The following is a 114110-nucleotide window of genomic DNA, read 5'->3' as shown; positions in this document are numbered from 1 at the left end:
GTCGCCGACGTACGTCAGCGACGTCGGCACGATCGCCCCGAAGAAGGCCCCGGCGACGACGCGCATCACGACCAGGGTGATCAGGTCGGGTGCCAGTGCTGATCCCAGTCCAGCGATCCCTGCCCCGACGAGCGCACCCCGCATCAGACGGACTCTGCCGAATCGGTCCGAGAGTGCTCCCCACAACGGCTGACAGAGGCCGTACGCCAGGTAGTAGCCGCTCGCGATCGCCACCGCCTGTCCCACCGAGACCCCGAACGTCGTTGCGACCAGGACCAGGATCGGGCTCACCACGAATCTGTCGAAGCTGCTCACGAACGAGGCGATGGAGATCCAGACCGGTGGGCGGGTCGGGTCTGGGGGAGAAGGCACATCCTTCAGGTTAGTAAAGAACCGTTGCTTCGGGGCTGGTGTGGGCCGCCTACGTGGTTTCGAGGGTCTTCTCGGTCTGGTCCGGGGTTCCGGTGGTCGAGCTTGTCGAGACCATGCTCCGGTGGTCGAGCTTGTCGAGACCTCGTGTTGCGCCGGTGGTCGAGCTTGTCGAGACCCATGTGTTGCGGACCAGCGATGCGCCGGTGGTCGAGCTTGTCGAGACCCACGTGTTGCGGACCAGCGATGCGCCGGTGGTCGAGCTTGTCGAGACCCACGCGTTGCGGACCAGCGATGCCCCGGTGGTCGAGCTTGTCGAGACCACGCTGTGCGTAACCGTTCTTCGTGGCGGGTCTGGGCCGCCGACCCTTTCCTGAGGGTGTTCTCGATCTGCTCCGGCGTCAAGGACGGGCCTTCGGCCCGCCGGCTTCGCCGGCCGCTTCGCGGTCCTGGACTCCGGACCAGATCGAGAAAGATTTGGCTGGCTATCGGGGCGGCGGCCCGGGTGTGGCGCAGCGAGATTCTTACCTGTTTGGGTCGATGTTGAGGGGTGGAAGGGTGGCCCTTCGGGCCACTTATCATCCACATGGACGATGCCGTTCGCTGACCGCGAAATAGCCTTTGACCTGGGAAAATAGCTGGATCGATCGGCCCGGAGGAGGTAGAATGAGCCCTATCACAGCACACCTCTGAGGGAGGGGAGCGATGAGTCTCGGCCGCGAGCTCGACCACTGGGGAACCAACCCCGGCGATGCGGTCGACGCTGCTCTGAGCGCTATCGAATCCGCCCTCCACGACCTCCTTGCAACCGACCCGGTCTATTGGCGGACCGATCAGAAGAAGGACCTGCTCGAACGACTCGAGAAATTCCAGGCCCAACAGGCCGCGTTGAAGCTGCGGGTCCTCGCGGCTGCTGGTGACATCGCTGAGGAGACTGGGGCCAAGGATGCCTCGGGGTGGATGCGGACCGAGTTGCTGGTCGACAAAGCCGTCGCCCGGTCCCAGATCAAGCTCGCGACCAGCATCGCCAAGTACGAGCGCGTCGCCGCCGGGCTCGCTGAGGGTGTGGTGTCCCCGGACAAGGCTCGGGTGATCACGACGGCGCTGGACAAGATCGACGCGGATCCGGTCGCCAGTGCTGAGGATCTGATCCTGGCAGAGAAGCTCCTGGTCGACTACGCCACTAGGTTGACCGCCAACGAACTCCGCATCGTCGGCAAACGCATCCTGCGCGAGATCGACCCCGCCCGGTTCGAGGACGCCGAAGCCAAAGCACTGTTGGCCGAGGAAGAACGCGCCCAGCAGAAGACCGCGCTGCGGGTGTGGGACAACCACGACGGCACCATCGGATTCGACGGAGTCATCCCGACCTCGGTCGGGATGCGGTTCAAGCGGCTCGTCGAGGCCTACGCCCAGCCCCGCAAACAGTTGCTCCTCGACAAAGGTGCCCCGCTGCCGCCATGGGAACGACTCATGGGACAAGGGTTCGCCCGGCTCCTGGAGACCATCGACCCGGCCGCCGTGCCGCGTCACGGTGGCGATGCGACCACCATCAACGTGGTGATCAGCCTCGAGGAGCTCCGCAAAGACCTCGGGATCGCGACCCTGGGCTACGACGAGACCAACGGAACCACCATCTCGGCTGCCGAGGCACGCAAGTTGGCGTGCAACGCCACCATCATCCCCTGGGTGCTGGGCGGCGACGGTGAGGTTCTCGACGCGGGTAGGGCGAGCAGGTTCTTCCAACCGATCCAACGCAAGGCGCTGCGGCTCCAGCAGAAGTGCTGCCAAGCCGAAGGCTGTGACATGCCACCCGAATGGTGCGACGCCCACCACCTCAACCCCTGGGCCGCAGGCGGCAAGACCGACCTGAAGGACGGGGCCCTGTTGTGTCCGCATCATCACCGTCTCGCGCACAACCCCGCCTACACCCATGAACGACTTCCGGATGGAACCATCCGATTCACCCGCCGTCCCTGAAACCAGCATGTCCATGCGGCCACTCCACCAGGCCACCGACAACGCCACCGCCGACCAGCCTCGACCTCCAGTCGAAGCCGTACACCCACGCGTCCGCCCGAGTCAGGCCGCGCCAGACCAACCCGCACTCCACGAGTGGGCGCGAGCAGGGGGCGACTGCCACGTCGAGCACGCCGAGTCGGCGTGACTGTCTCGCCAGAGTTGGTCGAGTCGGCGCTGCTGTCTCGGCGGGGGCGGTCGAGTCGGCGCTGCTGTCTCGGCGGGGGCGGTCGAGTCGGCGCTGGTGTACTGACTTTTTGGGGCAATGGCGCCGACTCGCGGTGATTCGGCGGGACAGTGGCGCCGACTGGGCGGGAGAGGTTGGGACGATTTGCGAGGTGTCATCGGCTAGTGCAAGGGCCCGAACCCGACCCGGTCAACAGGGTGAGGGCGTCGCTGGTGAATCGTTCACAAGGTCGGGCCCACTGGCGTAGGCGCCGCGCGGCATGGCCCGCCGGGGGTGCGGCTGATCGCGCTTGTCGAGATGACCCCGCTACGGATACAACGATGCCCGGAACGCCGCAGCATGAAGCGCAGCCGACTCGGGCCACTCCCGCGCTGAGAGATCGGGGCGGTCGCCAGGTGGGTTGGCGGCGACTGCTTTCAACGCGCGCTCCAGGTCTTCGATGGTGAGGGCGCCTTCGAAGAGGTGGAGCCAGCCTTCGCCGACCTCCTCGGCGAGGCGGCGATTGACCTCGTTGTCGGGGGCGAGGACGGGGGTGTCGAGGGAGAGGGCCAGCAGGAGGGCGCCGGAGTTGTGCATCGCCTTGTAGGGCAGCACGACCAGGGCGGCGGCGGCGATCTCGGCGGCCAGGGTGGCGTCGTCGGCGTAGCTCAGGTCGGCGCTCACGCGGGGGTCGGTGTCGACGGCGGCGCGGACCCGGTCGGCGAGGGCGGGGTCGGCGGGGGAGCCGACGAGGCGTACGTCCAGGTCTGCCTCGGGACTGTCGGCGACCGCCTCCAGGAGCTGCTCGACGCCCTTGTAGGGCTTGATCAGGCCGAAGTAGAGGGCACGCCGGGGGTTCGGGGTGGTCACGGCCGGAGGCTCGATCCGCTCGAACCAGTCGCGGTAGTGGGCGTGGACGATCGTCGAGGCCGGTACGTCGAGCGGGGGAGCGGTCTGGTCGGTGAGCCGGATGACGTGCCGGGTGCGGCGCTCGAAGGCGTCGAGGAGCCGGTGGTCCCAGCGGGACAGACCGTCGGGACGAGCGAGGTTGTGCCAGGTGCGTACGACGGGGGTCCGGGTCAGCCGCAGTCGGGCGACGAACGCGGTGGTGAGCAGGCGGCGGGCCAGGCGACGGAGGGGTGTGCCTGTCGACGTCATCAGCAGCTCGGGCCAGTGCACGTGGAAGACGTCGTAGCGGCCCGCGATCGCCCGGGCGAAGCCGAACAGCACGACCTCGGTGTCGTCCCGGCGTCCCAGGGTCTCGACGAGCTGGACGATGTAGGGATTGGTTGTCGCGCGCAGCTCGCGTACCGATTCCATGACCCGGACCGGCCGGTCGCGGCGGCCGTCGCGCAGTCCCTCGAGGACCGCGGAGACGGGACGAAACGGGTGCAGGAGCTGACGACGTCCACCCCGCATCAGGATCTCGTACGCAGCCCCGACCGCCCCGCGACGCCAGGCCCGCTCCTGCTCCTGGCTGAGCCAGGTCCGCGCGAAGAGGGCGCGGTTGCGGATGTTGAAGTAGTAGTAGGCGGGTGACTTGGCGCGGGAGCCCTCGGCGCGCTGGGTGCCGCCTCCGGAGTGGATCGCGGTGGCGCCGTCGACGATCGCGACCCGGCCGCCGAACGCCCGGGCGCGGGCGCACAGGTCGACGTCCTCCCAGTAGAGGAAGTAACGCTCGTCGAAGCCGGTCAGCCGCTCCCACAGCTCACGGGTGACCGCGAAGCAGGCTCCGGTGATCCACGGCAGGGTCTCCGCCCCCGGATGCTCGGCGCGACGTCGCCACGGGCGCATCGTCCCGGTGTCGAGGTCGAGATCGAGTCCCGCAGAGGCGACCGACCCGTCCGGGCCGAGCACGGTCGGACCGGCGAGCAGCAGCGGCTCGGCCTCGACGGCGGCCACGAGGCGTACCGCCGACTCGGCGTCGATCGTGGCATCCGGGTTGAGGAAGAGGAGCACCTCGGCGCCCTCGGCCAGCGCGGCCGCGGCGCCCAGGTTGCAGCCGGCACCGAAGCCGGTGTTGGTGCCCGGGAAGACGCCGGTCCAGCCCTCGCGCTCGCAGAGGGCCCGGACGGTGGCGCGGTGGGCGTCGGTCGAGTGGTTGTCGACCACGACGATCCGAGCAGGCCGGAGGGCGGCGGCGACCCGGGCCGTGTGCCGTTCGAGCAGCGCCGGGTCGCCGTAGCTGACCACGACCACGGCGACCCGCGCGAGGTCGGTCATCGGGTCACCTGGGAGGGGCTGTCCAGCGCCCGCAGCTCGCGCCACCACTTGCGCAGCGCGACGGCCAGCGCGGCGGCGTTGCAGACGAAGACCAGCGTGTAGGTCCACCAGAAGAGCATCCCGAAGCCGAGCAGCACGAACATCCAGCACTGCGCGCCGTAGTCCATCGGCAGCAGCGCCCACTTGCGCAGCGGGTTCTCGTGCACCGCTGCTGACGGCGACCCGGACGAAGCCGGACGCAGCGTCGGCATCAGGATCAGCCCGAAGTAGGTCACCACGGCGACCACCTCGAACCCCAGCGGCACCAGCAGCCACCCGTCGGCACGCGGACCGAAGCGATAGCAGGAGACGAGCACCGCCAGATGCAGGCCGGCCGTCTTGAAGCAGTCGATGGTGTGGTCGAGCCACTCGCCCGAGCGTGACCCGCCACCCCGGAGCCGGGCGAGCTGGCCGTCGGACGAGTCGAGCACGTAGCCCGCGGCCAGCAGCACCGCGACCACGACCCCGGTCCACCAGCGAGGCTCGACCAGCGCGAGCATCGCGAGCCCGGCGGCCGAGAACGTCGCGCTCACTGCCGTCACCTGGTTGGGCGTCGCACCGATCGTGTGTGCGGCCGCGGCGACGACCCGGCCGGCGGGCCGGTTCACGAGCCGTGAGTAGGCCGCCGTGTTGAGCGAAGGCTTCTGCGCCTGCCCCAGCGCCTGCAGGTGCGTACGGAACCCGCCGGGGGCGCGTTCGGCGCCGGTCGCGGCCATGCTCGATCCTGCTTCGCTGTCACGTGGGGGAGGGACATCGGGACCCTAGAGGATCCACAGTCCGCCCAGGCCGTCGAGCCCGTTCGCTCCCCAGATCTGGGTAGGACTTTGCCAGGACCTTCGGCCCGGGCCGTTCGGGTGGCCTACCTTTGCTCATCATGCGTTTGTTGGTCGCCCACCCGTCGCCGGACGTCTACGGTTCCGATCTTCAGCTGGTCGAGACGGTGCGCGGGCTGCACCAGGCGGGGCAGCGGATCACCGTGGTCGTCCCCGAGCGGGGACCCCTGATCCCGTTGCTCGAGGCTGCCGGTGCGAGCGTCGAGGTGATGTCGTTCCCGGTGCTGCGCAAGGCCTACCTCAGCCCGACGGGTCTGGTCCGGCTGGCCGCGGCGCTGATGGTGTTCTGGGTCCGCGCGGCACGGCTGTGGCGGCAGGTCCGCCCCGGCCGGCTGCTGGTCAACACCGTGACGATCCCGTGGTGGATCGTCGTCGCCCGTGCGGCCCGCGTCCCCGTGATCTGCCACGTGCACGAGGCCGAGGACGACCAGCCCAAGCCCGTACGCCTCGCCCTGACCGCTCCGCTGCTGCTGGCCACCCGGGTGGTGGCCAACTCGCGGGCATCGCGTGACGTTCTCGTGCGCACGGTGAAGGCGCTGGCGCGGCGTACGACCGTCGTTTACAACGGGGTGCCGGGGCCGGAGTCCGTCGCGGCGGCGCGTGCTCGGACCCCGAACGGCCCGTTGCGGCTGGTGCTGGTCGGACGGCTCTCGCCGCGCAAGGGGACCGACGTGGCCCTCGAAGCGCTCGCCGAGGTGCGCCGTGGCGGGATCGACGCGCATCTGCGGGTCTGCGGGTCGGTGTTCGCGGGCTACGAGTGGTTCGAGCAGGAGCTCCGCGTCCGCGCCTCCGACAGCGACCTCGCCGGCAGCGTCGAGTTCCTCGGCTACGTCGACGAGCCCGCCCGCGAGCTCGAACAGGCCGACGTGGTGCTGGTGCCCTCCCGGGTCGAGCCCTTCGGCAACGTCGCCGTCGAGGCGCTGCTCGCCGAGCGGCCGCTGGTCGCAAGCCGGGTGCAGGGTCTGGCCGAGATCGTGACCGACGGCGAGACCGGTCTCCTCGTGACCCCCGGCGACGCCGGCGACCTCGCCGAGGCGATCCTGCGGCTCGCCGCCGACCCCGCCTTGGCCGCCGAGCTGGCGTCCGCCGGACGCAAAGACGCCGAGGAGCGCTTCGGCACAGAGCGCTACCTAGACCAGATCGCCGCTGAGGTCCTCGGTTGAGCCTGGGTAGGAGCGCCGCCCGAGGGGGGATGGTGGTGCTCGGCGGCCAGGGCGTACGCATCCTGGTCCAGGTCGCCTCCGTCGCGGTGCTGTCCCGGCTGCTCAGTCCGCGCGACTACGGCCTGGTCGCGATGGTCCTGGCGGTCATCGCGGTCGCCGAGATCTTCCGCGACCTCGGGCTCTCGACCGCCGCGGTCCAGGCCAAGGTGCTGACCCGCGAGCAGCAGACGAACCTGTGGTGGCTCAACACCGGCCTCGGCGTCGGCCTCGCGCTCCTGGCCGTCGCGGCCGCCCCGCTGGTCGCGGCCCTCTACGACGAGCCGGCACTGACATCCCTGACCGCCGCCCTGGCGGGCATCTTCGTCCTCAACGGCATGGCCGCGCAGTACCGTGCCGACCTCACCCGCCGGATGCTCTTCGCCAGGCTCGCCGCCGCGACCACGCTGGCGCCGCTGCTGGCCCTCGGGATCGCCGCGTACGCAGCGGCCAACGGCGCCGGCTACTGGGCCCTCGTCGTCCAGCAGCTGGTCCAGGGCGCCGTCGCGCTGGTGGCCGTCGGAGCGTTCGCCGGCTGGCTCCCCGGGCGCCCACGGCGCGGGGTCGAGATGGGCGGGTTCCTGCGTTTCGGCTGGTCGCTGGCGGGAACCCAGCTGATCAACTACGCCGCCAGCAACATCGACTCCGTGCTCATCGGCACCCGCCTGGGCGCCGACCAGCTCGGCTCCTACAACCGCGCCTGGCAGCTGCTGATGAACCCGCTGGTCCAGCTGCGTGGCCCCACCACGACCGTGGCGCTGCCGGTGCTGAGCCGGATCCGAGACAACCCGGCGCTGACCCAGCGGTTCGTGCAGCGCGGCCAGGTCGCGCTCGGTTACAGCCTCGGCGCCGGGCTCGGCCTGCTCGCGGGCGCCGCCGCCCCGGTCTGCGCGCTCTTCCTAGGCCCCGGCTGGGACGTCGCCGGTGTCTTCGCCCTGCTCGCCTGCGCGGGGCTGTTCCAGACGCTGGCCTACGTCGGCTACTGGGTCTACCTCGCCCACGGCCTGACCACCGAGCTGCGTCACTACACCCTGGTCGCCTCGGTCCTGAAGGTCGTCTGCGTGCTCGTCGGCGTGCGCTATGGGATCACCGGCGTCGCGGTCGGCTACGCGACCGCCCACCTGCTCGAGTGGCCGCTGTCGCTGTGGTGGATCTCCCGCCGCACCCGGCTCCGTGTCGGCCCGCTCTACCTCGGTGCCGCCCGCATCCTGCTCGTCGCGGGCGCCGTGGCCGGCGCGGCCTACGCCACCGCCCAGGCCCTGCACGCTCAGCACCCCGGGGTGACGGTGCCGGCCTGCGTGGTGGCCGGGGCCGCGGCGTACGCGCTGCTCCTTCTTGTCCCGCCGATCCGTCGCGACGTGATGTCGCTGGTGGTGACGGTGCGCGGGGCGCTCGGCGGGCGATTCAGCCGCGGGTGAGCGTCACCGGGCGGCCGGTGTCGTTCCAGACGTTGCCGGAGTGGCTGATCTTCGTGGAGGACGGGTGGATGATCGCGCAGCCGTCGATACGCTGGTCGCTGAGGAACCGGTTGTCGCGGATCTCCACGCCGCGGATCGGGCCACGGCTCTTCTCGGCGACGTTGACGGTGCAGCCACCCCCGCCGAGCAGGTTGTCGCGGATCGTGACGTCGCTGACGTCGCCGATGCTCTGGGTGATCTGCACACCGGCGTTGTAGGCGCCGGTGAAGCGGTTGTCCGCGATGGTGATGTTGCTGCCGCCGATGATCTGGATCGAGTCGTCGTGGGAGGCGCCACCGTCCTGGTACGGGTCGCTCTCGAAGTGGTAGTTGTCGTGAAACCAGTTGTCCCGCACGGTCACGTTGCTGCCGGTGATGTGCACCTGGTCGGTGACGTGGTGGATCTCGGAGCTCTGCAGGGTGAAGTCGTGGCCGACCACGCCGTTGACGCCCGGGGCGGCGTTCTCGGCCCGCACCTCGACATTGCTGACCAGCATCCCCGCGCCGTTGCCGTTGTTGTTGGAGATCCCGGCGGTCTCCGACTCCGTGGGCACGATCACCAAGGTGTTGCGGATCGTCACGTTCGGCGCCTCGACCCGGATCCGGCCGCGCACCTCGAGACTGTCGACCACCTGTCCGGGAGTCCTGATGACCAGATCGCCGCGGTGGACGCGCAGCTTCTTCTTCGGAGGTACGCCGGTATCGCGCGGCCCCGGCGAGCCCGCCCCCGGAGGAGGCGAACCCAGCGGCTCACCCTCGCGCGGCTCCTGCCCGGAAGGCCTGCCGCCGGAGCGGTTCGCCGGGTCCGAGGACCGTGTCTTCGGGGCCGCGTCGGCCGAGGGCCTGACCGAGCTGGTCGAGGAGGCGGACGGAGACTCCGACGAGGACGGCGAGGGGGTCAGGGTCACCGGTCCGCCGAAGTCGTCGGGCGGCAGGTTGGCGTAGTTCCGCTCCGTACGCGGCGCGGTGTCCTCCGCCTGACCCCTGGTCAACACATAGGTCGAGGACAGCGCGACCACGGTGGCGACCGCGGAGATGCCGAGGAGGATTGTCCGGGGTGGGCCGGGCGGGACAGTCAAGAGACGTATGCCTTCCTGTGGACTGTGCAGCCTACTGACGTTGCTGGAGTCTGCACCACGCAGTTTGCGCGGGTTGGGCGCCTGGGTCCAACACATACCCGATTCAGGGGATGGGGAGGGCGATTGACGGGTAGATGGCTGCGGATGTCCGCGACACTGCCGTGTCGCGGCCGAGGGAGCCGCCTTGTGCAGGGATGGATGATGACGCGGATTCACGAGTGGCGTCTGCTGGCGGCCGGGGCGGTCGCAGCTGTTCTCGGGGTGAGCAGCCTGGTCATGTCGGGAGGGGCGACGGCGGACACGGCTCCGGTCGACCCCGAGCTGCCGGAGACGGTCTCGGCCGACGTACTTCCGACGGTGCAGATCGACGGGGTCGCCTGGAAGCAGGTCATCGTCGGTGACACCGTCTACGTCGGGGGCAGCTTCACCTCGGCTCGTCCGGCGGGCGCCGCGGTCGGCACGAACGAGACCCCGCGGTCCAACATGCTGGCCTACCGGCTCTCCACCGGTGAGCTGATCCCCGGCTTCGCGCCGAGCTTCAACGGCCAGGTCAAGGACATGGCGCTCTCGCCCGACAAGTCCCTGCTCTACGTCGCCGGCAGCTTCACCCAGGTCAACGGGGTCAACCGCTACCGGGGCGCCGCGATCAACCTGGCCACGGGTGCACTGACCAGCTTCCGGCCGATCTTCAACTCGACCACCAACGCGGTCGCGGCCACGTCCACCGCGGTCTTCTACGGCGGCGTGTTCACCTCCGCCGACAACACCGCGCGTACGAAGCTGGCGGCCGTCAGCCCCACCGACACCGGCACCGGCCTGCTGTCGATGAACCCGACCGTCTCCAACGGCTCCGTGCAGGACATCGTGGTCTCGCCCGACGGCGCCGACATCGTGATCGGCGGCAACTTCACGAGGGTCAACGGCTGGTCCAGCCCCGGCTACGGCCTGGCCCGGATCAAGGTCGCGACCGGCGCGTCGATGTCGCTGCCGGTCAACTCCGAGGTCCGCAACGGTGGCGCCAACTCCGCGATCCTCGCCCTGGAGAGCGACGGCACCAGCTTCTACGGCAGCGGCTACCACTACGGCAGCGGCGGCAACCTCGAGGGCTCCTTCAAAGCCAGCTGGGCAACCGGCCAGCTGACCTGGCTCGAGGACTGCCACGGCGACACCTACTCGATCTGGCCGACCGCCACGACCGTCTACCAGGCCAGCCACAAGCACTACTGCGGCAACTCCGGCGGCTTCCCGGAGACCAGCCCGCGCAGCTTCCAGCACTCCACCGCGGTCACCCAGGCCGTACGCGGCACGAACACCCGCGACATCTACGGCTACCCCGACCACCCCGGCACCCCGCGGCCGGAGTTCCTGGAGTGGTACCCGAAGTGGACCCCCGGCACCTTCACCGGCGCAAACCAGGCTCCCTGGACGGTGACGGCCAACGCCGACTACGTCGTCTACGGCGGCGAGTTCCTCAAGGTCGACGGGGTCGCCCAGCAGGGCCTGGTCCGCTTCGCGGTCAAGGACATCGCCCCCAACGACGTCGGTCCGGCCCTGTCGGGCGCCGACTTCGGGCTCACCGCGACCTCGCCCGCCGACGGCCAGGTCCGGCTGACCTGGCCCGGCAACGCCGACCGGGACAACGCGACCGTGACCTACAAGGTCTACCGGGCATCGGCCGACTCTCCGATCCACACGAAGGCCGTCACCGCGGCGTTCTGGAAGCAGACGACGCAGAGCTTCCTCGACACCGCCGCGCCGCCGGGCACCACCCAGAGCTACCGCGTCGTCGCCGAGGACGCCTTCGGCAACCAGTCGCCCACCGAGTGGGTCACCGTCGACGTCGCCGGCGAGCCGGCCCCGCCCGTCGAGGGCATCGTCGCGGCGGACGCCTTCGGGCGTGCCGAGACGAGCGGCTGGGGCACGGCCGACACCGGCGGCACCTGGACCCGCACCACCGGCACCGCGGGCAACTTCTCGGTCTCCGAGGGTCGCGGCCGCCACGCGGTCACCGCCAGCGGGACCACCGAGTCCCGCCTGCAGGAGGTCTCGGCCGGCGATGTCGACGCGACCGTCAGCGTCGGAGTCTCCCGGCTCCCCGACGCCGGCTACGTCTGGTCGATCCTCGGTGCCCGCGTCTCCGGCGCCGACCACTACGCCTCGCGGCTGCGGTTCAACCCGGACGGTACCGTCGGCCTCCACCTCGTACGCAGCGGCACCCCGGTCGTCGGCGCCAACGTCGTCCCGGGCCTGAGCGTCGCCCCCGGCGACCGGCTGAAGGTCCGCCTCCAGGTCACCGGCACCGCACCCACGACCGTGCGCGCCAAGGTGTGGCCGGCCGGCTCGACGGAGCCGTCGGGATGGACGTACGAGCTCTCCGACTCGACCGTGGCCAACCAGCTCCCCGGTGGGGTGATGCTGCGCGGCTTCGGGTCCTCGACGATCGGCACCACGCCGGTCGAGGTCAGCTATGACGATCTGAAGGTGATCGAGCCGTAGGCCTCGCTCCGCACGTACCCGATCTTGGGGAGTAGACGTGTGGATCCCCCCGCGGGCGTCGGACTTGGGCTTCAATGCAACGTCTTTGAACAGATGTCTATGTCCGACCCCGCCCGCGGAAGATCCCCCATGCTCAGTCAAGTCCCGCGTTCGAGGATGTACGTCGCGGCAGCCGTCGCTGCTGCCGCCGTCCTCGTGAGCGTCGCGGTCGTGCTCATCGTGCGCAGCTCGTCCGGCCCGGCCACCGCCGGGTCGGACTCGACGGTGGCCGCGGCACCCTCTTCGACGCCGTACCCGTCGGAGAAGGACTCCTCCTCGTCCTCCGACTCGGACGACGAGGACGCGGACGAGTCATCGGACGGCGACCGCGCGCTCGGGCTGAAGGCCGTAGCGACCACCTCCCCGGGCGTGACCGCGCGGCTGGCCAGGATCGACTCCGTCCAGGCCACCGCGAGCCTGCCCGGTGAGATCGGTGGACCGGCGCTCGCGATCACCGTGAACGTGAAGAACGAGACCGGGAAGAAGCTCGACCTGGCGCTCGGCGTGGTCAACGCCTACTACGGCCCGGAGCGCACCCCGGCGGTGAGCGTCGCCTCCGACGGCGAGGTGCCGTTCCCGGCCTCGGTCGCCGACGGTGAGTCGGCCAAGGGCGTCTACGTCTTCCAGATTCCCGAGGAAGCCCGCCCCGTACGCGTCGAGCTCGATCTGGGCAACGGCGCCGACGTGGTGGTCTTCAAGGGCCGTCCCCAGCGATAGACCTCCCCCACGATGAGAGATGTGATGAAGCCGATCCTGGCTGTGCTGGTGCTCGTGGCAACGAGCCTGACCCTGGCGACGACCTCCGCCTCCGCGGACACCGCGCCGATCGATCCCGACCTCCCGACGACGGTCGCTGCCGACGTACTTCCCACCGTGCAGATCAACGGTGTCGCCTGGAAGCAGGTGGTCGTCGGCGACATCGTCTACGTCGGCGGCAGCTTCACCTCCGCCCGCCCGGCGGGTGCCGCGGCCGGCACCAGCGAGACGCCGCGGTCCCACATGCTCGCCTACCGGCTCTCGACCGGGAAGCTGATCACCACCTTCGCGCCGAAGTTCAACGGCCAGGTCAAGGACATGGCGCTCTCGCCCGACAAGAAGCTGCTCTACGTCGCGGGCGGCTTCACCCAAGTCGACGGCGTCAACCGCTACCGGGGCGCGGCGATCGACCTCGCGACCGGGAAGGCCACCAGCTTCCGGCCGATCTTCAACTCGACCACCAACGCCGTCGCGGCCACCTCCAGCGCGGTCTTCTACGGCGGCGTGTTCACCTCGGCCGACAACACCGCGCGTACGAAGGTGGCCGCGGTCAAGCCCAGCGACACCGGCACCGGCCTGCTGCCGATGAACCCGAAGGTCGCCGGCGGCAACGTCAACGACATCGTGGTCTCCTCCGACGGCACCAAGATCGTGATCGGCGGCGCGTTCACCAGCGTCAACGGCTCCTCGAAGCCGGGCTACGGCCTGGCTCGGCTCGAGGTCTCCTCGGGCAGCTCGCTGGCACTCCCGGTCAACGACGAGATCCGCAACGGCGGCACCGAGGCGGCGATCCTCTCGCTGGAGTCCGACGGCACCAGCTTCTACGGCAGCGGCTACAACTACGGCGGTGCCGGCAACCTCGAGGGCTCCTTCAAGGCCGACTGGGCCACCGGCAAGCTGACCTGGCTCGAGGACTGCCACGGCGACACCTACGCCGTGTGGCCGACCGCCAAGACCGTCTACCAGGCCAGCCACAAGCACGGCTGTGACACCTCCGGTGGCTTCCCGGAGACCAAGCCGCGCAGCTTCCAGCACTCCACCGCTACCACCCAGGACGTACGCGGCACCAACATCGCCGACGACAAGTACGGCTACCCCGACCACCCCGGCACCCCGCGGCCGGAGTTCCTGGAGTGGTACCCCAAGTGGACCAACGGCACCTACACCAGCGCCAAGCAGTCGACCTGGACCGTGACCGCCAACGGCAGCTACGTGCTGTACGGCGGTGAGTTCCTCAAGGTCAACGGCGTCGCCCAGCAGGGCCTGGTCCGGTTCGCCGTCAAGGACATCGCACCCAACAAGGTCGGCCCGACGCTCAAGGGCGCCAAGTGGGCGCTGACCGGCTCCTCGCCCTCCGCGGGCAAGGCCACGCTGAAGTGGCCGGGCAACCCCGACAAGGACAACGCGACCGTCACCTACAAGCTCTACCGTGGCTCGCTCGACTCGACGCCGATCAAGACCGTCAAGGTCACGGCCCCGTTCTGGAAGCACACCGCGATGACCTTCACCGACACCGGCCGCGCCAGCGGCTCGTCGCAGAAGTACAAGATCGAGGCCGTCGACCCGCTCGGCAACATCTCCCGCTCCGACTGGGTGACGGTCACGATCAAGTGATCTGGGTCTGCATGCTCACCTATCGGCGCCCCGAGGGGTTGGCCGAGGCCGTGGGCATGCTCCGGGCCCAGCTCGACCTGGTCCCTGACGCGCGGCTGCTCGTCGTCGACAACGACGAGCAGCCCAGCGCAGCCGCCGCCGTGGCGGAGGCGGCCGCTGGGGACGTACGCGTCGTCTATGTGCACGAGCCGACCCCCGGTATCGCCGCCGCCCGCAACCGGGCGCTGGACGAGACCGGTCCCGAGGCGGTCGTCGTCTTCATCGACGACGACGAGCAGCCCTCGGAGAAGTGGTTGCCGACGCTGCTCGCCTGTTGGCAGGAGACGGGTGCCGCGGCCGTGGTCGGGCCGGTGGTCTCCCGCTTCGACGGGATGCCGGACCCGTGGATCGAGGCGGGCGGATTCTTCCGGCGGCTGCGGCACGCAACCGGCACCGTCGTCACCACCGCGGCGACCAACAACCTCCTCCTCGACATGGCCCAGGTCGGCAGGCTCCGCTTCGACCTCGGCTTCGGTCTCTCCGGCGGCTCCGACACCGTCTTCACCCGCACCCTCTCCGCTGCTGGTGGCCGGATCGTGTGGTGCGACGAGGCCCCCGTCCACGACCTCGTGCCCGCCGACAGGGCGACCCGGGACTGGGTACGCGCTCGCGCCTCACGCATCGGCAACTCCGACTCCCGGGTGCAGGTCCATCTCGCCCCCGCGGGCCGCCGCCCTATCGCTCGGCTGCGCGCCTCCGCCCGCGGCCTCGTACGCGTCCTCGGCGGTTCCGCCCGCCTCGTCCTGGGCCGTGTCACCGGGTCGCAGGCCCACCACGCCCGCGGCACCCGCACCCTCCTCCGCGGCCTGGGCATGCTCCGTGGGGCTTGGGGCTCCCACGTGTCCGAGTACGCCCGCTAGCGCTCGCCGGCTCGACCAGCTGGGGTCGGTGGCATCGCCAGAATGCGCTTGGCGGTCCAGCGCGGGATCGGGAAGTCGAAGATGCCCCGGACGCGGCCGGTGATCAGCCGGTCGAGAGCCAGCGCGAGCAGGACCGCGACGAGGGTCAGCAGGGGCACGGCGACCAGACCGGCACCCGGCGGCCAGTCGACGTCGCGGCCGATGAGCAGGGCCGCGGCGGCGGTGATCGGGAAGGCGTGGACGACGTAGATCGGCAGCGTGCGGGTGCCGAGGTGGCGTACGAAGCCGAGAGCCGGGATCCGGGCGATCATCACCCCGAGCCCGCAGCCCGCGGCCACCGCGAGCAGGCCCAGCATCGGTCGCACGAAGATGATCCGGTCGTCGGCGACGTAGAGGAAGAACCCCAGCACCACCACGTACGCCACCCCCAGCCCGACCACGTGGACCGGCCGCATCCGCGGCACGACCGAGCGCACCGCGGGTGCCGCGCGGGAGGCCAGCACGAAGAAGAACCAGTAGCGGAAGGTCTTGTCCCACGGGACGTCGCCGGTGGAGACCAGTCCGGCGGCGAAGACCGCGGAGACGATCAGCGCGGCGCCGACGACGAGCCACGCGGGAAGCCGGCGGGTCAGCCAGCCCACGAGGGTGAACAGGCACAGCGTGTAGAGGAACCAGAGATACACGTTGGGCTCGACCAGCACCCGCGTGACCGCGGCGACCCCACCGGGTGGCGAGTGTGGCAGGAGCGCGCGGAAGACGCCGAGCAACAGGCACCACAACAGGTAGAGGTAGATCAGGTTCAGGCACCGGGTGCGCAGCACCGTCCGCAGTGGGCGGGCGAGCAGCGCGGGAGCGAGGAGACCGGAGAGGAAGAAGAACAGCGGCATCCGGAAGGTGTCGAGGGTGTAGGCCAGCCGCGACCACGGGCCGGCGAGCCCGACCAGGTCGAGGTTGATCACGGCATGGAAGAGCACCACCAGGATGATCGCGAGGCCGCGTGCGGAGTCGATCCAGCCTTCACGCACGCTGCGGACCTGCGGCGAGATAGCGACGGCGGGCGCGCTGGCCGTGTTGTCCCTGGCGACGGGGCAGCTGCGGCCGCGGCGGCATCGGCGGGGCCTGATCGGCTTCCTTGCGCTGCAGCAGGAACACCCCGAGCGCGAGCGTGAGCGGCGGAAGGGAGCTGATGATCGGGCCGAAGAAGAGGTTCCAGCCGAGCTGCAGGGCGAGGAAGATGCCGAGCGCCGTGCCGGTGCGGTGGGCCATGCTGCGGCCCAGATAGATGGTGGCGAGCCACAACAGCCACCCCGACAGCACCAGCCCGGCGAGGCCGAACCAGATCCACAGGTCGCCGATCAGCGAGTGCACCTCGATCCGGGTGCCGAACATGTAGTGCTCGACGTAGCCGTTGTCCGGGTCATAACCCAGAACAGACATGCCCTGCTTCGCGACCTGCATGTCGGTCGAGGTGGCCATGACGCCGGCGCCGTAGCCGAGCGGCTCGTGCAGCATCAGCGCGACCGTGGCCCCGATCTCGGGCCGGCCGCCGAGGATGAGCGATCCGGCTGCCTGGGTCTGCTCCTGGGTGCGCTCCTGGGCGGACTGGCCGAGGTAGCCGTCGAGCGCGGCCCCCTCCAGCGCGCGGTATAGCCCGAGGCCGAGCGCGCCGACCAGCACCAGCGAGAGCAGCGCCGAGGTCGTCCGCTTCGCCGTCCGAGGCCGGTGCTGCCACAGCAGCAAGATCGCGGTCATGATCAGGAACGCGCTCATCGAGCGGGCCCCCGACAGCGCGGTGACCGCGGTGAGGACCCCGAGGGCGGTCATGTCGGCGAGGAGCCTCTTGCGGGGACGCCGCCGGATGAGCAGGCAGGCACCGAGCAGCAACATCGTCGAGGGCATCGCGAACCCGAACCGCCACGGTTCTTCGGCGAAGCGCGAGCCCATCGTCGCGGTCATGAACGAGCCGAGGGCGTAGAGGCACACCACGACCCCCGGCGAGAGCACACGCTGCGCCCAGAGCAGCGCCCCGACACACAGCGCGGCGGAGACGACCGGGATCAGCTCGAACACCACACCGGCCTCGGTCGGCGGGTGGGTCGCCGAACGCCAGGTGGCGAGCGCGACCGCGGAGACGAAGCAGGCAAGAAGCAGTACGCCGCCCAGGGCCGCCCCGCGATAGCGGCTCGCCTCCCGGATCCAGACCGGCGCCAGGGCTGCACCCATCAGCCCGCCCACGGTCAGGCCACGGGCGAGAGTGAAGTCGGTGCCGGCCAGGAACGCCGCGGCCCCGGCCAGGAGCGCGGTGAGGACCTCCCAGCCGGTGCGCTCGGCGAGCGGGGTGCGTCCGATGCGCCCCGTCCGCCCGTGGCGGACCCGGACCGCCGTCGCGACGGTCATGCTCAGCTCCCGGCGGCGGGGTAGCCCTGCTGGCGCGGTTCCCGGGGACGTACGAATCCGGAGAGGAGGCGGGCGAACCAGCCCTGCTCCGGCTGGCCGTAGTAGGTGTGGGCAGCCGTGTCACGGACCTGGTTGGCGACGATGCCGAGGCAGCGGGCGTCGACGTTCTCGAGGCTGTCGATGGCCTCCAGGACCTGGGGACGGTGGATGGTGCGGCAGTTGGCGACCACCAGAGCGCCGTCGGTCAGGCGGGACAGGATCGCGCCGTCGGCGACCGGAAGCAGCGGCGGGGAGTCGAGGATGACCACGTCGTAGCTCGACCGCGCCTCCTCCAGCAGGTCGACCATCCGCGGCGAGCCGATCAGCTGCGCGGGGTTGGGCGGGATCTCGCCCATGGTGAGCACGTGCAGGTTGGCGTCGCCCCAGACCTGGATGACGTCGTCGAGCTCGGCCTTGCCGATCAGCACCGTGGTCAGCCCGGCCGCACCCTCCAGCCCGCAGTAGTCGGCGACCGCCGGGCGGCGCATGTCGGCGTCGACGAGCAGCACGCGCTGGCCCTGCTCCGCGATCGCCAGCGCCAGGTTGATGGAGGTGGTCGACTTGCCCTCGCCGCCGATCGAGGAGGTCACGACCATCGAGCGGACCGGGGAAGAAGCATCCAGGTATTGCAGGTTGGTCTGCAGCCTCCGGTAGGCCTCGGCAGCGACGTTGTGGGGGTCGATGGCGGTCACCGCGCCACGTGAGCGCCGCTGACCCCGTCGCCGGGGGATCGCCCCGAGAAGCCCCACGTCGGTGAGCTGCTCGATCTCGGCCGCGGTCCTGACCCGGGTGTCGAGGAGCGCGCGCACCACCGCGATCGCGACGCCGAGCCCGAAGCCGGCGGTGAAACCGACCAGAGCGGCCAGCCGCGTACGCGGGGCGAACGCCTCCTCCGGCGGGTCGGCGCGGGCGACCACGGTCACCTCGACCGCGGCCTTCTTGTTGGAGCTGGGGGAGAGGTTGGTGATCGTGGTGGTGAGCTCGTCGGCGACCGAGTTGGCGAGGTCGGAGGCGCCGGTGCTCGTGGTCGCGACCGCGTCGATCTCGATGATCACGGTGTCGAGCGGGTTCTCCGCGGTGATCTGCTCGGCCAGCGCCTTGGGCGTGGTGTCGAGGTCGAGGTCGTAGATGACCTGGTCGAGCACCACCGGCATCGTGGCCAGCTTGGCGTAGGACTGGACGATGTCCTGGGTGAAGGTCGAGCCCTGGACCAGCTCCTGGGTCGTCGCGCCGCGGGCGATCGAGACGAAGACGGTGCTCTGCGCCCGGTACTGCGGCGGGCTCGCGTGCGCTTGCGCGAAGGCCGCGCTGGCGCCGAGGATCGCCAGCACGGCGACGATGTACCAGCGCTTTCGCAGGGCAGCGACATAGTCGCGCAGGTCCAACAGGTCACTCCGTCCGATGTCATTGCCAGGCTGCTCGTCCGCGACTCATCCGCCGTCAGGCGGGTCCACACGGGGCCATCGCACATCCTCACCCGAAATCGGGGATGGCAGGGCCGGGTGTTCCGCCCGTTCCCCCAAATGGGGGATTGATCTCCCGTCGGTTCTCGGGGCCGTACGCCGACTGCGTAATGTCTGTTCGTCACGTTCGGGGGTTGGCCGCGTGGATGTGCGGTTCCACGCTCCAGAATCGTCAGACGACTCGAAGGTAGGCAGGCATGGACACCGCGACGATCCTGGTCGTCTGCACCGGGAACGTACGCCGATCGCCGGCGATCGAGGCGATGCTCCGTGAGGGTGTCGGCCAGATCGGCGGGCTCGCGCGCCACGGCATCAATGTGATCTCGGCCGGCAGCGAGGCGCTCGAGGGCTACGAGATGGATCCGATGATCGCCTCCGAGGTGGCTCTCGCCGGCACCCGGCTGACCCGGCACCAGGCCTACCCGCTCGACGTCGACGACATCGAGAGCGCCGACCTGATCATCACCGCCGAACGCTCGCACCGCAGCGAGGTCGCGCGCCTCGTGCCGTCGGCGGTCAAGCGCACCTTCACGCTCGTCGAGATCGCCGCCCTGGGCGACCTCCTCGGCCGCACCGCTCTCGGAGGTCCCGCCGGCTCGGAGGCTGATGCGGCCACCCGGTTGCGTACGTTGGTGCAGCTCGCCCCGCTGCAGCGGGCCCGGCGGCGGGTCCGCCGTCCGGCCGACGACGATCTCCTCGATCTGCGGAAGCGGTCGCCGCGCGAGGCCCGGCGACTCGTCACCGAGGCCCGCGGTCACGTGGAGACGCTGCTCAAGGTGCTCGAGCCGAGCCTGTCGCTGGTCAGCAAGCCGCAGCGGCCCGCTCCGGCGATCCCCTCGCCCGCCGCTCCGGTCGAGACGACCCAGCCCCGGTCCGTGCACTCCACCCGGTCGGCGGGTTGAGCGCAGGCGGTTTGTCGCCAAGTTAGGGTTGCCTACATGAACCGTCCCGCGAAGCCCGAGACCGTCCTCGTCGTCACCGCCACCGAGCGGCTGAGTCCGACGATGATCCGGGTCAGCTTCCGTTCCGAGGACCTCGGCGCCTTCTCGTCGAGCGTGTTCACCGACCGCTACGTGAAGCTGGTCTTCCCGCACGAGGACGGCGAGGTGGTGCGCACCTATACCGCGCTCAACCCCTCGGTCGAGAACGGCACGCTCGACATCGACTTCGTCGTCCACGGCACCGAGGGCTACGCCGGCCCCTGGGCCGCTGCCGCCCAGCCCGGTGACACCCTCTCGGCGCGTGGTCCCGGCGGGGCCTACGCGCCCGACCCCACGGCCGACTGGCACCTGATCGCCGGCGACGAGACCGCCCTGCCCGCCATCCGCGCGGCGCTGGCCGCTCTGCCGGCCGACGCCCGTGGCTACGCGGTCATCGACGTCCCCGCGACCGGCCACGAGCAGCCTCTCGACCACCCAGACGGCGTCGAGGTGACCTGGCTCGTCACCGGCGGCCACGCCCACCACGCCGCCGAGGACGCCGAGGGCCACGAGCAGCCCCTCGTCACCGCGATCCGCCAGCTGCCCTGGCTCGAGGGCCGCGTGCACGCCTTCGTCCACGGCGAGGCCGCGGTCACCATGCACGGCATCCGCCCCTACCTCCTCAAGGAGCGCGGCGTCCCGAAGGCCGACCTCTCCATCTCCGGCTACTGGCGCCGGGGTCGCACCGAGGAGACCTTCCGCGAGTGGAAGCGCGAGCTCGCCGCCGCCGAGTCCGTCTGACCGCCGACTCGGCGCATCTGCCCCACCGAAAGCGGTCGACCCGGCGCGTCTGCCCCGCCGAAAGCGGTCGACCCGGCGCGTCTGTCCCGCCGGAGGCGGTCGAGTCGGCGCGTCTGTCCCGCCGGAGGCGGTCGACCCGGCGCGTCTGCCCCGTCGTAGAGGGTCGAGTCGGCGCGTCTGTCCCGCCGGCCGCCTGAGACAGTTGCGCCGACTCGGCGCTGAATTGCGGGGCAGACGTGCCGGGTCGGCCGTTGATCTTGGAACAGTTGCGCCGACTCGGCGTCAGGTGCCGTTCTCGGAGAAGTGCTGGTAGTCCTTCAGGGAGTTCCAGTCGCCGCCCCAGCCCCAGCCGATGTCGGCGAACGCCTGGACCACGACATCGTCGGCGTGGATCATCCCGGGCGCCTTCCGGGACCGGTTCAGATACCAACGGGCCAGCTCGGGGATGACGCGGTCGCCCTTGACGTACGGGTTCTGGAAGGTGTTGATGTCGATCGCCAGGCCGTAGGCGTGCTGGGAGAACGAGGTCTGGCCCACCGAGGGGCGGCAGACGAAGCCGCCGGTGCCGTTGCCGTCACCGGTCGGGCGCGCGTCCAGGGCCGCCTTCGTGGCGATGTCCATCTGCTCGATCGGGAACCTCGCCTCGTACAGACGACGGAAGACCCCGACGACGTCCTCGGCGACCCGGGCGTTGATGAGCATCTCCCCGGTGTGGCGGGCGCCGTCGAAGCCCCAGAACGTCATCCGGACCCAGGCCAGCTCCTGACGTGAGACCGGGCATCCCGGCACCCAGGTCGAGCGCTCGATCACGTCGTCGGGGGCGACGTCGACCTCGGCGGCGAACCCGTCGCCGGGCAGCATCGGCACGACGTCCGGCAGCGTCCACGCCCGGTGACGCAGCTCCGGCGGCGTCGGCCGGGCGATCCCGTAACCCTGCGCGTCCTCCTTCAGCACCCGTGTTCCGAGCCACGGCGGCGGCACCGAGCCCGGCTGCGGGACAACCGGAGAAGACGACGGTACGTCACTGGGCGACGGCTCCGCCGACACCGATCTCGATGCGTCCACCGTCGGGCTCGGTGCGGGCGCGGGGCCGGCCTCGGAGGCCACGCCACAGGCGGCGAGCGCGAGCGCGAGGACCGCCAGCGCGGCGGCGTACGTCCGGGTTCTCACCCTGCCATTCAACCCGCTGTGGGCCAGGCGTTCATCGCGACCGTGGCGAGGGCACGCAGATCGGCACGGGACGCGCCGTCGATCGCCTGCACCGACATGCCCTGGATCACGGCGCCGACCAGGCGGGCCAGAGCGCCGGCGTCGGTCTCAGCGGGCAGCTCACCCTCATCGACCGCGCGCCGCAGCCGCTGCTCGATCCCGGCGAGCGTCTGCGCCCGCATCCTGGCCGGGCGGGTGGCGACCCCGCGCTGCGCGGCGCCGACCCCGAGCGCGGCCGTGGAGATCATGCAGCCCGCCGGCAGCCCGCCCTCGCTGAACCGGTCGGCCGCGTCGAGGAGGAACTCCGCGATCGCCTCGCGGACAGGTCCCTCGGGCCGCAGCACCGCGCCGTGCTCGCTCGCGTAGCGCTCGAGAGCCGACTGGTAGAGCGCCTCCTTGGAGCCGAACGCCCCGTAGAGGCTCGGCGCCTTCAAGCCGGTCGCGGCCTCGAGCGTCGCGACGCTCGTGCCTTCGTAGCCGTGCTCCCAGAACGCCCGCATCGCGGCATCGAGCACCGCGTCCTCGTCGAAGGAGCGGGGTCGTCCGCGGGAGGCCTTGCGCATTTCCATAGTGATCCCTACATTATCCCGTGCCGAGTTATTTAGCGACCACTACAGAAATGAGCACGAGATGACCCGCAACGCCCTCGTCACCGGAGCATCGCGCGGCATCGGCCGCGCCATCGCCGTACGTCTCGCCGCCGACGGCGTCGGCCTGCTGGGCATCCACTACGGCTCGAACCGATCAGCCGCCGCGGAGACCGCGAGGCTCGTCGAGTCCGCCGGGGCGAGGGCGGTCCTGATCGAGGCGGACCTCGGGAAGGACGGCGCGCAGGCGGCGGCCGACATCGCGGAGGCCTGGGCCGGGGCGGCGCTCGCCGAGGAGGACGGCTTCGACATCCTGGTCAACAACGCCGGCGTCAACGGCAACCAGGAGCTCCACGAGCTCGACCCGGACACCGCCCGCCGCGTGCTCGAGGTCAACCTGATCGCGCCGATGTTCCTGACCCAGGCGCTCGCGCCGCGGCTGCGCGAGGGCGGCCGGGTCATCAACGTGTCGACGGGATACACCCGGGTGGCGGCGCCGACCCACCTGACGTACGCCGCCTCCAAGGCCGGCATCAACAACCTCACCCGCTCCCTGGCGGCGCCGCTCGCCGCACGCGGCGTGACCGTCAACGCGGTCCTCCCCGGCGTGATCGAGACCGACATCAACGCCGACTGGATCAACCTCCCGGGGCCGCGGGCGCAGGCCGAGGCGCTGTCGGTGTTCGGCCGGATCGGCACGGCGGAGGATGTCGCCGACGCCGTCGGGTTCCTGGCCTCGTCCCAGGCGCGCTGGGTCACCGGGGAGACGCTCGACGTGACCGGCGGCTCGGCCCTCTGAATCTTCTTGACTTCGAGTGCACTCCAACCAGGACACTGGAGTCATGACGTCGCAGGTGCACAGCAACGGACTCAGCATCGCCGAGGTGGCCGAGCGGACCGGCCTGACCGCCCACACGCTGCGCTACTACGAGCGCGACGGGCTGATGCTCGGCGTCGGCCGCAACGGCTCGGGCCACCGCGCCTACACCGAGGACGATCTCGGCTGGATCACGCTGATCACCCGGCTGCGCTCGACCGGGATGCCGATCCGGGAGATCCGTCGCTATGCCGAGATGGTCCGCGACGGTGGTGGCAACGAGGAGGCGCGCCTCGCCCTGCTGCGCGCACACCGCGACCGGGTGCGCGCGCAGCTGGAGGAGACGGCTGCCCATCTCGACGCGATCGAGTTCAAGGTCTCCTACTACGCCGCGGCGGTCGGCGAGACCGACCCCGACGCCGAGCTCATCGCCCAGCAGCGTCGAGCCGAGCCCTCTGCTCCTCGCTGAGCTCGAGGTCGACCGCGGCGAGGCTCTCGTCGAGCTGAGCCACCGAGGACGCCCCGACCAGCGGGATGACCGGGAGCGAGTCGCCGAGCATCCAGGCCAGCACGACCTGGTTGCGGGTCGCGCCGGTCTCGGCGGCGACCTCGTCGAGCACCGCCAGCCGGGCGGTTGTCCCCGGGTGGTCGTAGGCGGGGTCGAGCGGCTTCGACGGGTTCGTGTAGGCGCCGCTGAGCAGCGGTGTGTAGGCCACCAGCGTGAGTCCCGGCGTCGCCCGCAGGTAGGCCAGCAGCGAGGCGTCGGCCACGCCGATCTCGCCGTCGACCGAGAGCCGCCGGTCGGGGATGTCGGTGCGCATCCGCAGGTAGGTGTGGTGATACTGCAGCACGCTCGGCCGCGCGGCCTCCGGGTTCACCGCCCGCGCCCGCTCGACCTGCCAGGACCAGTGGTTGCTCAGCCCGAACTGGCCGATGACGCCGTCCTTCACGAGGGCCGCGAAGCCGGCGGCGTACTCCTCCAGCGGCACACCGTTCATGTCCGGCACGTGCGCGTAGTAGAGGTCGAGGCGCTCGACGCCGAGGCGCTCGCGGGAGCGGTCGGCCTGCTCGCGTACGTTCTCCGGGGCCAAGCCCTCCCAGCGGCGGTCGCGCTGGTTCTCCCAGCCGTTCTCGACCCGCTCGACGACATCCGTCGGTCGCGCGCCGACCTTGGTGCCGATGACGAGCTCGTCGCCGACGCCGCGGTCGCGGCGCCACTGACCGAGCACGGTCTCGCTCTCGCCTCCCTGGGTGCCGTTGGCCCAGTAGGCGTAGTTGTTCGAGGTGTCGACGAAGGTGCCGCCGGCCTCGACGAAGCGGTCGAGGATGCCATAGGAGGTCGAGACGTCCGTGTCCGTCCCGAACCGCATCACACCGAGCGCGAGCTTGCTGACGCGCCGGGAGCCGGCGCCTGATCCGATGGTCGTGTATCGCATGTCTTCCACGCTCCGGCTTCGCGTGCGCTCGAAGTCAAACGTCTTTACGGCCGTCTCCTAGACTGGGCCCGCACCCCCTGCTCTTTCCGGCCGGGGGCTCTCGTGCATGCCGCATCCCTTTGGAGTCACCCGTGATCCTCGCCCCGCTCGCCGATCTCGTCCTGCGCGATGCCGCCCTGAGCGAGGTGATGGCGGAGGCCAAGGGTGGCCGGATGCTGGCGCTCGACGTCACCGGACCGGAGGCGCTGCGCCCCTTCGTGGTCACCGGTCTCGTACGCCAGGAGCGCACCGTCCTCGCGGTGACCGCCACCTCGCGTGAGGCCGAGGATCTGGTCAGCGACCTCACCGACCTGCTCCCGCCCGACTCGGTCGCCTACTACCCGAGCTGGGAGACGCTGCCCCATGAGCGGCTCTCCCCGCGCAGCGACACGGTGGGACGCCGGCTCGCCGTGCTCCGGCGGCTCCGCCACCCTGATGCCGACGGCGCCCACGGGCCGCTGAAGGTCGTCGTCGCCCCTGTCCGCAGTGTGCTCCAGCCGCAGGTCAAGGGCCTCGGCGACCTCGAGCCGGTGGAGCTGGTCAAGGGTCAGGAGGCCAGCCTCGACGACGTGGTCGTGAAGCTCGCCGACGCCGCCTACTCCCGCGTCGACCTGGTCGAGAAGCGCGGTGAGTTCGCGGTCCGAGGCGGCATCGTGGACGTCTTCCCGCCGACCGAGGAGCACCCGGTCCGCGTCGAGTTCTGGGGCGACGAGGTCGACTCGATCCGCCACTTCGCGGTCGCCGACCAGCGCGCGATCGCCGAGGAGCACGGCGGGGCCACCGATCGCCTCTGGGCGCCGCCGTGCCGCGAGCTCCTGCTGACCCCCGAGGTCCGCGACCGGGCGCGAAAGCTCGGCGAGGACCACCCCACGCTGATCGAGCTCACCGACAAGATCGCCGCCGGGATCGCGGTCGAGGGCATGGAGTCGCTCGCACCCGCGCTCGTCGACGACATGGAGCTGCTGATCGACCTGATCCCCGAGGACAGCCACGTGCTGCTCCTCGACCCCGAGCGCATCCGCAGTCGCGCCCACGACCTGGTCGCCACCGCCGAGGAGTTCCTCGGCGCCTCCTGGGCCGCAGCGGCCAGCGGGGGAGTTGCCCCGATCGACCTCTCCGCGGCTTCCTACCGCGACCTCGCCGACGTACGTGCCCACGCCATCGCGCAGGGCAAGCCGTGGTGGTCGGTCAGCCCGTTCGGGTTGGACGACGCTGAGGCCGACCTCGCCGACCCCGATGTCGTCGGAGTCCCGGTCCGCAAGATCGACTGGCAGCCCGCGAAGGCCTACCGCGGCGACACCGCGGCGGCGATGGCCGACATCGAGCGCTGGCGCGACGACAGCTACCGCGTGGTCGTCGTCCAGCCCGCGCACGGCACGGCGCAGCGTACGGTCGAGGCGCTGGGGGAGCGTGACGTCCCGGCTCGCCTGGCCGAGGGTGACGAGGAGAGCGCCAAGCCGGTCCACAAGACCGTCACCGTGATCCACGCCCGCCTCACCCACGGTTTCCTCGACGAGGCCAACCAGCTGGTCGTGCTCACCGGTGAAGACATCTCCGGCCAGAAGTCGTCCACGCGCGACATGGTCAAGATGCCCGCGCGGCGCAAGAAGCAGATCGACCCGCTCGAGCTCAAGCCCGGCGACTACGTCGTCCACGAGCAGCACGGTGTCGGCCAGTTCATCGAGATGAAGCAGCGCGAGGTGCAGGGCGCGACCCGCGAATACCTCGTCCTGGAGTACGGGGCCTCCAAGCGCGGCGCGCCGCCGGACCGGCTCTACGTCCCGGCCGACGCCCTCGACCAGGTCACCCGCTACGTCGGCGGCGAGCAGCCGAGCCTCGACCGGCTCGGCGGCGCCGACTGGCAGAAGCGGAAGGCTCGGGCGCGCAAGGCGGTAAGAGAGATCGCCGCCGAGCTGATCAAGCTCTACGCCGCCCGGCAGGCCACCAAGGGCTTCCAGTACGGCCCCGACAACCCCTGGCAGCGCGAGCTCGAGGACGCCTTCCCGTTCCAGGAGACGGCCGACCAGCTCGCCGTCATCGACGAGGTCAAGCAGGACATGATGCGGCCGGTGCCGATGGACCGGCTGGTCTGCGGCGACGTCGGCTACGGCAAGACCGAGATCGCCGTGCGGGCCGCGTTCAAGGCGGTCCAGGACGGCAAGCAGGTCGCCGTGCTGGTGCCGACGACGCTGCTGGTCTCCCAGCACCTGTCGACCTTCATGGAGCGGATGTCGGGCTTCCCCGTCAACGTGCGCGGGCTGTCCCGTTTCCAGACCGACAAGGAGGCGGCCGAGGTCATGGCGGGCCTCACCGACGGCACCATCGACATCGTCGTCGGCACCCACCGGCTGCTCAACAAGGACGTACGGTTCAAGGACCTCGGCCTCATCATCATCGACGAGGAGCAGCGCTTCGGCGTCGAGCACAAGGAGGCGATGAAGCGCCTCCGCACGAGCGTCGACTTCCTGTCGATGTCGGCGACCCCGATCCCGCGGACACTGGAGATGTCGATCACCGGCATCCGGGAGATGTCCACGATCACCACGCCGCCCGAGGAGCGACACCCGGTCCTGACGTACGTCGGAGCCTATGAGGACCGCCAGATCGTCGCCGCGGTGCGGCGTGAGCTGCTCCGTGAGGGGCAGGTCTTCTACATCCACAACCGGGTCAACTCGATCGAGAAGGCCGCCGCCCGGATCCGCGAGCTGGTGCCCGAGGCGCGGGTCGCGGTCGCCCACGGCCAGATGAACGAGAAGCAGCTCGAGCAGGTGATGGTCGACTTCTGGGAGAAGGAGTTCGACGTGCTGGTGTGCACCACGCTGGTCGAGTCCGGCCTCGACGTCTCCAACGCCAACACGATGATCATCGAGCGCGCCGACACCCTCGGTCTGAGCCAGCTCCATCAGCTGCGTGGCCGCGTCGGCCGCTCCCGCGAGCGCGCCTACGCCTACTTCCTCTACCCGGGCGAGAAGCCGCTGACCGAGACCGCCCACGAGCGTCTGGCCACCCTGGCGCAGCACTCCGACCTCGGTGGCGGCATGGCGATCGCGATGAAGGACCTCGAGATCCGCGGCGCCGGCAACCTGCTCGGCGGCGAGCAGTCCGGCCACATCGCCGACGTCGGCTTCGACCTCTACGTACGCCTGGTGGGCGAGGCCGTCGCCGAGTTCAAGGCCGGTCCCGACGGTGCGGCCGAGGAGCTCAACGAGGTGAGGATCGAGCTCCCGGTCGATGCGCACCTCCCGCACGACTACATCCCCTCCGAGCGGCTCCGCCTGGAGATCTACAAGCGCCTGGCCGAGGTGCGCTGCGACGAGGACGTCGAGTCCGTCGCCGCCGAGCTCCTCGACCGCTACGGCAAGCCGCCGACGGAGGTCTCCTCGCTCCTCCAGGTCGCCCGCTTCCGCGCCCGCGCCCGGCAGGCCGGCGTCTCCGAGGTCACCCTGGCCGGCAAGAACGTACGCTTCCACCCGGTCACGCTGCCCGACTCCCGGGTCGTGCGGCTCAACCGGATGTACCCGAAGTCGCTGGTCAAGCCGCAGCTGGAGACGATCATGGTGCCGCGCCCGGTCTCCTCCGGGTTCCCGGCCAAGCCCCTCGACGGTCCCGACCTCCTCGACTGGGCCCGGGTCGTCATCGACGCGATCATCGACCCGCTCACGTAGGGGTTACATATCCACAAAATGGAGGTTATTATCCATTTTGTGAGAAGTCAGGCTCCGGTGCTCGCGCCTCTGTTCCGGTCGGAGGCGCAGGCGCTGCTGCTCTCGGAGCTGCTGCTCCCGGGGGAGGAGCTGAGCATGACCGACCTCGCCGAGCGCGTCGGCCTGCCCTATCCGACGGTCCACCGCGAGGTCGCCCGGCTGCTCGACGCCGGCCTCCTCGCCGACCGCCGCGTGGGCCGGACGCGGCTGGTGAAGGGCAACGAGCAGAGTCCGCTGCTCGCGCCGACGCGGGAGATCCTGCTGACCGTGACCGGCCCTGCTGTGCTGCTCAGGGAGGCCCTCGAGGGTCTCGACGGGATCGAGCGCGCCTACATCTTCGGGTCCTTCGCGGCCCGGGCGAAGGGGGAGCCGGGTCCGCCGCCCAACGACATCGACCTGATGGTGATCGGCAGGCCCGACGTACGAGCTGTCTACGAGGTCTGCCGGGAGGTCTCCGACAGCGTCGGGCGGATCGTCAACCCGACGATCATGAGTCCCGAGGAGGCCGAGGAGCAGACCGGGTTCCTCGAGGAGGTCCGAGCCAGCCCGGTGATCGAGATCTACGGAGGAGGACCGGATGCCCCTGCCGCTGACGCCGGCGCAGCAGAAGACGGTTGACGCACTCGTACGCTCAGGCGCCCTGCGCGCGGTGCGACCCGACGAGAAGAAGGCCCGTGCCTTCCTCGGCGGCGCGGAGTCGGCCCTCGCCGACGTACCCAACGTCACCCGCACCGAGAACCGCTACAACCTCGCCTACAAGGCCGCCCACGACGTCGGCGAGGCCATGCTCGCCGCCTACGGCTACAAGACGACGTACGGTGCCGGTGGCCACGTCAAGGTCGGCCGGTTCCTCGCCGCCGTCTTCGACACCCCGCCCCCGCGCGACGCGGCCATCCACTACGACGTGATGCGGCTGGACCGCAACGCCAACAACTACCTCGGCAAGCCGGTCACCGTCGCCGCCGCCGGCGCGGCGGCCGAGGCCGCGCAGACGCTCTACGACGCCGCCGTGGCGCGCCTCGCGACCTGACCCCTGGACGGGCCCGCAAGAATGAGCGTGTGACCGGCGAGCCAGAGGTGCGCTACGCGCAGACCAGCGACGACATCGCGATCGCCTATCAGGTCGTGGGAAGCGGGCCGGTGACGATCTGGATGCCCTCGCTCAGCAACATCAGGGCGCAGTGGCGGGTGCCGGCGCTGCGGATGGCCTACGAGCGGCTGAGCCAGGACCTGACCCTCGTGCTCTACGACGGCCGCGGCACCGGCTCCTCCGACCGCCGGGCCGGTGACCTCGGGCTCGAGGCGCACCTGCGTGACCTGGAGGCGGTCATCGAGGCGGTCGGCGCCGACCGGGTCAACCTGCTCGGCTACTACCACGCGGTCGCGACCGCGGTGGCGTACGCCGCAACCGAGCCGCAGCGCGTCGACCGGATGCTCCTCTTCGGCGGAGCGGCGCGGATGCGGGACGCGATGAGCCCGGCGCAGACGCAGGCGCTGCTCTCGCTGGTCGAGCAGGACTGGGACCTCTTCGCCGACGCCGCCGCGACCGCGTGGCTCGGTTGGGGATCGGGCGAGAACGCCGGCCGGGTGGCCGAGGCGTTCCGCACCGCTACGACCCCCGCGGTCGCCCGCGACTGGTTCGCGGAGGCGGCCCGGCTGGACGTGAGCAACCTGCTCGATCGGGTGGTGGCGCCGACGCTGGTGCTGCACCGCCAGGCCGCGAGCCAGATCCCTGTCGAGGTGTCCCGGAGCCTGGCCGACGGTGTCCGTGATGGACGGCTGGTCGAGCTCGAGGGCAGCACCCCCACGCTCTTCGTCGAGGGCGGCGCCCGCGACCTCGCGATGGTGAGCCGCTGGTTCCTGACCGGCGAGGTGCACCGCGGGTCCGCGCCCACCTCGGGCGCGGCGACGGCACTGACCACGCGCGAGCAGGACGTGCTGAGACTGATCGCCACGGGACGCACGAACGCCTCGGTCGCCCGTGACCTCGGCATCACCGAGCACACCGTCGAGCGGCACGCCGCGAACCTCTACCGCAAGCTCGGCGTACGCAGCCGGGCCGAGGCCACCGCCTGGGCCATCCGCAACGGCGCCGACTGACGGGAACCCGTCAGTTCCGCTGCGCACCTTCCGGGAAGCGGTGACCCCGCGTATCCCGGGACAGTGGAGCCATGACGACGATCACCCCGAGCAACGACTCCTGGCGGATGGCGAAGGCGACCGCCCCGATGGTGCGGACCCTGGCCGGACGCCGCCTGTTCCCGCTCTGGGCCGTGGTGCACCACCGCGGCCGCAAGACCGGCCGAGCGCTGAGCCTCCCGGTCGCTCTGCTGCACACCGAGGACGAGTTCGTGATCACGCTGCCGTGGGGACCCGGCACCAACTGGGTACGCAACGTGCTGGCCGCCGGCGAGTGCACGATCACCTGGAAGGGACGCGACCACGCCGCCACCGAGCCGCGGATCCTCGGCCGCGCGGAGGCGCGCCCCTACTACGACGGCTTCTCGTGGTGGATGGTCGAGAAGGTGTTCAAGGCCGACAGCTTCCTGGCTCTGCGTCGGTGACCGTCCACACTCCGGTGCCGTTGCTCCGTGGCGTACGCCTGTGTCTGGCAGGATCGGCGCATGACCATGGAGGCGTTCGGCGAGCAGTCCTTCCCTGAGGAGCCCTTCGGCAACGAGTGGGACACCGAGCCGGGATGGCTCTCCGAGGAGGAGCTGGGCGAGACCCGTGGGCGGGTGCCCATCCTCTACGTGGAGGCGGTCCCCGTCCGTGTCGATCCCGACGGCCGGGTCACCGAGGTCGGGCTGCTGCTGCGCGGGTCGCCCACGACCGGGACGATCACCCGGTCGCTGGTCTCCGGCAGGGTGCTGCACGGGGAGCGGATCCGCGACGCGCTGATGCGCAACCTGGAGAAGGACCTCGGACCCGTCGCGTTCCCGACCTTGCCGCTGACCACGGTGCCGGTGACGGTCGCCGAATACTTCCCGTGGCCCGGTGAGCGCTTCCACGACCCGCGCCAGCACGCGGTCTCGCTGGTCTACGTCATTCCTGTGACCGGCGAGTGCGAGCCGCGCCAGGACGCTCTGGAGCTGTCCTGGATGACGCCCGCCGAGGCAGTCTCCGACGCCGTCGTCGGCGACATGGAAGGCGGTCGCGGTTCCCTGCTGCGGCAGTGCCTGAACGCGTACGGGGCACTGGATTGAGCTCAGCCGACGACGAGGGCAGGACGTACGCGTCGGGGGAGGGGCTCGTCGAGTTCCTCGACCTGATGCGGCTGATGCGTGAGCGGTGCGTGTGGAAGTCGTCGCAGACCCACGCGTCGTTGGCGCAGTATCTGCGCGAGGAGTCCGACGAGGTCCTCGAGGCGATCTCCGAAGAGGACCCCGAGCACCTCAAGGAGGAGCTCGGCGACCTGCTGCTCCAGGTCTACTTCCACGCCGCCATCGCCGAGGAGGCCGGCGAGTTCACGATGGACGACGTCATCGCCGGTCTCACCGAGAAGATGAAGCGCCGCAACCCCCACGTCTTCGGCCCCGAGGCCGAGTCGGGTCGCCGCTTCACCCTCGAAGAGGTCGAGCAGCTCTGGTCGGCGGCCAAGGCCGCCGAGCGCGCCCGCCCCGTCGAGTAGGCGCCTACGTCGGCCGAGGCGTCACCTACGTCGGCCGACAGGGCATCTCGGTGCCCTCTCGCCCGACCGGAGCGACGTCTCGGCCTGCGTACGTGACGCCTCGGCCGGCGGGGGCGACCCTTCGCGGAGCCAGGGGAATGAGCATGGCCGCGAGCGCAGCACCCAGAGCGACGACGGTGAGGAAGCCGAATCCGTTGACGTACCCCTGCTCGACCGCGTAGCCCGACGGCAGGGTCTCGGCGGTGACCACGGAGGTCATGACGGCGGTGCCGATGGTGCCGCCGACGGTGCGGATGTTGGCGTTCATCCCGGTGGCCACGCCGGTGTGCTCCGGCGGCACCGCGGCCACGACCGCGTTGGCGAGGTTCGCGAAGACCAGGCCGGTGCCGAAGCCGGAGAGCCCGGCGGCGACACACATCTGCCACGGCTCGTCGTGGACGAAGGCGACCATGGCGAGGGAGACCGCGGTGAGCAGCCCGCCGATGACCAGGATGCGGCGCATCCCGATGAGGTCGGCGAGCCGGGCGCTGACCAGGCCGCACAGGAACGAGGTGATGGCCGTCGGAAGCATCAGGTAGCCGGCGACGGTGACCGAGGCGCCGAACCCGTAGCCGGCTGACGACGGCGTCTGGGTCAGCTGGGGGATGAAGCCGAAGGAGGCGTACATCGCGATGCCGATCAGCAGGGCGACCAGGTTGGCGGTCCACACCCCGCGGCGCCCCATCAGGCGCAGGTCGACCAGCGGCTGGCGTACGGTCCACTCGACCCGGATCCAGGTGGCCAGGAGCACGGCGGCGGCACCGAGCAGCCCGATGGTGGCGGGCGCGGTCCAGCCCCACGAGGGCGCCTGGCTGACGCCGAGGAGGAGCGCGACCAGCCAGCCCGCCAGGAGGAGGGCGGGGAGCAGCGGGATCGACTCGCGGGTGATCACCGGCGACTCGGGCACCAACCACAGCGTGCCGACCGCGGCGCCGGCCGCGACCAGTGCCGGCAGCAGGAACAGCGCCCGGAAGCCGAGCGTCTCGGCCACCGGCCCCGCCAGTACGATCCCGGCGGCGAAGCCCATCGAGAGCAGCGACGAGGTCACCGCGATCGCGCCGGCTACGCGTTCCCTGGGCAGCTCGTCACGCAGGATCGCGAAGGCCAACGGCAGGGTGCCGCCACCCAGCCCCTGCAGGACTCGCGCGCCGATCATGACCTCGATGCTGGGGGCCGCGGCGGCGAGAAGGGCGCCGGCGGTGAGAGCGACGAGGCTCCAGACGTACATCCTGCGCTTGCCGAAGGAGTCGCCCATCCGGCCGATGATCGGGGTCGCGACCGAGGCGGAGAGCAGGAAGGCGGTCAGGATCCAGGATCCGGTTGCCTGGTCGGTCTTCAGCTCGGTCTGGATCAGCGGCATCGTCGGCACCGAGACCGACTGCAGCAAGGAGTAGGAGCAGACGCCGATGGCGACGATGGCGAAGGTGAGGCGGGGGCTGGTGTGGGTCGACGGCATCGAGGCAAAGTTTAGCTTGGCTAACTGTATTCGTGGAAATCTTTTCGCCGGCGGTGGTCGACGCTCGAGTCTCCGAAACAGAAGCGCTCGCCTGCCGTGACGGCAGGCGAGCGCTTCGTGTGAAACAGGTCAGGGGGTCAGGCCCACTTGACGGCGGAATCGGTCTCCACGCGGGGGAGCCGGTCGAACCACGGGTTCTCGCCGGGGTGGCCGATGTTGACGATCATCTTCGTGGTCCAGTCGCCCTCGGGGAAGAACTCCTTGTCGACGCCCGCGGTGTCGTAGCCCGCGATCGGGCCGGCGGCGAGGCCGGCCGCACGGACGGCGAGGATGAAAGCGCCGGCCTGCAGGCCGGCGGACCAGCCACCCGCTCCGTGGCGCGCGGTCTCGTCGGCCTCGAAGTAGTCCTTCATCTCCGGGCGGATCGGGAAGACGTTGGGGATCTCCTCGTGCCAGTTGTTGTCGTAGGCGACGATCGCGGTCGCCGGGGCGGCCTTCGTCTTCTCGACGTTGCCCTCGGCGATGTGCGGGAGCAGGCGCTCCTTGCCCTCGGCCGTGCGCACGAACACGATCCGCAGCGGCTGGGTGTTGGCCATCGTCGGAGTCCAGCGCGTGAGCTCCCAGATGTCGGCGAGCTCCTCGTCGGTGACGGGTGTGACGGCAAAGGTGTTGGACGTCCGGGCGCCGGTGAAGACGATCTCGCGGCCTCGGGTGTCCAGCTTCTCGAGGGCGATGGTCTCGAGTGCAGTGGTCTCGGTCATGTTGCTCTGAACTCCGTGGTTACTAGGGATATTCCGGTTGCTTCGAAAATAGTAGTCCCTCGGTGTTCGGGCAACTCCTGTACGCTGGGTGACATGCCCGCGACGAAGCCCGCACACGATCCACAGGTGTGCAACGCAGCGCTCGTGCGGGCCTTCGACTTTCTGGGCAAGCGCTGGAACGGCGTGATCCTCGGCAGCCTGACCCAGGGCCCGCTCGGCTTCGCCGAGCTGAAGCGAGCGGTCGCCGGGATCAGCGACTCGATGCTCTCCGAGCGCCTCAGCGAGCTGGCCGGTCTCGGCCTGCTCGGCCGCGAGGTCGACCCCGGTCCGCCGGTCGCGGTCCGCTACGCGCTCACCGGCTCCGGTGCCGCGCTCGCGCCGACCCTCGGCGCACTCACCGAGTGGGCGGGCACCCACCTGCCGGCCGGCGACTGCTCCGAGGACTGACCGGTCCACGAACGACACCGGCCCGCCACCGAACGGTGACGGGCCGGCGTGATCGCGATCCTCAGCGCTTGAAGGCCTTGCCGAGGTCGAGGAAGACCGTCTCGCCGGTGGCGTCGTCGAGGCCGTCGTTGTCGGTCACCGCGTAGGCGTGGCCGTCGGCGCCGACCGTGAACCCCTCGAGCTTCTCCTGGGTCCACCCGTTGGTGCCCCGCAGGGCAGGGAGCAGGTCGTACGCCAGGCGCTTGCGCAGCGGGGTCGCGGGGCTCAGCCCGGTGACTCCGCGGCGGGGCACGTCGACCGTGTAGACCCGCTTGATCGCCGCCGTCGTGCCGTTCTGCTTGTCACGCTCGATGACGGCGAGGGTGTCCTCGTCGAGGGCGGTGATCTCGGAGAGCCCGAGCCAGTCGCCGGCCACCGAGGTCGACTGCAGGCCGTAGCCGAACCACTCCCACCCGCCCGTGGCCGGGGTGTAGCGGCCGATCCGGGCGGTGCTCGGACCGTCCACGCCGGGCTTCTTCGCGGTCGAGTCGGCCCACAGCGGGCGCTGGAGCGCGACGTACACCTTCTCGTTGCGACCCTTGCCGGTCACCGTCACGCCCTCGAGGCCCCATTTGCCGACCTTCTCGGCGACCTCCGCGGGCAGCGGGACCGTCTCGGCGATCCGCCCGTCCCGGTCGAGGCGGAGCACGGCGTTCCCGGTGCCGGTCGCACCCTCGTTCGCCACCCAGAAGCCCCCGCCATGGCGTGCGGCCAGGCCCTCGATGTCGAGGTCCTCCGCGACCTCGCCGGAGGCGTCCGTGACCTCGAGGACATCGCGGATCACCGCAGGTGAACGGCGTACGTCCAGGGTGTAGATGCGGCCGGTGGCGTAGGCGGCGTCGCTGGCCGCGTAGAGCTTGCCGGGCTCACCCGGGACCTTCGAGAGCGCACCCAGCGCGCCCCAGCCGATCGGCTTGCCTTTCCGCGAGGCCGACTCGACCGTCGGGAAGGACGACGACTGCTTCCGCCCGAAACCGTAGAGCGAGACCGTGGCCCGCACCAGGTCCTCGGCCGAGTCCTCCTCCGAGGAGACCGCCAGCAGGTTACGCGACGGGATCGGCAGCAGCCCCTCGGGCCCGTTGGTCGCCGGGAGCACCTGGGTGAACCGCGGGGACGACGGCGTACGCATGTCGTAGACCGCCACGAAGTTGCTGCGCTCGGAGCCCACGAAGGCGTACGGCACGCCGCCGAAGGTCTCGAAGGCCAGTCCTTCGGGCTCGGCGCCCTTCTTGGCGGCACGGTTGTCGTTGTGCAGGCCGTACTTCGTGGCGAGGTCCTCGAAGCTGGATCCGGCGTCCCAGACGACCTCGCCGGTCGCGGCGCGGAAGACGGTCCAGCCGCGGGTGCCGCCCTTCCAGTCACCTTCGTTCGCCGTCGCGACCAGCCCGGGTCCGACCCACTGGATCGAGTCGGGCTCGCGCGGCGCGTCGATGGTGCCGACCGGGTTGAAGAGCCCGTCCTTGGTCGTGTCCACACCGGGGACGACCGCGTTCCCGGCGCTCCACGCCGTCTCGACGGTCGCGGACGGAAGGTCGATGATCGCGACGCCGTTGTTCTCCTGCAGGGTCAGCGCGAGCTGGTTGTCGGTGTTGATGTCGACGTACTCCGGCTCCGCGTCCTCCGGAGTGTCCAGGCCCTTCAGGGCCGACGCGGGCAGCGCCACATCGTTGATCGACCACGCGTCCGGCTCGCCGTCCAGGCTGACGACCTTGACCGATCCGGCCGGTGCCTGGGGCAGGTCGCCCTCGTCGCCACCGGCAGGGGTGGCGGCCTCGTTGCGCTGGTTCTCCATCGCGATCGCGGCGTACGTCCCGTCCGGGCTGACCGCGATCGAGTCCGGCTGCCCGCCGAGATCGTACGAGGCCACCTCCTCGTGCGGGGCGGCGAGCGAGATCACGTCGATCCGCCCGGCACGGGTGCCAACGGCGGGCTCCTCGTCCTCCCACTCGGTGTCCTCGAGACCGGGGTATGTCGACTCGTCGACGACCACGAGCGCGTAATCGCCGACGATCGAGACCGACGTGGGCGATCCGCCCTTACCGCCGGAGACGTCGTGGCTACCGATCCCCTCCGGGGCGGAGGCGTCGGTGATGTCCAGGAAGCCGATCCGGCCGCCGGCCGCGTCGGTGTAGGCAAGGGTCTTGCCGTCCTCGGAGACCGCCGAGATCTCGGCGACGGTCGCGGCGGCCGGGTCGACACCCGCCGGCACGTTCTGGAAGACCGGATAGGTCGCGAGCCGGATGAACTCGCCGTGCCGGCCGGGTCCCGCGGCGGCGGTGCCACCGAGGACGGTCATCATCGAGACGCCCAGGCCCCCGATGGCCAGGGCGCCGATACCGGCCAGCGTGAGTCGGTTGTGCAGGAGTTGCATGTCGGGGTTCCTCTCGGAAGATCATTGACCGGGACGAACGATCTCGGCGGCACTGCGCGCCCAGGCATCACGTACGTTTCGACTGGCCGACTCCCCGATGAACACCAGGTGGGCAGCCTCGGTCGGACCCCTACTGTCCGGTTAACGTTCCAATCGCCAGGCCCATCCGGCCGAGTAATAGGCTGACGGACATCACCCCCGTCCCTGACCCAGGAGTAGTTCAGTGGCATCGATCGACGCCGTAGGCGCCCGCGAGATCCTCGATTCGCGAGGCAACCCGACTGTGGAAGTTGAGGTCGTCCTCGACGACGGCACCTTCGCCCGCGCCCAGGTGCCCAGTGGCGCCTCGACCGGAGCCTTCGAGGCCGTCGAGCTGCGCGACGGTGGAGAGCGCTACGGCGGCAAGGGCGTGCAGAACGCCGTCACCGCCGTCGTGGAGACCCTCGCCCCCGCGATCGAAGGCTTCGACGCCGACGACCAGCGCGCCATCGACCAGGCGATGATCGAGGCCGACGCGACCCCCAACAAGGCCAAGGCCGGCGCCAACGCGATCCTCGGCGTCTCGCTCGCCGTCGCGAAGGCCGCCGCCGACTCGGCCGGCCTCTCCCTGTTCCGCTACGTCGGTGGCCCCAACGCCCACGTGCTCCCGGTCCCGATGCTCAACATCCTCAACGGTGGCTCCCACGCGGACTCCAACGTCGACATCCAGGAGTTCATGATCGCGCCGATCGGCGCGCCGACCTTCGCCGAGGCGCTGCGCATCGGCGCCGAGGTCTACCACGCGCTCAAGTCGGTGCTGAAGGCCAAGGGCCTGGCCACCGGCCTCGGTGACGAGGGCGGCTTCGCGCCCAACCTCGAGTCCAACCGCGCCGCCCTCGACCTGATCGCCGAGGCGATCGGCAAGGCCGGCTACGAGCTCGGCAAGGACGTCGTGCTCGCGCTCGACGTGGCCGCCTCCGAGTTCTACCAGGACGGCGCCTACCTCTTCGAGGGCGCCAAGAAGACCGCCGAGGAGATGACCGCCTACTACGAGGAGCTCGTCGCCGCCTACCCGATCGTCTCCATCGAGGACCCCCTCGACGAGGAGGACTGGGACGGCTGGAAGGCGATCACCGACGCCATCGGCGACAAGACCCAGCTCGTCGGCGACGACCTGTTCGTCACCAACGTCGAGCGTCTCGCCCGCGGCATCGAGGGCGGCCAGGGCAACGCGCTGCTGGTCAAGGTCAACCAGATCGGCACCCTCACCGAGACCCTCGACGCGGTCGACATGGCCCACCGGGCCGGCTTCAAGACGATGATGTCCCACCGCTCCGGCGAGACCGAGGACACCACCATCGCCGACCTCGCCGTCGCCGTCGGCTCCGGCCAGATCAAGACCGGCGCCCCGGCCCGCTCCGAGCGCGTCGCGAAGTACAACCAGCTCCTCCGCATCGAGGACGAGCTGGGCGAGGCCGCCCGCTACGCCGGCGCCTCCGCCTTCCCGCGCTACCAGGCCTGACCCCAGCGCCGAGTCGGCGCGTCTGTCCCGGTTCCTGCCGCCGAGTCGGCGCAAATGTCCCACCGCTGTGGGGCAGATGCGCCGACTCGGCGTCATTTGGCGGAGCAGTAGCGCCGACTCGGCACGGCTCGGCGGGACAGATGCGCCGACTCGTTGGTCTCGGATGGGAGGATGAGCGACGTGGCAACGCAGGGACCGGGACAGCAGAGTCAGAGCAAGCGCGTTCAACGATCCCGAGGCCCACAGGGTCCGGGGCGACGGCCGCGTGCCCCGCTCCCGGCTCGCCCGCCGGCGGGCAGCGGCATCGAGGCCCTGCGCAAGCGGCTGCGTCGGCCGAAGCTGACCGGCCGGGCGATGATGATCATCGTGGTCGCCGCGGTGCTGGTGATCTCCTACGCCTCCTCGCTGCGCGCCTACCTGCAGCAGCGCCACGACATCAACGCGCTCCAGACCGAGATCGCGCAGCGCAAGGAGCACATCAAGCAGCTCGAGGAGCAGACCCGCCGCTGGGAGGACCCCGCCTACGTCCAGCAGCAGGCCCGGGAGCGGTTCGGCTTCGTGATGCCGGGGGAGACGGCGTACGTCGCCCTCGACGAGAACGGCGAGCGCATCCAGACCGAGCCGGAGCTCACCGACCCCAAGTCGGTGGGCAGTGCCGAGCAGCCGGAGGCGTGGTGGGACGATGCGTGGGGTTCCGTGCTGCTGGCCGGTGACCCGCCGGAGCAGACTGGAGAAGGGCCGGAGTCGGAGATCGACCCGCCCAAGCAGAAGAAAGACTGAGACATGGCGATCGATCCCAAGGACGTGGCCGCGATCGCGGCACAGCTGGGACGCGAGCCACGGGGGATCCACGAGGTCGGGCACCGCTGCCCGTGCTCGCTGCCCGATGTGGTGACCACCGAGCCGCGGCTGCCCAACGGCACGCCGTTTCCCACGACGTTCTACCTCACCTGCCCGCGTGCCGCCTCGAAGATCGGCACCCTCGAGGGCACCCACGTGATGAAGGACATGGAGGCCCGCCTGGCCGAGGACGAGGAGCTCGCCGCCGCCTACGCGAAGGCCCACGAGGCCTACCTCGAGGCTCGCTACGAGCTCGGCGACCCGCCAGAGATCCACGGCATCTCCGCAGGTGGGATGCCGAATCGGGTCAAGTGCCTGCACGTCCTCGCCGGCCAGGCGCTGGCCCAGGGCCCGGGCGTCAACCCGCTCGGCGACGAGGTGCTCGAGCGCCTCGGTGAGTGGTGGAGGTCCGGCCCGTGCGTGGATCTCGACCTCGAGGACGAGGAGCAGTGACCAAGGTCGCGGCGATCGACTGCGGCACCAACACGATCAAGCTGCTGATCGCCACGGTCACCGCCGACGGCCTGACCGAGGACGTACGCGAGGCCCGCATGGTCCGCCTGGGCCAGGGCGTCGACCGCACCGGTGTGCTCGCCGAGGAGGCCCTGGAGCGGGCTTTCGGCGCCATCGACGAGTACGCCGCGATGATCCGCGAGCACGGCGTCGAGCGGGTGCGCTTCGTGGCCACCTCGGCCACCCGCGACGCCGCCAACGCGGCCACCTTCACCGACGGCGTACGCGACCGCCTCGGGGTCACGCCCGAGGTCGTCACCGGCGCCGAGGAGGCCGCGCTCTCCTTCGGCGGCGCGGCCCGCAACCTGCGCGGCACTCCCGAGCCGCCCGTGCTGGTGATCGATATCGGCGGCGGTTCGACCGAGCTCATCCTCGGCGACGACTCGACGACGGGCGTCAGCGCGGCGATGAGTATGGACATCGGGTCCGTGCGGCTCCATGAGCGTCACCTGCGCTCCGACCCGCCCACGCGGGAGGAGATCGAGGCCTGCGTACGCGACATCGACGCCCACCTCGACGCCTGCCCGGTCGACCCGGCCGACGCCAGCACCGTGGTGGCCGTCGGCGGCACCATGATCCAGCTGACCATGGGACTGCTCGAGCTGGCTGCGTACGACCGCAGCGCCACCGACCACGCCGAGGTCTCTCCCGAGGACGTCCACCGGCTCGTCGACCGGCTGCTGGCGATGACCGTCGACGAGAGGCTGGCGCTGCCCTGGATGCATCCCGGCCGGGCCGACGTGATCGCCGCCGGTGGTGTGATCCTCAGCAGGATCCTGAGGCGCTCGCGTGCCGACTCCCTCCTCGTCTCCGAGTCCGACATCCTCGACGGAATTGCCTGGTCCGTTAGAGACTAGGCATGTCGGGGGACTTGATCTTTGTGTTTGACGCCTAGGTTTGGGTTCACCGGCGTACCCATCAAACAGAAGCAAAGCTGTCTCTCGGAAGGTCAAGAAGTGAAAAAGCTCATCCTGCTTGCCATCGCCGCCGCTGGTGTCGGCGTGCTGGTCAAGAACAAGTCTGAGCAGCTGAAGGCCAGCGCGAACAAGGTCACCAGCGACCCGCGCGTCCAGTCGGCCCTCGCGACCGCCTCGGAGAAGGCGGCGCCCCTGAAGGAGAAGGCTGCTCCTTATGCCGAGGTCGTGAAGGAGAAGGCGGGGCCCTACGCGGCCACCGTCAAGGAGAAGGCCGGCCCCTACGCGGAGCAGGCCAAGGAGAAGGTCTCGGCCGCGGCCGGGGTCGCCTCGGACAAGCTGCACCGGAACGGCTCCGTCCCGGGGTCCACCTCGGAGTCTGCCCCGGAGTCGACCACGGGCTCGTCCTCGACCAGCGAGTACGGCGGCTACCCGCCCGCTCCGCCGGCACCGTCCGCTCCGCAGGCCGGTGTCACCGGTGACCCGCTCACCGACCCGATCGACCCGGCCGACCCCTACGCCACCGAGGTCCCGCCCCCGCCGGCGCCCCCGGCCGAGCCCGACCAGACGTCCTACGACGACCTGGGCGGCGGCGACACCGCGGTCAAGCCGACCCCGGAGGGCACGCCTGAGTACGCTCCCGAGCCGGTCGACCCCGCGGAGGAGAAGAAGACCGACAACTGGTTCCGCGGCTGAGCCGAGATCCGGCGCTGATCCGTCACAGCGGGGCCATCTGAGTCACCCGCGGTCTGCCTTCGGCAGGCCGCGGGTGACAATGGTTTGGTGACCATCCACGCCATCACCGTCCTGGGACACGACCGCCCGGGGATCATCGCCGACACCACCGCCCGTCTCGCCGGACTCGGACTCAACCTCGAGGACTCGACGATGACCCGGCTGCGAGGTCACTTCGCGATGACGCTGCTCTGCGCGGGTGAGGCGACCACGGAGGCCATCCGCGCCGATCTCGAGCCGATCGCGTCCGACGGCACGCTGACGGTCACGGTCTACGAGCTCCCCGAGGAGCAGGCACCGGCCGGTTCCGGGCAGCTCTTCGTCCTCTCTGTCCATGGCGGCGACCGTCCCGGCATCGTCTCCACGGTGACCGCCGAGATCGCCGCTGTCGGCGGCAACATCACCGACCTGACCACCCGTCTCTCCGGCGATCTCTATGTCGTCGTCGCCGAGCTCGAGCTGCCGGCGGACGCCGACGTCGCCGTGCTCGAGGCGTCGATCAAGCGGGTCACCAAGGAGCTCGGCGTCGACGCCACCCTGCGGCCGATCGAGGCCGACGACCTGTGAGCGTGAATGAACGGGTACTGTCCTGGACCGAGGCCGAGCTGGGTGTCGAGGGCAAGGTCCTCGACGTCGTACGCGCCCCCGCCCACGTCCTCTCCGTGCCCGGCAAGGACGTCGACCCCGCCGCGCCCGAGACCGTCCAGCTCGCCGCCGACCTGATCGCCACCATGCGGGTCTCGCCCGGCTGCGTCGGCCTGGCCGCCGACCAGGTCGGCGTCTCGGCCCGGGTCTTCTGCGTCGACGTCTCCACCCACGTGAAGACCAGGACCCACCACGGGACGTACGTCCTGTGCAACGCCGAGGTCCTCGAGGCCAGCCGCAACGAGAAGGCACGCGAGGGCTGCATGTCCGTCCCCGACCTGACCGGTGACGTGAAGCGCGCCTCCCGGCTGAAGGTACGCGGCCAGCTCCCGGTCACCGGTGAGACCGTCGAGATCGTCACCGACGCCTTCGAGGCGCGTTGCCTGCAGCACGAGATCGACCACACCAACGGTCTGCTCTTCATCGACCGCGTCGCCGGCGCCCACGCGCTCCACCAGCGCCAGACGTACTTATGACGCTAAGGTCTGGCTGTTCGCCCCGGTGTCCCAACTGGCAGAGGATGACGACTTAAACTCGTCCAGATGTGGGTTCGAGTCCCACCCGGGGCACCCTGTCGCCGTCCTCGGCCCCTGCTCCGGCGCGACGGCCCGCCCTACTCGTGCGTCTCGAGGACCTGCTCGGAGGCGACCCCGCGCAGGGTGATCCCGGCACCGATCGCCGCAAGTGCCAGGACGGTCGCGCCGAGGATCGCTGCGAGGCCGAAGCCATCGGTGTAGGCGTCGAACGCCTGCTGGAGAAGTGGTTCCGCGACCGCTCGGGGGAGTTCCTGGGCGGCGGAGACCGCTGCGCCGATCGTGTCAGCTGCTTCCGCGCCCGCTTCACCCGCACCCGCGACCGGGTCGGCGGCCATGGCGTTGCGGTAGCTGGTGGCGGCGAGCGTGCCGAGAACGGCGATGCCGAGCGCTCCGCCGAGCTCGCTGCTGGTCTCTGCGAGCGCGGATGCCGCCCCTGCTCGCTCCGGAGGAGCGGTGGTGAGTACGAGCGAGGTGACGATGGTCGCTGTCATGCCGACGCCGAGCGTCAGAGTGGCGTACGCGGCGATCAGCGCGCCGATGGAAGAGGCGGACGTCACCAGGCTGACGACGGCGAATCCGCCCGCGGCGATCAGGAGCCCGAGCGTGACGAGCGTCGCGGGACGGATCCTGGCGGCCAGCAGCGAGGCGATGGCGACGCCGAGGAAGCTACCGGCCACCGTCGGCAGCATCCAGAGTGCGGCGGTGAGCGGAGGGAGGCCGAGGACGGTCTGCATGAAGGTCACCGCGAGCAGGCCGATGCCGGCGGTGGCGAAGACGACGATCGCGTTGGCGACGATGGATCCGCTGAAGGCAGGCCGGGCGAACAGATGGATGTCGATCATCGGATGTGCCGCGGTTCGCTGCCTCAGGACGAAGGCACCCGCGAAGGCGACGCCGATCACCAGGGCTGAGACGGAGCTCCATGCTGCTCCGCTCTCGGCGATCTTCTTGACGCCGTAGATGACCGGTAGGACCGCCGTGAGCGAGAGGAAGGCGCCGAGCAGGTCGAACGGTCCTGGGTTGGGATCGCGCGACTCGTCGATGATGATCGGGGCGGCGATGAGCAGCAGAATCATGACGGGCACGTTGACGAGGAACACCGACCCCCAGTGGAAGTGCTCCAGCAGGAAGCCGCCGACGATCGGCCCCACGGCGATGCCTCCGGTGAAGGCGCCGGTCCAGATGCCCACGGCGGTGCGGCGCTGATTCTCGTCGAGGAACATTCCCCGGATGAGCGACAGGGTCGACGGAGCGAGGGTCGCGCCGCCCAGGCCGAGGAGCGCACGAGCGGCGATGAGCATCTCCGCGCTGGAGGCGAAGGCGGCAAGCACCGACGCCGTGCCGAACGCGACGGCACCGACCATGAGCAGTCTTCGCCGCCCGATGCGATCGCCGACGCTCCCCATCGTGATGAGCAGCCCGGCCATCATGAAGCCGTAGATGTCCATGACCCACAGGTGCTGGCTGGCGGTCGGTGCGAGTTCAGCGCTGATCCAGGGCGAGGCGATGAACAGCACCGACAAGTCCATCGAGGCGAGCAGGGCAGGCAGCGTCAGCACGGTCATGCCGAGCCAGTCGCGTGCGGTTGCGCGAGGAGGTGAGGTAGTCGTCATGCAGGAAATGTACATATGTCTAATACATATGTACAAGACGTACGTACGGACAGGCGGTTAGGGTGGGGCTCATGGGCCAGCGTCAGGATCTCCTCGCCGGGGCGAGGCAGTGCATCGCCGAGAAGGGCTACTCGCGTACGACCGCGCGAGACATCACCGCCGCCTCGGGGGCGAATCTCGCGGCCATCGGCTACCACTTCGGCTCCAAGGAGGCGCTGCTCAACGCAGCCATCCTGGAGTCCTTCGACGAGTGGGGCACGGCGATCGATCAGGCCGAGGTGGCCTCAGGGAGTGGAGACCCGATCGAGCGGATGGAGAGTTTCCTCGCCGGCTTTCTGACGGGATCGACGCAGCATCGCGCCATGATCGTGGCGAGCGTGCAGGCGTTCGCCGAGGCCGAGTTCGTCCCGGAGGTGCGCGAGCAGCTCGCGGAGACGTACGAGGAGGCGCGTAGGAGCGTTGCGGCGATGCTGCTCGGCATCGATCCCGACAGCGTCGACGAGGCCGGGCGTCAGTTGGGCTCGCTCGTGCTGGCGATCATCAACGGCACCGCCCTGCAGTGGCTGATCGACCCGGCGGCGACGTCCTCTGCGGCTGGACTCACGGCCGCGCTCAGGTCCTTGGTCTCGTCGCGTTGAACCGACTTCGTACGTGTGTCCGACACCTCGTCGGTGATTGTTCTCGGCCGGGAACGAGTTCAAGGCCTCCCTCGTTGATCGAGGTATAGCGTGCCTACACTGGCACCACGACACGGCGCCGACCGGCGCTCGTCAGGCCTTTCGAGGAGAGACCAAACCATGCAGAGCAACAACCCGGTGTTCCGTAGGGCAGAGGGCTTCGGGCAGCCGTCGCAGAACGCCTACGGCAACGCGACCTACGGTGGCAACGGCGCTCCGTACGCCGGCTACGGGCAGGACCCGAGCCAGTGGTCGACCGGCGCCCCCCAGGCGCCGACCACGGGCGCCCCCATGACGATCGACTCGGTGGTGCAGAAGGGCGCGATCACGCTCGGCGTCGTCTTCCTCGCCGCCATCGCGACGTGGGTCATGACCCCCGACATCAACTCCACCGCCAGCCTCGGGCCGCTCTACATGGCCGCGACCCTCGGTGCTGGTGCGGCCTTCATCCTGTCCCTGGTCAACTCGTTCAAGCGGGTGATCAGCCCGGCGCTGGTCCTGGCCTTCGCCGTTGCCGAGGGCATCGCCCTGGGCGCGCTGAGCAAGGTCTTCGACGCCATGATCGGTGGCGGCATCGTCGTCCAGGCCGTGATCGGCACCTTCGCCGCGTTCGCGGGCACCCTGGCTGCCTACAAGTTCTTCAACATCAAGGTCGGCAACAAGTTCCGCACCTTCGTGATCGCGGCCATGTTCGGCATGGTGGGTCTGAGCCTGATGGAGCTCGTGCTCGGCATGTTCGGTGCCAGCTTCGGCCTCTTCGGCCTCGGCACGCTCGGCATGATCACCGCCATCGCCGGCCTCGCGCTCGGTGTCTTCATGCTGATCCTCGACTTCGACCAGATCGAGCAGGGCATCCGTGCCCAGCTCCCTGAGCGTGAGTCGTGGCGCGCCGTCTTCGGCCTGACCGTCAGCCTCGTCTGGATCTACACCAACCTGCTCCGCCTGCTGGCGATCTTCCAGCAGGACTGATCGCCCGCAGGTCTTCACGACGAAGGAGTGAAGACCTGCCACGGCGATCAGGTCGAGCGAGCCCTTCGACAAGCTCAGGAGGGTCCGCAGCGGGTGAGCCTGCGAACCCGCGAAGCGGGTCGAGACCTCGGTCGCTGACAAGCAACAACCGCCCCGTGCCTATCAAGGCATGGGGCGGTGTGCTTCTCGACCAGCGGGGCTAACGAGCCCGGTTGATCTCCGCGAGCGGGGGAGTCTCGGCAGGACGCTCGCCGCGGCGGGGCTCGCGGTGCTCGTTCTCGAAGGAGCGGGCTCGGGCCCAGTTTCGGCCGAAGCGTCCACGCGGGCGCGGCGCCGGGTCGATCTCGGTTCCTGGCCGGATGACGGCGCGCAGGGAGGCGGCGGCGAGCGGCATCACGTGCTTGCCGTTGTAGGTCTCCAGGATGGCGTTCTCGTCGCCGACGAGCCCGAGCACCGAGAGCGTCGGCGGGACCAGCACCTCGCCGAGAGCGTGGTAGCCGGCCGCGGAGGGGTGGAACAGATCGGCGCCGAACCAGAACGCCGGGGTGGCCTTGAAGGCCGGGCCGAGGACGTCACCCAGCGACACCGTGTGGCCACCGGCGCGGATGACGTGGAAGATCTGCCCGGCGGCGATGCGGATCGACCAGGCCCGCATGATCGAGCGCAGCGGCGGCAGGATCGGGGTGGCCGTGCTGAGGTCGGGGACGGTGCCGACGAGCACCTTGACCCCCGCCTCCTGGAGCCGGATGACGGCCTGGGCGAGGTGGCTCACCGCGACTCGCGGCCGCACCCGGCGGATCACGTCGTTGGAGCCGACCAGGATCACCGCGATGTCGGCGTCGGCCGCGATCGCCTTCTCGACCTGCGGGTGCAGGTCGGAGGACTTCGCGCCGATCTCGGAGAGGTCGTGCAGCCGCACCGGCCGGTGTGCCTTCTCGGAGACACCGGAGGCGAGGACGGCACCAGGCGTGTCCTCGACCTCGGTCATCCCGTAGCCCGCGGCACTCGAGTCACCGAGCAGCGCGATGTTGATCGGACGCCCTGGCTGACGCGCTCCGTACCACCCCGTCGGAGAGGGTGCCACCGGCATCTTGACCTGATGGGTCGCCCGGACGGCAAGCGCTGCTTCCGCGACGAGGACCCCGGCGAACGCGGCCGTCGCGGCCAGAACACCCCCGCCGGCGTACGCGGTCTTGCGTGCCAGACTCTTCTTCGCCACGGGGACACTCTAAAGTCTTCGGCCCATTACCGGGCACTCAGTATCGGGATATAGGGGATCTCACCTAGTGGACATACGCTGTGGCCATGGAGTACGTGGACTCGCTTCTCGACCTTATCGGCAACACTCCGCTCGTGCGGCTGGAGCGTGCGCTGGACGGCGCTGGCGCCTCTGAACCCGGCCAGGGACCGCTGGTTCTGGCCAAGGTGGAATACCTTAACCCGGGCGGTTCGGTGAAGGATCGCATCGCCACCCGGATGATCGAGGCGGCCGAGGCCTCCGGTGAGCTGCAGCCCGGCGGCACGATCGTCGAGCCCACCTCCGGCAACACCGGGGTCGGCCTGGCGATGGTCGCCCAGCAGAAGGGCTACAAGTGCATCTTCGTCTGCCCTGACAAGGTCAGCGAGGACAAGCGCAACGTGCTGAAGGCCTACGGCGCCGAGGTCGTCGTCGCTCCCACGGCCGTGCCGCCCGAGCACCCCGACTCCTACTACAACGTCTCCGACCGGCTCGCCTCGCAGCCCGGCGCCTGGAAGCCGAACCAGTACGCCAACCCCAACAACCCGCGCTCCCACTACGAGGAGACCGGGCCCGAGATCTGGCGCCAGACCGAGGGTAGGATCACCCACTTCGTGGCCGGCGTCGGCACCGGCGGCACGATCTCCGGGATCGGCCGCTACCTCAAGGAGCAGAACCCGGACGTCCAGATCATCGGCGCCGACCCTGCCGGGAGCGTCTACTCCGGCGGCAGCGGCCGGCCCTACCTGGTCGAGGGCGTCGGTGAGGACTTCTGGCCGGACACCTACGACCGTGACATCGCCGACCGGATCATTGAGGTCTCCGACGCCGACTCCTTCGCCTACACCCGCCGGCTCGCCCGCGAGGAGCAGCTGCTCGTCGGCGGCAGCGCCGGCATGGCTGCGTACGCCGCCAAGCAGCTCGCCGCGGAGCTGGCCGGCACGCCCGAGGGCGAGAACGCCGTGATCGTCGTGCTGCTGCCCGACTCCGGGCGCGGCTACCTGACCAAGGTGTTCAACGACGAGTGGCTGGCGCAGTACGGCTTCACGACCGGCGAGGACGCCAAGCAGACCGTCGGCGACGTGCTGCGCGGCAAGTCCGGCCGGCTGCCCGACCTGGTGCACACCCACCCGGGCGAGACGATCGCCGAGGCCGTGCACATCCTGCAGGAGTACGGCGTCTCGCAGATGCCCGTCGTCCGCGCCGAGCCGCCGATCGTGGCCGCCGAGGTCGCGGGCTCGGTCTCGGAGCGGACCCTGCTGGAGGCGCTGTTCACCGGCAAGGCCAAGCTCACCGACTCCGTCGAGGAGCACATGTCGCCGCCGCTGCCCTCGATCGGCTCCAACGCCGACGCCCACGATGCCGCCCACACCCTGGGTGACTCCGACGCGCTGCTCGTGCACGAGGACGGCAAGCCGGTCGGTGTCCTCACCCGCCAGGACCTGCTCTTCTTCCTGACCAGCTCCTGAACCCGGCATACCCTCCCCCCTAGCGGGGGAGGGTGGCGTACGCCATGATGCGTGGTCATGATCGCGTACCCCCACATGCGCCGAAGCGGAGTCCGAGGCAGTCGACATCGCCGATCGGCTCTGGTCGCGGCCTCTCTGGTCGCGCTGTTCTCGCTGGCCGCCTGCGGCGGCGGCCAGGACAGCAGCAGTGGCAGCGATCGGCCCAGCGTCGCGGACATCGAGGGCCAGATCACCAAGAGCAGCGGCGACCAGGTGACCGAGGACCAGTCCGCGTGCCTGGCGAAGACCTACTACGAGTCGGACCTCTCCGACGAGGCGGTACGGCTGCTGGTGGAGGCCGAGGACGTCTCGAAGATCAGCCCGGAGGATCTCTCGGAGGCTGACCAGAAGGCCAGCAAGGAGCTCTACGAGCCGCTGGTGAAGTGCCTGACGCCCGAGAGCTCGCGGGAGTAGTCGCCGTTCGGCGCAGGCCGAAGCCACGTGCTCGCCACCCGGGCGAGGTCCTCGCGACCGGAGACTCCGGTCTTGCGGCTGATGTTGTGCAGGTGGGTCTCGACGGTGCGGGTGCTCATCTCCAGGTCTGCGGCCAACGAGGCGGTGGTGGGGCCGTCGGGCAGCAGTTGGAGCACCTCGCTCTCCCGCCCGGAGAGCCCGATGTGGACCGCCGCGCGACGGAACAGCCCGGCTCGGCTTCCGGAGATCTCGGAGCGTTCCCACGCGAGGTCGAGCGTCTCGGCGGCCTCGGCGAGGTCGCCGGCCTCACGCTGCAGGATCGCCAGCGAGATGGCGGCCCGGGTCACGAACACGAGGGCGCCGGCATCGGCGAGGATCACGATCGCCTCGCGGAGCGCGTCGACGTCGCCGGCAGCGGTGGCGGCCGCGTACGCCCCCATGCCCTGCAGCAGCGGGCTCTCGGTGCCGGCCGCCAGGCTGGCGGCCCGGGTGATGTGCTTGTTCTCGTTCGCGCCGCGCTCGACCGCCTCGATGGCGAGGAAGATGCCGCCGGTGACGTAGCCGGCGTCCAGCCGTTGGCCGACGAGCTCGCAGAGCTCCTTGAGGCTGGGCATCCGGCCGCTGGCCGGCGCCATGATGCTGGCCACCATCCCCGGCCACGGGCCGAAGGCCACCTTCGCGCCACCGATCTGGGAGGCGAGGCTGCGGGCGTACTCCGGGCGGCCCTGAGCCATCGCGATCTCGGCGCCGAGCGTCAGGATGCCGGTGTGGGCGACGTCGCGGTAGGCCGCGACGCTCGAGGAGGAGAGGCTCTGGAACGCCGCCTGGCTCGCCTCGGTCAGCCGACCCGCGATGCTCAGGCCGAGGACGCAGAGGTAGGCGTGGGCCTGGATCAGCATCGCATCCCCACTCCGGTTGGCCTCTTCGAGCTGCTCCCGGGCGAAGTCGATGCCGCGGTCCAGGTCGCCGCCGAGAACGTCGGCCAGTCCGGTGAGGAAGGCAAGCAGTCCAGCGGAGAACTGGTGCTGAGGCTGCTGGCTCTCCAGCAGGTTGCGCGCCTGCTCGACCATCCCGGCGGCGAGGAGGCGCTCGGCGGCCACCACGGCGAGCATCTCCGGGCCGGTCGTGTCGCGCGGGTCGGGCTCGACCGTCGGTAGCTCCGGGACGTACTCGGTCTGGAACTGCAGGTGGGCCCGGGAGGCCTCGAGGGTCGCGGCGAAGGCGGGCAGTCGCTCGAGCCCGTCGTCCAGGACGTCCTTGGCCGCCTTCAGGTCACCCAGCTCGACCGCCTTCCAGGTGGCGAACCAGGCCAGCATCCAGGCCGACTCCTGGGTGTCGGTCAGCGGGGTGCGTCGCTCGACCTCGTCGATCTGGTCACGAGGCGCGGCCGTGTTGCGGAGCGCGACGAGCAGCGGCAGGGCGGTCTCGGGCGAGGGCATCTCGGTCCAGGAGCGGCGCGCGCGGGCGACCTCGTCGGCCATCTGGCGCAGCGAACGCTGGTGGAGGAGGGCGGCATCGGCACCGCGAGGCCGATGGGTGGCGTAGTCGAGGAGGCGTTGGTCGGCGGCGAGGTGGTTGCGTGCGATCACCAGCCCGAACGCCGAGCCCTCGGTGATCAGGTAGTCGCCGATGAGCGGCGGGTAGAGGCCCACGACACCGCTGCCCGGGCCGTCCTCGCTATGGCGCGCCAGCCCGTGGGCGAAGAGCGCGTCGAGCACGTCGCGCTCGAGCAGCTTCTCGGCCTCGTCCAGCGGCACCGGACCCGTCACCGCGAGCGCGGTCGCGCCGTCCCAGGCGGCCTGGTCGAGCCCGGCGACCAGCGGCTCGACGGCCGAGGCCAGCTCAGGAGCCCAGCCCGTACGCCGCGGCAACCGCCACAGCCCGTCGAGCTGCTCCAGCACCCCTGCTCGGGGCCCGACGGTGGCGATGGCTCGGACCAGGCCGAGCAGTCCGCCGGTCGCCATCGTGATCCGTGCCAGCGACCCGGCCTCGACCGGACCGCCGAGGATCGCCCGGCACACCTCGTGCACCTCGTCGACCTCGAGCGCGGGGGAGCGCACCTGGACCGACGGCGCGATGCCGAGCATCAGCGTGTTCTCGGCGACCGGGTGCTGGTGGCGGCTGCTCGTCACCGCCAGGAGGCGCCGCTGGCGGTGGAGGTTGCGCAGGGCGCCGACCGAGTAGGTGTCGAGCGCGTCGGCGTCGTCGATCACCATGACTGTGCCGCTGCCGAGCTGCTTGCTCAGTGCTGTGGTCATCTCGCCGATGGTTCTCCGCGGCCCGGGACCCGCCGCGCCGCCGATGCCGGCGGCGAGCAGCGCGGCGAACGGCTCGTTCTGCCAGGCACGGTGGCCGCTGAGCTGGAAGACGGACAGGCCGTCGTCCTCGAGGCGGTCGGCGATCAGCGCGCAGAGCTCGCTGCGTCCGGAGCCTCGGGGGCCGACCAGATGCACGCTGAGGCCCGCACCGACGTAGTCGGCGACCTCGTCGACCACCCGCGCGAGGACACCTTCGCGATCCGACATGGTCACCCCCCACCTCAAGGTACATCCAAATGCATACCGGATTTTCTGTGGGAGCGCTGTATCGCCCGCGTATTAGGTCTACTGATACGCAGGTTACCTGTTTACAGTACGTAAACAGTCCGTCCGCGACCGCAACCTCTGGCCCTGGATGATGAGATAGTGATCTCACGGGCTGAGGTTCACCTCGGCCTGCACCACTGAGTGACCACCAGGTTGCCGCATCAGCTCCCCCATCTGATTGCGGCCCTGGTGGCACGAAGACCTACAGAGCCCGGCCGTCCCGGACTCGAGGTCGCGATCATCCCCCCGCGGTCGTGACCTCGAGCCCAGGGCGGCCGGGCTCGGTTGTTGGCGATTGCTTCGCAATTCGCGCAGCGCTGGGTTGTTGGCGATTGCTTCGCAATTCGCGAGCGCCTCCGCTTGATCCTCGTCTTCCTCCGCTTCGTTCGTCGCTGCGCTCCTCACTGCGCTGCGTCCAGACGAGGAGCGCTTCAGCGCTGTACTTGTGGCGAGGGGCGCCGAACTGGCAGGCAGCTCGTGAAGCAATTCACAAGGGACGTAAGCCACGACACATGGGACGTATGCCTAGGGGAGGGGGTGGTGTGGCCGGTGATGCGGGAGTGTCATAGTGACTGGCGTGGACAGCGTCCTGGAGTTAGCCAGGTGGCAGTTCGGCATCGTGACCGTCTACCACTTCCTGTTCGTCCCGCTCACGGTGGGACTCACCATGCTCGTCGCCGTGCTGGAGACGATCTGGCTGCGTACGAAGAACCCTGAGTGGCTTCGGCTGACCAAGTTCTTCGCGAAGCTCTTCCTGATCAACTTCGCGCTCGGTGTGGTCACCGGGATCGTGCAGGAGTTCCAGTTCGGGATGACCTGGTCGGACTACTCCCGCTTCGTGGGGGACGTCTTCGGGGCCCCGCTGGCGATCGAGGCGCTGCTGGCCTTCTTCCTGGAGTCGACCTTCCTCGGCCTGTGGATCTTCGGCTGGGACAAGCTGCCGCGGGCGCTGCACAACGCGTGCATGTGGATCGTCCACCTCGGCACGCTCGCGTCGTCGTGGTTCATCCTCGCGGCCAACTCCTGGATGCAGCACCCGGTCGGCTACAAGTTCAACGAGGTCACCGGCCGCGCCGAGCTCACCGACTTCTGGGCGGTGATGTTCAACAAGGTGCAGCTGGGTACGTTCCCGCACGTCATCCTCGCGGCGTACCTGACCGCGGCCGCCTTCATGCTCGGCATCCTGGGCTGGCTCTACATGCGCCGGCCGGGGGAGAACAACGTCGAGCGCCCGATGTACCGCCGCGGGATGGTGCTGGCGGCCTGGGTGATGGTCTTCTCGGGCGTCGGGGTCGCGGTCTCGGGTGACATCCAGGGCAAGATCATGACCGAGGTGCAGCCGATGAAGATGGCGGCCGCTGAGGCGCTGTGGGAGACCTCCGACTCGTGCGCGCCGTTCTCGATCCTGACCATCGGCACCCGCGACGGGAAGCACGAGAAGTGGGCGCTCGAGGTGCCCTGCGTGCTCTCCTTCCTCGGCACCGGCACCTTCGACGGCAAGGTCGAGGGCATCTACGACCTGCAGGAGAAGTACCGCGAGACCTACGGGGCGACGCCGGGCGCGACCTACTACTCGCCCGGTGACTACACCCCCAACATCCCGGTCACCTACTGGACCTTCCGCTGGATGATGGGCCTCGGCGTGGTCGGCGGACTCGTCGGGCTTGCGGTGCTGTGGCTGACCCGCAAGGGACGTACGCCGACGGGGTTCGTCGGACGGGTGCTTCCCGCGCTGGCGATCTCGGCGCCGGTGATGGTGCTGCTGGGCAACTCGATGGGCTGGATCTTCACCGAGATGGGACGTCAGCCGTGGGTGGTCTTCGGGGTGCTGACCACCGCCAACGGCGTCTCGCCGGGCGTCGAGCCGTGGGAGGTGTGGATGTCGCTGCTGGGATTCACCGCGCTCTACGCGGTGCTCGCCGTCATCGAGGTGGGCCTGCTGATGAAGTACGTGAAGAAGGCTCCGGACCCGTTCGTCGAGCCACCCTCACCGTCCCTGCGCGGCTCCGACTCGGATGCCGACGAGCCGATGAACTTCGCGTACTGAGGAGCCTGCGATGGAACTCACGACAATCTGGTTCTGCCTCATCGCCGTGCTGTGGATCGGCTACTTCGTCCTCGAGGGCTTCGACTTCGGCGTCGGCATGCTGCTTCCGGTGCTGGCCCGCGACGACCGCGAGCGGCGCGTCATGATCAACACCATCGGCCCCGTCTGGGACGGCAACGAGGTCTGGCTGCTCACCGCGGGCGGGGCTACGTTCGCGGCGTTCCCGGAGTGGTACGCGACGCTGTTCTCCGGCTTCTACCTGCCGCTGTTCCTCATCCTGATCGCGCTGATCGTGCGTGGGGTCGCGTTCGAGTACCGCCACCAGCGGCCCTCGGTCACCTGGGCCGGCTGGTGGGACCGTGCGGTGATCTTCGGCTCCTACGTCCCGGCGTTCCTGTGGGGTGTGGCGTTCGCCAACATCGTGCGCGGGGTGCCGATCGACGCCGACTTCGAGTTCACCGGAACGGTCCTGACCCTGCTCAACCCCTACGGTCTCCTCGGCGGTCTGGTCACGCTCTCGCTGTTCGTGACCCACGGTGCGGTGTTCATCGCGCTGAAGACCGACGGCGAGATCCGCGGCCGGGCCCGCGCGCTGGCGCTCAAGACCGGGGTCGTAGCGGCCGTGCTCGCCGTCGTCTTCCTGGTCTGGACCCAGGCGCTCACCGGCAACCTGGCGACCGCGGTGATCTTCGTCGTGGCGGCGCTCGCGCTCGTGGGCGGGCTGGCGGCTGCGTACGTCGGTCGCGAGGGGCTCGCCTTCGCGGGCACCTTCCTCGCGATCGGGCTGGCCGTGGCCGGGCTCTTCGTGGGGCTCTTCCCCGACGTGATGCCCTCGACCACGGACGTCGCGAACTCGCTGACCACGACGAACGCGGCGGCGACGCCCTACACGCTCAAGCTGATGACGATCGTCGCGGCGGTGTTCACGCCGATCGTGGTGGGCTACCAGGCCTGGACGTACTGGATCTTCCGCAAGCGGATCTCCATCCACCACATCCCCGCCGCTCATTGAGATGCGCCCGAACGACCCGCGACTGCGAGCCCAGCTGACCGTAGCCCGGCGGCCGCTCGCCGTCGTGGTGGCGGCCGGGGTGCTGGGCGCGGTGCTGCTGATCATCCAGACGTACGCCGTCACCGGGCTGCTCATCTCCGCGATCCGCGGCACCGGGTCGGTGAGCGGCTGGGCGCTGGCGGTCGTGACCGTCTTCGCCGGGCGCGCGCTCGTCGGGATGGTCTCGGACGTGGCCGGCGCCCGGGCGGCCGGGGTCGTCGGCGCGGACCTGCGGCGCCGGGTGGTCGGCGCGATCCTGCGCGGGCAGGCGGGTCGATCGGGGGCGTTGTCGGCCCTGGCCACGCGTGGGGTCTCGGCCGCCGAGCCGTATCTGACGCGGTACGTCCCGGCACTGGTGCTGGCGTGCGTACTGCCCGTCATGGTGCTCGCGGTGATCGCCTGGACCGACCCGCTCAGCGGTCTCATCGTGGGGCTCACGCTGCCGTTGATCCCGATCTTCGGAGTGCTGGTCGGGCTCGCCACGCGTGACCAGGCGGCCGGCCAGTGGCGCGCCATGTCGGCGCTGGCCGGCCACTTCCTCGACGTGATGAAGGGCCTGCCGACCCTGGTCGCCTTCGGTCGAGCTCGTGCGCAGTCGGGGGTCATCGCCACGATCACCGACCGCTACCGCCGCCGGACCCTGGAGACCCTGAAGATCGCCTTCGCCTCCTCGGCCGTGCTCGAGCTCGTCGCCACCATCTCGGTGGCCCTGGTCGCGGTCATCATCGGTGTCCGGCTCGCCGCCGGCTCCGTCGATCTGCAGACCGCCCTCGTCGTCCTGCTGCTCGCCCCGGAGGCCTACTGGCCGCTGCGCCGCGTCGGCACCGAGTTCCACGCCGCCGCCGAGGGTACGGCCACGCTCGAGGCCACCGCCGACCTCTCCGCCCGAGAGGTCGGTGCGGTCGGCCGAGACGTCACGTACGTCGGCCGAGAGGCCAGCGACGGCCATCTCGGCTCGCGGGAGCGGCGTCTCGGCATGTCTCTCGACGGGGTGGGACTGACCTATCCGGACCGCGATCGGCCGGCGCTCGCACCGGTCTCCGCGACGGTCCCGGGGCGGGGGATCACCGCGATCGTCGGCCCGAGCGGCTGCGGGAAGTCGACGTTGCTGGCGACGATCGCGGGGCTCCACGAGACGTACGTCGGCACCGTCGAGCTCGACGGGCAGACCCCGGCCGAGGGTGACGGGTGGCGGCGGCGGTTCGCCTATCTGCCCCAGCGACCGGTGTTCGTCGGCGGGACGATCGCCGACAACCTGCGCCTCGGGTCGCCGGATGCGACCGATGGTGACCTGTGGCAGGTGTTGAAGCGGGTCGCGCTCGCCGACCGGATCGCCGAGCTGCCCGGCGGGCTCGGTGCCGACCTGGCCGAGGACGGCCGCTCGCTCTCAGCAGGGGAGCGGGCCCGGCTGGCGCTGGCCCGCGTCGTACTCTCCGATCGCCCCTGGGTCCTCCTCGACGAGCCCACCGCCCACCTCGACCCCGACACCGAGCGGATCATCGCCGACACCGTCACCGATCTCGCCCGCGACCGCGCCGTCGTCCTCGTCGCCCACCGCCCGGCCCTCATCGAGATCGCCGACCAGGTCATCACCCTGTCCGCCGAAACGGTAGAAGTGGCAGGCGAGACCGTAGAAGCGGTGGCCGACACTGCAGAAATGGCGGATGAAAGTCGAGTTTCGTCACCCACAACTACCGATTCGGCTGCCACAACTACCGGTTCGGCGCGGGTGGCGCTGTGGGGGGCGGCGGTGGTCGGCGGGCTGAGCTGGGCGTCGGGGGTGGCGCTGACGGCGCTGGCGGGGTGGCTGATCATCAAGGCCTCCTATCACCCGGTGATCATGACGCTGGTGGCGGCGATGGTGGGGGTACGTACGTTCGGGATCGCGCGGCCGGTGCTGCGCTACCTGGAGCGGTTGTGGTCGCACGACAGCGCACTGCGGCTGCTCGCCAGGCGGCGGGTGGAGATCTACGACGCGCTGGTGCCGCTGGTGCCCGGCGCGCTCCCGGGCCGCCGCGGCGACGTCCTCGCCAGTGTCGTCGACGACGTCGACGCAGTGCTCGACGAGGAGCTGAGGGTGCGGTTGCCGATCCGGGAGTACGCCGTCGTGGCCCTCCTCGCGGTCTTGGCGACCGCGCTCATCGACCCGGTCGCCGCGGCCTTCACCGCGGCCACGGTGGTGGCGGCGGGCGCCGCCTTCGGGATGGCGTACGCAGGAGCAGCACGCGCCGAGAACATCTCGGTCACGGTGCGGGCCAGGGTGTCCGAGCAGGTGGTCGAGGCGACCCAGACGGCGACCGAGCGCCGCATGTGGCAGGCCGGCGAGCCCGTGCTGGACGCGCTCGACGGCCTGGCCCGCACCGCCACCAGAGCCACCACGACCGCTGCGGTCGCCGCCTCCGCGGCCAAGGCGCTCGTGCTGGTCACCGCCGGTGCCGCCGTCGCCGCGACCGCCGCCTTCACCACGGTCGGCGACGGCCCGATGCTCGCGCTCCTCACCCTGGTCCCGCTGGCCATGGCCGAGCCGGCCGCGACCCTGGCCGACGCCGGTGCCGCCAGGGCCCGCACCCGCGCCGCCCAGCGCCGACTCGACGATCTCACCGCCCGCCGGCCGGCGGTCGAGACCCCAGAGCACCCCGAGCGGCCCGCCGGCGACACCACGATCACCCTCACCGGCGTCACCGCCCGACCCGGCGGCACGACGGCGGGCCAGAGCGTCGAGATCCCCGACCTGCACCTCGAGCCGGGCGCGAGGATCGGCATCGTCGGGCCCTCCGGCTCCGGTAAGAGCACCCTCGCCGCGCTGCTGCTGCGCTTCCTGGACCCGGACACCGGCACGATCACGCTCGGCGGCCGCCCGACGAGCGACCTCGACCCCAGGGACGTACGGAAGATCGTCGGGCTCGTCGACGACGACCCGCACGTCTTCTCCTCCAACCTCGTCGAGAACGTCCGTCTGGCGCGGCCCGAAGCCACCGACGACGAGGTCGAGCAGGCGCTCCGGCGCGCCCACCTCGGCGACTGGCTCGACGCCCTCCCCGACGGGATGCGGACCAGGCTCGGCGACGGCGCGGCCCAGGTCTCCGGCGGCGAGCGGGCCAGGCTCGCGGTGGCGAGGTCGCTGCTGGCCGGGCACAAGGTCCTGGTTCTGGATGAACCTTTGGCTCATCTGGACACCTCGACCGCCGCGTCGCTGGCGCGTGAGGTGCTCGCGCGGGAGGATGGCTCGACAGCTGACACAGAGCCCGGCAGAGAACACGGCGCAGAGCTTGGTCCGCATGGCGGCACGAAAACCGTAGTGTGGATGACTCACACATCGACCGGACTGGGGTTGACCGATACCGTGGTCTCCCTTCAACGAATGGGGGAAGTGAGACGGTGTTGACCGAGACAAGGACGATCCGGGTCTACCTGCTCGACGACCACGAGGTCGTCCGTCAGGGGTTGACAACGCTGCTCGACAGTCATGACGACATCGCTGTCGTCGGCCAGGGTGGCACCACCGCCCAGGCGCGTGAGGACATCGACCGTCTCCGACCGGACGTGTGCGTGCTCGACGCCCGCCTTCCCGACGGCTCGGGGATCGAGGTCTGCCGCGAGGTGCGGGCGGCCTACCCCGACATGCTCGCGCTCATCCTGACCTCCTATGACGACGACGAGGCCCTCTTCTCGGCGATCATGGCCGGCGCCAAGGGCTACGTCCTCAAGGACATCCGCGGCAACGACCTGGTCGAGGCGATCCGCACCGTCTCCGGTGGCGGCTCGCTGCTCGACCCGCTGATGACCGCGAAGGTCATGGAGAAGATGCGCAACCCCGACGGCGAGTCGCCGCAGATGCAGGCGCTCACGCCCCAGGAGAAGCGCCTGCTCGCGCTCATCGGCGAGGGCCTGACCAACCGCGAGATCGCCGGCCGGATGTTCCTGGCCGAGAAGACGGTGAAGAACTACGTCTCCAGCATCCTGGCCAAGCTCGGCGTGCAGCGCCGCACCCAGGCGGCGCTGATGGCCAAGGAGCTCCTCCACCCCCGCAAGGGGAACTGACCCGGGGTCAGACCCCAGCGGTGATCGGCACCTGCCACACGAGCTCGGTGCCGCTGGGGGAGCGCGGGCCGATCTCGAGCTGACCACCGAGCTGGACCGCGCGGCAGCGGGCGTTCTTCAGCCCGCTCTCCTCGGCTTCCTCCGGGACGCCGCTGCCGTCGTCGCGTACGACCAGCTTGATCTCGTCGTCCTGGAGGCTCAGCTCGATCTGGGCGCTGTGGGCCTGGGCGTGCCGGGCGAGGTTGGAGACCGCCTCACGCAGCACCGGCAGCAGGTGGTTGCGGACCGCATCGGGCACCGCTGTGTCGACCGGCCCGGTGATCTTGATCTCCGGGGTGAAGTCCATGACGCCTGCGTACTCCCGGACGACCTCGCGCACCTGTGCCCGCAGCGAGGAGGCGTCGTGGTTGCTGAGGTCGAAGATGGAGCCGCGTACGTCCTTGATGGTCTGGTCCAGCGAGTCGACCTGCTCCGAGAGCCGCTTGGGCAGATCCTCGACCCGCTCGGGGTTGCGGCCCAGGGTCTCGAGCTGGAGGCCGATCGCGAAGAGGCGCTGGATGACCACGTCGTGGAGGTCGCGGGCGATCCGGTCGCGGTCGGTGATGACGGCGAGGTCGGCCCGGTCCTCGACGGCGCGGAGACGGTCCAGGGCGAGAGCGGCCTGGCCGGCGAAGCCGAAGAAGAGCTCGCGCTCGTGCTCGTCGTGGGCGGCCCGGGCCCTGTCGTAGATAGCCAGCAGAGCGCCACGGCCGGCGAGCGAGGAACGCACCGGCGCGACCACGACGTAGAGCCCGTCGACCTCGAGGTCGAGCGGCTCGACGATGCGGCGGTCGATCAGGAGCGGGACCTTCTCGGTCACCGCACGGACCCGCTCCTCCTGGCCGGCCACGGCCGCGACCCCGGAGACGAGGCCGTGCTCGATGCGGGTGCCGGCGCCGACGCCGATCGCGCGCATGAGGGGCAGTGCGGTCTCGCACATCCGCTCGAGCGCGACCGTGTGGTCCAGCGGCGGGGTCAGGGCGCGGCTGAGCTCGGCGCTCGCCTCGAGCCACTTGCGGCGCTGCTCGCTGAGCTCGAGCTCGCGTACCTTGTCGATCTGGGCACCCGCGGCACGGGCCAGGGCGACGACGAGCTGCTCGTCGTGGCTGGTGAAGTCGGCGCCGCCGACCTTCTCGGACAGGAGCAGGTGGCCGAAGTCGTGGTCCTTGATCCGCAGCGGCACCTCGATGAACTTGCGCTTGCCGGGATCGCCCGTACGCAGCGCGTGGCTGCCGCCCTCGGCAGCGCGAGAACCGACCAGCAGCAGCGGTTCGGGAGCGGTGATTCCCCGGGGGCGGGTCGTCGACGCCGGCTCGTCATCATCATCCGCTCCGTCATCGACGATGGCATCGGCGTAGGGATCGGCATCCAGCCGCGCCCGGCGGCCGCGGCTCTTGCCCACGACCTGCAGCGTCGGCTCCTGCTGGTGCCCGTAGGTGATCAGGTCCTGCAGATTTCCGTCGAGGTCGAGCACACCGAGAGCGCCGTAGCCGGCTCCGGTCAGCTCGCAGGCGGAGCGGGTGATCCGCTCGAGCATGGCGCTCAGGTCGAGCTCGCTCGACATCGCGATGACCGCGTCCAGGAGCGAGCGCGCCGATGGCTCGAGACCGGTCAGGTCCTCGGTCGCGTCGGTGGTCACTCGACAGAGTCTGTCGTGCCGCACCCGTTCGCGTCCACATATCGGCAACAGTTTCTCCACTGTCTGCCTCAAACTCACGCGAATGCGTGCGTTTGGTCATTCGCCGGCGATCTCGCCGTCGACGTAGTGCCACCGTCCGGCACGCACCTCGAACCGGCTGTGCTCGGCGAGCACGCCATCCCCCGACGGAGAGCGGTAGGAGGCCCGGAACGCCACCCAGCCGTGGGTGTCGTCGTCGAGCCCGGACCCCTCGATCTCCAGGCCCGTCCACGTCAGCCGCGGGTCAGGCGCGGCCACGCCCAGGTCGTCGGGGCGGGTGCCCGGGTGCCAGGTGCGGAAGATGTAGTCCCAGTCCCCGAGGGCGTACGCCGCATAGCGGCTGCGCATCAGCTCCTCCGGCGTCTCGGCCAGGGCTCCGCCACGGTGCAGCCGGTGGCAGCACAGCGCGTAGCGCTGCCCGCTGCCGCACGGGCACTGCTGCTGCAGGGTCGATCCGGCGGAGGTGCGGCCGAAGGGGGACATGTGTCCATTGTGTACCGGAATGGCCCGATTCCCTTCGTGGGCCCGTCACGTCACGACTATTGTGTGGGGGTGGCTCTCAGGCGCAGGCGGCTCGGGACGGCGGGGGTGCTGTGGTGACGGATGTCTACATCTGTCTGCTGGGCCCCCTGATCGTCACGCGTGCAGGCGAGCCCGTGGAGGTCCCCGGACGACGTCCCCGCACGCTGCTGGCCCTGCTGGCGCTCGAGGCCGGCACCCCGGTCTCCGCCGACCTGCTCGCCGACCGGATCTGGGGCGAGGACCTCCCCGACAACCCGCGCGGCAGCCTGCACACCTACATCGGGCGGTTGCGTCGCGTGCTCGGCAAGGAGGTCGTACGCCGCGCAGCCGGTGGCTACATCCTCGACCTGCCCCGCTCCGCGGTCGACGCGCTCACCTTCATCGATCTGCTCGACGCGGCCGAGGGGCCGCAGGCCTACGAACGGCTCGAGGAGGCCATCGCGCTGTGGCGCGCCGAGCCTTTCGACGACTCCGCGGGGGAGTCGCTGGCCGAGCGCACCCGTCCGTGGCTGGTCGACCGCTACCTCGCCGCGCTGGAGCATCGTGCCGAGCTCGACATCGCCGCCGGCCGCGCCACGAAGGCGGTCGCCGACGTGCGTCGGGTGATCGGCGACCATCCGCTGCGGGAGTCGCTGTGGGTCGTACTCCTGGACGCGCTCGAGGCCGCCGGGCGTACGGCCGAGGCGCTGGAGGCCTACGAGGAGGTCCGCGCACGGCTGGCCGAGGAGCTCGGCGCCGACCCGGGCGCGGAGCTGCGCTCGACGTTCACGAGGCTGCTGGTGGGTTCCTCGCCGGCTGCGCCGGACGCCGAGGTGTCCGCGGGCCAGGCGACGGTGCCCTCCCAGCGGGTCTCCGAGGAGGACATGGTCCCGCGTCAGCTCCCGGCCGACATCCCCAGCTTCTCCGGGCGTACGGCCGAGCTCCGGCTGCTCGACGCGGTGACCATCTCCCACGAAGCCGGCTGGCCGAGCGTGGTCGCAGTGCACGGCATCGGTGCGGTGGGCAAGACCGCGCTCGCGGTGCACTGGGCGCGGAGCCGGGCCGAGCACTTCCCCGACGGCCAGCTCTTCATCGACCTGCGCGGCTTCGGGCCGGGTGAGCCGCTGTCGCACGCGCAGGCGCTGACGACCCTGCTGATCGGGCTCGGCGTCGACGTCGCCTCGGTTCCGGGCGAGGTGGACGCGGCATCTGCCCTGCTGCGTACGACCCTCGCGCAGCGGCGCATGCTCCTCGTGCTCGACAACGCCCGTGACTCCACCCAGGTGCGGCCGCTGCTGCCGGGTGGTGACTCGCTGGTCCTGGTGACCAGCCGCAGCCAGCTGCGTGGTCTGGCCACCCGGGAGGGCGCCCGCCGGCTCGCGCTGGACACGCTCGCCCCGGAGGAGTCGGCGGCCTTCCTGCGGCAGCGGCTCGTCGACCGGGCGGCGGACGAGGCCGACGTACGCGCCCTGGCGGACAGGTGCGGACACCTGCCGCTGGCTCTCGCCGTCGCCGCCGAGCGCTGCAGCCGCTACCCCGATCTGTCGCTGACCGACCTGCTCGCCGAGCTCGACGGCGAGACCAGCCGGCTGGCCGCCCTGGAGGCGCCGCTCGACCCGATCTCCGACCTGCGCGCGGTCTTCTCCTGGTCCTACGACTCCCTCGACGAGGAGTCGCGGCGATCCTTCCGGCTCCTCGGCCTCCGTCCGGGCCACGAGATCGGGATGCCCGCGATGGCGGCGCTCTTCGGCGTCGACATCGCCGCGGCCAGGCGTCTGGTCGACAAGCTGGTCGACGCCAACCTGGTCCGTGAGCACCGGCCGGGACGTTTCGTGCTCCACGACCTGATCCGGGACTACGCCCTGGAGATGGGCTCCGAGGAGGAGTCCGGGGAGGCGCTGCTGCGGCTGGTGAGCTGGTACACCCACTCCCTGGTCGCGGCCTCCGAGGCCGGCGGCCGGTCCTTCCGGCTGATGAGCCTCGACCCCGTCGTCGCCGGCGTCACGCCGCTGACCTTCGCCACCGCGCAGCAGGCCCGCGCCTGGGGCGACCGGGAGTGGCTGACCATGGGCAGTGCCGTACGACTGGCTGTGCGCGCCGGCCTGCTGGGCCCGGCCTATCAGCTGGTCAACAAGATGTTCACCCTCTCGATGCGGCACCCTCCCGCCGAGACGCTGCCGCTCCAGGAGCTCTGCCTCGACGCCGCCCTGCGCGCGGGCGAGCATGTCGACGCGGCCTACATCCGCAACCAGGCCGGGATCAGCCGGGCGCGGGCAGGCGACCTGACCCGGGCGATCTCGGAGTTCCGGGGCGCGGCCGAGGTGTTCCGCGCGGCTGGGACCGCGGCCGGCCTGGAGATGGCCCTGTCCAACTGCGGCCAGGCGCTCAGCATGATCGGCTCCCTCGACGAGGCCGTCGCCGTCCTCGAGGAGGCCTACGCCGTCGCGGACGCCGCCGGGATGGACGACCGTGCCCGAGCAAGCCTGATCGGGCTGGCCGAGGTCTACGTCCGGATGGAGCGCTACGAGGACGCCGTGCGGCTGGTCGAGGAGGAGATCGGCTACGCGTCCGTCGACGTCGACTCCTCCGCCTCGCCGCGGATGACCCTGATCGACGCCCTGATCGGGCTGGGCCGCCACGCCGAGGCCGAGACCCACCTGCGCCTGGAGCTCGCCCATCACCTCGAGGAGCGCAACCGGTGGGCCGAGGCCAACGTCCTCGTACGCCGTGCCCTGATCGAGCGCGAGACCGAACGCGTCGCCCAGGCCCGAGCGACGCTGCACGAGGTCAGCGCGATCCTGGACGAGGTCGGAGAGCTCGACCGCACCGCGCTGACCCGGGAACGGGTCGAGGAGCTCCTCGCCAGCGTCGGATCCTCGGTATCCGCGGGTCGGGACGTCGACGCGACGGCCGCCCAGGGGTTGGGCGGCGGCGTAGCGTTGCGTCCGTGACTGCCGCACCCACGATCAGCACCCTCGGCCAGCTTCGCGCGAGTGGCCATGTGTTCAAGTCGCTCCGCGAGGAGATCCGCGACAACCTGCTGGCCAAGCTGGCAGCCGGCGAGGACCCCTGGCCCGGGCTGCACGGGCTGGAGGACACCGTCATCCCCCAGCTCGAGCGTGCCCTGATCGCGGGCCACGACGTGGTCCTGCTGGGCGAGCGCGGCCAGGGCAAGACCAGGCTGCTGCGTACGTTGGTGGGGTTGCTCGACGAGTGGACCCCGGTCATCGAGGGCTCCGAGCTCGGTGAGCACCCCTACGAGCCGGTCTCGGTCGGTTCCCAGCGGGCGGCAGCGGAGCAGGGCGACGCGCTGCCGGTCGCCTGGAAGCACCGGTCCGAGCGCTACGCGGAGAAGCTGGCCACCCCCGACACCTCGGTCGCCGACCTGATCGGTGACGTCGACCCGATGAAGGTCGCCGAGGGGCGCTCGCTGGGCGACCCGGAGACGATCCACTTCGGGCTGATCCCGCGCTCCCACCGCGGCATCGTCGCGATCAACGAGCTGCCCGACCTGGCCGAGCGGATCCAGGTGGCGATGCTCAACGTGATGGAGGAGCGCGACATCCAGATCCGCGGCTACGTGCTGCGGCTGCCGCTTGATCTCCTCGTGGTGGCCTCCGCCAACCCGGAGGACTACACCAACCGCGGTCGGATCATCACCCCGCTCAAGGACCGCTTCGGCGCCGAGATCCGCACCCATTACCCGCGCGAGCTCGCCGCGGAGATGGCGGTCATCCGGCAGGAGGCCGCTCTGGTCGCCGACGTACCGGACCACCTTCTCGAGATCCTCGCCGTCTTCACCCGCCACCTGCGTGCGTCCTCGGCGGTCGACCAGCGGTCTGGCGTCTCGGCGCGCTTCTCGATCGCCGGCGCCGAGACCGTCGCCGCGGCCGCGCTCCACCGCGCCACCGTGGCCGGGGAGCCCGACGCCGTTGCTCGTCTCGTCGACATCGAGACGGCCGTCGAGGTGCTCTCCGGCAAGATCGAGTTCGAGTCGGGCGAGGAGGGCCGCGAGGCCGACATCCTCACCCACCTGCTGCGTACGGCCATCGCCGAGACCGTCCGCAAGTCCTTCCGCGGCCTCGACTTCGCGCTGCTCATCGACGCCATCGAGGACGGCCGCATGGTCACGACCGGCACCAAGGTCTCCGCCCGCGCCTTCCTGGAGGGCCTCCCGGTCCTGGGCGAGTCCGATCTCTACGACCAGATCGGCGACCGCGTCTACGAGGCCACCGGCGGCCCCAAGAACGACGGCCAGCTGGCCAGCGCCATCGAGCTCGCCCTGGAGGGCCTCTTCCTCGCCAGAAAGATCGGCAAGGACACCGAGGGCGGCGAGACGATCTATGGCTGATTCGGCGGGCGTCAGGCCATGAGCCGCTACAAGAAGTACGCCGGGGGCGACCCGCTCGCTCCGCCGGTCGACATCGCCGAGGCACTGGACGCCATCGGCGAGGACGTGATGTCCGGCTACTCGCCCGAGCGCGCGATGCGGGAGTTCCTGCGGCGCGGGGGACAGGACCAGCGCGGCCTCGACGACCTCGCCCGGCAGGTCGCCGAGAGGCGCCGCGAGCTGCTGCAGCGTCACAACCTCGACGGCACGCTCGAGCAGGTGCGCGAGCTGCTGGACAAGGCCGTCCTGGAGGAGCGCAAGCAGCTCGTCCGCGACGTCACGATGGACGACGGCGACCGGGCCTTCCGGGAGATGCAGATCGACAACCTCTCGCCGAACACCGCCGCTGCGGTGAGCGAGCTCTCCTCCTACGACTGGACCTCACGTGAGGCCCGCGAGGCGTACGAGGAGATCAAGGACCTGCTCGGCCGCGAGATCCTCGACCAACGGTTCGCCGGGATGAAGCAGGCACTCGAAGGAGCCACCGACGAGGACCGTGAGGCGATCGCGGAGATGCTCCGCGACCTCAACGCGCTGCTCGACAAGCACAACCGCGGGGAGGACACCGAGGCGGACTTCGACGAGTTCATGGCCAAGCACGGCCAGTATTTCCCCGAGAACCCGCAGAACATCGACGAGCTCCTCGACACCCTGGCGCAGCGCTCCGCGGCCGCCCAGCGGATGCTCAACTCGATGTCGGCCGAGCAGCGGCGCGAGCTGATGGAGCTCTCGGCGCAGGCGTTCGGCTCACCCGCGCTGATGGAGCAGATGGCGCAGCTCGACGCCAACCTGCAGGCGGCGCGGCCGGGCGAGGACTGGTACGGCTCCGAGGAGTTCGGCGGCGGTGAGGGTCTCGGCCTCGGCGACGGCACCGGCGTGCTGCAGGACATCGCCGAGCTCGACCAGCTCTCCGAGCAGCTCCAGCAGTCCTACGCCGGGAGCCGGCTCGACGACATCGACCTCGACGCCCTCTCCCGACAGCTCGGCGACCAGGCCGCGGTCGACGCGCGCACCCTGCAGGAGCTCGAGCAGGCGCTGCGTGACTCCGGCCAGCTCGAGCGCGGCTCCGACGGCGACCTCAGGCTGACCCCGAAGGCGATGCGTCAGCTCGGCAAGGCCCTGCTGCGCGACGTCGCGCAGCGGCTCTCCGGGCGCCACGGCGAACGCGACCTGCAGCGCGCGGGTGCGGCGGGCGACCTCTCCGGGTCGTCGCGGCCCTGGGCCTTCGGTGACACGGAACCCTGGGACGTACCTCGCACGATCACGAACGCCGTCATCCGGGAGGTCGGCGAGGGCCGCCGGGGCCCCGGTGTCCGACTGACCGTCGACGACATCGAGGTGCAGGAGACCGAGGCGCGTACGCAGGCAGCGGTCGCCCTCCTGGTCGACACCAGCTTCTCGATGGCCATGGACGGCCGGTGGGTGCCGATGAAGCGCACCGCGCTCGCGCTGCACACGCTGATCAGGAGCCGGTTCCGCAACGACGACCTGCAGCTGATCTCGTTCGGCCGCTACGCGCAGACGATGGAGATCGAGAAGCTCACCGCCCTGGACGCGATCTGGGACAAGGGCACCAACCTCCATCACGCGCTGCTGCTGGCCAACCGGCACTTCCGCAAGCACCCCGGTGCCCAGCCGGTGCTCCTGATCGTGACCGACGGCGAGCCCACCGCCCACCTGGAGCCCGGCGGCGACGTCTGGTTCTCCTACCCACCGCACCCGGTGACGATCGCGCGGTCCGTCGAGGAGCTGGAGAACTCCCGCCGCCTGGGCGCGCAGACGACCTTCTTCCGCCTCGGCGAGGATCCCGGCCTGGCCCGTTTCATCGACTCGATGGCCCGCCGCGTCGAGGGTCGCGTCGTCGCGCCGGAGCTGGACGACCTCGGCGCCGCCGTGGTCGGGTCCTATCTGGGGGACAGGACGGCGCGGCGTACGTCGAACAGCTACGGCGGCTATCCGGACGCGTTCGGCGGGCGCGGCTGGTGGGCCGGCTGAATGTTCACCGAGGCGGTGTCCTGAGCCTGTCGAAGGGTAACTCGGCGAGCGCGCACTGCCTTCGCGGAATTCCACGAAGCAACCGCACCTCGACCGAGTTAACTCGGTGAGCATCCGGCCGCGTAGCCTGCGCTCGTGCCCGAGGAGACGCTGAACGTACTTGCCCTTCTCGCTCTCGCGGCCCTGGCCGCCGGGTACGTGGACGCGGTGGTCGGCGGAGGTGGACTGATCCAGCTCCCGGCGCTGCTGCTGTTCCTGCCGGGCGCCGCACCGGTGCAGATCCTGGCGACCAACAAGCTGGCCTCGGTCTTCGGCACCTCGATCAGCGCCGCGACCTACTACCGGCGGGTGGGGCCGGACCCGAAGACCTTCATCCCGCTCATGATCCTGGCGTTCGCCGGCTCTGCGCTGGGGGCGGGGGTGGCGTCGTACCTGCCCGAGAAGGTCTTCGAGCCCATCGTGCTGGTCGCGCTGATCCTGGTGGGGGCGTGGGTGCTCTTCAAGCCGTCGCTCGGGGAGGTGACCGAGCTGAAGTTCGACGACCACCGGCACGTGATCGGGGCCATGGTGGTTGGTTTCGCGGTCGGTTTCTACGACGGCGCGCTGGGTCCCGGGACGGGCAGCTTCCTGGTGATCGGGCTGGTCGGCCTGCTCGGCTACTCCTTCCTGGAGGCCAGCGCGAAGGCCAAGATGGCCAACGTCGCCACCAACCTCGCCGCCCTGGTCGTCTTCGTCCCGCAGGGTGCGGTGCTGTGGAAGACCGGACTGGTGATGGGCGTGTGCAACCTGATCGGCGGCTACCTCGGGGCCCGGACCGCGGTGGCGAAGGGCGCCGGATTCGTCCGCGTCTTCTTCATCGTCGTGGTCGCCGGGTTCATCATCCGCATCGGCGGCAGCGTGCTGGGACTGTGGTGACATGGGCTCTGCAGGTGAGATGCACTACCTGACCATCGCCCGCGACGGCGCAGCTGAGATCGAGGAGAAGCGGTCGCGGTTCCTGTGCACGCTCGCCCGGGTCGAGGACGAGGCCGAGGCGCGGGCGGTGGTCGAACGGCTGCGCAAGCAGCACTGGGACGCCCGGCACACCTGCTCGGCATTCCGTATCGGTCCGCCACCTCAGCCGGTCGAGCGCTCCAACGACGACGGTGAGCCGGCCGGCACCGCGGGCGCCCCGATGCTCGAGGTGCTCCGGGGTGCCGGGGTGTCCGACACGGTCGCCGTGGTGACCCGCTGGTTCGGCGGGACGCTGCTCGGTGCGGGTGGTCTCGTCCGGGCCTACTCCGACGCCGTCCGCGCCGCGTTGGACGAGGTCGGGACGCTGCGGCGCGAGCTCGTTCGAGAGTATTCGATCGAAGTCCCGTACGACGCCTCGGGCCGCCTCGAGACCGACCTCCGATCCTCCGGCGTGGCTGTCCTCGACACCGCCTACGGGGCCGCGGTGACCCTGCGGATCGGGGCCCCGCCGGCCGAGGAGAAACGCCTCCAGGCGCTGGTCGCGGAGCTCACCGCGGGTGCGTCTGCGCTGGTCCCGGGCGCGGACCAGTGGGTCGACGTCTGCTGACGTTTGGGACAATGGACGGGTGAGCGACCATAGCGAGACGCCCGTGGAACTCCCTACCGGATGGACGACGAAGGTCCCTGACCTCGATGATCTGCCCGCACTTCTGAGGCTCCGAGCAGCCGACAAGACCCCGTTCGAAGGGTCCGGAAAGGTCGACGCCGACGCCATCACCGGCGAGATCGCCGGGCCCGCCTCCTGGACCCGTCAGCAGCTGGTCGCGGTCGACCCGGCCGGTGATGTCCGCGCCTGGGCGATCGCCCACGACCGCGCCGCCGGACGCACCCTCGTCTACCTCTACGTCGACCGCACCATCGCCCAGGCGGCCGAGGTCGCCGCCGGGCTCTACGCCTGGCTCGAGGAGCAGGCCCGGGCGATGGCCGAGCTGCGCGGCATCACCGAGTCCCACCTCGACGCCAGCCCGTTCGCCGACGACACCGTGCAGCGCGAGTGGCTGGCGGCGGCGGAGTTCACCAACAAGCGCACCTGGCTGCACATGAGCCGCCCGGTGCTGCCCGACGAGACCGTGCCCCCGCTCCGCGAGGGCGTGACCATCCGACCCGTCGAGACCCACGAGAACGGCATGCCCGTCGCCGCCGATCTGCAGACCGTCCACCAGACGTTGGAGGAGTCCTTCCAGGACCACTTCAACTCCTATCGGGAGAGCTTCCCGGAGTTCGTACAGCGTCTACGTGAGGATCCCGGCCACCGCTGGGACCACTGGTGGCTCGCCTACGTCGACGACACCTTGCCCGCCGGTTCATTGGTCGCCTCGGTGCTGCCCGCCAACGCTGCCGGGGTCGAGGGGACGTACGTCGAGTACATCGGTGTCAACCGCAACGCCCGCGGCCGCGGCGTCGCCAAGGGGCTGCTCCACGCCGTCATCGGCGACGCGATCGAGCGCGGCCGCGACCGGGTCTCGCTCGAGGTGGACGCCGACAGCCCCACCGGGGCCGACGGGCTCTACAAGTCGATGGGCTGGGTGACCGACTACGTCACCGAGTCCTGGCACAAGGACGTCACCGTCTGAGGGTCTGACTGTCCGACGATCAGGCGCCGACGTCGGGGAGCTTGAGGTCGAGCGTCGGCGCCTCGGTGCCGCCGTCGACCTCGAGCAGCTTCCCGGTGACGAACTGCCCGGCCCGCGAGGTCAGGTACACCACCGCGGCGGCGATGTCCTCGGCCTCCCCGATCCGTCCGAGCGGGGTCTTCGTCTCGATCTCGCCACGCATCGTCTCGTCGCCCGCCACGAACTCGAGCGCGCTGGTCAGCACCGACCCGACGAAGATCCCGTTCACCCGGATCCTCGGCGCCAGGTCGGTCGCGGCCAGCCTGGTCCAGTGCGCCAGCGCCGCCTTCGCGGTCCCGTAGGCGAGATAGCCGCGCCCTGCCGTACGTCCCATCATCGAGCTGATCGACACCACGGACTGCTGCCCGTCCGGGCTCTTCACCATGTACGGCACCGCCGCCCGCGTCAGCGCGTGCGCCGTGGTCACGTTGAAGTGGAACGCCTCCTCCAGGTAGCTCTCGTCGGTGTCGAGGAACGTGTTCGGGATCGTCCCGCCGACGTTGTTGACCACGATGTCGAGACGCCCGAACGCCTCGTACGCCCGCTCTGCCAGCCCCGCCGTCACGGCCGTGTCAGCAAGATCCGCCGGTACCACCAGCGCCCGCCGCCCCGCCGCCTCGATCCTCTCGGCGACCTCCTGGAGTTGGCGCTCGGTCCGCGAGGCGATCACCACGTCCGCCCCGGACTCCGCCAGCGCCACCGCCGTTGCCGCCCCGATCCCGCGCCCCGCCCCCGTCACAATCGCCACGTGGTCGGTCAGCTCGAATCGTTCGAGAATGCTCATGCTGTCTCCTCAGTCGCGCCGAATTTGTAGAAGCGGCGGCCGAATCTGTAGTTGTGGTGGGCGAATCGGTAGAAGTGGCGGCCGAGACTGCAGTTGTGGGGACCGAATCGATACTTCCGGCGATCGCCAGAACTGCAGGCTCGCTCGCCATTTCTGCAGTCTCGGCCACCACAAGTGCGGTTTCGGCGTCCACAACCACCTACTCGGCTGAGACGAGGCCGCGGCCGGTGATCAGCGGGAGGTCGAGGGGAGAGACGAGGCCGGGGGAGGCGGCTACGACGGCTGGGATGGCGTTGACCAGGCGTTGGGCGGTGACGATCATGCCGGAGACGTTGTGGTCGCCGTGCTCGCCGTGGTGGCTGAACTCGACGGTCATCGACGGCTCGCCGGTGATCTCGATGCGGTAGCAGCCGTCGCCGGTCGCCGGGACCGGCCAGTCGGGGTCGGAGCCGGCGTCGGTGCGGGTGACGTGCTCGACGGTGATGCGGGGGATCCCGTCGACGGTGCCGGTGACGGTGAAACGTACGGAGCCCTGGGTGCCCTCGGCGATGTCGACCGACACGGTCTTGGTGTCCTTGACCGCCGGGCGGCGCTCGACGTGCTCGACGAGCGGCTCGTCGAGGGTCACTCCGAGCCCGGCGGCGAGCACCCGGACGACGGGGCCCCAGGCGGTGCTCAGCACGCCCGGCTCCCACAGGAACGGCTTGTCGTCCAGGGAGCCCCCGAAGCCGAAGAGATCCTTCATGACGACGGGCTGGTAGTACGTCGAGTAGTCGGCGATCTCCGAGACTCTGAGGTGGTCGATCCGCTGCGAGAGCGAGGTCAGCACCAAAGGTAGGACGTCGTTGGCGAAGCCGGGGTCGATGCCGTTGACGTGCAGGGACGCGCCACCCTCCCGCCCGGCCTCGTCGATCCCGGCGATCATCTCGTCCGGGAGCGTCCCCTGCGGGTGGACCAGGATCACCGGCCCGGACGAGACGACGTTGACCCCGTCCCGGATCAGCCCGGTCAGGTCATCGATCGCCTCGAAGACCCGGTCGTCGGTCATCGCGGCGTGGACGACACAGTCCGGCGCCAGCGCGACCAGCTCGTCGCGAGAGGTGGTCGCGGCCACCCCGAGCGTACGTCCCAGCCCCGCCAGCTCTCCGGCGTCGACCCCGGCCTTCGCCGGCGTCGAGGTCCAGACCCCGATCAGCTCCAGGTCGGGATGGGCATCCACTCCCGCGATGGCATGGCGTCCCACCGTCCCGGTGGACCAGACGACGACTCTGAGAGGCTGAGGCATGAGCCAAATCTAGAACGCGTTTCAGTTTCGCGAAAGTGATTCGCCGAGGAAACTCTCCGTCGCTACGTTGGCGCCCATGACCGAGGCACTCTTCGAGGACGTCCGCCATCCGACCGGCGCTCCCTACGTCGCGGACGAGTCCACGACCCTGCGTACGTTCCTCGACTTCCATCGGGCCACCCTGCTCAGGCAGGTCGCGGACCTCGACCACGAACAGCTCAACCGCCCCTTCCCGCCCACGACCATGACGCTGGCGGGACTCCTCAAGCACATGGCGTACGTCGAGGACATCTGGTTCGGCGTACGCCTGGCCGGCAACGCCCCGGTCCCGCCGTTCGACACCGCTCCCTGGGACGACGACCAGGACTGGGACTTCACCAGCGCCTCCGAAGACGACCCCGACCAGCTGCGCACCCTGCTCCGCGACGCGATCGCTCGTTCCAACGAGCTCACCGACGCCGCCGGCTCCCTCGACCGCATCGCGGTCGGCAGGACCCGCGACGGCCAGGAGATCAGCCTGCGCTGGATCCTGGTCCACATGATCGAGGAGTACGCCCGCCACTGCGGCCACGCCGACCTCATGCGCGAGGCCATCGACGGAAAGACAGACCTGTGATGCAGATCCGTGAAGCGACGGCCGACGACTGGCCGCACATCTACCCGTTCTGGTCCGAGATCGTGGCGGCAGGGGAGACGTACGCCTACCCCGAAGGCCTCACCTCGGAGGAGGCCAGGGAGATGTGGATGTACGACCACGTCGTCGTCGCAGTCGAGGGCGAGGCCGAGAACGAGCGCATCCTGGGCAGCGCGAAGATGGGCCCCAACCGCCCGGGCCGCGGCAGCCACATCGGCACCGCCTCGTTCATGGTCTCCCCGGACGCCCGCGGCAAGGGCGTCGGTCGGGCCCTCGGCGACTACTGCGTGACCTGGCACAAGGACAACGGCTTCCACGGCATCCAGTTCAACGCCGTCGTGGAGACCAACACCACCGCCGTACGCCTGTGGCAGTCGCTCGGCTTCCAGATCATCGGGACCGTCCCGGACGCGTTCGACTCGACGTCGCACGGCCGGGTCGGCCTCCACGTGATGTATCTGCCGCTGACCTGACCTCAGGCCGTCGCGGGGAAGGGGATGCCCGTGTTCGCGTGGCAGCGGTAGCCGTTGGGAACGCGGTCGAGGTACTGCTGATGCGCGGGCTCGGCGGCGTAGAAGGTCGGCACCTCGCGGATCTCGGTGGTGATCTCGCCGTACCCACGACGAGCGATCTCCTCGCCGTAGATCTTGGTCAGCTCCTCGGCGGTCTCCCGCTGCGCGTCGGAGACGTAGTAGAGCGCCGAGCGGTACTGCGTACCGACGTCGTTGCCCTGCCGCATCCCCTGCGTCGGGTCGTGGACCTCGAAGAACTTCTTGACCAGGTCGGCGTAGGACACCACGGTCGGGTCGAAGACCACACGCACCGCCTCGGTGTGGTTGGTCTGACCGCTGCAGACCTCCTCATAGGTCGGGTTGGCGGTCGTGCCGCCCTGATACCCGACAGCGGTCGAGTAGACCCCCGGCGTCTGCCAGAAGATCTCCTCGGCGCCCCAGAAACAACCGAGGCCGAAGTACGCCACCTCGGACCCTTCCGGAGCGGTCCCGTCCGACGGGGAGGCGAGCAGGGGAGTGCCGAGGACCCGGTGCTTCGCAGGCAGCTCGAAGAGCGCCTGGTCGCGCCCGGCGAGCGTGCGGTCCTCGGGGAAGAGCTGAGTCGGTCGGCCGAACATGCGGAACCTCCAGTGGTCGGAATCTCTACCAGTCTCCAACACAGTTCGACGCGCGAACGTTCCCGGATGGGCCGGGAGGCGAATCGGACGTAGGCTCGGTGTGTGAGCGAGCAGCAGCACCTCGGCAAGGCCGGTTTCGAGACCAAGGCGATCCATGCGGGCTACGAGCCCGACCCGACGACGGGTGCGGTGATCCCGCCGATCTACGCCACCACGACCTACAAGCAGGACGGCGTCGGTGGCCTGCGCAACGGCTATGAGTACAGCCGCTCCGCCAACCCGACCCGCACCGCGCTCGAGGGCGCGCTGGCGGCGGTCGAGGAGGGCGAGAAGGGGTTCGCCTTCGCCTCCGGCCTGGCGGCCGAGGACACCCTGATCCGCAGCCTGATGCGGCCCGGTGACCACATGGTCATCCCCGACGACGCCTACGGCGGCACCCACCGCCTCATCGACAAGGTCGAGAGCCAGTGGGGCATCGCGCACACGTCGGCGCAGGTCGCCGACGTCGACGCGGTCGCGGCCGCGATCCAGCCGGGCAAGACCAAGATCGTCTGGGTCGAGACGCCGACCAACCCGCTGCTCAACATCGCCGACATCTCGGCCCTGGCCACCGTCGCCCACGAGGCCGGCGCCCGGCTGGTGGTCGACAACACCTTCGCCAGCCCCTACCTCCAGCAGCCGCTCACCCTGGGCGCCGACGTCGTGGTGCACTCAACGACCAAGTACGTCGGTGGCCACTCCGACGTCGTCGGCGGCGCCGTGGTCGTCCGCGACCTCGAGCTCGCCGACAAGATCGGCTACCTCCAGAACGCTGCCGGCGCCATCGCCGACCCGTTCGGCGCCTGGCTGACCCTGCGCGGCCTCAAGACCCTGGCCGTACGCATGGACCGCCACTGCGACAACGCCGAGCGTGTCGCCGACTTCCTGACCTCGCACCCCAAGGTCGGCGAGGTCATCTACCCGGGCCTGGAGACCCACCCCGGCCACACCGTCGCGCAGAAGCAGATGAAGCGCTTCGGCGGCATGGTCTCCTTCCGGGTGACCGGCGGCGAGACCCAGGCGCTCGCGGTGTGCGAGCGCACCAAGATCTTCACGCTGGGCGAGTCGCTCGGCGGCGTCGAGAGCCTGATCGAGCACCCCGGACGGATGACCCACGCGTCGGTCGCGGGCACCGACCTCGAGGTGCCGGCCGACCTGGTGCGGCTCTCCGTCGGGATCGAGTACGCCGAGGACCTGGTCGCCGATCTCGAGCAGGCCCTTGACCAGAGCTGAGGCACCACAGACCGCCGTCTGCGTCGACTTCGGCTCCACCTGGACCAAGGCTCTCCACGTCGACCTCGTCTCGGGCGAGGTCCTCGGGTCCGCGAGCGCGCCGACGTCGCTGCACGAGGTGATGGAGGCGTACGACGCCTGCCTGGCGACCCTGGCCGAGACCGATCCACGGGCGACGGCGGCCGAGATCCTGGCCTGCTCCTCGGCCGGCGGTGGTCTCCGGATCGCCGTGGTCGGCAACGAGGAGCTGGTGACCGCCGAGGCCGGCCGACGCGTGGCGCTGTCCAGCGGCGGCAAGGTCGTCGCGGTGATCGCGACCGCGGGTCGTGAAGCCGAGAGTGACCTGGGGGCCACCCTCAGCTCCACCACCCCTGACCTGGTGCTGCTCACCGGTGGCACCGACGGGGGCAACCGGGACGCCATCGTCTCCGCCGCGCGCGAGCTGGCCGCGTCCGGCTGGCGTGGGCCGGTGGTCGTGGCGGGCAACCGCGACGCGAACCCCGAGATCGACGAGATCCTGGCCGACGTGCCCCACGTGACCTGCGAGAACGTGGTTCCCAAGATCGGCGTGCTGGCGCCCGAGAGCGCCCGCGCAGCTGTGCGGGAGATGTTCCTCGAGCACGTGATCGGCGGCAAGAACCTCAGCAGCCGGGCCGACTTCCGGCGGATCGTCCAGGGTGCGACCCCCGATGTGGTCCTCCAAGGTGTGGAGACACTGGCCGAGGTGCTCGGCGAGGACGTGGTCGTCGTCGACGTCGGCGGCGCCACGACCGACGTGCACAGCGTGGTCCGCCCCGATCCGGAGGCCGAGCACGTCCGCGAGGAGGTCGTCGCGGTCACCCCGGTGACCCGGACGGTCGAGGGCGATCTGGGGATGCGCTGGTCGGCCCCGACCACGCTCGACGCCGCCGACCACGGAGACCCCTCCCTGGCCGAGTCCGATCTGTCCGGCGAGGTCGACTACCGGCGCAACCACCCCGGTTGGCTGCCGCGCACGGAGCAGGACAAGGACATCGACGAGCTCCTGGCGAGGATCGCGATCTGCACGGCACTGCAGCGGCACGCCGGACGGTCCCGGGTCGTGCTGTCGCCGAGCGGCAAGGTCATCGAGCGCACCGGCACCGACCTGCGCCGGGTCGGCGTGGTGATCGGCTCCGGCGGCGTACTCCGACACGGTCGGAAGCACATCGAGGACCGCGTCATGCGCTGGTCGTCGCGCGGCGGGTGGCAGCTTCCCGAGGCGCCGCTGCGGACGGTCGACAGCGACTACGTGCTCGCCGCGGTGGGCCTGCTGGCGCGGTCGCACCCAGCCACCGCACGCCACCTTGCGACCCACCTCACACCCTCCCGGTAGCCTCTGTCAGGTGACAGATCAGGGGGATGCACCCGGCGGCGAGAAGTCGACCGCGAAGGAGAGTTTCGAGCGGATGACGGGTGCGTTCAGACGCAACCGGGAGGCGCGCGTGGCCCAGCGCCACGCGCAGGAGGAGGCCGATGCGCGGGAGTCCGCGGAGGTGGCCAAGGAGGCCGCCGCCGAGGCTCGTGAGTCGGCCGAGAACTTCGCGCTGCGCCTCGTCAACCAGTTCGAGCGTCTGCGCGAGGAGCGCCAGGAGCAGCTGGCGGCTCCCGAGCCGGTGAACGTCCCGACGTCCGCGAGCCGGTCGCACGTTCCCTACGGCGTCGAGCTGGCCGCCCAGTGGGGCTGGCGGTTCCTGGTCATCGTCGCCGCCGGCTACCTGATCGTCCGTGCCCTCGGCTTCCTCAGCATCGTCGTCGTCCCGGTGGTCATCGCCCTGCTGATCGCCGCGCTCGTCTCCCCGGTGGTCAACGGCCTCGCCCGGGTCGGCCTGAAGCGCAGCATCTCGGCGCTCTTCGTGGTGATCGGCGTGCTCGCGGCGGTCATCGCCATGCTGAGCTTCGCCGGCACCCAGGTCGCCAACGGCTTCACCGACCTGGCCGGGCAGACCGTCAAGGCGCTCGACGAGATCCGCGACTGGCTGATCAACGGTCCGTTCCACGCGAGCGAGACCCAGATCGACACCTGGCTCAACACGGTGCAGAACACCGTGGAGGACTGGGCGGCGGCGTACGCCTCCAACCCGTTCTCCCGCGTCAGCGAGGTCGGCGGGGTCGCTCTCGACGTCTTCGCCGGCCTGTTCATCGTGCTCTTCTCCACCTACTTCTTCTGCGCCGAGGGCGATCGGATCTGGGGCTGGCTGGTCCGGCTCGCGCCGCGCGCGGCCCGCAGCCGGATGGACAGCTCGGGACGGGTCGCGTGGGTCTCGCTGACCCAGTTCACCCGCGCCACGGTCATCGTCGCCGCGGTGGACGCGGTCGGCATCATGATCATCGCCGCTGCCCTGCAGGTGCCGTTCGTGGTGGCGATCGGCGTGCTCGTCTTCCTGAGCTCCTTCGTGCCGCTGATCGGCGCCACCGTCGCCGGCGCGGTCGCCGTGCTCGTCGCGCTGGTGTCGCAGGGGCCGGTGACCGCGCTGCTGATGCTCGGTGGCGTGATCCTCGTCCAGCAGCTCGAGGCCCACGGTCTGCAGCCGTTCCTGCTCGGTCGCTGGGTCCGGGTCCACCCGCTCGGCGTGATCCTCGCGGTCGCCACCGGCATCGTGCTCGGTGGCGTGGCCGGTGCGCTGGTGGCGGTGCCGCTCGTGGCCGCTCTCAACGCGGTGGCCAACCACCTGACCGCGGTCCCGGCCACCACGCCGGCCACCCCCGCTCCGCCGACGTCGCCACCGCCTCCGATACCGGCCAGCGGCCCGACGTCCCCACCCCCACCGAGCCCAGGAGCAGGCAGTGCCTGAGATGCACGCTCAGCCGACGTACGACGACATCCTCGAGGCCCGTGAGCTGCTGCGCGACCACATCACCGAGACCCCGGTCCAGGGATCTCGCTGGCTCACCGACATCGTCGGCGACAAGGTCGTCCTCAAGTGCGAGAACCTGCAGCGTACGGGCTCCTTCAAGGCTCGCGGAGCGTTCGTACGCATCGCCCGGCTGCCCGAGGAGCAGCGGAAGAACGGGGTGGTGGCGGCGAGTGCGGGCAACCATGCCCAGGGGGTCGCGCTGGCGGCGACCACCCTCGGCATCCCGTCCACCGTGTTCATGCCCGAGGGCGCGCCGATCCCGAAGGAGAAGGCCACCCGCGCCTACGGCGCGGAGGTGATCTTCGAGGGCCAGTACGTCGACCAGTGCCTCGATGCCGCGATGGCCTTCGCCGCGCGCACCGGCGCCGTGATGATCCATCCCTTCGACCATCCCGACGTGGTCGCGGGCCAGGGCACGATCGGGCTCGAGATCCTCGACCAGGCCCCCGACGTCAAGACCGTCGTCATCCCGCTGGGCGGTGGTGGCCTCCTGGCCGGGGCGGCGCTCGCGATCAAGGCGAAGCACCCCGACGTGAAGGTGATCGGCGTGCAGGCGGAGACCGCCGCCGCCTACCCGGTCTCGCTGCGCGAGGGCCGCCCGATCCGGCTCGACAAGATGCCGACGATGGCCGACGGCATCGCGGTCGGGCTGCCGGGGGAGACCAACTTCCCGATGATCCAGTCCTACGTCGACGAGATCCGTACGGTCTCGGAGGAGTCGATCTCGAGCGCGCTGCTCGCGCTCGTCGAGCGGGCCAAGCTGGTCGTCGAGCCCGCCGGAGCCGTCGGCGTCGCCGCCCTGATGGACGCGCCCGAGGCCTTCGAGGGGCCGGTCGTGGTCGTGCTCTCCGGGGGCAACATCGACCCGCTCCTGCTCGGCAAGGTGATCCAGCACGGCATGACGCTGGCCGGACGCTACCTGCCGGTCGCGGTCACGATCCCCGATCAGCCGGGCGCGCTGGCAACCCTGCTCTCGGTGATCGGCGACACCGGAGCCAATGTCATGGAGGTCGTGCACTCGCGCACCAATCCCGGGCTGCGGCTCGCCGAGGTCGGTGTGCAGCTCCAGCTGGAGACCCGCGGCCAGAACCATGCCGAGCGTGTTCTCGAACAGCTGCGCAGCAAGGGCTATCCAGCCGTCAGCCCGTGACCCGTGCCGGGGAACGGTCTCGACGGCAGATTGGGCAACGTTTCGGTCGCGAACTGTCTCCGGGTGTGGTTGCCTTGTTAAACTGAACGTTCTGACAATCTCCCGCAGAACGTTCCGCTGGGTGAACTACGCCCGCACAGCAGGGAGAAAAGGCGCCGGTTGATGGGGGTTGACCGGCGCCCCTTACCTATTCACTACCCATCAGGAGTAACTCGCTATGACTCAGTCGACCGAGACCACGGCTGCCACGATCTGGCTCAGCAAGGGTGCATTCGACAAGCTCACCGCGGAGTTGGAATACCTGAAGGGCCCCCGGCGCCAGGAGATCCTCGCCGAGATCAGCTCCGCCCGTGACGAAGGTGACCTCAAGGAGAACGGCGGCTACCACGCCGCTCGTGAGGAGCAGGGCAAGCTCGAGGGTCAGATCCAGCAGCTCGAGGCGTTGCTCCGCAAGGCGGACACCACCGTCCCGGAGGACGACGACGTCGTCTCGGTCGGCAAGCTGGTCACGTTCAAGTTCGAGGGCGATGACGACGACGAGGCCGAGACCCGTCTGATCGCCTCCATCGAGATGAAGGAGTACGCCGGCGGGGTCGAGATCTCCTCCGCCGCCTCGCCGATCGGTGCTGCCCTCATCGGCGCGCGCATCGGTGACACGGTGACCTACGAGGGTCCTCGCGGGCCGCTCAAGGTCGAGATCCTCAAGACCGAGGTCTACACCGGGTAGGAATACCCGGTTAACCGGTGATTCCTGCACTTCTCTGGCGTTGCACTGCCCGAGAAGTGCAGGAATCACCTGAGAAGTACGGTCACTCGACCGTGCAGTCACCCCACTCGACCCGCAGCGCACGGCGCTCGGTCGGGATGGTGATCGTCTGACGCCCCTCGCCGGCGGTGAACTCGAGGTGCCCGACCTTCTCCTCCCGGTCGTCCTCGGCCTCGACGGTGCAGACCGGCTTCGCGTCCTTGTCGTGGAGGCGCACGACGAAGGTCACCTCGACCTCGTTCTCGCTGACCGCCTCCCACTTCTCCAGCCCGGAGGAGACCTCGGGGTGCAGAGCGAGCCACAACGCCCAGCCGAACCAGCCGATGACGGCGACCAGGGCGAGGACCAGCGCGATCATGAGTACGCCCGGGCGACGGCGCGGGCCGCGGCCGTAGCGGGTCGCGATGCGGGACTCTTCGGCTGAGGGCGTGCTCACCAGGACATGGTCCCATCCCGCGGAAGCAGACCGCACATCCGTCCCTGCGGCGTACCACGAATGTTGTCCGCGGACTGGGAGCGGGTAACCGAAACGTGAGACGGGGCGTGGTTAGGATTGAACCCATGCCAGAGCAGCTCCAGCAGGCCTTCCGCCTGATGCACGTGCACGCGCACCCCGACGACGAGTCGAGCAAGGGCGCCGGGATCACCGCGAAGTATGTCGCCGAAGGCGTCGACGTCCATGTCGCGACGTGTACGGGTGGCGAGCGGGGCGACATCCTCAACCCGAAGATGGAGCGCCCGGGGATCCTGGAGAACATCCACGAGATCCGCCGCGAGGAGATGCACCGCGCCCGCGACATCCTCGGCATCAAGCAGGACTGGCTCGGCTTCGTCGACTCCGGGTGGGTCGAGGAGTTCATGCTGGTCAAGGACATGGCGGACAAGGACTGGTCGCTGCTCCCCGACGGCTGCTTCGGCCGGACGCCGCTCGAGGTGAGCACGCGCCGGCTCGTCGAGATCATTCGCTCGTTCCGGCCGCACGTGGTCACGACGTACGACGAGAACGGGGGCTACCCGCACCCGGACCACATCATGTGCCACCGGGTCTCGGTCGAGGCGTTCCGGGCGGCTGGCGACCCCGACCTGTTCCCGGACGCGGGCGAGCCGTGGCAGCCGCTGAAGCTCTATTACAGCCACACCTTCAACTACCCGCGCATGGTCGCCCTGCACGAGGCGATGAAGAGCCACGGGCTCAGCTCGCCCTACGAGGAGCGCCTCGAGGAGTGGAAGCCGGACCCGGGCTGGGACGAGCGGGTCACCACGAAGGTGGAGTGCGCCGACTTCTTCGGCGTACGCGACCAGGCGCTGCTCGCGCACGCCACCCAGATCGACCCCGACGGCCCCTGGTTCGCGGTGCCCCGGGAGATCGAGAAGGAGGCGTGGCCGACCGAGGACTACGAGCTGGTGACCTCCTACGTGCCGGTCCCCGAGGCCGAGAAGCGCGAGGAGACCGACCTGTTCGCCGGCCTCGACCTGTCCACCGCCGACGACGAGGGCAAGGCCGCGGTCGGCCGCGAGATCAGCTTCGGCAAGGTCATCACCGCCTGAGCCCAGGCTGGGTCGTTCTCAGGCGAAGGTGAGACAATGTCCCCATGTCCGGCCTTCCGATGACGACCCTTGCGACGACGCAGTCGTTCCACACCTCCCAGCCCGCTCCTGAGCCCACCCCGCCCCAGGACGAGGATGTCGTCGCAGGCTGGACCGCCTTCGGCATCTTCATCGCGCTCTGCGTCGCGGTCGCGGTGATCGCCTGGAGCATGCTGCGTCAGTTCAAGAAGGTCGAGAAGGCCAAGGTCGAGGGTGTCTTCGGCGAGGAGGCCCAGGCCGAGGCGATCGCCAAGCAGGCCGCCAAGGACGAGATCAAGAAGCTGAAGCGCTAGCTTCCGCCTGTCGGCGACGCCGCAGGAGCCACCACCCGCCGGCCCCGGCCAGCCCGATCACGCCGAGCGTGCCGCCGAGCTGGAGCAGCGCGCTGAGCCCGGTCGCCGCGGCCCGGGACTCGTCGAGGGTCCAGCCATGGGAGCGGGCGTTACCTGCGTACGCCGCCTTCTGGCCGTTCGGGCCCGACGCCAGGGTCTGGTACGCAGGGTGCAGGTCGGTCAGCATGTCGATCTCGACCTTCGTGGACGAGGTCGGTGAGGGGCAGTCGAAGGTGACGGTGGTGCCGTCGGCGACGAGATCCTCGCCCGGCTCGACCGACCCGTCGCAGCCCTCGATCCGGATGTGGTCGAGGACGTAGTCGGCATAGGCCTCCGACCGCGCCAGCGCCTTCTCGTCGCCGGACTCGTAGAGGACGACGCCGTCGAGCGTCATCCGGTCCGGCGGCAGCGCCCCGACCTGCACGGCGAGGTAGGCGATGTCGTCGGTGGCCCCGAACCGCCAGGTCACCTCGGGAACGCCTGCGGTCCCGGCGATCGTCGCGGTCTGCGGGGCACCGAACGGATGAGCGTCGGCGGGCAGCCCCGCGGTGGCCGCCAGCACGAAGCCGGCGACCACCGCGAGAACCCGAGGGCGACGAGCCACTAGCGCTGCTTCACCGTGAGCGTGAGGCTCGTGGTGGCAGGCTCGTGCTTGTCGTCGCCTGGGTAGACCACCTGCACCTGGTGGCGTCCCGGCGGCGGGAGCACGTCCACCTCGCACTCGGCCGCCCCGCGACGCGCCGGCGCCTCGCACAGCACGTCCTCGCCGATGAGGAACTGCACCGTGCCGGTGGCGCTGCGCGGCGCGATCGACGTACGCAGCGTCAGGTCCCGCCCGAACCGGACCGTGACGTCCTTGGCAGTGAGCGTGACCGGCTTCAGATCGGGCGTCTCGGGCTCCTCCACGACGACCGCGCGCGAGGCGACGGCCTGGTTGCCGTTGGTGTCGGTGACCGTGTAGGTCAGCGGGTAGGCGCCCGGCGTGTTCGTGTCGACGCTCCCGGTGACCTGGATCGACGAGGTGAGGTCACCGTCGGTGTTGTCGGTGGCGCTGACCCCGTCCAGCGGGTCGAACTCGGCGCCCACCTGCAGCGTCGTCGAGGCCGGGACCTTCAGCTCCGGCGGTGTGGTGTCGGTGCCGGCCGCGGTGGCCAGGAAGACGCCGCCGAACTGGTCGATCGAGCCGAGGGTCTGGGTCTCACCGGCCTGGCCGGTGCGCGAGGTCGAGGTCCACGCGTACACCTCACCCTCGGTCAGCCCGCTCCACTCCACCGTCGCCGGCCAGCCCGAACGCGCCGTGTCCGTGCCGATCACGGTGTCGGTGGGGGTGACCACCGTCAGCGCGTCGGTCGCGAACGACGTACGCCGGGTGGAGAGGTCCACCGGGAGCGTCAGGTTGTCCTCGGCGCCGTTGTAGCGGTGGCGGTCGTCGTACTCCGTCGCCCCGAAGTCGTCCAGGTGCGGGGAGTAGGTGTCGATCGACATCTCCGAGCGCTCGGTGTCGAACTGCAACAGACGGAGGTAGGAGGCGCCGAACTGCAGCAGGTCGGTCGCCTTGTGGTCCACCGTGCCGTCACCGTTGAGGTCGATGTTGCCGGAGGCGTCGACCGAGTCGGGGAAGAGCTCCCCGGCGGTCACCTTGTAGAACTGGTAGTCGGCCAGCAGCTCCACCACGTTGTGCGAGACGGTGGCGCCGATGCCGCGCTTGAGGTTGGTGCCGACGCCGTGCTCATGGCCGGCGAGGACCAGGAACACGTTGGGGTTGGCCTCCACGACCTGGTCGTAGAGCCGGGAGCCGTCGGTGGAGAACTTCGCCCCGCGCCCGTCGGGAGCCGTGGACGGCGCCAGGTAGGCGTGGGTGCTCAGGATGCCGTTGCGGTCGGGGAAGCGGGAGAAGATCTCGCTCGCCCAGGCCGCCTCCTCCTCGGTGACCCCGTAGGAGAGACCGACCGCGACGAAGTCGAGCCCGCCCGCGGAGAAGAGCACGTAGTTGTTCTGGTTGTCCGTGCCCGGCGTGACCACGTTGCCCGAGGCGTCGGTGACCTCGTCCCAGGCGTGGTAGGAGGCACCCTCGGGCCACGCCTGCGCAGCCTCGTAGTAGCGCGACGGGCTGAAGTAGCGGCTAAAGCGCGACTGCGGCCCGATCTCCTTGCCGCCCTGGTTGTCGTGGTTGCCGGCGACGACCTGGTTGACCACGCCGGCCTCGTCGAGGGTCGCCTGCGCGTCCGAGGTGAACTCGAACTCGCGGGTGATCTGCTCGTCGAGCCCCGGGTAGAGCAGCTTGCCGTCGGCACCGGTGGCCAGCGGGTCCTTGGTGTCGTTCTCGGTCACGTCACCGGTGTGCGAGGTGAAGGCGATCTTGCGCTGGTCGGCGTTGTCGCGGATCCACTCGGTCTCGGCGCGGTAGGCGCGCTGCCACACCGCCTGCTCCTCGACCAGCTGCACGTCGGAGGGCTCCTCGATCCCGTTGAAGTTCTCGTACGTCCCTCCGGCCGCACCCTCGGCGATGTACTGGGTGTCGGTGAAGTGGGCGAAGGAGAAGTCGTAGTCGTCCGGGTTCTCGAAGTGGTCCTTGTCGTCGGCGGCCGACTCGTCACGCGGCGAGAGGTCGTCGGCGAACGGGTCGATGCCGGTCACCAGGACGTGCACGGTGCCGTCGTCGACGTGCGCGGCCAGCGTACGGCCCCGTAGCGTGGTGTCGCCGTCGGCGATTCCGCGGGCGGAGGCGAGCTCGTCCCAGCGGTTCTCGACCGTGTTCCACACCCGCAGCGAGACCGATCGGGCCGGGTCGGCCGTGCCCGTCCAGACCACGTGGCGACGCGAGTCGGAGGCCGGGACGGTGACGTCGTAGCGCTGGAACGGGATCAGCTTGCTCGAGGCGCTGTCGGTGGTCCTGCCGTCGGGCGCCTGCTTTCCGGCGATCGTCTCGGGCGAGGAGTAGTCGAACTCGAGCGCGCTCGGGAGCACCGGCACGACGCCCTGGAAGCCCCCGTCCGCGACCGAGGCGGAGGCCGCCTTGAAGGTCGTGGTCACGTCGGAACCGTCGGGGCTGTTGGCGATCGCGGAGAGCGTCACCTTCCCCTTGCCCTGACCGGTGTCCGTCCCGCCGCCGGTCGGGATCGCGTCGGAGGTGAAGGTCGAGGTGTGCGCGACCGGTCGCCCGAAGACGTCCTTCGCGGTGATCTCGAGGGTGTGCTCGCCTGCGGCGAGGCCGGCACCGATCTCCTGACCCGGCTGGATCGGGTCGCCGTCGAGCGTGTAGGTCCAGCCCGAGGCGTTGCCCTGGTTCGTGACGTCGACGGCGAACTCCGTCGGGGTGGTGAGGTGCGCACCGGCAGCGGGAGTGGTGCCGTTGACGACCACCCCGGCGTCGCGGACGTCACCGAGCGCGGCGACGTTGAGGGCATAGGCCTGGTCCGCGGTGAGCACGTCGGTGAAGATCCGGGCGTTGCGTACGGTGACGGGCGACCAGAACTGGTTGACCGAGTCGGCGCCGACGTAGAAGGAGTTGAGGGCGTTGCCGCCGGGACGGGTCAGCGGGGCGGGCGCCGCGATCGAGGCGGCGAGCCTGCCGTCGACGTACAGCCGGGCGGTCGCGCCGTCCCAGGTGCCGACGGCGTGGTACCAGCGGCCGGCCTCGATCTCGACCTGCGCGTTGCGGTAGGCGCCGCCCGCGTGGACCGCGAAGGTCAGCTTCCCGCTGTAGACGACGATCGAGTAGCCGCCGCCCTCCTTCTCGGAGCAGATCGAGTGCTCGGTCCCGTTGGGGTAGGTGCCGTTGTCCTTGAAGGTGCACTCGATGGAGACCTGGTCGTCGATCAGGTCCCATGCCGAGGACCCCATCGCATAGGCGTACGCGTCGTTGGAGCCGTCGAACGAGGCGACCTTGGCCTTCAGCGCGGTGTCGTCGGAGATCACCGGCTCGCCGACCGTCGTCACGGCGCGGCCGGTGTCGTCGGTCGGCGTGCCGTCGTCGAAGTCGACGTCGAGGACGTCCGCCGCCGGCACCGGGGGAGCGGTGTCGTAGACGCCGGCCAGAGCCGCGGCCTCGGCGTCGGTCACCGCGCGGGCGAAGAGCGAGGCGCCGGCGAAGGACGCCGGCGGAGCGGGCTGGCCGATGCCGGTCGGCGCCGAGTCGGCGCCGACGACGAAGCGGCGCGAGGTGGCGGCCGGGGCCTGCAGGGCGCCGGTGGCAGCGGTCGAGCCGGCCTTGGTGCCGTTGACGTAGAGGCTCAGCGTCTGGCCGTCCCAGACCGAGAGCACGTGATACCACCGGTCGGCCGTGATCGGGGTCAGCACCGACTTGTAGCCGCCGCCGATGTGGGCCATCGTGCCCAGGTTGGAGCCGGTCACGTAGACCGAGTAGCCGCCCGCCTCCTTGTTGGAGCAGAGGTCCTTCTCGTTGCTGGTCGGTAACGTGGTCTCGACCCGGAAGACGCACTCGATGGTGAAGCCCTGCTGCAGGTCGGCCCACGGGTCGTGCTCGACGGAGACCGCGTCGTCGGTGCCGTCGACCGTCATGATGTCGGTCGGTGTCTCGGCCAGGGAGTCGTCGGTGCCGTACGTCGGCGCGCCCCAGGTGCGCGGCTCCAGGGAGCGGGCGCGCTCGTGCGGGGCGCCACCCTCGAAGTCGATGTCGAGCACGTCGGCCGTCGGGGCGTCCACGGTTGCCAGCGCGGCCGGCGGTGGCCCGGTCAGCGGTGCGCCGACCGCCGTGTAGGTCGCGGCACTGGCTGGTGTGACGGCATCGCCGGGGAGGGCGGCGAAGATGCCCCCGGCGAGGGCCAGGCCCGCGGCCACGGCGAGGAGCCGCGTCCGTCCGGGTCTGGCGAAGCTGGCACTCGTTACGGAGAACACGATGCTCCTTCGGGTCGTGCGGCATGCTGCTGTTGCCAGGTGGGGGTGCGGCATCGCCCGAGGTGCCGAACAGCCGGACACCCGTGCCCGGCCAGTCGGTCAGCCTCCTGAGATCGGGTGAACGTGGCCGAGCGGCGCTGTCGACGCCCGGCTGTCGACTTGGTAAACGGTTGCCGCAGCCGTATCCACCGGCGAATCCCTGTGCCATCGTTTGCGCCTGACATGAACGACTTCTTCACGGGCGACTGGCTCGGCGCGGCGGCGCTGGTCGAGCGGGTGCAGGGCTACCTGGACGAGCCCGGCATCGCCGCCGCCGCGTTCGTGCTCGCCTTCGCGGCCGGCGCCGCGCACGCGATCGCCCCCGGTCACGGCAAGACCTTGGCTGCTGCGTACCTGATCGGCGCCGAGGGCCGCGTGCGTGACGCGGCCTGGCTCGGCGGCTCGGTGGCGGTGATGCACACCTTCTCGGTGCTGGTCATAGCGGTGGCCTGGGCGTTCTTCTCGCTCTCCGATCTCGTACGCCTGGAGAACCTCACCGCCGGGCTGCAGATCGTCGCCGGGGTGCTGGTCGTCGGCACCGGGCTGTGGTTGCTGCGCCGGCACTGGCGCGCCGCCCGCTCGGGAGCCGGCCACGGGCACTCGCACGGGCATTCACACGGGCACTCGCACGGGTATGCCGGCGAGCACGGTCACCGCGGAGGCGTACCCTTCGACAAGCTCAGGACACCGCGCCGCCCCGGCATCGTCCTGCTCGGCATCTCCGGCGGCCTGACCCCGTCCCCGGGCGCGTTCCTGGTGCTGGTGACCGGCCTGTTCGCCGGCCGCTCGGCGTTCGCGCTGCTGCTGGTGATCACCTTCGGCCTGGGCATGGCGACGATCCTGTTCGGTGTCGGCCTGCTGGCGCTGGCCGGCAACAACCTCGTCGTCCGGGTCGCGGAGTCCCAGGCGTATCTGCAGGTCGCGGCCAAGGTCACCCCGATCCTGGCCGCGCTCGGCGTCACGGTCCTCGGCGCCGGGCTCACCGTCGTCGGGGTCGGCTCCCTCGGCTGACGTCGGCCGGACGTCGGCCGGACGTCAGAGCGTCGGCGCGATCGACGGCAGCAGATCCTGGAACGTACGACCGTTGCCGATCTCGCCGAGCGCGGTCATCATCCAGCCGCCGTCGTAGCGACTGACCTTGGCCATGATCTCCGCGGTGTGCGGGCCGGTCTGGCTCAGGTCGAAGCGGGCGATCTCGGTGTGGGTCTTCTCGTCGACGAGGCGGCAGAAGGCGTTCTGGATCTGGGCGAAGCTCTGACCGGTGAACGAGTTGATCGTGAACACGATCTGCGCGACCTCGGCGGGCAACCGGTCGAGGTGGACGATGATCGACTCGTTGTCCCCGTCCCCGGCGCCGGTGCGGTTGTCGCCGGAGTGGACCACAGCGCCGTTCCTGGACTTCAGCTGTCGGAACCAGGCCTGGTCGAGGTGGCCACCGGCCGCGTCGTAGAGGATCGCGGAGGCGTCCAGGTCGACGTCGGCACCGCGGAACCCACCGAAGAGGCCCTGCCGGACCGCGTCCCAACCGAGCGCGATCCGCACGTGCGTCATGCTGCTGCCGTCACCTGTGGTGAGCGAGACCGACTGTCCCCGAGCGAGCGAGACGGACAAACTGATCCTCCGATGGCTGGGCCGACGCGGGCCGGAGCGGGCGGGACACCACCAGCCTAGTCAATGGTGACGGTCACCGGCCCCGTTCCGGCCGGCTCGACCAGGATCCGGTGGTGCTCGGCCTGGCCGACGACCCGGCCGCCCTCGACGGCGATGTCGGGCCCGTCGGGGTAGTGGAGCGGGCTGACGAAGATCTCGGTGGGCTCATCGATCTCCGCGGACGGCTCGTAGGTGTAGCTGAACTCGCCGGTCCCGGGGTCGAAGGAGAGGTCGACCGGGGTGCCGGCCGTGGCCTGCGGGTAGGTCCGGACCAGCGTACGCAGCTTGTCCTGTTTCACCGTCGACAGATCGGCGTCGTCGGTGAACATGCCCTGGCGGCCGTCGGCGGTGGTCGGGTCGTCCCAGTGCTTGTAGGCCCAGTGCATCCAGGAGGTGAAGTGGTCGTCGGCCGAGGCGGTGTCGATGGCCAGGAGCTCGGTGTTGTCGGTCGCGCCGAACTCCGACATCAGGTTGGTCGCGCCCATCGTCTCGGCCTGCTCGAGCGCCTTGAGGTTGTGGGTCTCGTCGTAGTCCTTGCACCCGCTGACCCCGATCGGGATGCCCTGGGAGTCGAGGTAGCCGTAGGGGCAGTAGCTGTGCCAGGAGTAGCCGACCTGGTCGTCGTTCGCCGGCCCGAAGCTGGAGTTGGGGACCTGGTTGGCGAGCAGCTGCGACTCGTACCAGACGATCCCGTCGGGATCGGACTTCCGGATCGCCGCCGTCGCCTTCTCGTACGCAGGCTGGAACTCGTCCCGGTAGGAGCTCGCGCACCCGGTGATCGGGCAGGAGAGCCACTCCCGGCCCGCCCACGGCTCGTTGATGAGGTCGTAGCCCATCGAGTAGGGCTGGTCGCCCCACCGCTGCGCGACCGCGCCCCAGGCGGCTGCCCAGCCGTCCTGGACGCCGTCCTTGTTGGCCCAGAAGTTGTCGTAGACGGTGGCCAGCTCGGGGGTGATGTAGGTCGCCGGGAAGGAGAGCTTGATCGGCGGGTGCAGGTTGTAGGGCGCCGGCCGCTTCGCGGCCCAGTCGGGCACGCCCTCGCCGCCGTAGGTCTCGTGCCACATGTCCTGGTGGAAGTCGTACTGCATCCAGATGCCCTCGTCGGCGAGCAGGTCGATCACCCGCTGCCAGTCGTCGAGGTAGTCCTCGTCGACCTTCCCGGCAGCGTCCGGGGTCACGCCCGCCCACAGGGTGCCGATCCGAGCGCCGTTGAACCCGTGCTCGGCCAGCCATTCCGCGTCGGCCGCGGTGAAGCCCTCGGGCGAGTCGGGCGGGACGTAGGGGTCGTGCTTCCAGACCAGGTTCTGCCCGTGCACGAGCACGATCCGGCCGTGCTGGTCGACCAGCCAGCGTCCCTCGCGGGAGAGCTGCGGGGTCTCCTTCCCGGGATCGGCGGCGGCGGGCCCTACCGGGCTCAGCAGCGAGGTCCCGAACGCGAGCACAGCCGCCGCGGCGGCAACGATTCCGAAGCTTCCCGAGCGAGGTGACATGGGCGGAACCTAGTGCTCTTCATCACATCCGGCAAGAACACGTTCTCATTCTGGACGGCGGGCCGAGAACGAGGGCCGCTCGGACAAGATCCGCAGTGGACAGGGGCGCCCTCTCTGCGGTTGAGTCAGGTGCGAAACATTGGGGGAGAATGTCACCTGTGAGAGACGAAACCAGCGGCTGGTCGGGGACCTGGGTGGCCGAACGTCTGAGTGTGCGTCTTCGGACGACCGACGCGCCGAGCGGGATGATGATCACCGATCTGGTCGGCCTGGCGGTGCGACGCAACCCCCGCCGGGCGCAGCTTCTCGTCTCCTCCGTCCTCGGCAAGCACGTCCCGACCGACCCGCGGCTGGTGACCGATGCCGGGCTGCGCCTGGGGGCCAAGGCTCGCGCCGCCGTCACGGGTGACGCGGTGGTGCTCGGCTACGCCGAGACCGCGACCGCGCTCGGCCACCTCGTCGCCGATGCGCTCGGGGCGCCCTACCTGCACTCCACCCGACGGGTCGTCGACGGCATCGAGTCCGTCGCCGACTTCTTCGAGGAGCACTCGCACGCGACCGCCCACCGGCTGCTCCCCGCCGACCCGACCTTCCTAGCTCGCGCCGAGACGCTGGTGCTGGTCGACGACGAGATCATCACCGGCAAGACCGTCGTCAGCACCATCCGGGCGCTGCACAAGCAGTTCCCGCGCAAGCACTACGTCGTGGCCGTGCTCGTCGACCTGCGCTCGGAGGCCGACCGTGGCCGGATGGAGCGCTCGATCAAGCGACTGCGCGCCACCGTGGACGTCGTCTCGCTCGCCAGCGGCGAGATCGAGCTGCCCGAGGAGCTCGCCGACAACGGCAACCGGCTCATCGACACCGTCGAGAACCTCCGCCAGCTGGCCGGCGTCGAGCCGACCCAGCGGCCGCGCGGCGAGGTCGTCCAGGTCGTCGCGACCTGGCCGCGGGCCGTCCCGGAGGGCGGCCGCCACGGCTTCACGACCAACGCCTCCGGCTCCTACGAGTCGGCGGTCACGGTGACCGCCGCCGCCATCGCCGGCCGTATCCCGGACGGGCCGGTGCACGTCCTGGGCACCGAGGAGCTGATGTACGCACCTCTGCGGATCGCCTCCGCGCTGGCCGACCGGCGAGCGGCCGAGGGCCGGCGCCACGAGATCACCTACTCGACCACCACACGTTCGCCGGTGCTCGACGTCGACGACCCGGGCTATGCGATCCGCACCGCGATCACCTTTCCCTCCCACGACGATCCCGCCGACGGTGACGGTCCGCGGTTCGCCTACAACCTGTGGGAGGGGGCGTTCGAGGCGATCGTCCTCGTCGTCGACGAGCCCGCCGACACCCCCGAGTTGCACGCGGAGGGCGGCCTGGTCGACCAGCTCGCCCGGATAGCGCCCCGAGTCGTGGTCGTCACCATCCCGGCGTTCACCCCGGAGCCGCGCCACGACCAGCCGGCCCGGCAGCTGCCCGTTCCGCTCCACGGACCCGCGTTCGGCTCCTACGAGCGAGACGACGTCGCCTGGCTGCTCAAGGACCTCTCCCCGGAGGAGGCGGAGCCGCCGGCCGAGAAGAGCGCGGAGGCCCATCTCGAGCTCTTCGAGGAGGCGCTGAGCGCGTCGGCGCAGCGCGTGGCGTACGCCGTCGGCCTGGTCACCGAGCACGTCCTGGCGCGGCGCGGGCAGGATGCCGTGCTGGTCTCGCTGGCCCCGTCCGGCACCCCGATCGGTGTGCTGATGCGACGCTGGGCGCAGCGTGTGCACGGCCTCGACCTGCCCCACTACGCGATCTCGCTGACGCGCGGGCGCGGCATCGACCAGACCGCGCTCGCCTATCTGGCCGCGCATCACGACCCCGCTCGGGTGATGTTCGTGGACGGCTGGACCGGCACCGGCGCGATCACCCGTGAGCTGGCGGCGTCGGTGGAGAAGGCCAACTCCACGCTCGATGCCCATCTCTCCTCGCCGTTCTCCCCGGAGCTCGCGGCTCTCGCCGACCCGGGCCGGAGCGTGTCGGTCTACGGCACCCGGGAGGACTACCTGATCCCGTCGGCGTGCCTCGACGCCACCGTCTCGGGCCTCGTCTCGCGCCCCGTCGTCGACGACGACCGGGTCGGTCCCAACGACTTCCACGGGGCGGTGTTCCACGCCGAGCTGGCTTCGGCCGACGTGTCCAAGAAGTTCATCGACACCGTTGCGGCCAGGTTCCCGATCGTACGCACCAAGGTGATGCTCGACCTCGAGGCTCACCTCGGTGGTGACCACACGCCCACCTGGGTGGGCTGGGAGGCGGTCGAGGGCGTCGCCGAGCGGTTCGCGGACGGTGACGTCGGCCTGGTCGAGGCAGCCGGTGTCGACGAGACCGTCCGGCTGCTGCTGCACGGCGAGCCCGCCAAGATCCTGGTCGACCCGGCGCGTGATGCCGAGCTGGGCCAGGTCAGGAAGCTCGCCGAGGCGCGTGAGGTGCCGCTGGAGCGGGTCTCCGACCTGCCCTACTCCTGCATCGGCCTGCTGCGTCCCTGATGCCGGTGCGCGCGCCTCAGGACCTGGTCGTCGTCGGGAGCGTCAACGTCGACCTGACGGCGCTCGTCGACCGGCTGCCCGGCGCCGGTGAGACCGTCGGAGGAGGACAGCTGCGCCGTGACATCGGCGGGAAGGGCGCCAACCAGGCGGTCGCGGCGAGCCGGCTCGGCGCGCGGGTGCGGATGGTCGGCGCCGTCGGCTCCGACGCGGACGGCGCCGCGGCGCTCGAGACCATCCGGACCGCCGGCGTCGACGTCACCGCCGTACGCGCGGTCGACGCGCCCACCGGCACCGCGTTGATCGCGGTCGACGCGGCGGGGGAGAACCAGATCGTGGTGTGCGGCGGCGCCAACGCGCTGGTCGACGTCGACGGGATCGCGGTCGGGCCGGGCGAGGCCGTGCTGATGCAGCTCGAGCTGTCCATGGACGTGGTCCGGGCCGTGGCCGCTCAGGCCAACGGGTTCGTCGTGGTCAACGCGGCTCCGGCGCAGCCGCTCCCCGCGGACCTCGTCGAGCGCGTCGACCTGTTCATCGTCAACGAGACCGAGTACGCCGCGATGCCCGAGCTGCGCGGCGCCCAGCGGGTCGCGGTGACCTACGGGGCCTCGGGTGCGGCCATGTTCGTCGACGCCGCCGAGGTCGCGCGGGTGCCCGCCGCCGCGGTTGCGGATGTGGTCAACACCGTCGGTGCCGGCGACGCCTTCTCCGCGGCGCTCACCCTCGCGATCCTCTCGGGTGCGCCGGACGAGCAGGCGCTGCGTACGGCCTGCGCGGTCGGTGCGGCCGCCGTCGCCCACCCCAGCGCCCAGCCGCCGCTGGACCGGCTGGAGACGTACGGCCGTCTCTGACGGGTACGACGGGGAGTTCTGCAGGTATTACCGACGAGTAACCAATGCAGAACTCCCCGTCGTACCCGAGGCGGTCAGAGCTCCTTGCGGAAGAAGTGGGTGGCGTGGGGGTTGTCGTTGTAGCGGTCGATGCGCTTGTAGCCGGCCCGCTCGTACATCCCGATCGCCTCGCTGAGGACGTCGCGGGTGTCGAGGCGTACGACCCGATGGCCCAGCCGAACCGCCTCGGCCTCGAGGTGGCGCAGCAGGCGTGAGCCGAGGCCGGCGCCACGCCAGGCCGGGTCGACCCACATCCGCTTGATCTCGCCTGTGCCGTCGAACTCGCGCACCGCACCGGACGCGACCGGGGCGCCGTCGCTGGCGGCGACGAAGAAGGTGCCGTGGGGCGGCCGCAGCGAGGGGTCGTCGCCGAAGCCCTCGTCGCCGACGGTGAACCCGAACCGTTCGCCGATCTCGGCGAAGTAGTGGCCCATCGCCTCCTGGGCCATCGGGTCGCGCGGGTCGACCGGCTCGATGGTGATCGTGGCCGCTCGTACCAGCAGGTCGGCCGTCGCCAATGCCTCGTTGAGGCGGTCGCGCTGCCGCTGCGTCAGCGGGTCGAGCAGCAGGTGGGCGCGCTCCTCGGAGCGCCGCTCGAGGTCGTCCCACTGCTTGAGGCCGTCCTCGGTGAGCACCACGAGCCGGCGCCGGCCGTCGGCCGGGTCACGCTTCGTCGCGACATATCCCTTGCTCTCCAGGGTCCGCAGCATCCGGCTGACGTAGCCGGAGTCCAGGCCGCCGAGGCGGATGCGCAGATCCTGGACCGATTCGGCGCCGAGGCCGATCTCGTAGAGGATCCGCGCCGTGCCGTAGGGGAGACCGCTGCCGAGGAAGGACTCTTCGAGCGCTCCCACGCGGCGGACGTAGCTCATGTTGAACTTGCGCATCACCGAGGTATCCACTGTCATATACCTGACTTTAGTCAGGTAATTCGGGGATTCCAAGTGTCTCCGATAACCAGTTGTTCCGGCCGCGCCCGCGGGCCGAGAGTGGGAGTGCAGGAGTCGACAGCGAAAGGCATCCATGACGTCCCCATCGACCGGCCGCATCACCGAGCATCCGGTGCCGGGCCGTGGCCCGTACGCCATCGCTGCAGGCCCAGACCAGGCGCTGTGGTACACCCTCGAGGGCAGCGGCGAGATCGGCCGTCTCGCCCCTGGAGGGTCGCCGAAGGCGTTCCATCTGGCGGCCGACTGCGGCCCGACGATCATCGCGCCTGGGCCGGACGGAGCGCTGTGGTTCACCGAATCCCGCGCGAACAGGATCGGCCGGATCTCCGTCGATGGCACGGTGACCGAGTTCGGGCTGCGGGAGTGCGGGCCCTACGGCATCACCGCAGGGCCCGACGGAGCGGTCTGGTTCACCGAGACGACCACCGACTCCATCGGACGCATCGCCACCGACGGCACGGTCACCGAGTTTCCGCTCCCGATTGCCGAGGCGTTCCCGTCCGCGATCGTTGCCGGGCCGGACGAGGCGCTGTGGTTCACGATGAACCGGGCCAGCGCGATCGGCAGGATCGATCTGAGCGGCGCGGTGACCCTCTACGAGCTTCCCACGCCCGATGCGGCCCCGGTCGGCATCACGCTCGGTCCTGACGGCGCGCTGTGGTTCGTCGAGATCGCCGCGGGTCAGATCGGCCGCATCACCGTCGACGGGAAGATCAGCGAGCATCCGCTGCCCGACCGGGGAGCGCGCCCGCACGCCATCACCGCCGGCACCAGCGACGTGCTGTGGTTCTCGGAGTGGGGCGCCAACCGTGTCGGGTCGATCACCGTCGACGGCGTGATCGATTCAGTCGCACTGCCGACTCCGAACTCCGAGCCGCACGGACTCACCCTCGGCCCGGACGGCGCGCTGTGGGTCGCCCTCGAGCACGGTGCGCTGGCACGCGTCGTGGTGGCGGGCGAATGAGAAAGAGCGAGGCTCAAACCCGACCTCGGTCGGTGTCTGAACCTCGCTCTCATGGGGTGAGCGACGGGGCTTGAACCCGCGACCCTCGCGACCACAACGCGATGCTCTACCAGCTGAGCTACGCCCACCATCGACCCGGACAGCGCATGTCCGAGCCAGCAGAAAGCATAGGGGAATCAGGCCGGATCTGTGGAATCGGCGACCTCGGCCGGCTCGATCAGGCCGGTGATCGAGGCGCCGTGCCTGGCGGCGATCTCCTTGGCCGTGTCCGAGTCCGGCCCGGGCATCGACACGAAGACGGCCTCGCGGTAGTAGCGAAGCTCCTCGATCGACTCCTGGATGTCGGCCAGTGCGCGGTGGTTGCCGCGCTTGGGGGGAGCCGAGAAGTAGGCCCGCGGGAACCAGCGGCGCGAGAGCTCCTTGATCGAGGAGACGTCGACGTTGCGGTAGTGCAGGAACCCCTCCAGCTCGGGCATGTCGCGGGCGAGGAAGTTGCGGTCGGTGGCCACGGTGTTGCCGCCCAGCGGCGGCCGGGAGTCCTTGCCGCAGTGCTCCCAGACGTACGCCAGGACCTGCTCCTCCGCCTCGCGCATCGTCACGCCGTTCTCGAGCTCGACCAGCAGACCGGACTTGGTGTGCATGTCGCGAACGAAGTCGTCCATCTGCTCCAGCGCCTCGGCCGGGGGTTTGATGATGATGTCGACCCCGTCGCCGAGCACGTTGAGATCGAAGTCGGTGACGAGGGCCGCCACCTCGATGAGCGCATCGTTCTCGAGGGACAACCCGGTCATCTCGCAGTCGATCCAGACCAGACGTTCGTTCAGTGAAGCCACGCAGAGCACCATAACGCCGCTGGTCAACGGCTTCGCGGAGGGATAGGCGACGATGTGATAACGGTTCCCATGGCGTGGTTTCAGCATGCACTCAGGAGACCGACCTATGTTGGCTCCATGAGCACGGATTCAGCCAGCAGCCCCTCGCGCAAGGAGAAGCGTGAGGCCCGCGCTGCCAAGGCCGCCGCGGAGCTGGAGGCTCTGCGCAAGAAGCAGGCCCGCAAGTCTATCCTCACCGTCGTGGCGGTCTGCGCCGCCATCGCCGTGATCGTCGGCGGCCTCGTCTGGTTCAGCCTGAACCGCTCCGGGGACAGCGAGATCGCAGCGCCCGAAGCCGGCAGCAGCGAGCACGGTCTGGTGATCGGCCCCGACGACGCGCCCCACAAGGTCGTCATCTACGAGGACTTCCTCTGCCCCTACTGCGGCGACTTCGAGGCCGCCTCCCGTGAGGATCTCGCCGAGCTCGCCGCCGACGGCAAGGTGCAGGTCGACTACCGCCCGTTCGTGCTGCTCGACCAGATCGGCCCCTACTCCATGCTCGCCACCTCGGCCTTCGCGGTCGTCCAGGAGGAGGCCGGCGACGAGGTCGCCAAGAAGTTCCACGACCTGCTCTTCGAGAACCAGCCGAGCGAGTCCGGCCCGTTCCCCGAGGCCGCCGACCTCGTCGACCTCGCCGTCGAGGCGGGCGCCGAGGAGTCCGCGGTCAAGGACCGCATCGAGAACCTCGACGGCAAGGCCTGGGCCGACGCCGCCACCAAGGCCGCCGCTGACGACGGCGTCCAGGGGACTCCGACCATCCTGCTCGACGGCGAGCAGTTCCAGGACGGCAACACCATCGAGGAGTACGCCGCGAACTTGGTCGAGCAGATCTCCTGACCTGACCGAGCGGCGGCCGAACCGCCGGCCGAGGGCATAGAGTCGGCCACATGACTCGGCAGACCCAGATCTTCCTCAGCGCGGTCGGGATCCTCCTGGTGGCCTACTTCGCTCTGGTCGGACTGTGGGCCGTCGTGGGGGCGATCCTTCAATCCTGATGGCCGAAGCGCCGGTCGGGGACGTACCTGACGTTCCTGGTCCGATCCACGTTGCCCAGGGTTCGGCTGCCGTTTCGGTAGGCGTCCTAGGGTTCGGCGACAGCCAATGGCGGCTGGGCCGAAGACCCCTAGGCGAAGGTGCTCGAGATGGCGTACGCGACGACCGAAGAAGGCCATCGGATCTATGTGAAGCCGACCGATCCGCGGGCTCTCGGCCTGATCGCCAACAAGGGGCGGATCATCAGTGGCTCGCTGGAGCTGTGGCGGGTGGCGCTCGGACTGCACGCCTGGCAGACCGTGATCGACATCGGCGTGAACTACGGCGAGATGCTCGTCGGCGTGGAGATCCCGGCGGGTGCGGAGCTGATCGGGTTCGAACCGAACACCTCGCTGCACAAGGTCCTGCGCAAGACCCTCGAGGCCAGGGGCGTCGCGATCGACCTGCGCTCGCAGGCCGTGGCGGACAAGCCGGGTCAGGCGCGGTTCGCGGTCGACCGCACCTGGTCGGGGACGTCGTCGCTCTACGACGAGCGCCACGACGGCTCGGCCCGCTGGCAGCTCCGCGACGTCGACGTCACCACGCTCGACGAGGTGCTCGGTGGCTCCGGGCGGTCGTTCTGCGTGAAGGTGGACGTCGAGGGCTTCGAGCGGGAGGTCGTCGACGGCGCGGCCAGGTCGCTGGAGCGCAACACACACTGGGCGCTGATGCTCGAGATCGAGCACATGGACCGTGGCTATCTGGCCGAGCTGGCCCGGACCCGCGACGTGTTCGTCAAGGAGAAGGACTCGACCGGGCTGCGGCGGGTGCCCGGCGAGCGCATCGCCGTCGAGGAGCTTCTCGACGACCCCACGCTGCACCGCCAGGACTGCGTGGTGCTGAGCCCTGCCCTTGCCGCCGGATCGGCGATAGCGTGACGGCATGACCGAGATCCAGATCGTCGAGCAGTTCCTGGCCGCGCTCGAGACCGGTGAGGTCGACGCGGCGCTGGCGCTGTGCGCCGACGACGTCACCTACCAGAACGTGCCTCTGCCGCCGGCCCGCGGCCTGTCCGAGGTCGGGCGCCAGCTGCGGGTCATGGGGAGGTACGCCACCGGCTTCGAGGTCCGGATGATCAACATCGCGGCCAACGGCCCGGTCGTGCTCACCGAGCGCATCGACGTACTCAGCCGCGGCTCGGTCTCCGCCGAGTTCTGGGTGTGCGGCACCTTCGAGGTGCGCGACGGCAAGATCGTGCTCTGGCGCGACTACTTCGACTGGACGACGTTCATCGCGGCGGGCATCAAGGGCGTCGGCCAGGCTGCGTTCGGCGCGATCCGGAAGGCCGTCGGGCGCTGATCCGCTGACGCCGCTGCCCGCCGAGCGGCGTTGTGCGCAGCGTACGAGGCACCTCGTGCGCTGTTCTTGTGACGCGAGTCACAGCGAGCCCTACGCTCGGAGCATGCCTCGTGCGTCAGCCGCTCTCCTCGCCCTGCTCCTGACCGCTTCCGCTCTGGTCGCCTCGACCGGCCCGGCCATCGCCGACCCCGAGCCACCCGGTGACCAGCCGCTGCCGGGCTACACGATCAGCAACCCGGCGGTGGCCCCGATCGTCGTCGGCGGCGAGGAGACCACGGTGCGTCAGGGCGTGCACGAGCACGCTGCGTACATCCTCGAGGTGCCGGCGGACTGGAACGGCGAGCTGGTGATGTGGGCCCACGGCTACCGCGGGCTCAGCTACACGCTGACGCCCGAGACCCCGGGGTTCGGGCTGCGGCGTACGTTCCTCGAGCAGGGCTATGCCTGGGCGGCGTCGAGCTACTCGACCAACGGCTACGACGTGGGCGCCGGGGTGCGCTCGACACGGGACCTGGCGACGTACGCCTCCGAGCTGCTGCCCCGCGGCGCCAGCCGCACGTACGTGACCGGGGTGTCGATGGGTGGGCACGTGATCGGGCGCTCGCTGGAGCAGTATCCGGGCTTCTACGACGGCGCGATGCCGATGTGCGGGCAGCTCGGGGACGTGGAGCTCTTCGACTTCTTCGTCGACTACAACCTCGGCGCCCAGGCGCTCGCCGGGTATGACGCCTACCCCTACGACGAGGACTACCAGAGCGTCGACGTCCCGGTGATCAAGGAGCGGCTGGGGCTCGACGGCACGCTGACCCCGGAGGGCGAGCAGCTGCGGGCGATGACGATCGAGCGCAGCGGTGGCCCGCGGCCGGGCGCGGTGGCGGCCTTCGGGCAGTGGAAGGACTTCCTGTTCTCGCTGCCCTCGGTCGACGACGGCGGCACCCTGGCCTTCAACATCGCCCGGGTCGCGACCAACCAGGACACGGTCTACACCCCGAGCTCGCCGGTCGATCTCAACAGCCAGATCGAGCGGATCGACCCCGCAGACCCGGCCGGGCGCTACAGCCACCGGCTCAACGCCCCCTCGCGTATCTCCGGCCGGCCGAGCGCGCCGGTGGTGAGCCTGCACAACCTCGGCGACATGTTCGTGCCGTTCTCGCTGGAGCAGATCTATCTGCGTGAGGTGAAGCGTCACCATCGCGACGGTCTGGTGGTTCAGCGAGCGATCCGGTCGGCCGGGCACTGCGAGTTCAGCCCCGCCGAGGCCTCGGCCGCCTGGGGTGACCTCGTCGACTGGGTCGAGCACGGCGACCGCCCGGCCGGCGACGACGTGCTCGACCGGGTCGCGGTCGCCGCACCCGACTACGGCTGCGCGTTCACCGATCCCACTGCGTACGGGACCGGGTCACGCCGCCTCTACGCGCGCTGCCCCTGAGCGAACGTCCTGGCCGCCGTCAGCGGACGACGTCGTAGACGAGCTTGAGGATGCCGTTGGCGTAGGTCTCCGACTCGACCAGCTTCAGCATCTGCTTGTCCTTGTCGGTCTCGCTCCACATCGTCTTTCCGGCGCCGAGCACGACCGGGAAGACGAGCAGGTGGTAGCGGTCGATCAGGCCGGCGTCGGAGAGGTTGCGGGCGAGCTCGGCGCTGCCGGCGATCAGGATCGGGCCGCCGTCGCCCTGCTTGAGCTGCTCGACCTCGTCCAGCGACCTCACGATGTTCTGCGGGCCCCAGCCCTCGACCAGGGCGTCGTCGCCGAGGGTGGTCGACACGACGTACTTCGGGATCTCCTTCACGACCGCGAAGTCCTCGATGTCGGGCCAGATCGGGGCGAAGGCCTCGTAGCTGCGGCGGCCGAACATCAGCGCGCCGGCCTCCTCCATCTCGCTGCCCTTGATGGCGTAGGCCTCCGGGAGGAACTCGATGTCCTGATACGTCCAGCCACCGCTGCGGTGCTGCTCGGACGGCGACCCGCCTCCTGGGGAGTCGACGACGCCGTCGAGGGATACGAACGCTGAGTAGATGAGGGTGCGCATGCGCCCGATCCTGCCGTGACGGACTCGGACAGCGCCAGAGGTTTCCGGGCGCTACCGTGAAGGCATGACGGCCCGACGACGTGCTCAGGAGTTCTGCGAGGCGTACGGCCTCTCGATGCCGATCCTTCAGGCGCCGATGGCGGGCGCCTGTCCGCCCGCGGCGGCCGCCGCGGTGGCCGATGCCGGCGGGATGGGCGCGGCGGGGGTGGTGCTCGACTCGCCGCAGCGGATCGCGGAGTGGACCGCCGAGTTCCGGTCGATGTCGACGGGGCCGCTGCAGCTGAACATCTGGATCCCCGACCCGATCGACGACGACCCGGCCAGGATCTCGGCCGCCGAGGAGTTCCTCGGGAGGTTCGGTACGCCGGGCCCCGAGCAGCCTCCCGCGCCCTCGTTCGAGGAGCAGTGCGAGGCGATGCTCGCCGCCCGGCCGACGGTCGTCTCCTCGATCATGGGTCTCTTCTCGCCCGACTACGTGGACCGTCTGCACGAGGCCGGGATCGCCTGGTTCGCGTGCGCCACGACCCTGGCCGAGGCGCGGGCCGCCCAGGAGGCCGGTGCGGATGCCATCGTCGCGCAGGGACTCGAGGCCGGCGGGCACCGTGGCGTCTTCGACGCGGAGACGGCGGAGCGTACGGCCGTGGGGCTGTTCGCCCTGCTCCCGCACATCGTCGACGGCGTGGACCTGCCGGTCGTCGCGACCGGCGGCATCGCGGACGGCCGTGGTGTCGCCGCGGCGCTGACCCTCGGCGCGAGCGCCGTGCAGGTCGGCAGCGCGCTGCTGAGGTCGCCCGAGACCGGGATCGCCGAGGCCTGGGCCGCTTCGCTGGACGGGCTCGAGCCGGAGGACACGGTCGCCACCCGGGCCTACTCCGGCCGCCTCGGCCGTGCCGCCCCGACGCCCTACGTGAGTTCCTGGCAGGCCCCGGACTCGCCCTCGCCCGCGCCCTACCCGCACCAGCGCCGACTGGTCGGCAGGTGGCGCAAGGGCACGCCCGACGCGACCGCGGCGGTGGCTCTCGACCGTGCCAACCACTGGGCCGGGCAGGCCGCCGGCCGCGCCGTCGCCGAGCCCGCGGCCGACATCGTCACCCGGATGTGGAGCGAGGCCCGCAGACTCCTTCCCGACGAGGAGTAGGACGGCGGTGTAGAACGGAGGGCATGAGCCAAACCTGTTCCCAGCGCCTGCTCGCGGACGGCTTCGGCCGGATCGCGGAGAACCTCCCCGCGATCGTCGACGGCCTCTCGGTCGACGACCTGCTGTGGCGGCCGTACGACGGGGCCAACTCGATCGCCTGGACCCTGTGGCACATCGGCCGGATGGAGGATGCCCAGATCGCACCGCTCGCCGGCACCGACGAGGTGTGGGCGCGGGACGGCTGGGTGGAGCGGTTCGGGCTGCCCTATCGGCCGCGTGCGATGGGGTATGGGCAGTCCGCCGCGGAGGTCGCGGCCTTCCGGCTGGAGGATCCGACGCTGCTGACCGGCTACTACCAGGCCGTCCACGCGGCGACCCTCGAGCTGGTCGACTCGCTGAGCGACGAGGATCTCGCGCGGGTCATCGACGAGCGCTGGGACCCGCCGGTCACTGCTGCGGTGCGGCTGGTCAGCGTCGTCGACGACGCCGCCCAGCACATCGGCCAGGCGGCGTACGTCAAGGGGCTGCTCGCTCTCCGCTGAGAGCGAGCCTCAGAGCACGGCGGCGATGGCCTCGTCGACCGTGGCGTCGCCCGAGACCAGCTCCCACTGCTTGCCGACGGTGGCGGCGTCGTCGATCACGGCGGCGATGACCGCGGCCACGTCGGCGCGCGGGATGGTGTCGCGGTCGAGCTTCGGGGCTAGCTTCACCCGCCCGGTCGCGGGCTCGTCGGTGAGGCCGCCGGGACGCAGGATGGTCCACTCCAGATCGCTGTCGCGCAGGGCGATGTCGGCGTCGCGCTTGGCCTCGACGTAGGCCTTCCACACCTCGCCGGCGTCGGCCGGGACCGGCTCGTCGACGTTGATCGCCGAGACCTGCACGAAGCGCTTGATGCCTGCGGCCTTCGCGGCCGCGATCGACTTCGTCGAGCCCTCCAGGTCGACGGTGCGCTTGCGCTCCTTGTTGCCGTCGGGGCCGCCTCCGGCGGCGAAGACCACCGCGTCGCAGCCCGCGAAGGCAGCAGCGAACCCGTCGGCGTCCTGGTTCTCGATGTCGAGCAGGCCGAACTCGGCCCCGAGCGCCTCGAGCTCGGCTCGGTAGCTCTCGCTGCGTACGAGCGCGACCGGGGTGTGCCCCGCGGCGGCGAGGATCGGATGGAGGTGCAGGGCGACCTTGCCGTGGCCGCCGACGATGGCGATGCGCATGCACTCACCCTAGGCATACGAGGCCACTGACAATTGTCATCGTCGGGTCCGGACATTCACATCTGCCGCCCGAGGTTCGTCCGGCGCGAGTCTGGAGACAGCACCCACGGTGGGTGGTGGAGACGGAGGACTCGCATGACAACGGTGACGAACGAGGTTCCGCAGCGCACCCGGATCGGGTGGCCGCGGATCGTGGGAACGGCGGCCGTTGCGGCCGTCGCGGCGACGGTCGTCTGGCTGCTGTGGACCGCGGCCGGGGGAGTGGACCTCGAGGTGAAGTCGGGGTCGGGGGCGCAGCAGATCGGAATCGGCTCGGTCATCCTCAGCAGCCTGCTGATCGGGCTCGCCGGTGGCGCGCTGCTGCGGTGGTGGGAAGGCCGCTCCGAGCGCGGGACCAGGCGCTGGACGATGCTCGCCGTCGCGATCGCGTTGGTCTCGCTGATCACGCCGACCAGCGCGCTCACCGTGGCCGCGGGGCTGGGGCTCGTGAGCCTGCACGTCGTCGTGGCCGTTGTGGTCATCGCCGGCCTGCGGCGACGGTAAAGTGACGAGCGTGTCCGGCCTGAGGTGTCACCTTCAGCGCCACGGCGTGGTGCTGGTCTGGCTACCGGTCCTGCTGCTGTTTCCGCTGCTCAACCTCTCCGCCGACGCAATGCCTGCCGTCGGCCAGGTCGTCCTGGTGCTGGCCGTCGCCGCGGCCGCGGTCGCGCTGGTCGTCACCGGCAGGGTCCGTGTCCTGCTGCCGGTCCTCGCCGCGCTGATCGTGCTGGCCGCGATGCAGGGCGAGGGCTGGCAGACGGTGTGGGGCGTGCTGGCCATCGTCTCCCCGGCGGTGCTGCGCGGCTGGCGCCTGCTGGTCGCCATCGCCGCGGCCACGGCCGGTGTCGCCGTCTCCATCGCGGTGATCGAGGGCGTCGGCGACGCCTACCTGCTCAGCGTCGGCGGCACGCTGCTCAGCGGCATCACCACGACGTCCTTCCTGCGGCTGATCGAGGCGGTCGAGCAGCTCCGCCGCACTCGCGAGGAGCTGGCCCGTGCGGCCGTCGCCGACGAGCGTGCCCGGATGTCCCGAGACCTTCACGACCTGCTCGGCCACACGCTGAGCGTGATGGTCGTCAAGGCCGAGGCCGTACGCCGCCTGGCGGCTCGTGACCCCGAGGCAGCCGCCGCGCATGCCGCCGACATCGAGGAGGTCGGGCGGGCCGCGCTGGCCGACGTCCGGGTCGCCGTCGACCAGATGAAGACGCTCTCCCTGGCCGAGGAGCTCGACGGCGCGCGCCGCGCTCTCGACGCCGCCGGGATCCGTACGTCGGTCACTGCTGCTCCGCCCGAGGTGCCCGACATCGCCGGCCAGGCACTGGCCTGGGTCGTGCGTGAGGGCGCCACCAACGTGCTGCGTCACTCCGGGGCGGCCAGCTGCCGCTTCGAGCTCACCGAGGACAGCGGCGAGTATCGGCTCGCGGTGGTCGACGACGGGGTGGGCGGACCACCGGAAGCGGAGAGGTCCGGCGGGCTCGAGGGCCTGCGGCAGCGGCTGCGTGCCGTCGACGGTCGCCTCGACGTACGGCCCGGGTCTGACGGGTTCCGCCTCGAGGCACGGGTGCCGGCGTCGTGATCCGCATCCTGCTGGCAGAGGACCAGGCGATGATGCGTGGCGCGCTGGCCGTGCTGCTCGGGCTGGAGGACGACCTCGAGGTGGTCGCCCAGGTCGGCGCCGGCACCGAGATCGTGCCGACGGCGCTCGAGGTGCGTCCCGACGTGGCCCTGCTCGACATCGAGCTGCCCGGCATCAGTGGTCTCCAGGCGGCGCGCGAGCTGAGCGAGCGGCTCCCGGAGTGCCGGGTGATGATCCTGACGACGTTCTCGAGGCCCGGCTACGTGCGTGAGGCTATGGCCGCGGGCGCGGTCGGCTTCCTCGTCAAGGACGGACCGGTCGAGGAGCTGGCCGACGCGATCCGCCGGGTGCTGCGCGGCGAGACCGTTCTCGACCCCGACCTGGCCGCCGCCACGCTGCGTGCCGCCCCGAACCCGCTGACCTCGCGCGAACGTGACGTGCTCGCGGCCTCCGAGGACGGGTCGAGCATCGCCGACATCGCCTCGCGCCTGTTCCTCTCCCCGAGCACCGTCCGCAATTACCTCTCCGCCGCGATCGGCAAGACCGGCACCCGCAACAAGACCGAGGCTGCTCTCACCGCCCGCCGCAACGGCTGGCTGGGCTGATCTCCTGGCTGGGCTGATCTCCTGGCTGGGCTGATCTCCTGGCCGGGCTGATCTCTTTCGCCGGTCCTCGAGCAGGGGTGCCCAGACCGGGTGAACGAAAATTCCTTCAGCCGCGAGGGGTGAATGAAAGCTCGTTCACTCGGCGATGGTGAACGAAAATTCCTTCACCCGCGAGGGTCGAATGAAAATTCGACCACTCGGCGTGGGTGAATGAAAGTTCGTTCACCCAACGATGGCGAACGAATTTTCATTCACCCCGCACCCCGACCTCGCCCGGAGCGGCGCCAGCTAGCAACCAGCGAAACCCGTGGGCTTGTGCGCCGGCATCATCAGGCGGGCGACAACGACCCGAGCGCGCGCACGAGCGGCGCAAGCTCGGGGATCTCGGCCGCCTCGTCCAGAGCCGTACGCAGCACCTCGTCGTGCAACGGACGCGCCTTCTTCAGCAGCGCCCGCCCCGCGGGCGTGAGCTCGGTGTAGATCCCGCGCCGGTCGTCGGCGCACAGGATCCGGGTGAGGAGGTTGCGGTTTTCCAAGCGGGTCACCAGTCGGGTCGTCGCCGAGGAGGAGAGGGCCGCCGCGCGGGCCAGCTGCTGCATGCGCATGTGCCAGCCGTCCTGGCGACTGAGCGCGTCGAGGACGGTGAACTCGACGACGGACAGCCCGTGCTCGCGCTGCAGCGCCTTCTCGAGCGCGGCCTCGATCAGGCCGTGCACCGCGGCCAGCGTGCGCCAGCCCTGAGCGCGGATCTCGACGGCGTCATCGGCGATTCCCATGGGTCCTCCTTCGTGGACACCTCCAGCATACCCGAGTTGCGCGGATAGTGCGCGCGTGCAACTATAAATATAAAGCGTGTGCAACTACTGCGCACGCGGACTATCGACAGACGCAACCGTCCACGTTCAGGAGTCATCCATGCCCGTCGCACTGCTAGCCCTCGCGATCGGAGGGTTCGGCATCGGCCTCACCGAGTTCGTCATCATGGGCCTGCTGCCCGAGGTCTCCGCCGACTTCGCGGTCAGCGAGACCACCGCCGGCTACCTCATCTCCGGCTACGCCCTCAGCGTCGCGATCGGCGCCATCGCCCTGACCCTCGCGCTCACCCGCGTGCCCCGTAAGTTCGCCCTGCTGGGCCTGATGGTGCTCTTCATCATCGGCAACCTGATCTCGGCGATCTCGCCCGACTACGCCACGATGATGGTCGGCCGGATCATCGCTGCCCTGTGCCACGGTGCCTTCTTCGGCATCGGTGCCGTCGTCGCCGCGCAGCTGGTCGCCCCGGAGCGCAAGGCGAGTGCCATCGCCTTCATGTTCGGTGGCCTCACCCTCGCCAACGTCCTCGGCGTACCGCTCGGCACCCTGCTCGGCCAGGCCGCCGGCTGGCGCTCGACCTTCTGGGCCATCACCGTGATCGGCGTCATCGCCTTCGTCGGCATCGCCCTCCTGGTCCCGGCCCACACCGGCCGCAACGAGGAGGCCACCCCGGCCGTACGCACCGAGCTGGCCGCCTTCGCCAGCCCGCAGGTCTGGTTCTCGATCGCCCTGACCGTGCTCGGCTACGGCGGCATGTTCGGCGGGTTCACCTACATCGCCTTCACCCTGACCGAGGTCAGCGGCTTCTCCGCCGGTGCGGTGCCGCTGCTGCTCGTCCTCTTCGGCGTCGGGCTGTTCTTCGGCAACATCGTCGGTGGCCGCGCCGCCGACCGCGACCTGGTCCGCACCCTCGGCGTTCTCCTCGCCGCGCTGACCGTCGTCCTCGCCGTGTTCGCCCTCGTTGCGACCAGCCAGGTGCTGACCGTCGTCGCGCTGGTCCTGATGGGCGCGGTCGGCTTCGGTACGGTGCCGGCCCTGCAGATGCGGGTGATGGGGTATGCCGACCGGGCGCCCACCCTCGCCTCCGGCGCCAACATCGCCGCCTTCAACGTCGGCAACGCGCTCGGCGCGTGGATCGGCGGCCTCACCCTCGCCGCCGGACTCGGCTACACCTCGCCGCTGTGGGCGGGAGCCGGGGTCACGGCGCTCGGTCTGCTGGTGCTGCTGGTCGCCGTCCGTGCGCCCGGGGGCGAGCGGCGTACGTCCGTTCCTGTTCCTGCCTGAACCTCACCTACCTCGAAGTGAAGGAAGTCATGACCATCCCGACCATCACCCTGAACAACGGCGTCGAGATGCCGCAGCTCGGCTACGGCGTCTTCCAGGTGCCGAACGACGAGACCGAGGCGGCCGTGACCGCGGCGCTCGAGGCCGGCTACCGCAGCATCGACACCGCGGCGGTCTACGGCAACGAGGCCGGCGTCGGCCGTGCGCTCGCGAAGTCCGGCATCGCCCGCGAGGAGCTCTTCATCGCCACGAAGCTCTGGAACGCCGACCACGAGCGGCCGGCCGAGGCGTACGAGAAGAGCCTCGAGCTCCTCGGCCTCGACCACGTCGACCTCTACCTGATCCACTGGCCCACCCCGGCCAGAGACCTGTACGCCGGTGCCTGGCAGGGCCTCGAGGAGCTGTACGCCGCGGGCCGGACCCGCGCGATCGGCGTCTCGAACTTCCTGCCCGAGCACCTGGACCGGATCGTCGGGCTCGGCGGCACGGTGCCGGCGGTCAACCAGATCGAGCTGCACCCGGCCCTGCAGCAGCGCGCGACGGCGGCCGCCGACGACCGGCTCGGGATCGCGACCGAGGCCTGGAGTCCGCTCGCCCAGGGCGCCATGCTCGAGAACCCGGTCATCACCGCGATCGCCGACCGCCTCGGCCGCACCACCGCCCAGGTGATCCTGCGCTGGCACCTCCAGCAGGGCCGGATCGTGATCCCCAAGTCGGTGACCCCGTCGCGGATCGCGCAGAACATCGACGTGTTCGGCTTCGATCTCACCGACGCCGACCTCGCCGCGATCGACGCCCTGGAGAGCGACGGCCGCACCGGCCCGGACCCGGCGACGTTCAACGCCGCCTGACGTCCTGGTCGTCCGGGGCAGGTGTTATCGATCGGTGATCGGCCCAGGGGTGGTGTCCGTCCTGGTTGGAGGCATGCTTGGCTCATGCGATTGACCGAGCACGAGCTCACCGTGGCCCTGACCGGGACGGCCAAGACCTTCCTGGCCTCCGGCCGGAAGTTCCGCAAGGGCGGTGCAGACATCGACAAGGTCTGGGACGAGACCGACCGGTTCCAGCGCTTCAAGCTCCTGGACAGCATCGGCACCCAGATCTTCCCGGTGCTCACCGACCTCCCCGACGTCGACGTCCCGGTCGGTGGTCGCCCGTCCTTCCCGGAGGAGCAGATCCGCGAGTCCGTCGAGCGCCACATCGGTGACGACGTCGGCCGGCTCCGCCGGGCGGTCACGGTCAAGGCCCGCGTCGCGCTGGTCCAGACCGCCCTCTCCAACCTGCCGCCCCGTGCCGGGGACGACCTGCGTCTGACCGACTGAGGTGGCCGGCGCCGGTCCTCCCAGCCGCCGGCAATTGAGGGCGACAGGGCAGTCGGGCGAGGCTACGTTGAGGCGTCATGACGACCGTGCCGGCGGGGGAGGCGGAGGGCGCCGCCCGGCCCGAGCGGCGTTCGGAGATGGATGCGCTGCGGGCGCTGGTGGTCGTGGGGCTGGTCTTCTTCCACTCCGCGCTGGTCTTCGACTCCGAGACCGACTTCTACGTCCACAGCGACACCACGGCGCCGCTCGCGATGGCAGCCGGGCCGGTGGTGGTCTGGGCGATGCCGCTGCTCTTCGTGATCGCGGGGTTCGGGGCGGCGCAGTCGCTGCGCCGCCGCGGCGGGGGCGGGTTCGTCCTGGAGCGGCTGCGCCGCCTCGGCGTACCTCTGGTCTTCTCCGTCTTCGCCCTGTTGCCGTTCCCGCAGTGGCTGCGGTGGCGTGCGGACGGCCACGACGAGTCGTACGTCGAGTACCTCCCGATCTTCTTCGACGTCCACCTCTCGCTCGGGCGGCTGCCCTTCCTGGTCCGTGGTGAGCAGTTCGAGTCGGGGCACCTGTGGTTCGTGGTGCTGCTGCTCGCGTTCTCGTTGGTGGTGGCGGTGCCGGTGGCGCTGCTGCCCGGCGCGTGGCGCGCGCGTGCGCTGTCGGTGGGAGCGCGGACGGTCGAGCGGCGGCCGTGGACGATCCTGCTCGCCGGCCTCCCGCTGGCGCTGGTGTGCGCGGTGTGGGGGCTGGAGGTCGACTACGGCGGCTGGCACCGCCTGGCGTACCTGCTCTTCTTCTCCTTCGGCCTGCTCATCGCCGCCGACGAGCGCCTCCTCGACGCGATGCAGCGGGTCGGCCGGATCGCGCTCGTGGCGGCCGTGCTCCTCTTCTGCGCTGGCGCCCCGGGGTTCTTCCTCACCGACGAGCCGTTCGTCGAGTCGAGCCCGCTCGCGATGGTCGGCCGCGCGTTCTACGGAGCCGTCGGCTGGTGCGCGGTCGTGGCGATCCTCGGGCTGCTGGACCGCCCGCGGGCCTCGTCGCGAGAGGGTGGCTCGTCGCTGCGCGCTCGGCTGGCCGGCTATCTCGGCCCGGCGATCCTGCCGATCTACATCCTGCATCAGCCGGTCGTGGTCGGCGTCGCGTACGTCGTGATCGGCTGGCCTCTTCCGGCGCTCCTTCAGTACGTGGTCATCGTCGCCGTCTCGCTGCTGCTCACGGTCGGCCTCTACGACCTCCTCGTCAGACGTACGCCGGTGACCCGGTTCCTGTTCGGGATGCGGTGAGCTCAGCGCAGGCGCTGGGCGACGTTGTCGCTGAGGTGGTCGAGGGACTCCTTGAGGATGGTGAACTCCTCTGGCTGCAGCGCCATGACCTCGGCGATGGTGTCGGGCACGCCCTCGGCCCGGCTGCGGAGCTCGGTGCCGGCGTCGGTCAGGCGCAGTCGGACGCTGCGCTGGTCCTCGGGGCGCTTCTCGCGGGTGATCAGCCCGGCCGCCTCCAGGCGCCTGACCAGCGGCGTGACGGTGCCGTAGTCGAGGCCCAGCCGCTCGCCGAGCTCGCCCATGGTGACGGGGGAGCTCTCCCAGAGCACGAGCATGGCGACGTACTGGGGATAGGTCAGGCCCAGGGCGTCGAGGATCGGTCGGTAGGCCGCGGTCACGAGCCGCTGCGCCGTGTAGAGCGAGAAGCACAGCTGCTCGCTCAGCTCCAGGCTGTGGCGAGTCTCTGTCATGGGCCCACCTTACAACCCTTGCGCGCAAGCCTTTTGGCGGAGAAGCCTTGCGTGCAAGGTAAGTGCCGCGTAGATTCCTTGTACGCAAGGTAATTCGCCCCGAGGAGTGAACGACATATCCAAGCCCCCGTCCCGTGCCCGCCGCCGCATCGCATTCCTGCTCTTCGACGGCGTGAAGACGCTCGACTACGTCGGTCCCGCCGAGGTGTTCGTCGAGGCCAACCAGGCGGTGGACGCCTACGAGATCCTGCTGCTCTCGCCGGACGGGAAGGACGTGGTGACCTCTCTCGGCAACCGGGTCTCCGTGCACGGTGCGGCCCACGATGCGGGCGACTTCGACACGGTGATCGTGCCGGGGAGCGAGCTGCCACCCCACGAGTTCGTACGCAGCACGGTGACCGAGGCGGCGATCTCGCTGGTCTCGCGCGCCCGGCGGGTGGTCTCGATCTGCAGCGGTGCCTTCGTGCTCGCCGAGATCGGCATGCTCGACGGCCGGCGCGCGACGACCCACTGGAAGTTCGCGCCGGAGCTCCAGCGGCTGTACCCGCGCGTGCGCGTGGACCCCGACGCGATCTTCGTACGTGACGGCGACATCCTGACCTCGGCCGGTGTCGCTGCGGGCATCGACCTGGCGCTCGCCCTGGTCGAGGACGACCACGGGGCCGACATCGCGCGACAGGTCGCCCAGCTCCTCCTCGTCTACCTGCAGCGCTCCGGCGGCCAGTCGCAGTACTCGGTCCCGCTGCGGGCCCGGGCGCAACCGGCGTCGATCGTGCGCCGTGCGACCGATCTGGTCGACGCCGATCCCACTCGTGCGTGGACCGTGACCGACCTCGCCCGGCTCGTCTCGACCAGCCCGCGCCATCTGGCCCGGCGCTTCCGCGACGAGCTCGGCCAGACGCCCTCGGAGTACGTCACAGCGGTGCGTTTCGACCTCGCCCGGATGCACCTCGAGGTCGGCGCGAGCGTGACCGAGGCGGCGGTGCAGTCGGGATACGGCAGCCCGGAGGCGCTGCGGCGTACGTTCGTCACGCGCCTCGGCATCTCGCCGTCGCAGTATCAGCGCCGGTTCCGGTCCGCTCTCTCCGCCGAGCGCGGTCGCGCCCGGGGACGAGCCGAGTTCGAGCTCGCCGACTGAGTCCTCGCCGGGCCGATCCTCAGTCGAGCAGCGGCAGTACGTCGGCGATCGAGGCGACCACGCGCGTCGGCCGGAACGGGAAGGTCTCGACCTGCTCGGGCTTGGTCGACCCGGTCTCGACGAGGATCGTGCGCATGCCGGCCTCGAGCCCGCTGATGATGTCGGTGTCCATCCGGTCGCCGATCATCACCGTGGTCTCGGAGTGGGCCTCGAGCTGGTTGAGGGCGCTGCGCATCATCAGCGGGTTGGGCTTCCCGATGTAGTAGGGCGCCCGGTTGGTCGCGGCACTGATCAGCGCGGCCACCGAGCCGGTCGCGGGGAGGGTGCCCTGCGGGCTCGGCCCGCTCGGGTCCGGGTTGGTCGCGATGAACCGGGCGCCGCCCTCGATCAGCCGGATCGCCCGGGTGATCGACTCGAACGAGTAGGTGCGGGTCTCGCCCAGCACGACGTAGTCGGGGTCGTTCTCCGTCATCACGTAGCCGACCGCGTGCAGCGCGGTCGTCAGTCCGGCCTCACCCACGACGTACGCCGAGCCGTCCGGCCGCTGGTCGGCGAGGAACTGCGCGGTGGCCATCGCCGAGGTCCAGATCGACTTCTCGGGCACGTCCAGGCCGGAGCGGAGCAGCCGGACCCGCAGGTCTCTCGGGGTGTAGATGGAGTTGTTGGTCAGCACCATGAACGGCACCGACGCCTCGGTGAGCTTCTTCAGGAACTCGGCGGCTCCCGGGATGGGCTCCTCCTCACGCACCAGGACACCGTCCATGTCGGTCAGCCAGGTCTTGATGGGGCGCTCGTCGATCACGGGGACATCCTTGCCGATCGTGGCCCAACCGCCAACCGTCGTCGCCGACTCGTACGGCAAGCGTCTTCAGCAGGGGCAGCGACCCGCGCCGCTACGACTTTCCCCACCCGTCAATAGTCCTTTCGACCGCCCCGGGAATGGTCTTCGGCCGGATGTTCCCGTCCTCCGATCAGCGAAGACTGACACCGTCCCAGCCCCATCCTCGGAGGAAGAGATGAAACGCATCTCGGTACCGCTCACCGTCGCCGTCGTCTCGCTGGCGGCCACACTGGCCCCAGTGGTCTCGCTGGCCGGTCCAGACAAGGCACACGCCGCCGCACCGGACAGCATCACGTGGGGCACGTGCCCCGCCGAGATCTCTCCGGTGCCGATCCCGGAGAGGATGCAGTGCGGGACCCTGAAGGTCCCCTTGGACTACAGCATCCCGGACGGCAAGACGATCGACATCGCGGTCTCGCGGCTGGCGAGCACGAAGCCCGCCAAGCGGCGCGGCATCCTGGTGACCAACCCCGGTGGCCCCTCCGCGGGCGAGAACTACCCGGCCATGCTTGTCGCGATGGGCCTCCCGCAGAGCGTCCAGGACAGCTACGACGTGATCGGCTTCGACCCGCGCGGGATCGGCCGCAGCACGCCGGTGACGTGCGACCTCACCGCGGAGCAGCTGCTGACCGGGAGCATCCCGCCGTACCCGCTCGACGCCGCCGACGTGACCGCGCACGCAACCGCGAGCAAGCAGATCGCGCAGCAGTGCAGGACGTCGAAGACGTCCTGGATGCTGCCGCACATCAGCCCGGCCAACACCGCACGCGACATGGATCGGATCCGGGCGGCGCTGGGCGAGTCGAAGCTGTCGTACGCCGGCGCCTCCTGGGGAACCCACCTGGGCGCCGTCTACACCACCCTGTTCCCGCAGCGCAGCGACCGGATCGTGCTCGACAGCAACCTGGGGCCGGGTGGCTGGGACTACGCGAGCGACCGGCTGTGGTCCCAGGGTGTCGAGGACACCTTCCCGGCCTTCGCGAAGTTCGCTGCCGCGAATCACCGCGAGTACGGCCTGGGCACGACCCCCGCGCAGGTACGAGCGAAGTACTTCGAGCTCGCCGCGCAGCTGGAGAAGAAGCCGATCCAGACACCGGACGGCCCCTTCGACCACGTCTCGTTCCGCCTGATCAACTTCGGCCTGCTGTACGGCCCGACCCAGCTCCCGCTGCTGGCCGGCATCTGGCAGGCGGTCGACGCGAACCAGCCGCCGCCCCCGCTGCCCGGAGGCGACGCCGTGACCGACGTGGACAACCTCATCTCCGGCCGCTACTACATGATCTGCAACGACGCGCGTTGGCCGTCGTCGGTTGCGACCTACCAGCGCAACGTCGCCGTCGACAGGGTCAGGTATCCGCTGTTCGGTGCCGCGGGAGCCAACATCACCCCCTGCGCGTACTGGCCGGATCCCGTCGAACCGCAGGTCCGGATCACCGATCGGGGTCCGTCCAACGTACTGATGGTGCAGAACCTTCGCGACCCGGCGACACCGCTCGCCGGTGCGCGGAAGATGCGGACGGCCTTGGGCGAGCGAGCCACCATGGTGACCGCCGATCAGAGCGGCCACGGCGTCTACCCGGGCGGCAGGAACCGCTGCGCGAACCACGCGGTGACCACCTATCTGAC

At 70.3% G+C, this 114110-nt stretch carries 102 protein-coding genes and 2 tRNA genes (2 of these 104 only partly in view); 69 read left to right on the top strand and 35 right to left on the bottom strand.

Annotated elements, in window-relative coordinates; genetic code table 11:
* Together OG984_RS14620 and OG984_RS14615 are read right to left on the bottom strand one after the other, a co-directional pair.
* On the bottom strand, positions 1 to 372 hold the 5' portion of the coding sequence (locus tag OG984_RS14620) for an MFS transporter (protein ID WP_328532277.1). The gene continues 825 nt to the left of window position 1, outside the view; 372 of the gene's 1197 nt are visible here — the first part of the coding sequence; the start codon lies at positions 370 to 372; the stop codon falls past the left edge of the window.
* A 49-nt stretch (positions 373 to 421) separates the two neighbouring features.
* A complete protein-coding gene (locus OG984_RS14615) occupies positions 422 to 694 on the bottom strand; it encodes a hypothetical protein (protein ID WP_328532276.1) in 273 nt (90 codons plus the stop codon).
* Positions 695 to 1074: 380 nt separating this feature from the next.
* Between OG984_RS14615 and OG984_RS14610 the strand changes: the two genes are divergently transcribed.
* The gene (locus OG984_RS14610) at positions 1075 to 2349 is read left to right on the top strand and encodes an HNH endonuclease signature motif containing protein (protein ID WP_328532275.1); all 1275 of its coding nucleotides are present in this window, start codon (positions 1075 to 1077) and stop codon (positions 2347 to 2349) included.
* 532 nt (positions 2350 to 2881) lie between these two features.
* Here OG984_RS14610 and OG984_RS14605 read toward each other — a convergent pair.
* Both OG984_RS14605 and OG984_RS14600 read right to left on the bottom strand, forming a co-directional pair.
* On the bottom strand, positions 2882 to 4777 hold the full coding sequence (locus OG984_RS14605; protein ID WP_328532274.1) for a glycosyltransferase: 1896 nt from the start codon (positions 4775 to 4777) through the stop codon (positions 2882 to 2884).
* Positions 4774 to 5532 (bottom strand): CDP-alcohol phosphatidyltransferase family protein, encoded by a 759-nt coding sequence (locus OG984_RS14600; RefSeq protein ID WP_328532273.1) that lies wholly within the window; start codon positions 5530 to 5532, stop codon positions 4774 to 4776. The genes OG984_RS14605 and OG984_RS14600 overlap by 4 nt, the downstream gene beginning before the upstream one ends.
* Positions 5533 to 5690: 158 nt before the next feature.
* On the opposite strand from OG984_RS14600, the gene OG984_RS14595 reads away from it, so the two are divergent.
* Both OG984_RS14595 and OG984_RS14590 read left to right on the top strand, forming a co-directional pair.
* The gene (locus tag OG984_RS14595) at positions 5691 to 6812 is read left to right on the top strand and encodes a glycosyltransferase family 4 protein (RefSeq protein WP_328532272.1); all 1122 of its coding nucleotides are present in this window, start codon (positions 5691 to 5693) and stop codon (positions 6810 to 6812) included.
* Entirely contained in the window at positions 6809 to 8266 is a 1458-nt protein-coding gene (locus tag OG984_RS14590; RefSeq protein ID WP_328532271.1) for a lipopolysaccharide biosynthesis protein, read from the top strand. The genes OG984_RS14595 and OG984_RS14590 overlap by 4 nt, the downstream gene beginning before the upstream one ends.
* On the opposite strand, the gene OG984_RS14585 is transcribed toward OG984_RS14590, so the two are convergent.
* The gene (locus tag OG984_RS14585) at positions 8253 to 9383 is read right to left on the bottom strand and encodes a right-handed parallel beta-helix repeat-containing protein (RefSeq protein WP_328532270.1); all 1131 of its coding nucleotides are present in this window, start codon (positions 9381 to 9383) and stop codon (positions 8253 to 8255) included. The two genes, OG984_RS14590 and OG984_RS14585, sit on opposite strands and share 14 nt — an antisense overlap.
* A 201-nt stretch (positions 9384 to 9584) precedes the next feature.
* On the opposite strand from OG984_RS14585, the gene OG984_RS14580 reads away from it, so the two are divergent.
* From OG984_RS14580 to OG984_RS14565, 4 genes are all read left to right on the top strand, one after another.
* Positions 9585 to 11879, top strand: coding sequence for a hypothetical protein (locus OG984_RS14580; protein WP_328532269.1), 2295 nt, complete (start codon positions 9585 to 9587; stop codon positions 11877 to 11879).
* A 129-nt stretch (positions 11880 to 12008) separates the two neighbouring features.
* Positions 12009 to 12635: a hypothetical protein gene (locus OG984_RS14575; RefSeq protein WP_328532268.1), complete on the top strand. Its 627-nt coding sequence runs from the start codon at positions 12009 to 12011 to the stop codon at positions 12633 to 12635.
* Between the two features lie 24 nt (positions 12636 to 12659).
* Entirely contained in the window at positions 12660 to 14288 is a 1629-nt protein-coding gene (locus OG984_RS14570; RefSeq protein WP_328532267.1) for a hypothetical protein, read from the top strand.
* 11 nt (positions 14289 to 14299) lie between these two features.
* Positions 14300 to 15187, top strand: coding sequence for a glycosyltransferase family 2 protein (locus OG984_RS14565; RefSeq protein WP_328532266.1), 888 nt, complete (start codon positions 14300 to 14302; stop codon positions 15185 to 15187).
* Here OG984_RS14565 and OG984_RS14560 read toward each other — a convergent pair.
* From OG984_RS14560 to OG984_RS14550, 3 genes are read right to left on the bottom strand one after another with little or no spacing between them, the layout of a single operon-like run.
* Positions 15184 to 16212 carry an acyltransferase family protein gene (locus OG984_RS14560; RefSeq protein WP_328532265.1) on the bottom strand — a complete coding sequence of 343 codons (1029 nt, stop codon included), beginning with the start codon at positions 16210 to 16212 and terminating at the stop codon, positions 15184 to 15186. The genes OG984_RS14565 and OG984_RS14560 overlap by 4 nt on opposite strands.
* Positions 16205 to 17584 (bottom strand): hypothetical protein, encoded by a 1380-nt coding sequence (locus OG984_RS14555; RefSeq protein WP_328532264.1) that lies wholly within the window; start codon positions 17582 to 17584, stop codon positions 16205 to 16207. Before OG984_RS14555 ends, OG984_RS14560 begins: the two co-directional genes overlap by 8 nt.
* Before the next feature lie 2 nt (positions 17585 to 17586).
* Positions 17587 to 19008, bottom strand: a complete 1422-nt coding sequence (locus OG984_RS14550; RefSeq protein WP_328532263.1) for a polysaccharide biosynthesis tyrosine autokinase — start codon at positions 19006 to 19008, stop codon at positions 17587 to 17589.
* A 275-nt stretch (positions 19009 to 19283) separates the two neighbouring features.
* Between OG984_RS14550 and OG984_RS14545 the strand changes: the two genes are divergently transcribed.
* Both OG984_RS14545 and OG984_RS14540 read left to right on the top strand, forming a co-directional pair.
* On the top strand, positions 19284 to 19988 hold the full coding sequence (locus OG984_RS14545; RefSeq protein WP_328532262.1) for an arsenate reductase/protein-tyrosine-phosphatase family protein: 705 nt from the start codon (positions 19284 to 19286) through the stop codon (positions 19986 to 19988).
* Between the two features lie 36 nt (positions 19989 to 20024).
* Positions 20025 to 20807 carry a siderophore-interacting protein gene (locus tag OG984_RS14540; RefSeq protein WP_328532261.1) on the top strand — a complete coding sequence of 261 codons (783 nt, stop codon included), beginning with the start codon at positions 20025 to 20027 and terminating at the stop codon, positions 20805 to 20807.
* A gap of 282 nt (positions 20808 to 21089) precedes the next feature.
* Here OG984_RS14540 and OG984_RS14535 read toward each other — a convergent pair whose 3' ends face one another.
* Together OG984_RS14535 and OG984_RS14530 are read right to left on the bottom strand one after the other, a co-directional pair.
* Positions 21090 to 21977 carry a M15 family metallopeptidase gene (locus OG984_RS14535; protein WP_328532260.1) on the bottom strand — a complete coding sequence of 296 codons (888 nt, stop codon included), beginning with the start codon at positions 21975 to 21977 and terminating at the stop codon, positions 21090 to 21092.
* A gap of 8 nt (positions 21978 to 21985) precedes the next feature.
* Positions 21986 to 22585 (bottom strand): TetR/AcrR family transcriptional regulator, encoded by a 600-nt coding sequence (locus tag OG984_RS14530; protein ID WP_328532259.1) that lies wholly within the window; start codon positions 22583 to 22585, stop codon positions 21986 to 21988.
* A gap of 61 nt (positions 22586 to 22646) precedes the next feature.
* Here OG984_RS14530 and OG984_RS14525 point away from each other — a divergent pair, with 61 nt between their 5' ends.
* Positions 22647 to 23402, top strand: a complete 756-nt coding sequence (locus tag OG984_RS14525) for an SDR family NAD(P)-dependent oxidoreductase (RefSeq protein ID WP_328532258.1) — start codon at positions 22647 to 22649, stop codon at positions 23400 to 23402.
* 43 nt (positions 23403 to 23445) lie between these two features.
* Positions 23446 to 23889 carry a MerR family transcriptional regulator gene (locus OG984_RS14520; RefSeq protein WP_328532257.1) on the top strand — a complete coding sequence of 148 codons (444 nt, stop codon included), beginning with the start codon at positions 23446 to 23448 and terminating at the stop codon, positions 23887 to 23889.
* On the opposite strand, the gene OG984_RS14515 is transcribed toward OG984_RS14520, so the two are convergent.
* Positions 23846 to 24856, bottom strand: a complete 1011-nt coding sequence (locus tag OG984_RS14515; RefSeq protein ID WP_328532256.1) for an aldo/keto reductase — start codon at positions 24854 to 24856, stop codon at positions 23846 to 23848. The two genes, OG984_RS14520 and OG984_RS14515, sit on opposite strands and share 44 nt — an antisense overlap.
* Before the next feature lie 188 nt (positions 24857 to 25044).
* Between OG984_RS14515 and mfd the strand changes: the two genes are divergently transcribed.
* The 7 genes from mfd (at position 25045) to OG984_RS14480 (ending at position 32230) form a co-directional block, all read left to right on the top strand.
* Complete coding sequence (gene mfd, locus OG984_RS14510; protein WP_328532360.1) at positions 25045 to 28560, top strand: transcription-repair coupling factor; 3516 nt, start codon at positions 25045 to 25047, stop codon at positions 28558 to 28560.
* Between the two features lie 39 nt (positions 28561 to 28599).
* On the top strand, positions 28600 to 29217 hold the full coding sequence (locus OG984_RS14505; RefSeq protein WP_328532255.1) for a MarR family transcriptional regulator: 618 nt from the start codon (positions 28600 to 28602) through the stop codon (positions 29215 to 29217).
* Positions 29177 to 29629: a hypothetical protein gene (locus OG984_RS14500; protein ID WP_328532254.1), complete on the top strand. Its 453-nt coding sequence runs from the start codon at positions 29177 to 29179 to the stop codon at positions 29627 to 29629. The genes OG984_RS14505 and OG984_RS14500 overlap by 41 nt, the downstream gene beginning before the upstream one ends.
* 29 nt (positions 29630 to 29658) lie before the next feature.
* Positions 29659 to 30699, top strand: coding sequence for an alpha/beta fold hydrolase (locus OG984_RS14495; protein WP_328532253.1), 1041 nt, complete (start codon positions 29659 to 29661; stop codon positions 30697 to 30699).
* 71 nt (positions 30700 to 30770) lie between these two features.
* On the top strand, positions 30771 to 31163 hold the full coding sequence (locus OG984_RS14490) for a hypothetical protein (RefSeq protein WP_328532252.1): 393 nt from the start codon (positions 30771 to 30773) through the stop codon (positions 31161 to 31163).
* Between the two features lie 60 nt (positions 31164 to 31223).
* Positions 31224 to 31805, top strand: a complete 582-nt coding sequence (locus tag OG984_RS14485) for an NUDIX hydrolase family protein (RefSeq protein ID WP_328532251.1) — start codon at positions 31224 to 31226, stop codon at positions 31803 to 31805.
* Positions 31802 to 32230, top strand: coding sequence for a MazG nucleotide pyrophosphohydrolase domain-containing protein (locus OG984_RS14480; RefSeq protein WP_328532250.1), 429 nt, complete (start codon positions 31802 to 31804; stop codon positions 32228 to 32230). Before OG984_RS14485 ends, OG984_RS14480 begins: the two co-directional genes overlap by 4 nt.
* 25 nt (positions 32231 to 32255) lie before the next feature.
* Here the strand turns inward: OG984_RS14480 and OG984_RS14475 are convergent, their stop codons facing one another.
* Both OG984_RS14475 and OG984_RS14470 read right to left on the bottom strand, forming a co-directional pair.
* Complete coding sequence (locus OG984_RS14475) at positions 32256 to 33725, bottom strand: MFS transporter (RefSeq protein ID WP_328532249.1); 1470 nt, start codon at positions 33723 to 33725, stop codon at positions 32256 to 32258.
* Between the two features lie 137 nt (positions 33726 to 33862).
* Positions 33863 to 34486, bottom strand: a complete 624-nt coding sequence (locus OG984_RS14470; protein WP_328532248.1) for a malonic semialdehyde reductase — start codon at positions 34484 to 34486, stop codon at positions 33863 to 33865.
* Positions 34487 to 34579: 93 nt separating this feature from the next.
* Between OG984_RS14470 and OG984_RS14465 the strand changes: the two genes are divergently transcribed.
* Entirely contained in the window at positions 34580 to 34933 is a 354-nt protein-coding gene (locus OG984_RS14465) for a winged helix-turn-helix transcriptional regulator (RefSeq protein WP_328532247.1), read from the top strand.
* A gap of 61 nt (positions 34934 to 34994) precedes the next feature.
* Here OG984_RS14465 and OG984_RS14460 read toward each other — a convergent pair whose 3' ends face one another.
* The gene (locus OG984_RS14460) at positions 34995 to 37343 is read right to left on the bottom strand and encodes an esterase-like activity of phytase family protein (RefSeq protein WP_328532246.1); all 2349 of its coding nucleotides are present in this window, start codon (positions 37341 to 37343) and stop codon (positions 34995 to 34997) included.
* 223 nt (positions 37344 to 37566) lie between these two features.
* Here OG984_RS14460 and eno point away from each other — a divergent pair, with 223 nt between their 5' ends.
* The 8 genes from eno to OG984_RS14420 all read left to right on the top strand — a co-directional run bounded on the left by eno (position 37567) and on the right by OG984_RS14420 (position 43060).
* Complete coding sequence (eno, locus tag OG984_RS14455) at positions 37567 to 38844, top strand: phosphopyruvate hydratase (RefSeq protein ID WP_328532245.1); 1278 nt, start codon at positions 37567 to 37569, stop codon at positions 38842 to 38844.
* Between the two features lie 180 nt (positions 38845 to 39024).
* Positions 39025 to 39624 carry an FtsB family cell division protein gene (locus OG984_RS14450; RefSeq protein WP_328532244.1) on the top strand — a complete coding sequence of 200 codons (600 nt, stop codon included), beginning with the start codon at positions 39025 to 39027 and terminating at the stop codon, positions 39622 to 39624.
* A 3-nt stretch (positions 39625 to 39627) separates the two neighbouring features.
* Positions 39628 to 40137, top strand: a complete 510-nt coding sequence (locus OG984_RS14445; RefSeq protein WP_008359297.1) for a DUF501 domain-containing protein — start codon at positions 39628 to 39630, stop codon at positions 40135 to 40137.
* Positions 40134 to 41054 (top strand): Ppx/GppA phosphatase family protein, encoded by a 921-nt coding sequence (locus OG984_RS14440; protein ID WP_328532243.1) that lies wholly within the window; start codon positions 40134 to 40136, stop codon positions 41052 to 41054. The genes OG984_RS14445 and OG984_RS14440 overlap by 4 nt, the downstream gene beginning before the upstream one ends.
* Before the next feature lie 99 nt (positions 41055 to 41153).
* A complete protein-coding gene (locus OG984_RS14435; protein ID WP_328532242.1) occupies positions 41154 to 41807 on the top strand; it encodes a hypothetical protein in 654 nt (217 codons plus the stop codon).
* An 87-nt stretch (positions 41808 to 41894) separates the two neighbouring features.
* Complete coding sequence (locus OG984_RS14430; RefSeq protein ID WP_328532241.1) at positions 41895 to 42413, top strand: glycine cleavage system protein R; 519 nt, start codon at positions 41895 to 41897, stop codon at positions 42411 to 42413.
* A 2-nt stretch (positions 42414 to 42415) separates the two neighbouring features.
* On the top strand, positions 42416 to 42967 hold the full coding sequence (def, locus tag OG984_RS14425) for a peptide deformylase (RefSeq protein WP_328532240.1): 552 nt from the start codon (positions 42416 to 42418) through the stop codon (positions 42965 to 42967).
* 19 nt (positions 42968 to 42986) lie between these two features.
* A tRNA-Leu gene (locus tag OG984_RS14420) sits at positions 42987 to 43060 on the top strand.
* Positions 43061 to 43104: 44 nt separating this feature from the next.
* On the opposite strand, the gene OG984_RS14415 is transcribed toward OG984_RS14420, so the two are convergent.
* Positions 43105 to 44640 carry an MFS transporter gene (locus OG984_RS14415; protein ID WP_328532239.1) on the bottom strand — a complete coding sequence of 512 codons (1536 nt, stop codon included), beginning with the start codon at positions 44638 to 44640 and terminating at the stop codon, positions 43105 to 43107.
* A gap of 71 nt (positions 44641 to 44711) precedes the next feature.
* Here OG984_RS14415 and OG984_RS14410 point away from each other — a divergent pair, with 71 nt between their 5' ends.
* Both OG984_RS14410 and OG984_RS14405 read left to right on the top strand, forming a co-directional pair.
* Positions 44712 to 45278 carry a TetR/AcrR family transcriptional regulator gene (locus OG984_RS14410; protein ID WP_328532238.1) on the top strand — a complete coding sequence of 189 codons (567 nt, stop codon included), beginning with the start codon at positions 44712 to 44714 and terminating at the stop codon, positions 45276 to 45278.
* Positions 45279 to 45437: 159 nt separating this feature from the next.
* Positions 45438 to 46286, top strand: a complete 849-nt coding sequence (locus OG984_RS14405) for a Bax inhibitor-1/YccA family protein (RefSeq protein ID WP_328532237.1) — start codon at positions 45438 to 45440, stop codon at positions 46284 to 46286.
* Between the two features lie 199 nt (positions 46287 to 46485).
* Here the strand turns inward: OG984_RS14405 and OG984_RS14400 are convergent, their stop codons facing one another.
* On the bottom strand, positions 46486 to 47505 hold the full coding sequence (locus OG984_RS14400; RefSeq protein ID WP_328532236.1) for an SGNH/GDSL hydrolase family protein: 1020 nt from the start codon (positions 47503 to 47505) through the stop codon (positions 46486 to 46488).
* Between the two features lie 86 nt (positions 47506 to 47591).
* On the opposite strand from OG984_RS14400, the gene OG984_RS14395 reads away from it, so the two are divergent.
* Positions 47592 to 48992 carry a cystathionine beta-synthase gene (locus OG984_RS14395; protein WP_328532235.1) on the top strand — a complete coding sequence of 467 codons (1401 nt, stop codon included), beginning with the start codon at positions 47592 to 47594 and terminating at the stop codon, positions 48990 to 48992.
* A gap of 57 nt (positions 48993 to 49049) precedes the next feature.
* On the top strand, positions 49050 to 49445 hold the full coding sequence (locus OG984_RS14390) for a hypothetical protein (protein WP_328532234.1): 396 nt from the start codon (positions 49050 to 49052) through the stop codon (positions 49443 to 49445).
* Here the strand turns inward: OG984_RS14390 and OG984_RS14385 are convergent.
* Positions 49397 to 51970: a LuxR C-terminal-related transcriptional regulator gene (locus tag OG984_RS14385; protein WP_328532233.1), complete on the bottom strand. Its 2574-nt coding sequence runs from the start codon at positions 51968 to 51970 to the stop codon at positions 49397 to 49399. The two genes, OG984_RS14390 and OG984_RS14385, sit on opposite strands and share 49 nt — an antisense overlap.
* A gap of 637 nt (positions 51971 to 52607) precedes the next feature.
* Here OG984_RS14385 and OG984_RS14380 point away from each other — a divergent pair.
* Genes OG984_RS14380 through OG984_RS14365 form a run of 4 tightly spaced genes read left to right on the top strand, consistent with a single transcriptional unit; the run spans position 52608 to position 59169 of the window.
* Complete coding sequence (locus OG984_RS14380; RefSeq protein WP_328532232.1) at positions 52608 to 54077, top strand: cytochrome ubiquinol oxidase subunit I; 1470 nt, start codon at positions 52608 to 52610, stop codon at positions 54075 to 54077.
* Positions 54078 to 54087: 10 nt separating this feature from the next.
* Positions 54088 to 55089, top strand: a complete 1002-nt coding sequence (cydB, locus tag OG984_RS14375; RefSeq protein WP_328532231.1) for a cytochrome d ubiquinol oxidase subunit II — start codon at positions 54088 to 54090, stop codon at positions 55087 to 55089.
* A gap of 1 nt (position 55090) precedes the next feature.
* The gene (gene cydD / locus OG984_RS14370) at positions 55091 to 58513 is read left to right on the top strand and encodes a thiol reductant ABC exporter subunit CydD (protein ID WP_328532230.1); all 3423 of its coding nucleotides are present in this window, start codon (positions 55091 to 55093) and stop codon (positions 58511 to 58513) included.
* On the top strand, positions 58507 to 59169 hold the full coding sequence (locus OG984_RS14365; protein WP_328532229.1) for a response regulator transcription factor: 663 nt from the start codon (positions 58507 to 58509) through the stop codon (positions 59167 to 59169). Before cydD ends, OG984_RS14365 begins: the two co-directional genes overlap by 7 nt.
* A gap of 7 nt (positions 59170 to 59176) precedes the next feature.
* On the opposite strand, the gene OG984_RS14360 is transcribed toward OG984_RS14365, so the two are convergent.
* Both OG984_RS14360 and OG984_RS14355 read right to left on the bottom strand, forming a co-directional pair.
* Complete coding sequence (locus OG984_RS14360) at positions 59177 to 60847, bottom strand: sensor histidine kinase (RefSeq protein WP_328532228.1); 1671 nt, start codon at positions 60845 to 60847, stop codon at positions 59177 to 59179.
* Positions 60848 to 60943: 96 nt separating this feature from the next.
* A complete protein-coding gene (locus OG984_RS14355) occupies positions 60944 to 61369 on the bottom strand; it encodes a YchJ family protein (protein ID WP_328532227.1) in 426 nt (141 codons plus the stop codon).
* Positions 61370 to 61482: 113 nt separating this feature from the next.
* On the opposite strand from OG984_RS14355, the gene OG984_RS14350 reads away from it, so the two are divergent.
* From OG984_RS14350 to OG984_RS14325, 6 genes are all read left to right on the top strand, one after another.
* Positions 61483 to 64338, top strand: a complete 2856-nt coding sequence (locus tag OG984_RS14350; protein ID WP_328532226.1) for an AfsR/SARP family transcriptional regulator — start codon at positions 61483 to 61485, stop codon at positions 64336 to 64338.
* On the top strand, positions 64335 to 65738 hold the full coding sequence (locus tag OG984_RS14345) for a magnesium chelatase (protein ID WP_328532225.1): 1404 nt from the start codon (positions 64335 to 64337) through the stop codon (positions 65736 to 65738). Before OG984_RS14350 ends, OG984_RS14345 begins: the two co-directional genes overlap by 4 nt.
* An 18-nt stretch (positions 65739 to 65756) precedes the next feature.
* Entirely contained in the window at positions 65757 to 67772 is a 2016-nt protein-coding gene (locus OG984_RS14340) for a VWA domain-containing protein (protein ID WP_328532224.1), read from the top strand.
* A 135-nt stretch (positions 67773 to 67907) separates the two neighbouring features.
* Positions 67908 to 68687, top strand: coding sequence for a sulfite exporter TauE/SafE family protein (locus tag OG984_RS14335; protein ID WP_328532223.1), 780 nt, complete (start codon positions 67908 to 67910; stop codon positions 68685 to 68687).
* A gap of 1 nt (position 68688) precedes the next feature.
* Positions 68689 to 69333, top strand: a complete 645-nt coding sequence (locus OG984_RS14330) for a YigZ family protein (RefSeq protein WP_328532222.1) — start codon at positions 68689 to 68691, stop codon at positions 69331 to 69333.
* Between the two features lie 43 nt (positions 69334 to 69376).
* The gene (locus OG984_RS14325) at positions 69377 to 70360 is read left to right on the top strand and encodes a GNAT family N-acetyltransferase (protein ID WP_328532221.1); all 984 of its coding nucleotides are present in this window, start codon (positions 69377 to 69379) and stop codon (positions 70358 to 70360) included.
* A gap of 19 nt (positions 70361 to 70379) precedes the next feature.
* Here OG984_RS14325 and OG984_RS14320 read toward each other — a convergent pair whose 3' ends face one another.
* Positions 70380 to 71183 (bottom strand): SDR family oxidoreductase, encoded by an 804-nt coding sequence (locus OG984_RS14320; protein ID WP_328532220.1) that lies wholly within the window; start codon positions 71181 to 71183, stop codon positions 70380 to 70382.
* A gap of 199 nt (positions 71184 to 71382) precedes the next feature.
* Positions 71383 to 72468 (bottom strand): NAD(P)H-dependent amine dehydrogenase family protein, encoded by a 1086-nt coding sequence (locus tag OG984_RS14315; RefSeq protein ID WP_328532219.1) that lies wholly within the window; start codon positions 72466 to 72468, stop codon positions 71383 to 71385.
* 76 nt (positions 72469 to 72544) lie between these two features.
* Between OG984_RS14315 and OG984_RS14310 the strand changes: the two genes are divergently transcribed.
* Positions 72545 to 73084 carry a DinB family protein gene (locus OG984_RS14310; RefSeq protein WP_328532218.1) on the top strand — a complete coding sequence of 180 codons (540 nt, stop codon included), beginning with the start codon at positions 72545 to 72547 and terminating at the stop codon, positions 73082 to 73084.
* Positions 73084 to 73575 (top strand): GNAT family N-acetyltransferase, encoded by a 492-nt coding sequence (locus OG984_RS14305; protein ID WP_328532217.1) that lies wholly within the window; start codon positions 73084 to 73086, stop codon positions 73573 to 73575. The genes OG984_RS14310 and OG984_RS14305 overlap by 1 nt, the downstream gene beginning before the upstream one ends.
* 2 nt (positions 73576 to 73577) lie before the next feature.
* Here the strand turns inward: OG984_RS14305 and msrA are convergent, their stop codons facing one another.
* Positions 73578 to 74231 (bottom strand): peptide-methionine (S)-S-oxide reductase MsrA, encoded by a 654-nt coding sequence (gene msrA / locus OG984_RS14300; RefSeq protein ID WP_328532216.1) that lies wholly within the window; start codon positions 74229 to 74231, stop codon positions 73578 to 73580.
* A 102-nt stretch (positions 74232 to 74333) separates the two neighbouring features.
* Between msrA and OG984_RS14295 the strand changes: the two genes are divergently transcribed.
* From OG984_RS14295 to greA, 5 genes are all read left to right on the top strand, one after another.
* Positions 74334 to 75503, top strand: coding sequence for a cystathionine gamma-synthase (locus OG984_RS14295; protein ID WP_328532215.1), 1170 nt, complete (start codon positions 74334 to 74336; stop codon positions 75501 to 75503).
* Entirely contained in the window at positions 75490 to 76857 is a 1368-nt protein-coding gene (locus OG984_RS14290; RefSeq protein WP_328532214.1) for a glutamate mutase L, read from the top strand. Before OG984_RS14295 ends, OG984_RS14290 begins: the two co-directional genes overlap by 14 nt.
* 10 nt (positions 76858 to 76867) lie before the next feature.
* The gene (locus OG984_RS14285) at positions 76868 to 78316 is read left to right on the top strand and encodes an AI-2E family transporter (protein ID WP_328532213.1); all 1449 of its coding nucleotides are present in this window, start codon (positions 76868 to 76870) and stop codon (positions 78314 to 78316) included.
* A 1-nt stretch (position 78317) separates the two neighbouring features.
* Complete coding sequence (ilvA, locus tag OG984_RS14280; RefSeq protein ID WP_328532359.1) at positions 78318 to 79529, top strand: threonine ammonia-lyase; 1212 nt, start codon at positions 78318 to 78320, stop codon at positions 79527 to 79529.
* Positions 79530 to 79746: 217 nt separating this feature from the next.
* On the top strand, positions 79747 to 80256 hold the full coding sequence (gene greA, locus OG984_RS14275) for a transcription elongation factor GreA (protein WP_328532212.1): 510 nt from the start codon (positions 79747 to 79749) through the stop codon (positions 80254 to 80256).
* A gap of 82 nt (positions 80257 to 80338) precedes the next feature.
* Here greA and OG984_RS14270 read toward each other — a convergent pair whose 3' ends face one another.
* Positions 80339 to 80731 (bottom strand): DUF4307 domain-containing protein, encoded by a 393-nt coding sequence (locus OG984_RS14270; protein ID WP_328532211.1) that lies wholly within the window; start codon positions 80729 to 80731, stop codon positions 80339 to 80341.
* Positions 80732 to 80856: 125 nt separating this feature from the next.
* On the opposite strand from OG984_RS14270, the gene mca reads away from it, so the two are divergent.
* Both mca and OG984_RS14260 read left to right on the top strand, forming a co-directional pair.
* A complete protein-coding gene (mca, locus tag OG984_RS14265; protein WP_328532210.1) occupies positions 80857 to 81843 on the top strand; it encodes a mycothiol conjugate amidase Mca in 987 nt (328 codons plus the stop codon).
* Between the two features lie 44 nt (positions 81844 to 81887).
* Positions 81888 to 82175, top strand: coding sequence for a hypothetical protein (locus OG984_RS14260; RefSeq protein ID WP_328532209.1), 288 nt, complete (start codon positions 81888 to 81890; stop codon positions 82173 to 82175).
* Here OG984_RS14260 and OG984_RS14255 read toward each other — a convergent pair.
* Both OG984_RS14255 and OG984_RS14250 read right to left on the bottom strand, forming a co-directional pair.
* Positions 82156 to 82818, bottom strand: coding sequence for a hypothetical protein (locus OG984_RS14255; protein WP_328532208.1), 663 nt, complete (start codon positions 82816 to 82818; stop codon positions 82156 to 82158). The genes OG984_RS14260 and OG984_RS14255 overlap by 20 nt on opposite strands.
* A complete protein-coding gene (locus tag OG984_RS14250) occupies positions 82818 to 87071 on the bottom strand; it encodes a LamG-like jellyroll fold domain-containing protein (protein WP_328532207.1) in 4254 nt (1417 codons plus the stop codon). The genes OG984_RS14255 and OG984_RS14250 overlap by 1 nt, the downstream gene beginning before the upstream one ends.
* Positions 87072 to 87293: 222 nt before the next feature.
* Here OG984_RS14250 and OG984_RS14245 point away from each other — a divergent pair, with 222 nt between their 5' ends.
* Positions 87294 to 88121, top strand: a complete 828-nt coding sequence (locus OG984_RS14245; protein WP_328532206.1) for a HoxN/HupN/NixA family nickel/cobalt transporter — start codon at positions 87294 to 87296, stop codon at positions 88119 to 88121.
* A 24-nt stretch (positions 88122 to 88145) separates the two neighbouring features.
* Here OG984_RS14245 and OG984_RS14240 read toward each other — a convergent pair whose 3' ends face one another.
* Both OG984_RS14240 and OG984_RS14235 read right to left on the bottom strand, forming a co-directional pair.
* Positions 88146 to 88721 carry a TerD family protein gene (locus OG984_RS14240; protein ID WP_328532205.1) on the bottom strand — a complete coding sequence of 192 codons (576 nt, stop codon included), beginning with the start codon at positions 88719 to 88721 and terminating at the stop codon, positions 88146 to 88148.
* A 56-nt stretch (positions 88722 to 88777) separates the two neighbouring features.
* Complete coding sequence (locus tag OG984_RS14235; protein ID WP_328532204.1) at positions 88778 to 90250, bottom strand: glycoside hydrolase family 5 protein; 1473 nt, start codon at positions 90248 to 90250, stop codon at positions 88778 to 88780.
* Positions 90251 to 90408: 158 nt separating this feature from the next.
* Between OG984_RS14235 and OG984_RS14230 the strand changes: the two genes are divergently transcribed.
* Both OG984_RS14230 and OG984_RS14225 read left to right on the top strand, forming a co-directional pair.
* A complete protein-coding gene (locus OG984_RS14230) occupies positions 90409 to 92772 on the top strand; it encodes a phosphoribosyltransferase domain-containing protein (RefSeq protein ID WP_328532203.1) in 2364 nt (787 codons plus the stop codon).
* A 5-nt stretch (positions 92773 to 92777) separates the two neighbouring features.
* Positions 92778 to 93620 carry a PfkB family carbohydrate kinase gene (locus OG984_RS14225; RefSeq protein WP_442940993.1) on the top strand — a complete coding sequence of 281 codons (843 nt, stop codon included), beginning with the start codon at positions 92778 to 92780 and terminating at the stop codon, positions 93618 to 93620.
* Between the two features lie 74 nt (positions 93621 to 93694).
* Here the strand turns inward: OG984_RS14225 and OG984_RS14220 are convergent, their stop codons facing one another.
* On the bottom strand, positions 93695 to 94567 hold the full coding sequence (locus tag OG984_RS14220; protein ID WP_328532201.1) for a bifunctional helix-turn-helix transcriptional regulator/GNAT family N-acetyltransferase: 873 nt from the start codon (positions 94565 to 94567) through the stop codon (positions 93695 to 93697).
* A 115-nt stretch (positions 94568 to 94682) separates the two neighbouring features.
* Here OG984_RS14220 and OG984_RS14215 point away from each other — a divergent pair, with 115 nt between their 5' ends.
* Positions 94683 to 95573, top strand: coding sequence for a Vgb family protein (locus OG984_RS14215; RefSeq protein WP_328532200.1), 891 nt, complete (start codon positions 94683 to 94685; stop codon positions 95571 to 95573).
* 52 nt (positions 95574 to 95625) lie between these two features.
* On the opposite strand, the gene OG984_RS14210 is transcribed toward OG984_RS14215, so the two are convergent.
* Positions 95626 to 95701 (bottom strand) — tRNA-His (locus OG984_RS14210).
* Positions 95702 to 95749: 48 nt separating this feature from the next.
* Positions 95750 to 96418 carry an oligoribonuclease gene (gene orn / locus OG984_RS14205; RefSeq protein ID WP_328532358.1) on the bottom strand — a complete coding sequence of 223 codons (669 nt, stop codon included), beginning with the start codon at positions 96416 to 96418 and terminating at the stop codon, positions 95750 to 95752.
* A gap of 105 nt (positions 96419 to 96523) precedes the next feature.
* Here orn and OG984_RS14200 point away from each other — a divergent pair, with 105 nt between their 5' ends.
* The 4 genes from OG984_RS14200 (at position 96524) to OG984_RS14185 (ending at position 100205) form a co-directional block, all read left to right on the top strand.
* Positions 96524 to 97282 (top strand): DsbA family protein, encoded by a 759-nt coding sequence (locus OG984_RS14200; RefSeq protein ID WP_328532199.1) that lies wholly within the window; start codon positions 96524 to 96526, stop codon positions 97280 to 97282.
* A 305-nt stretch (positions 97283 to 97587) separates the two neighbouring features.
* On the top strand, positions 97588 to 98355 hold the full coding sequence (locus OG984_RS14195; protein ID WP_328532198.1) for an FkbM family methyltransferase: 768 nt from the start codon (positions 97588 to 97590) through the stop codon (positions 98353 to 98355).
* Between the two features lie 4 nt (positions 98356 to 98359).
* Positions 98360 to 98776, top strand: a complete 417-nt coding sequence (locus OG984_RS14190; protein WP_328532197.1) for a limonene-1,2-epoxide hydrolase family protein — start codon at positions 98360 to 98362, stop codon at positions 98774 to 98776.
* A gap of 103 nt (positions 98777 to 98879) precedes the next feature.
* The gene (locus OG984_RS14185; protein ID WP_328532196.1) at positions 98880 to 100205 is read left to right on the top strand and encodes an alpha/beta hydrolase family protein; all 1326 of its coding nucleotides are present in this window, start codon (positions 98880 to 98882) and stop codon (positions 100203 to 100205) included.
* A 19-nt stretch (positions 100206 to 100224) separates the two neighbouring features.
* Here OG984_RS14185 and OG984_RS14180 read toward each other — a convergent pair whose 3' ends face one another.
* Entirely contained in the window at positions 100225 to 100806 is a 582-nt protein-coding gene (locus tag OG984_RS14180) for a dihydrofolate reductase family protein (protein ID WP_328532195.1), read from the bottom strand.
* 64 nt (positions 100807 to 100870) lie between these two features.
* Between OG984_RS14180 and OG984_RS14175 the strand changes: the two genes are divergently transcribed.
* Positions 100871 to 101944, top strand: coding sequence for an NAD(P)H-dependent flavin oxidoreductase (locus OG984_RS14175; RefSeq protein WP_328532194.1), 1074 nt, complete (start codon positions 100871 to 100873; stop codon positions 101942 to 101944).
* Positions 101945 to 101967: 23 nt separating this feature from the next.
* A complete protein-coding gene (locus OG984_RS14170) occupies positions 101968 to 102486 on the top strand; it encodes a mycothiol transferase (RefSeq protein ID WP_328532193.1) in 519 nt (172 codons plus the stop codon).
* Between the two features lie 9 nt (positions 102487 to 102495).
* Here the strand turns inward: OG984_RS14170 and OG984_RS14165 are convergent, their stop codons facing one another.
* Positions 102496 to 103149: an NAD(P)H-binding protein gene (locus OG984_RS14165; protein ID WP_328532192.1), complete on the bottom strand. Its 654-nt coding sequence runs from the start codon at positions 103147 to 103149 to the stop codon at positions 102496 to 102498.
* Between the two features lie 135 nt (positions 103150 to 103284).
* Between OG984_RS14165 and OG984_RS14160 the strand changes: the two genes are divergently transcribed.
* From OG984_RS14160 to OG984_RS14150, 3 genes are read left to right on the top strand one after another with little or no spacing between them, the layout of a single operon-like run.
* Positions 103285 to 103692 carry a DUF6069 family protein gene (locus OG984_RS14160; protein WP_328532191.1) on the top strand — a complete coding sequence of 136 codons (408 nt, stop codon included), beginning with the start codon at positions 103285 to 103287 and terminating at the stop codon, positions 103690 to 103692.
* A 10-nt stretch (positions 103693 to 103702) separates the two neighbouring features.
* Positions 103703 to 104764: a sensor histidine kinase gene (locus OG984_RS14155; RefSeq protein ID WP_328532190.1), complete on the top strand. Its 1062-nt coding sequence runs from the start codon at positions 103703 to 103705 to the stop codon at positions 104762 to 104764.
* Positions 104761 to 105369, top strand: a complete 609-nt coding sequence (locus OG984_RS14150) for a response regulator transcription factor (protein ID WP_328532189.1) — start codon at positions 104761 to 104763, stop codon at positions 105367 to 105369. The genes OG984_RS14155 and OG984_RS14150 overlap by 4 nt, the downstream gene beginning before the upstream one ends.
* Positions 105370 to 105698: 329 nt before the next feature.
* Here the strand turns inward: OG984_RS14150 and OG984_RS14145 are convergent, their stop codons facing one another.
* Positions 105699 to 106145 (bottom strand): MarR family winged helix-turn-helix transcriptional regulator, encoded by a 447-nt coding sequence (locus tag OG984_RS14145; protein WP_328532188.1) that lies wholly within the window; start codon positions 106143 to 106145, stop codon positions 105699 to 105701.
* A 139-nt stretch (positions 106146 to 106284) separates the two neighbouring features.
* Here OG984_RS14145 and OG984_RS14140 point away from each other — a divergent pair, with 139 nt between their 5' ends.
* From OG984_RS14140 to OG984_RS14125, 4 genes are all read left to right on the top strand, one after another.
* The gene (locus tag OG984_RS14140) at positions 106285 to 107466 is read left to right on the top strand and encodes an MFS transporter (protein ID WP_328532187.1); all 1182 of its coding nucleotides are present in this window, start codon (positions 106285 to 106287) and stop codon (positions 107464 to 107466) included.
* A gap of 29 nt (positions 107467 to 107495) precedes the next feature.
* Complete coding sequence (locus OG984_RS14135) at positions 107496 to 108317, top strand: aldo/keto reductase (RefSeq protein WP_328532186.1); 822 nt, start codon at positions 107496 to 107498, stop codon at positions 108315 to 108317.
* Positions 108318 to 108401: 84 nt separating this feature from the next.
* Positions 108402 to 108788: a hypothetical protein gene (locus OG984_RS14130; protein WP_328532185.1), complete on the top strand. Its 387-nt coding sequence runs from the start codon at positions 108402 to 108404 to the stop codon at positions 108786 to 108788.
* Between the two features lie 77 nt (positions 108789 to 108865).
* Positions 108866 to 110056 carry an acyltransferase family protein gene (locus OG984_RS14125; protein WP_328532184.1) on the top strand — a complete coding sequence of 397 codons (1191 nt, stop codon included), beginning with the start codon at positions 108866 to 108868 and terminating at the stop codon, positions 110054 to 110056.
* 2 nt (positions 110057 to 110058) lie between these two features.
* On the opposite strand, the gene OG984_RS14120 is transcribed toward OG984_RS14125, so the two are convergent.
* Positions 110059 to 110505, bottom strand: a complete 447-nt coding sequence (locus tag OG984_RS14120; protein WP_328532183.1) for a MarR family winged helix-turn-helix transcriptional regulator — start codon at positions 110503 to 110505, stop codon at positions 110059 to 110061.
* A gap of 106 nt (positions 110506 to 110611) precedes the next feature.
* On the opposite strand from OG984_RS14120, the gene OG984_RS14115 reads away from it, so the two are divergent.
* Entirely contained in the window at positions 110612 to 111643 is a 1032-nt protein-coding gene (locus OG984_RS14115) for a GlxA family transcriptional regulator (protein ID WP_328532182.1), read from the top strand.
* A gap of 19 nt (positions 111644 to 111662) precedes the next feature.
* Here the strand turns inward: OG984_RS14115 and OG984_RS14110 are convergent, their stop codons facing one another.
* Positions 111663 to 112445, bottom strand: a complete 783-nt coding sequence (locus tag OG984_RS14110) for an HAD-IIA family hydrolase (protein ID WP_328532181.1) — start codon at positions 112443 to 112445, stop codon at positions 111663 to 111665.
* 214 nt (positions 112446 to 112659) lie between these two features.
* Here OG984_RS14110 and OG984_RS14105 point away from each other — a divergent pair, with 214 nt between their 5' ends.
* Positions 112660 to 114110 carry the 5' portion of an alpha/beta hydrolase gene (locus OG984_RS14105; RefSeq protein ID WP_328532180.1) on the top strand. The gene runs 49 nt beyond the window's last position, so the window shows 1451 of its 1500 coding nt (coding positions 1–1451); it begins with the start codon at positions 112660 to 112662; its stop codon lies beyond the right edge, outside the window.

Origin of the sequence: Nocardioides sp. NBC_00368 (assembly GCF_036090055.1) — a bacterium.
Lineage (GTDB): Bacteria > Actinomycetota > Actinomycetes > Propionibacteriales > Nocardioidaceae > Nocardioides.
Note: the sequence above shows the minus strand (reverse complement) of the source record. Positions and strands in the feature narration are given on the sequence as shown.

What these genes read in the sequence shown, in the direction of transcription:
- OG984_RS14200 (WP_328532199.1), top strand. Translation starts at nt 96,524, where the DNA reads ATGAGCACGGATTCAGCCAGCAGCCCCTCGCGCAAGGAGAAGCGTGAG.
- OG984_RS14485 (WP_328532251.1), top strand. Translation starts at nt 31,224, where the DNA reads ATGACCATGGAGGCGTTCGGCGAGCAGTCCTTCCCTGAGGAGCCCTTC.
- OG984_RS14530 (WP_328532259.1), bottom strand. Translation starts at nt 22,585, where the DNA reads ATGGAAATGCGCAAGGCCTCCCGCGGACGACCCCGCTCCTTCGACGAG.
- cydD (WP_328532230.1), top strand. Translation starts at nt 55,091, where the DNA reads ATGCGCCCGAACGACCCGCGACTGCGAGCCCAGCTGACCGTAGCCCGG.
- OG984_RS14195 (WP_328532198.1), top strand. Translation starts at nt 97,588, where the DNA reads ATGGCGTACGCGACGACCGAAGAAGGCCATCGGATCTATGTGAAGCCG.
- OG984_RS14125 (WP_328532184.1), top strand. Translation starts at nt 108,866, where the DNA reads ATGACGACCGTGCCGGCGGGGGAGGCGGAGGGCGCCGCCCGGCCCGAG.
- OG984_RS14180 (WP_328532195.1), bottom strand. Translation starts at nt 100,806, where the DNA reads ATGCGCACCCTCATCTACTCAGCGTTCGTATCCCTCGACGGCGTCGTC.
- OG984_RS14520 (WP_328532257.1), top strand. Translation starts at nt 23,446, where the DNA reads ATGACGTCGCAGGTGCACAGCAACGGACTCAGCATCGCCGAGGTGGCC.
- OG984_RS14395 (WP_328532235.1), top strand. Translation starts at nt 47,592, where the DNA reads ATGGAGTACGTGGACTCGCTTCTCGACCTTATCGGCAACACTCCGCTC.
- OG984_RS14405 (WP_328532237.1), top strand. Translation starts at nt 45,438, where the DNA reads ATGCAGAGCAACAACCCGGTGTTCCGTAGGGCAGAGGGCTTCGGGCAG.
- OG984_RS14565 (WP_328532266.1), top strand. Translation starts at nt 14,300, where the DNA reads ATGCTCACCTATCGGCGCCCCGAGGGGTTGGCCGAGGCCGTGGGCATG.
- OG984_RS14235 (WP_328532204.1), bottom strand. Translation starts at nt 90,250, where the DNA reads ATGTCACCTCGCTCGGGAAGCTTCGGAATCGTTGCCGCCGCGGCGGCT.
- OG984_RS14385 (WP_328532233.1), bottom strand. Translation starts at nt 51,970, where the DNA reads ATGTCGGATCGCGAAGGTGTCCTCGCGCGGGTGGTCGACGAGGTCGCC.
- OG984_RS14260 (WP_328532209.1), top strand. Translation starts at nt 81,888, where the DNA reads ATGTCCGGCCTTCCGATGACGACCCTTGCGACGACGCAGTCGTTCCAC.
- msrA (WP_328532216.1), bottom strand. Translation starts at nt 74,231, where the DNA reads ATGTTCGGCCGACCGACTCAGCTCTTCCCCGAGGACCGCACGCTCGCC.
- OG984_RS14310 (WP_328532218.1), top strand. Translation starts at nt 72,545, where the DNA reads ATGACCGAGGCACTCTTCGAGGACGTCCGCCATCCGACCGGCGCTCCC.
- OG984_RS14165 (WP_328532192.1), bottom strand. Translation starts at nt 103,149, where the DNA reads ATGCGCATCGCCATCGTCGGCGGCCACGGCAAGGTCGCCCTGCACCTC.
- OG984_RS14415 (WP_328532239.1), bottom strand. Translation starts at nt 44,640, where the DNA reads ATGACGACTACCTCACCTCCTCGCGCAACCGCACGCGACTGGCTCGGC.
- OG984_RS14600 (WP_328532273.1), bottom strand. Translation starts at nt 5,532, where the DNA reads ATGGCCGCGACCGGCGCCGAACGCGCCCCCGGCGGGTTCCGTACGCAC.
- OG984_RS14245 (WP_328532206.1), top strand. Translation starts at nt 87,294, where the DNA reads ATGAACGACTTCTTCACGGGCGACTGGCTCGGCGCGGCGGCGCTGGTC.
- OG984_RS14140 (WP_328532187.1), top strand. Translation starts at nt 106,285, where the DNA reads ATGCCCGTCGCACTGCTAGCCCTCGCGATCGGAGGGTTCGGCATCGGC.
- OG984_RS14305 (WP_328532217.1), top strand. Translation starts at nt 73,084, where the DNA reads ATGCAGATCCGTGAAGCGACGGCCGACGACTGGCCGCACATCTACCCG.
- OG984_RS14315 (WP_328532219.1), bottom strand. Translation starts at nt 72,468, where the DNA reads ATGCCTCAGCCTCTCAGAGTCGTCGTCTGGTCCACCGGGACGGTGGGA.
- OG984_RS14575 (WP_328532268.1), top strand. Translation starts at nt 12,009, where the DNA reads ATGCTCAGTCAAGTCCCGCGTTCGAGGATGTACGTCGCGGCAGCCGTC.
- OG984_RS14610 (WP_328532275.1), top strand. Translation starts at nt 1,075, where the DNA reads ATGAGTCTCGGCCGCGAGCTCGACCACTGGGGAACCAACCCCGGCGAT.
- OG984_RS14340 (WP_328532224.1), top strand. Translation starts at nt 65,757, where the DNA reads ATGAGCCGCTACAAGAAGTACGCCGGGGGCGACCCGCTCGCTCCGCCG.
- cydB (WP_328532231.1), top strand. Translation starts at nt 54,088, where the DNA reads ATGGAACTCACGACAATCTGGTTCTGCCTCATCGCCGTGCTGTGGATC.
- OG984_RS14355 (WP_328532227.1), bottom strand. Translation starts at nt 61,369, where the DNA reads ATGTCCCCCTTCGGCCGCACCTCCGCCGGATCGACCCTGCAGCAGCAG.
- OG984_RS14130 (WP_328532185.1), top strand. Translation starts at nt 108,402, where the DNA reads ATGCGATTGACCGAGCACGAGCTCACCGTGGCCCTGACCGGGACGGCC.
- OG984_RS14580 (WP_328532269.1), top strand. Translation starts at nt 9,585, where the DNA reads ATGACGCGGATTCACGAGTGGCGTCTGCTGGCGGCCGGGGCGGTCGCA.
- orn (WP_328532358.1), bottom strand. Translation starts at nt 96,418, where the DNA reads ATGGTGCTCTGCGTGGCTTCACTGAACGAACGTCTGGTCTGGATCGAC.
- OG984_RS14525 (WP_328532258.1), top strand. Translation starts at nt 22,647, where the DNA reads ATGACCCGCAACGCCCTCGTCACCGGAGCATCGCGCGGCATCGGCCGC.
- OG984_RS14185 (WP_328532196.1), top strand. Translation starts at nt 98,880, where the DNA reads ATGCCTCGTGCGTCAGCCGCTCTCCTCGCCCTGCTCCTGACCGCTTCC.
- OG984_RS14500 (WP_328532254.1), top strand. Translation starts at nt 29,177, where the DNA reads ATGCCCCTGCCGCTGACGCCGGCGCAGCAGAAGACGGTTGACGCACTC.
- mca (WP_328532210.1), top strand. Translation starts at nt 80,857, where the DNA reads ATGCCAGAGCAGCTCCAGCAGGCCTTCCGCCTGATGCACGTGCACGCG.
- OG984_RS14490 (WP_328532252.1), top strand. Translation starts at nt 30,771, where the DNA reads ATGACGACGATCACCCCGAGCAACGACTCCTGGCGGATGGCGAAGGCG.
- OG984_RS14145 (WP_328532188.1), bottom strand. Translation starts at nt 106,145, where the DNA reads ATGGGAATCGCCGATGACGCCGTCGAGATCCGCGCTCAGGGCTGGCGC.
- OG984_RS14545 (WP_328532262.1), top strand. Translation starts at nt 19,284, where the DNA reads ATGGACACCGCGACGATCCTGGTCGTCTGCACCGGGAACGTACGCCGA.
- OG984_RS14190 (WP_328532197.1), top strand. Translation starts at nt 98,360, where the DNA reads ATGACCGAGATCCAGATCGTCGAGCAGTTCCTGGCCGCGCTCGAGACC.
- OG984_RS14570 (WP_328532267.1), top strand. Translation starts at nt 12,660, where the DNA reads ATGAAGCCGATCCTGGCTGTGCTGGTGCTCGTGGCAACGAGCCTGACC.
- OG984_RS14475 (WP_328532249.1), bottom strand. Translation starts at nt 33,725, where the DNA reads ATGCCGTCGACCCACACCAGCCCCCGCCTCACCTTCGCCATCGTCGCC.
- OG984_RS14470 (WP_328532248.1), bottom strand. Translation starts at nt 34,486, where the DNA reads ATGACCGAGACCACTGCACTCGAGACCATCGCCCTCGAGAAGCTGGAC.
- OG984_RS14465 (WP_328532247.1), top strand. Translation starts at nt 34,580, where the DNA reads ATGCCCGCGACGAAGCCCGCACACGATCCACAGGTGTGCAACGCAGCG.
- greA (WP_328532212.1), top strand. Translation starts at nt 79,747, where the DNA reads ATGACTCAGTCGACCGAGACCACGGCTGCCACGATCTGGCTCAGCAAG.
- OG984_RS14515 (WP_328532256.1), bottom strand. Translation starts at nt 24,856, where the DNA reads ATGCGATACACGACCATCGGATCAGGCGCCGGCTCCCGGCGCGTCAGC.
- OG984_RS14320 (WP_328532220.1), bottom strand. Translation starts at nt 71,183, where the DNA reads ATGAGCATTCTCGAACGATTCGAGCTGACCGACCACGTGGCGATTGTG.
- OG984_RS14410 (WP_328532238.1), top strand. Translation starts at nt 44,712, where the DNA reads ATGGGCCAGCGTCAGGATCTCCTCGCCGGGGCGAGGCAGTGCATCGCC.
- OG984_RS14460 (WP_328532246.1), bottom strand. Translation starts at nt 37,343, where the DNA reads ATGCAACTCCTGCACAACCGACTCACGCTGGCCGGTATCGGCGCCCTG.
- ilvA (WP_328532359.1), top strand. Translation starts at nt 78,318, where the DNA reads ATGCACGCTCAGCCGACGTACGACGACATCCTCGAGGCCCGTGAGCTG.
- OG984_RS14445 (WP_008359297.1), top strand. Translation starts at nt 39,628, where the DNA reads ATGGCGATCGATCCCAAGGACGTGGCCGCGATCGCGGCACAGCTGGGA.
- OG984_RS14595 (WP_328532272.1), top strand. Translation starts at nt 5,691, where the DNA reads ATGCGTTTGTTGGTCGCCCACCCGTCGCCGGACGTCTACGGTTCCGAT.
- OG984_RS14120 (WP_328532183.1), bottom strand. Translation starts at nt 110,505, where the DNA reads ATGACAGAGACTCGCCACAGCCTGGAGCTGAGCGAGCAGCTGTGCTTC.
- OG984_RS14170 (WP_328532193.1), top strand. Translation starts at nt 101,968, where the DNA reads ATGAGCCAAACCTGTTCCCAGCGCCTGCTCGCGGACGGCTTCGGCCGG.
- OG984_RS14555 (WP_328532264.1), bottom strand. Translation starts at nt 17,584, where the DNA reads ATGACCGTCGCGACGGCGGTCCGGGTCCGCCACGGGCGGACGGGGCGC.
- OG984_RS14175 (WP_328532194.1), top strand. Translation starts at nt 100,871, where the DNA reads ATGACGGCCCGACGACGTGCTCAGGAGTTCTGCGAGGCGTACGGCCTC.
- OG984_RS14135 (WP_328532186.1), top strand. Translation starts at nt 107,496, where the DNA reads ATGACCATCCCGACCATCACCCTGAACAACGGCGTCGAGATGCCGCAG.
- OG984_RS14220 (WP_328532201.1), bottom strand. Translation starts at nt 94,567, where the DNA reads ATGACAGTGGATACCTCGGTGATGCGCAAGTTCAACATGAGCTACGTC.
- OG984_RS14160 (WP_328532191.1), top strand. Translation starts at nt 103,285, where the DNA reads ATGACAACGGTGACGAACGAGGTTCCGCAGCGCACCCGGATCGGGTGG.
- mfd (WP_328532360.1), top strand. Translation starts at nt 25,045, where the DNA reads ATGGCGGAGGCCAAGGGTGGCCGGATGCTGGCGCTCGACGTCACCGGA.
- OG984_RS14215 (WP_328532200.1), top strand. Translation starts at nt 94,683, where the DNA reads ATGACGTCCCCATCGACCGGCCGCATCACCGAGCATCCGGTGCCGGGC.
- OG984_RS14540 (WP_328532261.1), top strand. Translation starts at nt 20,025, where the DNA reads ATGAACCGTCCCGCGAAGCCCGAGACCGTCCTCGTCGTCACCGCCACC.
- OG984_RS14330 (WP_328532222.1), top strand. Translation starts at nt 68,689, where the DNA reads ATGGGCTCTGCAGGTGAGATGCACTACCTGACCATCGCCCGCGACGGC.
- OG984_RS14605 (WP_328532274.1), bottom strand. Translation starts at nt 4,777, where the DNA reads ATGACCGACCTCGCGCGGGTCGCCGTGGTCGTGGTCAGCTACGGCGAC.
- OG984_RS14390 (WP_328532234.1), top strand. Translation starts at nt 49,050, where the DNA reads ATGATCGCGTACCCCCACATGCGCCGAAGCGGAGTCCGAGGCAGTCGA.